The sequence below is a fragment of the Burkholderia plantarii genome (assembly GCF_001411805.1).
GTDB classification, from domain to species: Bacteria; Pseudomonadota; Gammaproteobacteria; order Burkholderiales; family Burkholderiaceae; genus Burkholderia; species Burkholderia plantarii.
In genome coordinates, this window is record NZ_CP007213.1 from 111,687 (window position 1) to 227,029 (window position 115,343).

The 115,343-nt window shown below is 68.9% G+C and carries 85 protein-coding genes and 5 pseudogenes (2 of these 90 cut by a window edge); 47 read left to right on the forward strand and 43 right to left on the reverse strand.

Annotation, left to right across the window (positions count from 1 at the left end; genetic code table 11):
* Positions 1-2,235, reverse strand: the 5' portion of a protein-coding gene (locus bpln_RS18310; protein WP_082465342.1) for an amino acid adenylation domain-containing protein. 1,086 nt of this gene lie to the left of the window's left edge; only the first 2,235 of its 3,321 coding nucleotides appear in the window; the start codon lies at positions 2,233-2,235; its stop codon lies beyond the left edge, outside the window.
* A 38-nt stretch (positions 2,236-2,273) separates the two neighbouring features.
* On the opposite strand from bpln_RS18310, the gene bpln_RS35710 reads away from it, so the two are divergent.
* A complete protein-coding gene (locus bpln_RS35710; RefSeq protein ID WP_148654079.1) occupies positions 2,274-2,498 on the forward strand; it encodes a hypothetical protein in 225 nt (74 codons plus the stop codon).
* A 984-nt stretch (positions 2,499-3,482) separates the two neighbouring features.
* On the opposite strand, the gene bpln_RS18315 is transcribed toward bpln_RS35710, so the two are convergent.
* From bpln_RS18315 to bpln_RS18385, 15 genes are all read right to left on the reverse strand, one after another.
* Positions 3,483-5,549, reverse strand: coding sequence for an NAD(+) synthase (locus bpln_RS18315; RefSeq protein WP_055139614.1), 2,067 nt, complete (start codon positions 5,547-5,549; stop codon positions 3,483-3,485).
* The gene (locus bpln_RS18320) at positions 5,546-8,059 is read right to left on the reverse strand and encodes a penicillin acylase family protein (protein ID WP_158512044.1); all 2,514 of its coding nucleotides are present in this window, start codon (positions 8,057-8,059) and stop codon (positions 5,546-5,548) included. The genes bpln_RS18315 and bpln_RS18320 overlap by 4 nt, the downstream gene beginning before the upstream one ends.
* A 31-nt stretch (positions 8,060-8,090) precedes the next feature.
* On the reverse strand, positions 8,091-9,389 hold the full coding sequence (locus tag bpln_RS18325; RefSeq protein WP_042626880.1) for a hypothetical protein: 1,299 nt from the start codon (positions 9,387-9,389) through the stop codon (positions 8,091-8,093).
* 79 nt (positions 9,390-9,468) lie between these two features.
* Positions 9,469-10,641 (reverse strand): MupA/Atu3671 family FMN-dependent luciferase-like monooxygenase, encoded by a 1,173-nt coding sequence (locus tag bpln_RS18330; protein ID WP_055139616.1) that lies wholly within the window; start codon positions 10,639-10,641, stop codon positions 9,469-9,471.
* A 61-nt stretch (positions 10,642-10,702) separates the two neighbouring features.
* Positions 10,703-13,834 carry a type I polyketide synthase gene (locus tag bpln_RS18335; protein WP_063891292.1) on the reverse strand — a complete coding sequence of 1,044 codons (3,132 nt, stop codon included), beginning with the start codon at positions 13,832-13,834 and terminating at the stop codon, positions 10,703-10,705.
* Positions 13,824-20,636, reverse strand: a complete 6,813-nt coding sequence (locus tag bpln_RS18340) for a non-ribosomal peptide synthetase (protein ID WP_055139618.1) — start codon at positions 20,634-20,636, stop codon at positions 13,824-13,826. Before bpln_RS18340 ends, bpln_RS18335 begins: the two co-directional genes overlap by 11 nt.
* Before the next feature lie 5 nt (positions 20,637-20,641).
* On the reverse strand, positions 20,642-26,050 hold the full coding sequence (locus bpln_RS18345) for a non-ribosomal peptide synthetase (protein ID WP_055139619.1): 5,409 nt from the start codon (positions 26,048-26,050) through the stop codon (positions 20,642-20,644).
* Positions 26,051-26,176: 126 nt separating this feature from the next.
* Entirely contained in the window at positions 26,177-27,418 is a 1,242-nt protein-coding gene (locus bpln_RS18350; protein ID WP_055139620.1) for an MFS transporter, read from the reverse strand.
* A 23-nt stretch (positions 27,419-27,441) separates the two neighbouring features.
* Positions 27,442-29,535 (reverse strand): hypothetical protein, encoded by a 2,094-nt coding sequence (locus bpln_RS18355; protein WP_148654081.1) that lies wholly within the window; start codon positions 29,533-29,535, stop codon positions 27,442-27,444.
* Between the two features lie 15 nt (positions 29,536-29,550).
* Positions 29,551-31,314 carry a carbamoyltransferase family protein gene (locus bpln_RS18360; protein WP_042626886.1) on the reverse strand — a complete coding sequence of 588 codons (1,764 nt, stop codon included), beginning with the start codon at positions 31,312-31,314 and terminating at the stop codon, positions 29,551-29,553.
* Between the two features lie 34 nt (positions 31,315-31,348).
* Complete coding sequence (locus bpln_RS18365; protein WP_226993733.1) at positions 31,349-31,762, reverse strand: carboxymuconolactone decarboxylase family protein; 414 nt, start codon at positions 31,760-31,762, stop codon at positions 31,349-31,351.
* Between the two features lie 43 nt (positions 31,763-31,805).
* A complete protein-coding gene (locus bpln_RS18370) occupies positions 31,806-32,165 on the reverse strand; it encodes a hypothetical protein (protein ID WP_042626888.1) in 360 nt (119 codons plus the stop codon).
* Positions 32,166-32,964: 799 nt separating this feature from the next.
* Positions 32,965-33,429: a GNAT family N-acetyltransferase gene (locus tag bpln_RS38285; RefSeq protein ID WP_042626889.1), complete on the reverse strand. Its 465-nt coding sequence runs from the start codon at positions 33,427-33,429 to the stop codon at positions 32,965-32,967.
* Positions 33,430-33,855: 426 nt separating this feature from the next.
* Positions 33,856-34,617, reverse strand: a complete 762-nt coding sequence (locus bpln_RS18380; RefSeq protein WP_055139622.1) for an IclR family transcriptional regulator — start codon at positions 34,615-34,617, stop codon at positions 33,856-33,858.
* A 37-nt stretch (positions 34,618-34,654) separates the two neighbouring features.
* Complete coding sequence (locus bpln_RS18385) at positions 34,655-35,776, reverse strand: FAD-dependent monooxygenase (RefSeq protein WP_042626891.1); 1,122 nt, start codon at positions 35,774-35,776, stop codon at positions 34,655-34,657.
* On the opposite strand from bpln_RS18385, the gene bpln_RS35715 reads away from it, so the two are divergent.
* The 8 genes from bpln_RS35715 (at position 35,702) to bpln_RS18420 (ending at position 41,652) form a co-directional block, all read left to right on the forward strand.
* Positions 35,702-36,097 carry a hypothetical protein gene (locus tag bpln_RS35715; RefSeq protein ID WP_162492384.1) on the forward strand — a complete coding sequence of 132 codons (396 nt, stop codon included), beginning with the start codon at positions 35,702-35,704 and terminating at the stop codon, positions 36,095-36,097. The two genes, bpln_RS18385 and bpln_RS35715, sit on opposite strands and share 75 nt — an antisense overlap.
* Positions 36,094-37,497: an MFS transporter gene (locus bpln_RS18390; protein WP_042629200.1), complete on the forward strand. Its 1,404-nt coding sequence runs from the start codon at positions 36,094-36,096 to the stop codon at positions 37,495-37,497. The genes bpln_RS35715 and bpln_RS18390 overlap by 4 nt, the downstream gene beginning before the upstream one ends.
* A 9-nt stretch (positions 37,498-37,506) precedes the next feature.
* Complete coding sequence (locus bpln_RS18395; RefSeq protein ID WP_042626892.1) at positions 37,507-37,860, forward strand: hypothetical protein; 354 nt, start codon at positions 37,507-37,509, stop codon at positions 37,858-37,860.
* Positions 37,860-38,075 carry a recombinase-like helix-turn-helix domain-containing protein gene (locus bpln_RS18400; RefSeq protein ID WP_198256110.1) on the forward strand — a complete coding sequence of 72 codons (216 nt, stop codon included), beginning with the start codon at positions 37,860-37,862 and terminating at the stop codon, positions 38,073-38,075. Before bpln_RS18395 ends, bpln_RS18400 begins: the two co-directional genes overlap by 1 nt.
* A 16-nt stretch (positions 38,076-38,091) precedes the next feature.
* Positions 38,092-39,111 (forward strand): aromatic ring-hydroxylating oxygenase subunit alpha, encoded by a 1,020-nt coding sequence (locus bpln_RS18405; protein ID WP_042626894.1) that lies wholly within the window; start codon positions 38,092-38,094, stop codon positions 39,109-39,111.
* Positions 39,108-39,560, forward strand: coding sequence for a RidA family protein (locus bpln_RS18410; RefSeq protein ID WP_055139623.1), 453 nt, complete (start codon positions 39,108-39,110; stop codon positions 39,558-39,560). Before bpln_RS18405 ends, bpln_RS18410 begins: the two co-directional genes overlap by 4 nt.
* A 12-nt stretch (positions 39,561-39,572) precedes the next feature.
* Positions 39,573-40,532 (forward strand): PDR/VanB family oxidoreductase, encoded by a 960-nt coding sequence (locus bpln_RS18415; RefSeq protein ID WP_055139624.1) that lies wholly within the window; start codon positions 39,573-39,575, stop codon positions 40,530-40,532.
* A gap of 145 nt (positions 40,533-40,677) precedes the next feature.
* On the forward strand, positions 40,678-41,652 hold the full coding sequence (locus bpln_RS18420; protein ID WP_055139625.1) for an IclR family transcriptional regulator: 975 nt from the start codon (positions 40,678-40,680) through the stop codon (positions 41,650-41,652).
* 59 nt (positions 41,653-41,711) lie between these two features.
* On the opposite strand, the gene bpln_RS18425 is transcribed toward bpln_RS18420, so the two are convergent.
* On the reverse strand, positions 41,712-42,785 hold the full coding sequence (locus bpln_RS18425) for a porin (protein WP_055139626.1): 1,074 nt from the start codon (positions 42,783-42,785) through the stop codon (positions 41,712-41,714).
* A gap of 395 nt (positions 42,786-43,180) precedes the next feature.
* Here bpln_RS18425 and bpln_RS18430 point away from each other — a divergent pair, with 395 nt between their 5' ends.
* From bpln_RS18430 to bpln_RS18495, 15 genes are all read left to right on the forward strand, one after another.
* A complete protein-coding gene (locus bpln_RS18430; protein ID WP_042626898.1) occupies positions 43,181-43,951 on the forward strand; it encodes an SDR family oxidoreductase in 771 nt (256 codons plus the stop codon).
* Positions 43,952-43,987: 36 nt separating this feature from the next.
* Positions 43,988-44,527, forward strand: coding sequence for a cupin domain-containing protein (locus bpln_RS18435; RefSeq protein ID WP_042629202.1), 540 nt, complete (start codon positions 43,988-43,990; stop codon positions 44,525-44,527).
* 10 nt (positions 44,528-44,537) lie between these two features.
* Positions 44,538-45,458, forward strand: coding sequence for an alpha/beta fold hydrolase (locus bpln_RS18440; protein WP_055139627.1), 921 nt, complete (start codon positions 44,538-44,540; stop codon positions 45,456-45,458).
* A complete protein-coding gene (locus tag bpln_RS18445; RefSeq protein WP_055139628.1) occupies positions 45,455-46,315 on the forward strand; it encodes an IclR family transcriptional regulator in 861 nt (286 codons plus the stop codon). Before bpln_RS18440 ends, bpln_RS18445 begins: the two co-directional genes overlap by 4 nt.
* Positions 46,316-47,131, forward strand: coding sequence for an SDR family oxidoreductase (locus bpln_RS18450; RefSeq protein ID WP_055139629.1), 816 nt, complete (start codon positions 46,316-46,318; stop codon positions 47,129-47,131). It begins immediately after the preceding gene.
* On the forward strand, positions 47,124-48,782 hold the full coding sequence (locus bpln_RS18455) for a thiamine pyrophosphate-binding protein (RefSeq protein WP_055139630.1): 1,659 nt from the start codon (positions 47,124-47,126) through the stop codon (positions 48,780-48,782). The genes bpln_RS18450 and bpln_RS18455 overlap by 8 nt, the downstream gene beginning before the upstream one ends.
* Complete coding sequence (locus tag bpln_RS18460) at positions 48,775-49,602, forward strand: aspartate dehydrogenase (RefSeq protein ID WP_055139631.1); 828 nt, start codon at positions 48,775-48,777, stop codon at positions 49,600-49,602. Before bpln_RS18455 ends, bpln_RS18460 begins: the two co-directional genes overlap by 8 nt.
* A gap of 15 nt (positions 49,603-49,617) precedes the next feature.
* Entirely contained in the window at positions 49,618-51,114 is a 1,497-nt protein-coding gene (locus bpln_RS18465) for an aldehyde dehydrogenase (RefSeq protein ID WP_042626904.1), read from the forward strand.
* A gap of 13 nt (positions 51,115-51,127) precedes the next feature.
* Positions 51,128-52,090, forward strand: a complete 963-nt coding sequence (locus bpln_RS18470; RefSeq protein ID WP_042626905.1) for a VOC family protein — start codon at positions 51,128-51,130, stop codon at positions 52,088-52,090.
* 131 nt (positions 52,091-52,221) lie between these two features.
* The gene (locus bpln_RS18475; protein WP_055139632.1) at positions 52,222-53,760 is read left to right on the forward strand and encodes a methyl-accepting chemotaxis protein; all 1,539 of its coding nucleotides are present in this window, start codon (positions 52,222-52,224) and stop codon (positions 53,758-53,760) included.
* A gap of 444 nt (positions 53,761-54,204) precedes the next feature.
* Positions 54,205-55,785, forward strand: coding sequence for a hypothetical protein (locus tag bpln_RS18480; RefSeq protein ID WP_055139633.1), 1,581 nt, complete (start codon positions 54,205-54,207; stop codon positions 55,783-55,785).
* 301 nt (positions 55,786-56,086) lie between these two features.
* The gene (locus tag bpln_RS35720) at positions 56,087-56,404 is read left to right on the forward strand and encodes a helix-turn-helix domain-containing protein (RefSeq protein WP_042626909.1); all 318 of its coding nucleotides are present in this window, start codon (positions 56,087-56,089) and stop codon (positions 56,402-56,404) included.
* Positions 56,401-57,648: a type II toxin-antitoxin system HipA family toxin gene (locus tag bpln_RS18485; RefSeq protein ID WP_042626910.1), complete on the forward strand. Its 1,248-nt coding sequence runs from the start codon at positions 56,401-56,403 to the stop codon at positions 57,646-57,648. The genes bpln_RS35720 and bpln_RS18485 overlap by 4 nt, the downstream gene beginning before the upstream one ends.
* A gap of 414 nt (positions 57,649-58,062) precedes the next feature.
* Complete coding sequence (gene cysQ / locus bpln_RS18490) at positions 58,063-58,869, forward strand: 3'(2'),5'-bisphosphate nucleotidase CysQ (protein ID WP_042626911.1); 807 nt, start codon at positions 58,063-58,065, stop codon at positions 58,867-58,869.
* Between the two features lie 79 nt (positions 58,870-58,948).
* Complete coding sequence (locus tag bpln_RS18495) at positions 58,949-59,905, forward strand: LysR family transcriptional regulator (RefSeq protein ID WP_055139634.1); 957 nt, start codon at positions 58,949-58,951, stop codon at positions 59,903-59,905.
* A gap of 21 nt (positions 59,906-59,926) precedes the next feature.
* On the opposite strand, the gene bpln_RS18500 is transcribed toward bpln_RS18495, so the two are convergent.
* Both bpln_RS18500 and bpln_RS18505 read right to left on the reverse strand, forming a co-directional pair.
* The gene (locus bpln_RS18500) at positions 59,927-61,156 is read right to left on the reverse strand and encodes an alpha/beta fold hydrolase (protein WP_055139635.1); all 1,230 of its coding nucleotides are present in this window, start codon (positions 61,154-61,156) and stop codon (positions 59,927-59,929) included.
* A gap of 170 nt (positions 61,157-61,326) precedes the next feature.
* The gene (locus bpln_RS18505) at positions 61,327-62,742 is read right to left on the reverse strand and encodes an amidase (protein ID WP_055139636.1); all 1,416 of its coding nucleotides are present in this window, start codon (positions 62,740-62,742) and stop codon (positions 61,327-61,329) included.
* 368 nt (positions 62,743-63,110) lie between these two features.
* Here bpln_RS18505 and bpln_RS18510 point away from each other — a divergent pair, with 368 nt between their 5' ends.
* Together bpln_RS18510 and bpln_RS18515 are read left to right on the forward strand one after the other, a co-directional pair.
* Complete coding sequence (locus tag bpln_RS18510) at positions 63,111-63,911, forward strand: SDR family NAD(P)-dependent oxidoreductase (RefSeq protein ID WP_042626915.1); 801 nt, start codon at positions 63,111-63,113, stop codon at positions 63,909-63,911.
* Positions 63,912-63,973: 62 nt separating this feature from the next.
* Positions 63,974-64,735: an SDR family oxidoreductase gene (locus bpln_RS18515; protein WP_042626916.1), complete on the forward strand. Its 762-nt coding sequence runs from the start codon at positions 63,974-63,976 to the stop codon at positions 64,733-64,735.
* Between the two features lie 165 nt (positions 64,736-64,900).
* On the opposite strand, the gene bpln_RS18520 is transcribed toward bpln_RS18515, so the two are convergent.
* From bpln_RS18520 to bpln_RS18530, 3 genes are read right to left on the reverse strand one after another with little or no spacing between them, the layout of a single operon-like run.
* Positions 64,901-65,659, reverse strand: coding sequence for an ABC transporter ATP-binding protein (locus bpln_RS18520; RefSeq protein WP_055139637.1), 759 nt, complete (start codon positions 65,657-65,659; stop codon positions 64,901-64,903).
* Complete coding sequence (locus tag bpln_RS18525) at positions 65,656-66,567, reverse strand: ABC transporter permease (protein ID WP_082465345.1); 912 nt, start codon at positions 66,565-66,567, stop codon at positions 65,656-65,658. The genes bpln_RS18520 and bpln_RS18525 overlap by 4 nt, the downstream gene beginning before the upstream one ends.
* Before the next feature lie 16 nt (positions 66,568-66,583).
* Positions 66,584-67,603, reverse strand: a complete 1,020-nt coding sequence (locus tag bpln_RS18530) for an aliphatic sulfonate ABC transporter substrate-binding protein (protein WP_042626918.1) — start codon at positions 67,601-67,603, stop codon at positions 66,584-66,586.
* 202 nt (positions 67,604-67,805) lie between these two features.
* Here bpln_RS18530 and bpln_RS18535 point away from each other — a divergent pair, with 202 nt between their 5' ends.
* Positions 67,806-69,131, forward strand: coding sequence for an LLM class flavin-dependent oxidoreductase (locus bpln_RS18535; protein ID WP_042626919.1), 1,326 nt, complete (start codon positions 67,806-67,808; stop codon positions 69,129-69,131).
* 105 nt (positions 69,132-69,236) lie between these two features.
* Here the strand turns inward: bpln_RS18535 and torA are convergent, their stop codons facing one another.
* The 3 genes from torA to bpln_RS18550 are packed head-to-tail and all read right to left on the reverse strand — an operon-like array spanning position 69,237 to position 74,077.
* Entirely contained in the window at positions 69,237-71,759 is a 2,523-nt protein-coding gene (gene torA / locus bpln_RS18540; protein ID WP_042626920.1) for a trimethylamine-N-oxide reductase TorA, read from the reverse strand.
* Between the two features lie 9 nt (positions 71,760-71,768).
* A complete protein-coding gene (locus bpln_RS18545) occupies positions 71,769-72,425 on the reverse strand; it encodes a TorD/DmsD family molecular chaperone (protein ID WP_055139638.1) in 657 nt (218 codons plus the stop codon).
* Positions 72,422-74,077: a c-type cytochrome gene (locus bpln_RS18550; protein ID WP_055139639.1), complete on the reverse strand. Its 1,656-nt coding sequence runs from the start codon at positions 74,075-74,077 to the stop codon at positions 72,422-72,424. Before bpln_RS18550 ends, bpln_RS18545 begins: the two co-directional genes overlap by 4 nt.
* Before the next feature lie 316 nt (positions 74,078-74,393).
* On the opposite strand from bpln_RS18550, the gene bpln_RS18555 reads away from it, so the two are divergent.
* On the forward strand, positions 74,394-74,909 hold the full coding sequence (locus bpln_RS18555; protein WP_052498376.1) for a hypothetical protein: 516 nt from the start codon (positions 74,394-74,396) through the stop codon (positions 74,907-74,909).
* A gap of 32 nt (positions 74,910-74,941) precedes the next feature.
* On the opposite strand, the gene bpln_RS18560 is transcribed toward bpln_RS18555, so the two are convergent.
* From bpln_RS18560 to bpln_RS18580, 6 genes are all read right to left on the reverse strand, one after another.
* The gene (locus tag bpln_RS18560) at positions 74,942-75,439 is read right to left on the reverse strand and encodes a hypothetical protein (RefSeq protein ID WP_042626923.1); all 498 of its coding nucleotides are present in this window, start codon (positions 75,437-75,439) and stop codon (positions 74,942-74,944) included.
* Positions 75,440-75,520: 81 nt separating this feature from the next.
* Positions 75,521-76,465, reverse strand: coding sequence for a hypothetical protein (locus bpln_RS35725; protein WP_148654083.1), 945 nt, complete (start codon positions 76,463-76,465; stop codon positions 75,521-75,523).
* A complete protein-coding gene (locus bpln_RS36750) occupies positions 76,462-79,152 on the reverse strand; it encodes an SH3 domain-containing protein (protein ID WP_158512045.1) in 2,691 nt (896 codons plus the stop codon). The genes bpln_RS35725 and bpln_RS36750 overlap by 4 nt, the downstream gene beginning before the upstream one ends.
* Positions 79,153-79,469: 317 nt before the next feature.
* On the reverse strand, positions 79,470-82,004 hold the full coding sequence (locus bpln_RS18570) for a type VI secretion system Vgr family protein (RefSeq protein WP_055139641.1): 2,535 nt from the start codon (positions 82,002-82,004) through the stop codon (positions 79,470-79,472).
* Positions 82,005-82,142: 138 nt separating this feature from the next.
* Positions 82,143-83,450, reverse strand: a complete 1,308-nt coding sequence (locus bpln_RS18575; RefSeq protein WP_055139642.1) for an MFS transporter — start codon at positions 83,448-83,450, stop codon at positions 82,143-82,145.
* Positions 83,451-83,546: 96 nt separating this feature from the next.
* Positions 83,547-85,019, reverse strand: a complete 1,473-nt coding sequence (locus bpln_RS18580) for a mannitol dehydrogenase family protein (protein WP_082465509.1) — start codon at positions 85,017-85,019, stop codon at positions 83,547-83,549.
* Positions 85,020-85,163: 144 nt separating this feature from the next.
* Between bpln_RS18580 and bpln_RS18585 the strand changes: the two genes are divergently transcribed.
* The 3 genes from bpln_RS18585 (at position 85,164) to bpln_RS18595 (ending at position 88,356) form a co-directional block, all read left to right on the forward strand.
* Positions 85,164-85,895 (forward strand): GntR family transcriptional regulator, encoded by a 732-nt coding sequence (locus bpln_RS18585; RefSeq protein ID WP_055139644.1) that lies wholly within the window; start codon positions 85,164-85,166, stop codon positions 85,893-85,895.
* A gap of 153 nt (positions 85,896-86,048) precedes the next feature.
* Positions 86,049-87,257 carry a D-mannonate dehydratase ManD gene (gene manD / locus bpln_RS18590; protein WP_042626928.1) on the forward strand — a complete coding sequence of 403 codons (1,209 nt, stop codon included), beginning with the start codon at positions 86,049-86,051 and terminating at the stop codon, positions 87,255-87,257.
* Between the two features lie 64 nt (positions 87,258-87,321).
* Entirely contained in the window at positions 87,322-88,356 is a 1,035-nt protein-coding gene (locus tag bpln_RS18595; RefSeq protein ID WP_055139645.1) for a Zn-dependent oxidoreductase, read from the forward strand.
* A gap of 59 nt (positions 88,357-88,415) precedes the next feature.
* On the opposite strand, the gene bpln_RS18600 is transcribed toward bpln_RS18595, so the two are convergent.
* The 3 genes from bpln_RS18600 to bpln_RS18610 form a co-directional block, all read right to left on the reverse strand.
* Positions 88,416-88,835, reverse strand: coding sequence for a secondary thiamine-phosphate synthase enzyme YjbQ (locus bpln_RS18600; protein WP_042626930.1), 420 nt, complete (start codon positions 88,833-88,835; stop codon positions 88,416-88,418).
* Between the two features lie 14 nt (positions 88,836-88,849).
* Positions 88,850-89,176: a thioredoxin family protein gene (locus bpln_RS18605; RefSeq protein WP_042626931.1), complete on the reverse strand. Its 327-nt coding sequence runs from the start codon at positions 89,174-89,176 to the stop codon at positions 88,850-88,852.
* 112 nt (positions 89,177-89,288) lie between these two features.
* On the reverse strand, positions 89,289-90,374 hold the full coding sequence (locus bpln_RS18610) for a LacI family DNA-binding transcriptional regulator (protein ID WP_042626932.1): 1,086 nt from the start codon (positions 90,372-90,374) through the stop codon (positions 89,289-89,291).
* 170 nt (positions 90,375-90,544) lie between these two features.
* Between bpln_RS18610 and bpln_RS18615 the strand changes: the two genes are divergently transcribed.
* Both bpln_RS18615 and bpln_RS18620 read left to right on the forward strand, forming a co-directional pair.
* Complete coding sequence (locus bpln_RS18615; RefSeq protein WP_055139646.1) at positions 90,545-91,420, forward strand: MBL fold metallo-hydrolase; 876 nt, start codon at positions 90,545-90,547, stop codon at positions 91,418-91,420.
* Positions 91,421-91,456: 36 nt separating this feature from the next.
* Positions 91,457-92,278, forward strand: a complete 822-nt coding sequence (locus bpln_RS18620; RefSeq protein ID WP_082465347.1) for a helix-turn-helix transcriptional regulator — start codon at positions 91,457-91,459, stop codon at positions 92,276-92,278.
* A gap of 42 nt (positions 92,279-92,320) precedes the next feature.
* On the opposite strand, the gene bpln_RS18625 is transcribed toward bpln_RS18620, so the two are convergent.
* Positions 92,321-92,773, reverse strand: coding sequence for a MaoC family dehydratase (locus tag bpln_RS18625; RefSeq protein ID WP_042626934.1), 453 nt, complete (start codon positions 92,771-92,773; stop codon positions 92,321-92,323).
* Positions 92,774-93,039: 266 nt separating this feature from the next.
* On the opposite strand from bpln_RS18625, the gene bpln_RS18630 reads away from it, so the two are divergent.
* The 5 genes from bpln_RS18630 to bpln_RS18650 all read left to right on the forward strand — a co-directional run bounded on the left by bpln_RS18630 (position 93,040) and on the right by bpln_RS18650 (position 98,642).
* Complete coding sequence (locus tag bpln_RS18630) at positions 93,040-94,650, forward strand: acyl CoA:acetate/3-ketoacid CoA transferase (RefSeq protein WP_055139648.1); 1,611 nt, start codon at positions 93,040-93,042, stop codon at positions 94,648-94,650.
* Positions 94,647-95,534, forward strand: a complete 888-nt coding sequence (locus bpln_RS18635) for a shikimate dehydrogenase family protein (RefSeq protein ID WP_244132044.1) — start codon at positions 94,647-94,649, stop codon at positions 95,532-95,534. The genes bpln_RS18630 and bpln_RS18635 overlap by 4 nt, the downstream gene beginning before the upstream one ends.
* A gap of 34 nt (positions 95,535-95,568) precedes the next feature.
* On the forward strand, positions 95,569-96,228 hold the full coding sequence (locus tag bpln_RS18640) for a hypothetical protein (RefSeq protein ID WP_055139649.1): 660 nt from the start codon (positions 95,569-95,571) through the stop codon (positions 96,226-96,228).
* Between the two features lie 52 nt (positions 96,229-96,280).
* Positions 96,281-97,153, forward strand: coding sequence for a fumarylacetoacetate hydrolase family protein (locus bpln_RS18645; protein WP_042626937.1), 873 nt, complete (start codon positions 96,281-96,283; stop codon positions 97,151-97,153).
* Between the two features lie 202 nt (positions 97,154-97,355).
* Positions 97,356-98,642 (forward strand): MFS transporter, encoded by a 1,287-nt coding sequence (locus bpln_RS18650; RefSeq protein WP_055139650.1) that lies wholly within the window; start codon positions 97,356-97,358, stop codon positions 98,640-98,642.
* Between the two features lie 132 nt (positions 98,643-98,774).
* On the opposite strand, the gene bpln_RS18655 is transcribed toward bpln_RS18650, so the two are convergent.
* Positions 98,775-99,740 carry an AraC family transcriptional regulator gene (locus tag bpln_RS18655; protein ID WP_063891295.1) on the reverse strand — a complete coding sequence of 322 codons (966 nt, stop codon included), beginning with the start codon at positions 99,738-99,740 and terminating at the stop codon, positions 98,775-98,777.
* 442 nt (positions 99,741-100,182) lie between these two features.
* Here bpln_RS18655 and bpln_RS18660 point away from each other — a divergent pair, with 442 nt between their 5' ends.
* On the forward strand, positions 100,183-101,016 hold the full coding sequence (locus tag bpln_RS18660) for an SDR family NAD(P)-dependent oxidoreductase (RefSeq protein WP_055139651.1): 834 nt from the start codon (positions 100,183-100,185) through the stop codon (positions 101,014-101,016).
* Between the two features lie 222 nt (positions 101,017-101,238).
* Here the strand turns inward: bpln_RS18660 and bpln_RS34150 are convergent.
* Positions 101,239-101,927: pseudogene (locus tag bpln_RS34150) on the reverse strand (IS5 family transposase); the annotation flags it as partial.
* A gap of 76 nt (positions 101,928-102,003) precedes the next feature.
* Positions 102,004-102,371: pseudogene (locus tag bpln_RS34155) on the reverse strand (IS6 family transposase); the annotation flags it as partial.
* A 112-nt stretch (positions 102,372-102,483) separates the two neighbouring features.
* On the opposite strand from bpln_RS34155, the gene bpln_RS18665 reads away from it, so the two are divergent.
* The 3 genes and pseudogenes from bpln_RS18665 to bpln_RS18675 all read left to right on the forward strand — a co-directional run.
* Entirely contained in the window at positions 102,484-103,056 is a 573-nt protein-coding gene (locus bpln_RS18665; protein WP_042626940.1) for a carboxymuconolactone decarboxylase family protein, read from the forward strand.
* Between the two features lie 63 nt (positions 103,057-103,119).
* Positions 103,120-103,896 (forward strand): enoyl-CoA hydratase/isomerase family protein, encoded by a 777-nt coding sequence (locus tag bpln_RS18670; protein WP_042626941.1) that lies wholly within the window; start codon positions 103,120-103,122, stop codon positions 103,894-103,896.
* Between the two features lie 148 nt (positions 103,897-104,044).
* Positions 104,045-104,371 (forward strand): annotated as a pseudogene (locus tag bpln_RS18675) (IS6 family transposase); the annotation flags it as partial.
* A gap of 66 nt (positions 104,372-104,437) precedes the next feature.
* On the opposite strand, the gene bpln_RS37830 reads toward bpln_RS18675, so the two are convergent.
* Positions 104,438-104,842, reverse strand: coding sequence for a GNAT family N-acetyltransferase (locus bpln_RS37830; protein ID WP_338026003.1), 405 nt, complete (start codon positions 104,840-104,842; stop codon positions 104,438-104,440).
* Positions 104,843-105,085: 243 nt separating this feature from the next.
* Positions 105,086-106,210: pseudogene (locus bpln_RS34165) on the reverse strand (IS701 family transposase); the annotation flags it as partial.
* A gap of 421 nt (positions 106,211-106,631) precedes the next feature.
* Here bpln_RS34165 and bpln_RS37835 point away from each other — a divergent pair.
* The 5 genes and pseudogenes from bpln_RS37835 to bpln_RS18695 all read left to right on the forward strand — a co-directional run.
* Positions 106,632-107,059, forward strand: a pseudogene (locus bpln_RS37835) (integrase core domain-containing protein); the annotation flags it as partial.
* A gap of 341 nt (positions 107,060-107,400) precedes the next feature.
* Positions 107,401-108,591 (forward strand): M20 aminoacylase family protein, encoded by a 1,191-nt coding sequence (locus tag bpln_RS18680; protein ID WP_055139652.1) that lies wholly within the window; start codon positions 107,401-107,403, stop codon positions 108,589-108,591.
* Positions 108,592-108,992: 401 nt separating this feature from the next.
* Positions 108,993-110,339 carry an MFS transporter gene (locus bpln_RS18685; RefSeq protein ID WP_082465349.1) on the forward strand — a complete coding sequence of 449 codons (1,347 nt, stop codon included), beginning with the start codon at positions 108,993-108,995 and terminating at the stop codon, positions 110,337-110,339.
* Between the two features lie 37 nt (positions 110,340-110,376).
* The gene (locus bpln_RS18690; RefSeq protein ID WP_082465350.1) at positions 110,377-111,534 is read left to right on the forward strand and encodes a porin; all 1,158 of its coding nucleotides are present in this window, start codon (positions 110,377-110,379) and stop codon (positions 111,532-111,534) included.
* Positions 111,535-111,606: 72 nt separating this feature from the next.
* On the forward strand, positions 111,607-113,103 hold the full coding sequence (locus bpln_RS18695) for a M81 family metallopeptidase (protein ID WP_055139655.1): 1,497 nt from the start codon (positions 111,607-111,609) through the stop codon (positions 113,101-113,103).
* 88 nt (positions 113,104-113,191) lie between these two features.
* Here the strand turns inward: bpln_RS18695 and bpln_RS18700 are convergent, their stop codons facing one another.
* From bpln_RS18700 to bpln_RS18710, 3 genes are all read right to left on the reverse strand, one after another.
* Positions 113,192-114,091: an NAD(P)-dependent oxidoreductase gene (locus bpln_RS18700; protein WP_055139656.1), complete on the reverse strand. Its 900-nt coding sequence runs from the start codon at positions 114,089-114,091 to the stop codon at positions 113,192-113,194.
* Positions 114,091-114,477: a carboxymuconolactone decarboxylase family protein gene (locus bpln_RS18705; RefSeq protein WP_055139657.1), complete on the reverse strand. Its 387-nt coding sequence runs from the start codon at positions 114,475-114,477 to the stop codon at positions 114,091-114,093. The genes bpln_RS18700 and bpln_RS18705 overlap by 1 nt, the downstream gene beginning before the upstream one ends.
* 201 nt (positions 114,478-114,678) lie before the next feature.
* On the reverse strand, positions 114,679-115,343 hold the 3' portion of the coding sequence (locus tag bpln_RS18710) for an AraC family transcriptional regulator (RefSeq protein ID WP_082465351.1). 340 nt of this gene lie beyond the right edge of the window; 665 of the gene's 1,005 nt are visible here — the last part of the coding sequence; its start codon lies off the right edge, out of view — the gene reads right to left on this strand; its stop codon occupies positions 114,679-114,681.

The window sequence follows — 115,343 nt, forward strand, 5'->3', positions numbered from 1 at the left end:
GCGGTGGAGCCGGTCCGAGGCACGTTGCAGTTGCGTCACGGTCCATGGCCGGGCCGGATGCAGCTGGTGGAACATCGAGTTGCCGTCGAGGTTGCCGTTGAACAGCTCGTCGAGCACCATCGAGCGCTGGCACGGGTTCAGCTCGCATTCGAGCGCACGGCCCGACAGCTGGCCGACGATCGCGCGCTGTCGCGCGGCGAGCCACGCGCGGGCCGCCTCGTCGAGTTCCGCCGTCTCGCCCGCCACGAACAGCTCGCCGCGATGGGCGAACAGGTGCAGGTGGGCGGGGTCGGGAAAGCGTTGCGCCAGCGCGGCGGCGAGGTCGGCTTCGGCCGCGATCTCGCCGCCCGGGTCCGCTGCCGCGTTGTCGCACGGCGCGATCCGAACCAGGCCGGAGTCGACCTCGCCGGGCAGCATCCGGCCCGCGCCGCGCGAGTCCAGCCAGCGACAGAAATCCTCGAAGCGGCTGGCCGCGTAGAACTCGTCGATCGGCAGCGACACGCGCAGATGTCGCGCGGCCTCGGCCAGCAGGCGCAGCGCGAGCAGCGAGTTGCCGCCGGCCGCGAAGAAGTCGCTGCGCCGCGATGACGGCAGGTGGCCCACATGGCGCCGCCAGAGCGCCGCGCAGCCGCGCTCCGCGGCCGTCAGCCCGGCCAGGCTCAGCTCGTCGCTGCCGCGCCAGCGCTCGATCAGCGCCGCGCGATCGAGCTTGCCGTTAGCCGTCAGCGGCAGCGCGTCGATGACGAACAGCGCGTGCGGGCGCTCGTGCGGCGGCAACTGGTTGAGCCATCCGGATTCGAGCGCCGCGAGCGTGCCGTCGCCGTCCCGGTCGTCCACTGGCACGATCGCGGCCAGCAGCAGCTTGCCGCCGTGGCGCTCGACGTCCACCAGCACGCAGTCGCGCACGCCCGGGCAGGTGCGCAGAAAGTTCTCCAGCTCGGCCAGATCGATCCGGAAGCCGTTGATTTTGACCTCCTTGTCCATCCGGCCGTGATATTCGAGCAGCCCATCGGCGTTCAGCCGCACCCGGTCGCCGCTGCGATAGACGCGGCGTGCGACGCCGTCCAGCGTGAGCGTCGGAAACTTGCGGGCGTTCAGCTCGGGATTGCCGAGATAGCCGTGCGCGAGCCCCGCGCCGAAGGTCACCAGCTCGCCGATCTGCCCCGGCGGCAGCGGCGCGAGTTGCGCGTCACAGATCACCACGCCGGTGCCGTTGATCGGCGTGCCGATCGGCAGCGCGGGTTGCAGCAGGTCCGCCTCCGTCACCCGGTGACAGGCCGTGAAGGTGGTGTTTTCGGTCGGCCCGTAACCGTTGATGAAGCGCACGCCGCGGTTCGCCTGCATGGCGCGCCGCACGTGTGCGACCGACAGCGCCTCGCCGCCCACCATCACGCATCGCAACCCGTTCAGGCAGGTGGCGTCGAGATCGACGATCGCGTTGAAGAGCGCCGAGGTCAGCCACAGCGTGTTCACGCCCTGTTGCTCGACCAGCACGCGCAGGCCCGCGGGGCTCAGCAGTCGCTCGGTATGGAAGACGCAGGTGCCGCCATTCAGCTGGGGCCCCCAGATCTCCAGCGTGGAGGCGTCGAATGATAGCGGCGCATTCACCAACATCGCCGTGCTGGCGCCGAGTCCCAGCACCGGCTGGTCGACGCAGAGCCGCGTGATGCCGCCGTCGCGGCACGCGATGGCCTTGGGCTGACCGGTACTGCCAGACGAGTAATTGACGTAGGCGAGGGCGCTGGCGGTCCGCTCGAGCGAAGGCACGGGCGTGGAAGCATGCACCGCGCCGGCTGCTGCCATCGCGTCGCCGGTCGCGATGCACGCCATGCCGAGCGCGGCGAACATCTCGTGCGCATTGGCCGGCGCCACCACCAGCCGCACCGCCAGCGTATCGGCCATCAGGCCCAGGCGCCGCGCGGGCAGCGTCGCATCCAGATAGACATAGAACGCGCCGGCCTTGAGGATGCCGAGCAGTACCACCGCCGTGTGCAGGCCGTAGCTGCCGCTCACGCCCACGCAGTGTCCCGGCGCCACGCCCTGCGCCAGCAGGGTGGCGGCCAGCGCGTCGCTGAGACGATCCAGCTCTCCATAGGTCACGGCCTCGGCGCCGGCGCGCAGCGCCGGGCTCGCGACATGGCTCGCCGCGATGCGTCGGAACCGACTCACCACGTCGGGGTAGGCGCGATCCACGCCGTCCGTCATCAGCAGTCCGGTGTGCAATGTTGTGTCCATGTCGACCTATTTATTAGGAAGACGAATCGATGGGCCGAATGGCCCGCGTCGATTCGGATTCGGTGACGCGTGATTGGATGCGAGCGATCCCGATGCTGACCGCCCGGCTGCCGGTCGGGGCCGGTCGCCGCTGCCGGCAATCCCGCGCGGCCCGGCGAATTCAGGCGGCGATTGCCGCGACGCTTCGCGAAAATGAGACGCAGATCCACCTCTCGGCGAGCAAGATAATTCAATCAAAAAGCCGCGATTTATTGCAATGGTGATTCAATTTTGCTGGTTAATAACAAAATCAGAAATCTATTTTGTTATTGAGAATAATATCGTCTATAAAAATTCTCGCGCACCCAATCCTTTCTCGTCAACCTATTTCTGGATGATTCCTGGAAATGAACAAAGCTGACTGATTTCTTACGTAATTTGCCTCAAATCATGAATTAACTATTTGGTTATTTGTGGTGATCTGTCATTGAAAACAATGACATAAGCTCAAGAATTCGATGACATTTCATGGCGTATCGGCATTGAGGGAATTGGGTGGGCGGCTCGCTTCGAATATTACATTTTCAATTCTTCTAGCATTACATTTGCAAGATTTGCTACGTGGGAGTACGCGATCCGGTTCGCGCGACTACGTAGAATTTTTGACTTGGTGAGATTGTCGGTGAGTAATATTTATACTTTGCCGATTGCTATCGGATTCATTGAAATTTGCTGAGAATTTGAATTGAGATGCGCGAGAAGATAATTCAAAAAGAATGGCACGCCCGCGCCGGGTGGCGGGTGAGTGATCTGCCCGATAATCGGGTGCCCGGATCGGGGAATGCCGGGACCACCGGCCGGCATCGGCAGCCTGGTCGGCGCGGCGCTTCGGATCGTCGGCCGCGATGGCGGACGAGCTCGCGAGCGTGGTCGGGAACGAACCGAATGCGTGGCGGCTCCGGCGCGCCGCGCCGGCTCGACCCGACCCGACCGGTACCGGCGCTTCGACGTCTCGCGTCTCGCGAGCGAATCCGGCGCGTGCAGCGTCTTCCTTATTGATTCGCAGTGTTAAGCATGTGCGGGGCCATCGATCTATATGGCCGCACGCGCTGCGTTACGGTCATCGCGCTGCGTCGGCTTCGATCCATGCTCGCCGGCAGCCTTCACCGGATGTTCGCGACAGGACCACTCGCGGCAGACCGCGACCCCGCCTCGCGAATGGCGATGGCAAGGCGGGCCGGGCATGGCCCCGCCCGCCGGTTGATGGCTCAATCCGCCGGCGATTCCGCACCCGGTGCCGCGTCCGGCACCGCGCGCGCCAGCTCGTCGAGCCAGGCGCGCGCCACCGAGTCGCTCGGCGCGCGCCAGTCGCCGCGCGGCGACAGCGAGCTGCCGGTGGCTACCTTCGGGCCGTTGGGCAGTGCCGAGCGCTTGAACTGGCTGCCCTCGAAGAAGCGCTTCACGAACACGCCAAGCCAGCGCTTGATGGCGGCCAGGTCGTAGACGGGGCGCGCGTCCATCAGGATCGGCCAGCCGCCGGCCTCGGCGTCGTGCCATGCCTGCCACGCGAGGAACGCGATCTTCGCGGGGCCGAAGCCGTGGCGCGTCACGTAGTAGAGGTTGAAGTCCTGCAGCGCGTAGGGGCCGATCGCGTGCTCGGTCAACTGGCTCGGCTGGCTCGCATCGCCGGGCACCAGTTCGGGCGAGATCTCGGTCTCGACGATGCGTCGCAGGATGCCGGACGCATCGGTGCCGAAGCGCCGCCGGTCCGCGAGCCAGCGCACCATGTGCTGGATCAGCGTCTTCGGCACCGAGCCGTTCACGTTGTAGTGCGACATCTGATCGCCGACGCCGTAGGTACACCAGCCGAGCGCAAGCTCGGACAGGTCGCCGGTGCCGATCACGATGGCGCGATTCGCGTTCGCGAGCCGGAACAGGTAGGCGCTGCGCGCGCCGGCCTGGACGTTCTCGTAGGTCACGTCGTAGTGCGCCTCGCCCTGCGCGGCGCGATGGCCGATGTCCGCCAGCGTGCGGTCCGACACCGGCTTGATGTCGATCTCGCGCGCGCTCACGCCGAGCGCGCGCATCAGCGCCCAGGCGTTGTCGAGCGTGTGCCGGCTGGTGGCGTAGCCGGGCAGCGTGTAGGCGAGGATGTTGCGGCGGTCGAGGCCGAGCCGGTCCATGGTCAGTGCGCAGACCAGCAGCGCGTAGGTGGAGTCGAGGCCGCCCGACACGCCGATCACGACCTGCTCGAGCCCCGTCGCGCGCAGCCGCTTGGCGAGTCCGTGGCTCTGGATCATGAAGGTCTCCTCGCAGTTCGCATCGAGCATCGCGACGTCGGCCGGCACGAACGGGAAGCGGTCGAGGCGGCGCAGCAGCGGCCCGCTCGGGCCGCCCGGCGGCGCGAGCATGAAGCCGACGCTGCGGAACGCGGGGCCGCCGAGCGCGCGTGCGCAATCGTCGAAGGTCTGGATGCGCAGGCGTTCCTGCGTGATGCGCTGCAGGTCGAGGTCGGCCACCAGCAGTTGCGCGGTGTCGGCGAAGCGCTCGGTCTCGGCGAGGATTTCGCCGCTTTCGCAGACGAGCGCGTGGCCGTCCCATGCCAGGTCGGTGGTGGATTCGCCGCAGCCGGCCGCCGAATAGAGGTAGGCCGCCTGGCAGCGCGCGCTGTGCGAGCGCACGTGCAGCCGGCGATATTCGGACTTGCCGACGGTGATGTTGCTGGCCGACAGGTTCGCGATCACGGTCGCGCCCGCATGCGCCGCGTAGGTGGACGGCGGCACCGGCGCCCAGAGGTCCTCGCAGATCTCGACGCCGAGCACGAACTCCGGGTAGTCGTCGGCGCGAAACAGCAGGTCGGTGCCGAACGGCACCTCGGCGCCGTCCAGCCGCAGCGTGCCGCCCGTCACGCCGAGCCCGGAAGCGAAGTAGCGCTTTTCGTAGAACTCCCCATAGTTCGGCAGGTAGGACTTCGGGACCGCGCCGAGGATTCGGCCACGGTGCAGCACCACCGCGGCGTTGTAGAGGCGTCCGTTCCATTCGAGCGGCGCGCCCGCCACGATCAGTCCGGGCAGCTCGGACGAGGCCGCGCGCAGCTCGCCGATCGCCCGCTTCACGCCGTCGAGCAGCGCGCGCTGGAAGAACAACTCGTCGTTGGTGTAGGCCGACAGGCCGAGTTCGGGCAGGATCGTCACGAGCGCGCCGCGCCCGGCGGCGTCGCGCACGAGGCGGATCGTGGCCTCGAGGTTGGCGGCCGGATCGGCGACCACCACGGGGGGGATGGCGACGGCCACGCGCAGGAAGCCGTGGCGGTACATCGAGAAGAAATCGTTCATGGGCGGACGGATTGGGCGGGGAGGGGATGACGGGGGGCGTCGTCGGCGGCGAAGGTAGTCGAGGCGGGATTGGCGCGCAATTCGCAGCGCGTCACCGTGTCGGCCCGCACCTGGGCCGCGTCGAACGCGAAGCGGCTGGCCGGGGTGCCGAGCCGCGGCGGCGGCCGGCCATCGCTCCACGCGGTGCCGGGCCGGCTGCGCTGCGCCTGCGGCAGCACGCTGTGTACGAGCGGCCGGCCGCCGTCGAACACGATGCTGGCGAGCCAGGTGGTGCCGAAGTTGACGGCATAGCCGTGCGGCGCGAGGCCGGTGGGCAGCGGCACGCGCCCGCGCACGAACTGGGCGAGCCGCTCGCGCGGCGTGAGCGCGCCGACCTGGCTGACGTTGAGCGCGCCGGTCAGGTTCGGGCCGCCGTCGAGCGGCGCGCGCGTGCCGTCGGCGCGCAGCCGGAACTGGAGCTCGCGCAGCGTGGCGGCGGGCGGGAAGCCGGCCGCCGCGAGCTGCTCGACGGCCGTGGCCAGCGCGACGAGCGCCGGCGCCGGGCCGCTGCCCTGCCAGTGCGGCAGGCCGCGCGGCGTGTCGAGCGGCGCGGCGGGATCGAAGCCGTGCGCGTAGCCGGGGGCGCCCTCCAGCCATGCCTGCGCGAATTCGCGAAACAGCGGCGCGCCGGGTGCGTCGAGCGCGTCCTCGCGGCACCACGCGCGCAGGATCGCGAGCGCCGGCGCGAGATCGACCCGCGTGCCGCCGCGCGCGATCACCGGCTCGCGGCAGGCCGCGCCGAGCGCGAGCAGGTCGTCGAGCAGCAGGTCGCTCATCGGCACGTGGTTGTCGAGCGTCAGGCGCGCGAGCGCGGTGGCCCCGATCGGCCGCGCGAGTTCGCGCGTGAGCCGCAGGCCGTGCCGCGCGCGCGGCGTGAGCGGCGCGTCGAACGCGCCGAACAGCGGATGGTGCGCGGGCAGCGCGGCGTCGAGATCGACGCGCTGGTACGGGTTGTTGAAGTTGGCGAGCACGCCGCGCGTGCGGCGCGCCGGGCGCTGCGCGACGGCACGCGGGCGGCGCGGCGCGAGCGCATGGCGCGGGTCGTCGCCGGGCAGCACGACGAGGCCGCGGCGCCTGCGTTCGAGCGCGAGCGGATGGTCGGTGTCCGCCAGTGCCGCGAGCGTCGCCGCGCCGAGTTCGGGCACGTTGCTGCCGTCGACGTAACAGGCCTGCCCGGCGGCGTCGATCGCGAGCAGGTTCACCCAGCTCGTGCCTGCCCAACGCGCGAAGCTCTGCTCCAGCTCGTCGAGCGAGCGCGCGGCGCCGATCGCGAGCCAGTGGTCGAGCACGTCGGCGTTGCCGGCGTTCGCGTTGCCGAGGCAGAACACCTGCCCGGCGCTCCATTCGGCGAGGCCCGGCACGCCGAGCGGCGGCCCGTGGCGCGTCTGCCACAGATCGTGCTCGTGGGGCCGTGCCTCGCCGCGGATCTCGATCGCCACGCGACGCCGTTGCATCGGCTCGGGACGGCCGTCCCAGAGGTAGGTGGTCGGGTCGCCCGGCACGAGCCGCAGCCGTTGCAGCACGAACCGCTCGGCCGACGACACCGTGTGGGTCCAGGCCAGCGATGCGTTGAAGCCGAGGTTGACGGTCGGGCAGCCGAGGATCGACACGCCCGCCACGTCGAGCGCGCCGGGGATCGTCAGATGCACCTGGTAGAGGCGCAGACCGTCGGCGAAGCCGAAGTGCGGATTGGCGAGCAGCACGCTCGCGCCGCCGGCTGCCGCCTGGCTGCCGACGGCCCAGGCGTTGCTGCCGAGCGGCAGGTCGGTGTGGGCCGACCAGGGCGGCGTGGCGGGAGCCGCGTCGGCGGCGGCCCTGGCCCCGGCGCGCGCGTCGGGCGGCGCATCGCCAGCGTCGCGCGACGCCGCGCTCGCGTCATCCTCGTGCGGCGGAGCCGAAGTCGACGCCGGCGGTCGCGCCAGCGCGAGCGCCTGCACGAAGCGCCGGCCGCTCGCCTCGTCGGCCAGCGCGAGCAGCAGCGCGGCGATGTCGTCGCGCCGCAGCACGCGCGGTGTGCCGCCGGGCACCGGCGCGAGCGCGTCGCCGGCCTCGACGCGTTCGCTCACGCGGCGGTTGAAGCCGGCCGCGAAGCCGTCGATCAGCGCGTTGGCGTGGCGCGACATCCGCGCCAGCGCGCCGGCGGCCTGGCCGCCGTAGTCGAGCGCGCGGTAGCCGAGGTCGCTGTCGAGGTTGGCGCCGTCGCCGGGCGCCTCGTCGCGGCCGTAGTGGCGGCTGCGCTCGCCCAGCAGCGTGACCAGGTGCGCGAGCAGCACGGCCGCGTGATCGTCGGCCACCACGTAGCCGTGGCCGTAGCCGAGCGATTCGAAGTCGTGCGCGCGGATATGCGGTGTGCCGTCGGCGGTGCGCGCGATCTCCACCACGAGTTCCGTCGGTGCGTAGGCGGGCACGGCGGCGAACGACGGATGCTCGGGCAGGTGCGCCATCGGCGGCGCGGCGGGTGGGGAGGGCATCGACGGGATCGACGACATGGGGGCCGCGGCGTCAGGCCGGCTTCAGCGCGCGCGTGCTGTAGTTCGCGGCGAACGCGTCCACGCGTTCCTGCGCGATCACGTAGTGGCCGCAGTGCAGCGGCGCGGCGTCGAAGCCGTCGTCGCAGAGCCCGCGGTAGTGGGCGAGCGCATCGGCCAGCTTCACGTCGCCGCGCGTGGACGGATACCCGCGCGCCGCCGACAGCAGGCTCGACAGCACGCAGCCGGTGATGCGCCGCTCGGTGCCCGGCGTAGTGTCCACCGGCAGCTGCTGCGCGAACTCGGTCGGGATGTAGGCGAGGTGCTCGAACGGCGCCGGCGCGGCCAGCGCGCCGCCTTCCGAGAACAGGATGTCGCCGTGCGCCTCGAGCCGCGCGATCGCCTGTTCGGGGTTGAAGCAGTGCGGGTCCGAGTCGTCGACGATCAGCGTGCCGGGCCGCAGCCGGCTCACCTCGACGACGTCGGGTGCGTTGGTCGCGCCGACGATCAGCGTGGCCTCGTAGGCCTGCGGCGCCACGCCCCGGCTTTCGTGGTGGAACGACAGCTCGCCGCGAAAGCCCAGCTCGTCGCGTACTTCCTGCATCAGCCGCTCGACGTATTCGCGCTTCTGGTAGACGTCGCAGAGGATCAGTCGGCGCGGATGCGGCAGCACGCTCAGCAGCAGGCGCAGCGTCGACGAGCCGATCGAGCCCAGGCCGATGAAGGCCAGCGTCTCGTCCTCGAGGCGGCGCCCGGCGGTGGCCAGCAGCCGCCGCACCGACAGCACCACGGCCGAGGTGGTGGTGGCGTGGCCGGTGGTGACGGGCGGCAGCGCGTCGTCCTCGGGTACCGCGCGGCCGTAGTCGGTGGCCGACGGGATCAGCCCGGTCAGCGAAACCATGCGGGCGCCGAGCACCTTCGCGAGCGACTGGCACTGGCGAACCAGCCGCACGATGTCGGACTGGTCGAGATAGATCTGCGAATAGAAGCGCGGCAGGATCACCGAGGCGATGCGCCCGGCCGCGAGCGTGCGCACGTTCGCGAAGATCGGCAGGTCGTGGCAGAGCGCGTGCGTGAAGTGGCGCGTGTCGAGCTGCGGATTCTGCCGCAGCAGGCGGTCCGACAGGCAGCCGACGGCCACCGCGTCCACCGGTTCGAGTTCGCCCGCCGCGTAAAGCGACAGCAGCGGGCGGCGGTCGACCGACAGGTGGGGCGTGACGGCCTCGCGCAGCGCGGCCGGGGCGGCGGCCGTCTCGCGTTTCAGGGCGGTCAGGCGTTGCAGCAGCAGGGCCTTCTTCTCGGCGGACAAATCGGCGAATCGGTCAGTGTTCATGTTCGGGGCGGGTACGGGTTGACGGGGGGCGCGGGGGACGGCTTCGGCTGCGGGTTCGGTCATGCGGCGGCGGGCGGGCTCACGCGACCGGCGCGGCGGCGCTCGACGACGCCTGCGCCTGCGCGTCGGCGAATTCGCGGCGCAGCGCGGCCAGCTTGCGCAAGCCGGCCATCACGGTGTCGGCGGGCAGGCCGAAGTCGACCAGGCAGGCGACCTCGTCCACGCCGGCCTCGGTGAGGCGGTTCAGCATCTCGATGCACTTGGCGCGGTCGCCGAGCAGCGAGCTGAAATTGAAGTAGCGCTCGAACGCGAAATCGAGGATCGACTCCTTCGCGCCCTCCAGCCGCGCGACTTCCTCGGCCGGCATCAGGCTGCGGAACTGGCGCACGTAGTCCTCGAGATAGTCGGTCAGCGGCGCGCGCACCTGCCGCTTGACCGCGGCCAGGTCGTCGTCGATGAAGGTGTGCAGCGTGACGGTGATCTTGCCGCCGGCCGGGTCGAGCCCGGCCGCGAGCCGTTCCTCGCGGTACAGCGCGATCTTCTCGCGCAGGTCGGCCAGCGACGGCCCCATCAGGCACAGCACGTTGGCGCCGAGCCGCGCGGCGCGGCTCCAGGTCTCGCGCGACGCGCCCGTGAGCCAGAACGAGAAGGCCGGCTGGACCGGGCGCGGGAAGGTGCGGATCTCGGTGGGCTTGCCGCCCACGCCGGCCAGCGTGAGGGGCTCGCCGGCCCACAGGCGGCGGATGGTGTCGATCGCGGGCTCCAGCGTCTCGCGCCGCGTCTCGAACGCGTCGGGGCGAAACGCGAAATCGTCGCGGTGCCAGCCGCTCGCGAACGACAGCGCCACGCGCCCGCCCGACAGGTTGTCGACGATCGCCCATTCCTCGGCCACGCGCACCGGGTCGTGCAGCGGCACCACCACGCTGCCGGCGCGCAGCTGGATGCGGCGCGTGACCATGGCGAGCGCGGCGGCCAGCACGGCCGGGTTCGGATAGAGCCCGCCGAAGGTCTGGAAATGGCGCTCGGGCGTCCAGATCGCGCTGAAGCCCTCGGCGTCGGCGAGCCGCGCGGCGTCCATCAGCAGGTCGTATTTGCCGGCGGTCCGGCCGGAGCCGTCGGACGAAAAGAACAGCAGGCCGAAGTCGAGCGGCCGGGCGGCAGGCCGGATCGTCCGCTTCTGTTCGAGCCGCGCCTGCAGCGCGGCTTTCTGCGCATCGCTCAACTGGTTGATGCGCTCGTGCAGGTTGGTCATGGCTGGGTTCCTCGCTCGGGCCTCGGGTCATGCTGCCCTCGGCCCGCGGTCATGGGGCCGTTCAGGCCTGCTTCAGCAGTTCGCGCACGTCGTCGTCCGACAGCTGCGACATCTCGTTGAGCAGCGCGTCCAGATCGGCATCGTCGGTCTTGCCGAGCAGCTTGCCGGTGATCACGTCGGACAGTTCCGCGACGGTCGGGCGCATCAGCATGTCGGCCGGATTGATCGCCACGCCGAACGCCTGATTGATGCGGCCGACGACCTGCAGCGCCAGCAGCGAGTTGCCGCCGAGGTCGAAGAAGCTGTCGTCCGGGCCGATCGGGCGATCGCCGAGCGCGTCGCGCCAGATCGCGGTCAGTTGTTCGTGCAGCGCGGCGGTGCCGTCGTCTTCGGGGGAGGCCATGGGCAGTCCTTCATCGGTGGGTTGAACGGAAACGGAGAGCGGGGCGGCCGCGCCGGCCGGGGCCGCGTCCGGCACGATCGCGCCGGACGCGGCAGGCGCGGCGGTCGGCACGAAGCGCTCGATCCAGGCGCGCCGGCGCGTGAACGGCATGGTCGGCAGCCGCGCGAGCGGCGTGCCGGCGGCGGCGTCGAGCACGCTCCAATCGAGCCGGACGCCGAGGCTCCAGAGCTGCCCGAACGCCTGCAGCAGCGCACGGGCCTCGTCGTCGGCGGTGCCGCCGAGGCTCGGCAGCACGGTGTGGCGCGCCTCGACGAAGCCGCGCGCGGCGCTCGTCAGCGTGCGGCCGGGGCCGAGTTCGAGCACCACGGCGGCCGCGCCGGCCAGGTCCGCGAGCGCGGCCTGCAGCGCCTGCTGATAGCGCACCGGCGCGCGCAGCTGGCCGACCCAGTAGGCCGGGTCGATCGCCTCGGCATCGGTCAGCCGGCGGCCGGTGACGGTCGAATGGACCGGCAGTTCGGGCGCGCGCAGCGTGATGCCGTCGAACGCGGCGCGAAAGCGTTCGAGCACCGGTTCCATCAGCGGCGAATGGAACGCGTGCGAGGTGTCGAGCCGCTTGTGGACGGTGCGTTGCGCGGCCAGCAGCGCCTCGAGCGCAGCAATGCCGGCGAGGCTGCCCGACACCACGCAGGCGGCCGGGCCGTTGACGGCAGAGATCACGCAGGTGCTCGCCTCGGCGGGGGCGGCGGCCAGTAGCGCGGCGAGCGCCGTCTCGGCGAGCGGCACGGCCAGCATCGCGCCGACCGGCGCCTGCTGCATCGCGGCGCCGCGCGCCATCACGAGCCGCAGCGCGTCGCGCAGGCTCATCACGTTGGCGAGCGTGGCGGCCACCAGCTCGCCCAGGCTGTGGCCCACCAGCGCGGCCGGCGTGATGCCGGCGTCGAGCCAGAAGCGGCCGAGCGCCCATTCGAGCGCGAACAGCGCGGGCTGGGCCCCGGCGGTGGTGTCCAGCCGCAGGCCCGAGCGCGGATCGTGACCGTCGGCGACGAGCACGGCCAGCTCGACGCCGTGGTCCTCGCGCAGCCAGCGCGCGGCCTCGTCGAGCCTGGCCGCGAGACGCGGCTGCGCGAGCGCCGCGAGCCCGCCCATGCGGCGCTGCTGCGCGCCCTGGCCGGTGAACTGCAGCACCACCGGCGGCGCGCCGGCGCCGGGCCGGTCCGCGCCCTCGGCCGGCGCGGCGCGGGCGGCCAGCCGCTCGAACTCGCGCACCGCCTCGGCGGCGTCGGCGGCCACCACGAAGCCGCGATGGCGCCGCGCGCGGCGCTGGTGCTGCAGCGTGCGCGCCGCGGCGTCGAGCGAGGGCGGCGCCGCCGCGCGCCAGACCGCGGCCAGGCTCCGCGCATAGTCGGCGAGGCCCGCCTCCGAGGTCGCGCTGAACGGCAGCAGGCGCGCGCGCGGCGTGCCGGCGTCGGCCTGCGGTGCCGCGGCGGCGTCGGGTGCCTGTTCGAGGATCAGGTGCGCGTTGGTGCCGCCGATGCCGAACGAGCTGACGCTGGCGCGGCGCGGCAGCCGGTCCGCGGGCCACGGGCGCGCGTCGCGGATCACGTAGAACGGGCTGTCGGCGAGCCGCAGCTCCGGGTTGGGTGACTCGAAGTTCAGGCTTGGCGGCAGCACGCCGTGGCGCACCGCCTGCACGGCCTTGATGAGCCCGGCGATGCCGGCGGCCGCGCCGAGATGGCCGATGTTGCTCTTCAGCGAGGAGATGCCGCAGAAGCCGACGCGATCGGTGTCGAGCCGGAACGCCTGGGTCAGCGCGGCGATCTCGATCGGGTCGCCGAGCGGCGTGGCGGTGCCGTGCGTCTCGACGTAGCCGATCGTCTCGGCGCCGACGCCGGCGGTGGCCATCGCCTCGGCGATCACGCGCGCCTGGCCGTCCACGCTCGGCGCCGTGTAGCCGATCTTGATCGCGCCGTCGTTGTTCACCGAGGTGCCGCGGATCACGGCCAGTACCGGCACGCCGCGCTCGACGGCATCCTCGAGCCGCATCAGCGCGACCACGCCCACCCCGGCGCCGTCGAGCGTGCCCTTCGCGGCCTGGTCGAACGGCCGGCAGTGGCCGTCCGGCGAGAGGATGCCGCCCGGCGTGTGCAGGTAGCCCTCCGGATCGAACGCGGGTATCGCCGCCGAGCCGGCCAGCACCAGGTCGCATTCGTGGTTCAGCAGCGCGCCGCAGCCGAGATGCACGGCCACCAGCCCGGTCGAGCAGGCCGTGTTGAGACTGATGCTCGGGCCGGTCAGGTCGAGCCGGTACGACAGCAGCGTGGCGGCCGAGTCCTTGCGGTTGATCATCTGCAGCGACTCGATGCCGACCGAGCGGACCACGTCGGGGTTCGGCAGCAGGTGCTCGTCGAGATAGCGGCTCAGCCGCACGCCCGCGTAGACGCCCACCGTGAGATCGTCGCCGGGAACCTGACCGGCCTGTTCGAGCGCCTCGTGCGCGCACTCCATCAGCAGGCGCAGCTGCGGGTCGGTGATCTCGGCCTCGCGCGTCGTCATCGCGAAGCATTCGGCGTCGAAGCCCTTCACGTCGTCGATCAGCGGCCGCGCCTTCACGTAGAGCGGCGCGGCGCTCAGCTCGCGCGGCACGCCGGCCGTCGCGAGTTCCTCGTCGGAGAAGCGGCGTATCGATTCACGGCCCGCCACCACGTTGTGCCACAGCGCGTCCGCGTCGGCGGCGCCGGGAAATCGGCCCGCGATGCCGACCACCGCGATGCCCTCGAGTTCATGATTCATGTTCGTCCCTCCGCTGCCGGCGCGCGTGGGCGCCGGCGTTCCTGTGTTTGCGCTGTTCGATCCGCCGGCGTGCGGCGGCCGACAGCAGCGAGGCGCGCGCGTCGTCGCCGGCGCCGCCGTGCTGGTCCGTGGACTGTCCGGTGCCGCCGCCCGCGTCGATGAAGCCGGCCAGCAGCTCGACGGTCGGATGGCGGAACAGGTCGACGATCGGCAGCTCGCGGCCGAAGTGCGCGAGCAGTGCCGCCTGCACCGAGATCAGCTGCATCGAGTTGCCGCCCAGCTCGAAGAAGCTGGTTCGGGTATCGATGTCGGCGTGGCCGAGCGCGTGCGCCCAGATCTGCGCGACGCCCGCCTCGGTGGGGCTGGCCGGCAGGTGCCGGGCCGGGTGGGTGCCGACGCGCGGCACGGGCTCGGGCAACCGGCGGCGGTCGATCTTGCCGGTGATGGTGGTCGGCATCGCGTCGATCACCTGCAGCGAGACCGGCACCATGTAGGACGGCAGCTCGCGTTCGAGATGGCGGCGCAGCGCACGCTCCGGATCGTCCGGCGCCGTGCCCAGCACCACGTAGGCGGCCAGCTGCAGCTGGCCGTCGGCGTCCTCGAACACCTTGACGGCCGCGTGCTCGACGCCGCCCATGCGCCCCAGCGCGGCTTCGATCTCGCCGGGCTCGACGCGGTTGCCGCGGATCTTCACCTGCGCGTCGGTGCGGCCCATCAGGTCGAGGCCGCCGTCGTCGAGCCGGCGGCCGATGTCGCCGGTGCGGTAGAGGATCGGGCCGTGGGCATCGGGGCGCGCCGCGAACGGGTTCGGGATGAACGCCTCGGCGGTGCGCCCGGCGTCGTTCGCATAGCCGTGCGTGATGCCGATGCCGTCGATGTGGACCTCGCCGAACGTGCCGACCGGCACCTCGCGCCGGTGTACGTCGAGGATCCGCACCTGCGTGTTGGGGTTCGGCAGGCCGACCGGCAGGCGCGGCAGGCGCAGGTCGTCGCGCGTCACCAGGTGGTTGGCCGAGGTCATGGTGGCCTCGGTCGGCCCGTACTGATTGACGATGCGCAGGCCGTCGCCGAACACGGCCCAGGCGCGCGTGCAGTCCTCGGCGCTCAGCCGCTCGCCGCACGGCATCAGGGTGTCGAGCCGCAGCTCGCCGGGCGCGCCGCGCGTCTCGGCGACCGTCAGGATCGAGCGCAGCAGGGTGGGCGTGATGCTGAACACCTTGCTGATGCGCTCGCGCGCGAGCCGCGTCAGCAACGCGGCCGGATCGCGCGCGACCTCGGGCGGCAGCAGCACGGCGGCGGCGCCGGCGGTCCAGGCGCCGAACAGGTCGCGCACCGACGGATCGAAGTTGAAGTTCGTGATCTGCAGCACGCGGTCCTCGGGCTGCACGTCGCGCGACTCGACCAGGAACGCGAGATCGTGGGCGACACCGCGGTGGGGCACCATCACGCTCTTTGGCGTGCCGGTCGAACCCGAGGTGGTGATGACGTAGGCCAGGTCGTCGGGGGCCGGGTCGCGGCGCGCGGCCGCCGTGCCCGGCGCGGGCCGCGAGGCCGTGCCCGGATCGATCACGGGGCCCGTGAAGCCGAGCGCCGCCGTGCGCTCGCCTGCCTGGTCGGTCAGCAGCGCCGCGATGCCGACCGAGTGCATGACCTGGCGGAGCCGTTCGTCGGGCCATTCGGGATCGAGGGGCACGTACGCGCAGCCGGCCACGAGCGTGCCGAGCAGCGCCACCGCGCGCGTCATCGAGCGGCCCATCAGCACGCCCACCGGCGCGGCGCGCGGTACCTCCTCGCGCAGCAGCGCGCCGGCCAGCCGTTCGGCCGCGTCGAGCAGGCCGGCGTAGGTCAGCGAGGCGTCGCCGTCGGTCACGGCGGGCCGCGTGGGCCAGCGTGCCGCGCTGGCCCGCACCAGCTCGACGATGGTCGCCTCGCGCGGCGCGCGCGAGGTGCGCCCCGGCAGGGCGGCGAGTTCGCCGGCGAGCGCAGGGGAAAGCAGTGTGAGTTCGTGCAGCGGGCGGTGCGGCGCGGCCGTGACCTGCTCCAGCACGAAGCGGTACATCTCGATCAGGCGCCGGATGGTGGCCGGCGCGAACAGCGCGGTGTCGTATTCGACGTAGCCGGACAGCCGGCCGTCGCGCTCGAGCAGGTGCAGGTTCAGGTCGTACTTGGCCGAGCCGGGCAGCGCGTCGATCCGCTCGACGGCGAGGCCCGGCATGTCGAGCCTGTCGAGCGCGCCGGTATCCATCACGAACAGGATCTGGAACAGCGGTGCGTAGGCCAGGTGGCGGGCCGGCTTCAGCTGCTCGACGAGTCGCTCGAACGGCATGTCCTGGTGCGCGTAGGCGTCGAGCAGGGTCTGCCGCGCGGCATCGAGCAGGGCGCTGAACGGTTGCCCGTCGTCGACCTGCTGCCGGATCACCAGCGTGTTGACGAACAGCCCGACCAGCCCCTCGAGTTCGGGGCGCAGCCGGTTCGCCACCGGCGTGCCGACCACCACCTCGGCGCGTTGCGTGAGCCGCGCGACGAGCGCCTGGAACGCGGCCAGCGCGAACATGAAGCGCGACGCGCCGTGCTCGCGCGCGACCTCGGCGAGGCTTGCCGCGAGCGCGTCGGGCAGCACGAACGGCTCGGTGCGCCCGGCGTGCCGCGCGACCTCGGGGCGCCGGTAGTCGGTGGGCAGCGTCGACAGCTCGGGCAGCCCGGCGAGCTGGCCGGTCCAGTAGCCATCGAGCCGCGCCAGCCGGGCGGGAGACAGCCAGGCGCGATGCCAGTCCGCGTAATCGAAATAGCTGACCGGCAGCGGCGGCAGCGCGGCGTCGGTGCCCGCGCGCGCCGCCGCGTAGAGCCGGCCCAGCTCGTCGCGCACGATGCCGGCCGACCAGCCGTCGCAGACGATGTGATGCATCGAGAGCACCAGCACGTGCTGGTCCGCGCCCGTGACGAGCAGGTGGGCGCGCAGCGTGGTGTCGCGTGCCAGGTCGAAGGAGCGGTTGGCCAGCTCGCGGACCGTGTCGGCGAGCGCGTCCGGCGCGACCGGCACGGCGGCGAGCGCGGCGAACCCGGGCGCGCACGGTGTCTGGACGGTGCGCTCGCCGTCGGCCGAGAACGCGACCGACAGCACCGGGTGGCGCGCCACCAGCGCGTCGAGCGCGTGCCCGAGCGCGGCCACGTCGAGCCGCCCCGCGAGCTTCAGCGCGATCGACATGTTGTAGGTCGAGGCGCTGCCCTCGAAGCGCGCGAGGAACGCCATGCGCTGCTGCGCGGGCGAGAGCGGATAGGGGGCCGCCGCGTCGCGGTGCGGGATCGGCGCGACGTCGAGCCCGCTGGACGCGTCGGCCGCCCCGCCGCTGCTGCCGGTGGCCGGCGCAGCGTCGGGACCGGCGGCGACGCCGCGCGCCGCGAGCCGTTCGGCCAGTTCGCGCACGGTCGGCGCCTCGAATACATCGCCGATGTCGAGTGCGAGGCCGTGGCGGTTCACGAGCCGGGTCACGGCGCGCGTGGCGAGCAGCGAGTGGCCGCCGAGCGCGAAGAAGCTGTCGTGACGGCTCACGCGCGCGAGGCCGAGCAGCTCGCGCCAGACCTCGGCGATGCGTGTCTCCAGCGCGCCTTGCGGCGCTTCGTAGGGCGGTGCGTCGGCCGCGAGCGTGGCGCCGGCGTCGAGCGTGGCCAGCGCCCGCCGGTCCAGCTTGCCGCTCGGCGTGAGCGGCAGCGCCGCGATCGGCACGATCGCCTGCGGGACCGCGAAGGCCGGCAGCCGGCCGCGCACGGCACCGAGCAGGCGCGCGGCGTCGAGGCCGGCCGCCGCGCCCGGCTCGGCGACGACGAACGCGAGCAGCCGCTCGTCGCCGGCCTCGCCGCGCCGCACGCTGGCGGCGGCGCGCGCCACGCCCGGCTGCGCCTCGAGCGCGGCCTCGATCTCGCCCAACTCGATGCGAAAGCCGCGCAGCTTGGTCTGCAGGTCGCGTCGGCCAAGGAACACGAAGTCGCCGTCGGGGCGGCGCCGTACCCGGTCGCCGGTGCGATAGAAGCGCTCGCCGGCCGTGGCGAAGGCGGGGACGAAGAAGCGTTCGGCGTTCAGCTCGGGGCGGCCCACGTAGCCGTCGCCCACGCCGATGCCGCCCACCAGCAGCTCGCCCGCCATGCCGTCCGGCACCGGACGGTCGTGTTCGTCGACGGCCACCAGCTTGAAGCCGGGCAGCGCGGCGCCGATCGGCACCACCGCCGGCCAGTGGTCGAGCGAGGTGGGGAGCCGCTTGTACGCGCAGACGTCCGAGCATTCCGTCGGCCCATAGGTGTTGACGATCTCGGTGCGCTGCGGCGCATCGCGCAGCCAGTCGGCGAGCGGCCCGAGCGAGATCGGCTCGCCGCCGAGGAACGCGTGGCGCAGGCTCTCGATACCGCGCCAGCCGTTGGCGGCATCCGCCTCGACGATCGCGTAGAACATGCTCGGCGTGCAGTTGACGATGCTCACGCGCCGCCGCGCGATGTCGGCCACCACGCTCGGCGCGTCGAAATCGGCGCGGCTCTTGATGACGAGCGTGCCGCCGCGCAGCAGCGGCGCGAACAGGTTCTTCTGGGTCAGGTCGAAGCTCAGCGCGCTGAGCAGCAGCACCTGGGTGTGCGCGTGGAAGCCGAAGGTGTCGGCGTACCAGTGCAGCAGGTTGACGAAGTTGCGCTGGGTGACCACGGCGCCCTTGGGGCGGCCGGTCGAGCCGGAGGTGAAGATCACGTAGAGCGGCAGCGCCATCGGATCGGCGCCGGGTGCGAGCGCGGGTTCGGGCGGGTGCGGCGGCCGCGCGGCGGCATCCTCGTGCAGGCGCTCGAGCGCGACGGCCGTGGTGCCGCCGAGCGCCGGCGCGGGCGGCTCGACGATCACGAGCGTGGGCCGCGCGTCGTCGACCATCGCCTGCAGGCGCTCGGCCGGATAGGCCGGGTCCATCGGGATGTAGGCGGCCCCGGCGATGCCGATCGCGAGCACCACGGCAACCAGGCGTGCCGAGGGCGGCAGGCAGACGCCGACGCGATCGCCCGGCGCCACGCCCGCGGCGATCAGCGCATGCGCGTAGCGGTTGGCGAGCGCGTCGAGTTCGCCATAGCGCAGTTCGCCGCCGGGCGCGACGATCGCCAGCGCCTGCGGCGTGCGCGCGGCGGCGGCCGCGACGAGCGCGTGGACCGGCAGCGGCGGCCGCTCGATCGCGTTGTCGCGCCATTCGCGCGCGAGGCGCGCCAGGTCGGCGGCGTCGCCCAGGTCGAGCTGGCCGAGCGCAAGGGCGGGCGAGGCCGAGGCACCGGCCACGAGTCGTTCGAGCAGCAGCAGGTAGCGCCGTGCGAGATCGGCGATCCAGCTGCCCTCGAAGCGGTCGGCGCGGTATTCGAAGACCAGCTCGGCGCCGTCCGCGCCTTCCTCGACCAGCAGCGTCAGGTCGAACTTGGTCTGCGACGGCGCGAGCGGCAGCGCGGCGACGGACAGCGCGTCGAGCGAGAACGAGGCGGCCGAGGCGGGCTGCATGGCGAACATGGCCTGGAACAGCGGCGCGCCGGCCGGTCGATCGATGGCGCGCAGGACCTGCTCGAACGGCAGTTCGGCGTGGATCAGCGCGTCGCGCACGGTGCTCGACGCCGCGTCCAGAAAGTGATCGAGCGGCCGGTCGGCCGCGCAGTCGAAGCGCAGCACCACGGTGTTGGCGACGAAGCCGACCAGTGCCTGCCATTCGGCGTGCGTGCGGTTCGCGATCGGCGTGCCGATCACCACATCCTCCTCGCCGGCATAGCGGCCGAGCAGCGCGGCGAAGCCCGCCACCAGCAGCGTGAAGCGCGTGAGCCGGTGTTGCCGCGCGTGCACGTCGAGCGTCTCGCGCAGCGCGGCCGGCAGCGCGAGGCGCAGCGTGGCGGCCGGCTGAGCGGCCGAGCCGGGCTGGTCGGCCGGCAGCGCGAGCGCGGGGACGGGCCGGGCGAGGCGCTCGCGCCAGTAGTCGCGCGCGGCGCGCTGCTCGGGCGAGGCGAGGCGGCGCTGCTGCCAGCGCACGAAGTCGGCGAAGCGGCGGGCCGGCGCGGGCGCTTGGCCCGCGTCGTCGCCAGGGCCGAGGTGGTCGTGGCCGCCGGCCCGGGCAGGCGTGCCGGAGGTCGCGCGAGCCGCCGCGTAACCGGCGGCGATCTCCTGCATCAGCAGGCCCACCGAGACGCCGTCGCAGCAGACGTGATGCAGCACGATCACCAGCAGATGGCGCGCGGGGCCGGTGCGCAGCAGGCTCACCCGGCACGGCCATTGGGTGGCCAGGTCGAAGCGGCGGTCGGCCTCGTCGCGGGCGAGGGCGAGCGCGTCCGGCTCGCTGACGTGCGTCACCGGCAGCGCGAACGCGTCCGCGGCGTCGACGCGCGCCACCGGCTGGCCGTCCACCTCGATGATGCGCGTGCGCAGCGTCTCGTGGCGCCGCAGCACGGTCGCGAACGCGTGCTCCAGCGCGGCCGTGTCGAGCGCGCCGTCGATCGCGAACAGCGCCGGCAGGTGATAGGCCGCGTGATGCGCGAGCCGGCTGGCCAGCACCATCTGCTGCTGGCCGTCCGACAGCGGGCCGTCGTCGGTGTCGCCGGCGTCGGCCGCGGCGTCGTGCGTGGCGGCGTCGCCCGCGCGGGCTGCGTGCGCGTCGAGCGCGCCGAGCAGGTCGAGGATCTCGGCCTTGCGGTCGCGGATCTGCTCGATCAGGCTGGCGGTCAGCATGCCGGGCGCGGCGTCGGCGGCCAGCTGGCCGGCCTTCGCGTAGAGGCGGATGCCGCGCTGCTGGAGATCGGCTACGAAGCTCACGGTACTCAAAACAGCACCTCCTCCCGGACGCCGCCGGGTTCGTCGGCGGCGCCGGAGCGCGCCGCCAGTAACGTGACGTAGGCGGCCAGGTCGGCCACCGTGGTGCGCTCCAGCACCTTGGCCAGGGAGATTTCGACGCCGAAGCGCTCGCGGCAGCGCGCGATGATCTGGATCACCTGCAGCGAATGGCCGCCCAGCTCGAACAGGTTGGCGTGGATGCCGAAGCCCTGGAAGCCGAGCACCGCCTCCCAGATCGCCAGCACCGCGCGCTGCGTGTCGCTGACCGGCGCGGCGGCGTCGTCCTGCGCGACCGGGTCGAAGCGCGGCAGCGCGGCGCGGTCCACCTTGCCGCTCGGGTTGCGCGGCAGCGCGTCGAGCAGCACATAGCCGGTCGGGCGCATGTAGCTCGGCAGCGAGGCGGCCGCGTACTCGCGCACCGCCTCGACGGTGACGACCGGGCGGGGCGGCGTGCCGACCGCCTCGTCCGCGGCGTCGCCGACGGCCAGATCGACGGCCAGATAGGCGACCAGCAGCGCGTCCCGGCTGTCGCCGTCGTCACCGGACCGCTCGGCGTGGCGCGTCTGCACGACCACCGCGTCGCGCACCCCCGGCTGACGCAGCAGCACGGCCTCGATCTCGCCCAGCTCGACGCGGTGGCCGCGGATCTTCACCTGGTGGTCGCGCCGGCCCGACAGCACGATGCGGCCGTCGGGCAGCAGCCGGCCGATGTCGCCGGTGCGGTAGAGCCGCGTCTCGAGGTCGGCCAGCGCCGGGACCGCGACGAACGCGCGCCCGGTCAGGTCGGGCCGGTTGCGGTAGCCGCGCGCCTGGCCGTCGCCGGCCAGGAACAGCTCGCCCGCCACGCCCACCGGCACCGGCTCGCCATGCGCGTCGAGCAGGTAGACGCGCTTGCCCGGCAGCGGCGTGCCGATGGTGTCGAAGCCGCCGGGTTCGCGCAGCACCGCGGTCGAATAGACGGTGTCCTCGGTCGGGCCGTAGAGGTCGTAGACCTTGCCGATCGTGCCGCGCGCGTACAGCGCGTCCACCAGCGACTGGCGCAGCGGCTCGCCGGCCAGGTTGACGGTCACCACGCTGGCCGGCAGCGCGCCCGTCTCGAGCAGCGCCGCCGCGGCCGACGGCACGGTGTTGAGCAGCGACACCGGGGTGGCGGGCGGCGTGGCCGGGTTCTCGCCGATCACCACGCAGCCGCCGTGCGCGAGCGGGCCGAACAGCTCGAACACCGAGATGTCGAATGCGATCGAGGTGCCCGCGAACACGGCGGCCAGCTCGCCGGCCGAGTAGCGCGCACCGATCCACGCAAGCAGCGACAGCACGTTGCGATGCTCGATCTCGACGCCCTTCGGACGCCCGGTCGAGCCCGACGTGAACAGCACGTAGGCGAGGCTGTCGCGGCCGGCGCGAGATTCGGGCGCGGCCGGAGATTCGCCGGCGGCGGCATCCGCCGCGAGCGCCTCGGGCGTGACCCAGGCGCGGCCGTCGTCGCCGAGCGCGCCGCGCAGCGCGGCGGGCGCGACGATCAGCGCGGCCTGCGCGTCGTCCAGCATCTGGCGCACGCGTTCGGCCGGCACGCCGAGGTCGATCGGCAGATAGGCGGCGCCGGCCTTCCAGATGGCCAGCAGCATTATCGGCAGGCGCACGTCGCGCGGCAGGCCCACGCCCACCACGTCGCCATGGCGCACGCCGCGCGCGTGCAGCGCGGCGGCCAGCGCATCCGAATCGCGCCGCAGCTGCGCGTAGTCCAGCTGTTCGGTGTCGGTCCGCACGGCGAGGCGCTCGGGCACGCGCCGCGACATCGCGTCGATCATCGCGTGGACCGTGGCGTAGTCCGCGGCCAGGTTCATCGTGGCCGACGCGGCCGGGCCGGTGGCCGGGGCCGCCAGCGGCCGGCGGTTCCACGTCACGAGCTGCCGCTCGCGCTCGGCCGGATCCAGCAGCGCGGCCCGCGCGACCGGCTGGTCCGGCTGCGCGAGCAGCGCGCCGAGCAGCGTGCGGAAATGCGCGGCCATGCGCTCGATTGCGGCGCGCGAGGCGAGCGTGGCGTCGTACTCGAAGCGCAGCACGAGCCGCTCGCCGGCCTGGATCGCGACCAGCGCGAGGTCGGTTTGCGCGGCCGGGGTCGGCACCGGGAAGCTTTCGAGCGCGAGCGCGCCGACCGCGAGCGGCTGGCCGGCCGTGCCCGCCAGCAGGTCGGCGGCCTGCGGCAGGCGGTTCAGGTTGTGATAGGCGAACAGGACCCGCGAGAACGGGTGGCGCACGTCGTCGTCGCGCCTCGCGAAGCGCCGTGCCAGGTCGATGAACGGCGTGGTGCGGTGCGCGAGCGCGCCGGCCACGGTCTGCTTCATCGCGGCGAGCAGCGCGGCGAACGGCAGCTCGCCATCCACCGCCTCGCGGATCACCAGCAGGTTCACGCCGTAGCCGACCCAGTCGTCGAACTCGCCGCCGGGCCGCACGGCCGCCGGCGTCACCACCGCCACGTCGCGCTGCGCCGTGTAGCGGTGCAGGAACGCGAAGAATGCCGCCAGCAGCGCCATGTTGCGCGTCACGCGCCGGCTGGCGCAGAGCGCGTCGAGCGCGCCCGCCAGCGCGGCGTCGAGATCGACATCGACGCTCATGCCCGAGCCGGCCACGACGCCCGCCGGCGCCTCGCCGGGCAGCGCGAGCGGCAGCGCCAGCGGTTCGATCGGCGTCGCGAGGCGCGCGGCCCAATATTGCCGGTCGGCCTCGGCTCGCGGGCCGTGCAGCAGCGCGGCGAGCCGGGTGCGATAGTCGGGCACGGCGACGCCAGCGGCCGCGATGGCGCGTGCCGGCAGCGGCCGGTCCCCGGCGAGGCAGGCATGGAATTCGGCGAAGTCGGCCAGCACCGTCTGCAGCGAGCCGAGGTCGGCCACCAGGTGATGCGCGATCAGTACCAGCAGGTGATCGTCGGGCGCGCGGCTCAGCAGCTCGGCGCGGAACACGGGGCCGCCGGCCAGGTCGATTGGCGCGCTGGCGGAGGCGACGATGCGAGCGCGCAGCGCGTCGTCGGACTGCCCGGCGCAGTTGATCACGTCGAGCAGCCCGGCCGTCGCCGCCGCCGGCTGCTGCCGCACGTCGCCGTTGCCGTCCTGCACGAAGCGGCTCGCGAGGCCCGGGTGTGCGACCGTCAGCGCCGCGAGCGCCTCGCGCACGTGGCCGGCCGAGAGCGGCGCCCGGACCCGCAGCGGCAGCACCAGGTTGAAGCAGGGCAGCGCGGGGTCCCACAGCTGGGCCGTCCAGATCGCTTCCTGGTACGGCGTCAGGGCGGTCGGGTCCGCGGCCGGCGGCAGGGCGGGCGCGGGCGCCTCGCCGCCGCTCGCGCCGCCGCCGTCGAACGCGCGCGCGGCCAGGTCGCGCGCCAGTTCGGCCACGGGCCGTTCGTCCATCAGGTCGTCCAGTTCCACGGCGATGCCGAGTTCGCGCGCCAGGCGCGTCTGCAGATCGACGAGCGCGAGGGAATCGAGGCCGAGCGCGAGCGGCGAGGCGGCTCGCGCTTCGGGGCGCGCCGCGCCCGCCGTGCCCAGCATCGCGACGATCACGCGCTCGCTCAGTTCGTCGACGCTGCCGCCCGGCGCAGCCGGCGTTGCCGCCGTGGTGACCGTGGCGGCGCCGGCGCCCGCCCCCGGCTGGGTGCGCGCGAGCACCGGCAGCTTGCCTTCGAGGTAGTGCTGGCGCACCAGCGTGCGCTGGTTCTTGCCGCTCGAGGTCTTCGGCACCACGCCGGCCTGCACCAGCACCAGCTCGTGCAGCGGAATGCCGTGCGCGGCGGCCACGGCGGCGGCGGCGCGCCGCCCGGCCTCCTCGGCGTCGAGCGACTTGCGCACGGCGCGCTGGATCTCCTGCACCACCACCAGGCGCTCGCCGCCCTCGCCGTCGATCGCGAATGCCGCGCCGCAGCCGGCGCGGAAGTCGGCGCTGCTCTGCTCGACGGTCTGCTCGATGTCGGTCGGGTAGTGGTTGCGCCCGCGGATGATGATCAGCTCCTTGAGCCGGCCCGTCACGTAGAGTTCGCCGCCGTCGAGCAGGCCGAGATCGCCGGTGCGCAGGAACGGCGGCGAGTCCTCGCCGGCGATGCGCGCGTCGAACTGCGCGCGCGTGTCGTCCTCGCGGTTCCAGTAGCCGTCGGCGACACTGCCGCCGCGCACCCAGATCTCGCCGATCTCGCCGGGGCCGCTCGCGTGCAGGCTGTGCGGATCGACGATGCGCACCTGCTGGTCGCCGCCCACGCGCCCCGAACTCACCAGCTCGACGGCGGGCTGCCCGTCGACCGCGTCGGCGCAGCGCCCGGCCTGCAGCGCGAGCGCGTCGACGCGGCGCGTGAGCGCGCCGGCACCGGGCACCGCGCCCGACACGAACAGCGTGGTCTCGGCCATCCCGTAGCACGGGAACATCGCGCCCGCGTCGAAGCCGTAGTCGGCGAACGCGGCCGCGAACCTGTCGAGCGTCGAGGCGCGGATCGGCTCGGCGCCGTTGAACGCGACGCGCCACGAGGACAGGTCGAGCCCGGCCTTGTCGGCCTCGGCGATGCGCGTCGCGCAGAGTTCGTAGGCGAAGTTCGGGCCGCCGCTGGTGGTCGCCCCATAGGTCGAGATCGCGCGCAGCCACTTGAGCGGCTGCTGCAGGAACGCGAACGGCGACATCAGCACCGACGGGATGCCAAGGTAGACGGGCTGCAGCACGTTGCCGATCAGGCCCATGTCGTGATACAGCGGGCACCAGCCGACGAACACCGTGTCCGGGCCGTGGCGGAAGCCCTCGCGAATCGCGCGCTCGTTGGCGAGCAGGTTGCGGTGCGTGACGCGCACCCCCTTGGGGCGGCCGGTCGAGCCCGAGGTGTACTGCAGGAACGCCAGGTGGCTGGCGGGCAGCACCGCCTCGCTCGTGTCGAGCGTCCCGCCCGGCGCGGCCAGCAGCGCGTCGGTGCCGATCACGTCGGCGCGCACCGGTGCCTCTGCCTGCGCGATCTCCTCGCGGATCGCCTCGACCAGGTCGTCGCTCGTCAGGATCGCGCCGGCCCCGCAGTCGGCGATGATCGCGGCGAGCCGGTTGCGGCGCGTGGCGCGACCCGACGGCGGATAGGCCGGCACCGCCGCGCAGCCCGCGTAGAGGCAACCGAAGAACGCGGCGATGAAGTCGAGCCCGGGCCGATAGAGCAGCAGCACGGGCTCGCCGCGCGGGCATTCGCGCGCGAGGCGGGCGGCGATCGCGGTGGCGCGCCGGTCGAGTTCGGCGAAGCTCAGTCGCGGTGCCTCGACGACGTCGTCGGTCAGGAACCGGAACGCGGTGTCGTGCGGCTTGACCGTTGCCCAGTGACGCAGGCACTGGCCAAAATTCTGCAGATGATCGAACCGACTCATCGTGGCTTCAAAGGCATTCATCGTCGCGCTCCGGTGCGGCTTCGAGGTAATTCGCTTGGAAAGGGAAGGGCGTTCGCGGGCCGCTTGCGCGGGCCGCATGTCGGGTCAGGGCATCTCGCACGGGTGTGGGGTCGGCGCGCTCGCTCCTCAGGTGGCGCGATCGGACTGCCGCGACAGGACCGGGTGCCGGCGCAGCGCGACCCAGCCCAGCACCGCGCAGGCGGCGAACGAGAGGACCGCGTAGCCGCCCCAATAGAGCGACTTGCTCGCGAGCCGCGCGTAGTACTCGCCGCCGAGCGTGCCGCCCAGCAGCGAGCCGAGCAGCGCGGTCAGTCCGAGCATGCCGAACACGGTGCCGGCATAGGCGCGCGGGATCGTGCGGTTGGCCGCCGCGTCGATGATCGGGTCGATGATCATCTCGCCGATCGTGTAGACGGCGATCATCAGGCCGAACCAGAGCGGCCCGACCAGGCCCGCGAAGCCGCCGAAACTCGCGCCGACGATCGCGAAGCCGGCCGCCAGCATCGAGTGGTCGGAGCAGTGCCGCGCGAGCCACTGGGTGAGCGGCAGTTGCAGCGCGATGATGACCACCGCGTTGATCGTGAAGATCAGCCCCGAGGCGGCCAGCCCGTACTGCTGGTTCGCGTGCAGCGGCAGCGTCAGTTCGAGTTGCATGTAGATCGCGTAGAACACCAGGTTGACCGCCGACATCGCGAGGAAGCCGCGGTTGTGCAGGATCTCGCGCAGTGCCGTGCCGAACGAGTACGCGGGCGCGGAGGTGGCCGGCCGCGCCCGGGCCGATGCCGTCCGGGAACGCGTCGCGTCGCGGCTCGAGGCGACGAAGAACGCCAGCACCATCGCCTGGATCGCCGCCGCCGCGAGGAAGATCATCGTCGGCGAGAGGCGCATCAGCACCCCGCCGAGGATCCCGCCGGCCGCCACGCCGAGATTGTTGAACACGTTGCGGGTGGCGTAGGCGAAGTGGAGCTGGTCGTCGCCCACGACCTTGGCCAGCACCGATTTCGAGGCCGGGATGAAGAGCGCGGCGCTGCCGCCCAGCAGTGCCGCGCTCACCAGCAGCCCGGCGTCGTGCGTGAACAGCGCGAGCCCGAGATAGGACGCGATCCGCAGCAGGTTGCCGAGCACGATCGCGGCGAATTCGCCGTAGCGGTCGGCCAGGTAGCCACCGTAGAGGATCAGCCCGCGCTGGCAGGCCGATTTCACGGTCAGCACGATCCCGGCGAACGCGACGCTCAGGCCGATGTCCTTGACGACATAGACGGCCAGGTACGGGATCACCATGAAGCTGCCGGCGTTGATCAGCAACTGGAAGACCAGGATCAGCCGGGCGACGGGCGGCAGCGCGACGATGCGGGACAGGATGGACATGAGGGACTCCGGGGCTCGCGTGGCTAGGCAGCCGGGCTCGCGCCGGTCAGCATCAGGCGGTGGATCTGCCCATGCACGTGGAACACCTCCGGGCCGCGCTGCATCGACAGGCTGCTTGCCGCGCGCTCGACCAGCGTGTCGTCGACGCGCTCGGGCGCGGGCCAGCGCAGCACCAGGCGGTTCACGCCGGGCACCAGCGCATCGGCGGGAATCGCCGTCTCGGCGCGGCGCCAGCCGGCCTCGACGGCGAGCGTGCCGATCGCGCGCCCGTTGACGCTGACCGTGCAGCCGGCCGGCGCGGACAGGCCGCGCGGGGCACGGATCACGGAGCGCAACAGGGCGCCGGCACGGCCGTCCGAGATCACCACGAAGTCCGATTCACTGCCGACCGCCTGGTAGTAGGCGGGGTTCTCGTGGAACGGGCGCAGCGCCGCGTGGTGCCGCGCCGCGTGCTGCGGCTGCAGCAGGTCCTGCGTGGCGCCCGGCTGCAGGTAGGCGTCGAACAGCTGCGCATGCCATGCCTCGCGTGCGCCGGCCTCGCCGTGGCGCGCCAGCGCCGCCACCATGGCCGCCTTCAGTTCGTGGTCCGCCAGGTGCGGGTTGAGCTTGAAGCCCATGTAGCGCTCCACCTGCGCGATGTCGAGATCGTCGAACGCGCGGTGCGTCCAGCGCGGCTGCAGGCAGGTCTCGAACGCGAGGAACGAACGGTACCAGCGCCTGACGTCGTCGGGCGCCGTGTCGATCGCAAGGTCGACCCAGTGCGCGACGATCTCGCCGGATTGCCCCCAGTTCGCGTTGTGGATGGCGGCGAGGAACATCGCACTGGCCCGCGCGCGCGCCGACAGCGCATAGACGGGTGGGTCGCCGGAGTTGCCGTGGCCGGGCGTGCCGCCGCCCAGCGCGGCCACGACGGCCGCCGCCGCGTGCCGCGCGAGCGTATCGATGCCGAGTTCGGTCAGGTGGCAATAGTCGAGGAAGTGCTCGCGGCCCGGCAGCGAATCCGCCTCGGCGAACAGCTGCGGCAGGTCCACGACGGCGATGCCGGCCGCCGCGGCGTGCCGGCGCAACGCGTCGATCGAGCGCGAGTGCATGCCGGGCGCCTGCGGCACCGGCAGGATCGCCGCCATGTCGCGCGCCTTTTCGAGCCACGGCCGCGCGGCCGGCGCGCCCTGGGTGTGCAGCAGCGCCTGCGCCTTCAGCCACAGGCTGTGCGAGGCGTGGCCGCCGTCGAGCGCGATCATCGCGTCGGCCGCGCGTTCGAGTCGCCCGTCGTCGCCGGCCTCGCGGGCCGTCTCGGCCTCGGCGCGCAGCGCGTCCCATTCCGCGAGCGCCGGCCCCGACAGCAACGGCGGGGCCGCCGTGAAGCCGGGCTTCCAGTCGCGCAGGTTGAATTCGGGAATCGCCAGCACCAGCTTCGCGCCGGTACGCGCGCCGATCCGCGCCAGCGTGTCGACGAGCCGTGCGGCGAAACCTTCCAGCGCCTGTTCGAGCATCGCGACGAGGCCCGCGATCCCGTCGGCACGCAGCGCCGACGACAGGCCGACCAGATCGACGTAGCCGAACACGTCGCCGGCCGACAGCCAGTTGTTGCCGGCGAACAGCACCAGCGCATCGGGGCGCAGCAGCTCGGCCGCGCGCGTCGAGATCTCGACGCTCTCGGTGAAGCTCATGTTGGTGCGCGCGAGATCGAGCACCTGCACCGGCGACGCCGAGAGGCGCTCCAGATGCTTGTGCAGCACGCCGGCGGGCGTCAGGTACGGGTCGTAGAGGAAGCCGCGTCCGGCCGACTCGCCGACGAACACCACGCGCCGCGCCGCGGCATCCAGCTCGATGTGATCGAGGTCCGCCCAGGTGCGCCAGTTGCCCTGCGCATCCTTGACGCGCTCGAAGCGCTGCGGATGGTCGGCTACGCGCCGCCAGCAGCCGATCGTGTCGCTGGCCTCGGCCGGCTTCGACGCGACGGTTGCGGCGGTCCCGGCGGGAGGCTTCGCCGCGGTCGCGGCCGGCACGGCGGCGGCTTCGCCGAGTACCAGCGACTTGACGAGGTCGATGATTTCCGGCGCGTCCCGATTCTCGCCAATTAGTTGTGCCAAGCGAATCAGAGTGGGAGAGGTCATCGCGGTATTCGCTTCCTAGATGAAACTGTAGACGTTGTGGGCGATGCCCGACGAAACCAGCGGGGCGGTGTCGCCGAAGCGCTTCAGCCAGATTTCGGGCACGTCGTCGCGATCGATCAGCGTGTCTTCCACCACCAGGCAGTCGATCGCCGAGCGCAGGAAGCAGATCAGCGCGTCCTCGATGGTGCGCACGATCGGCTCGTCCTTCAGGTTGAACGAGGTGTTGAGCAGCAGCGGGCAGCCGGTGCGGCGGTGGAACGCCTCGAGCAGCCGCGCGTAGCGCGGGCTGACCGCTTCGTCCACGGTCTGCACGCGTGCCGAGCCGTCCACGTGCGTGATCGAGGGCAGGTCGAGCGCAGAGCGCGTCTGGCAAGTCTCCAGCATGAACGGCGACGCATGATCCAGATCGAAATGGCTCGACGCGTGCGCTTTCAGCACCGACGGCGCGAACGGGCGGAAGCCCTCGCGCTTCTTGACGGCCCGGTTGATCCGTTCGCGCATGTCGGGGACGCGCGGGTCGGCGAGGATCGAGCGCGCGCCGAGCGCGCGCGGGCCGAACTCCATCGCACCCTGCACCCAGCCGATCACCTTGCCGGCGGCCAGCCGTTCGGCGACGGCGTCGACCAGCGCGGCCTCGTCGCCGGCGAACGACCGCCAGCGCGCGGGCGAGTTCTCCAGCAGGCGGCTTGCGTCGGTGCCCGCGTTGGCGCTGCCGAGATAGACGTGGCGCAGCTCGCCCAGGCCCGGCGCCTCGCCCGTCAGCAGCACGTGGCCGAGCGCGGCGGCGCCGAACGCGCAGCCGGAATCGTTGGAGGCGGGTTGCACGAACAGGTTGCGAAACGGCCCTTCGCGATGAATCCGCCCGTTGGCGACGCAGTTGAGCGCCACCCCGCCCGCCATGCAGAGGTTCTCGGACGACACCAGCGTGTGCAGGTACCGGACTTTCTCGAGCAGCAGCGTTTCCAGCACCAGCTGCAGGCTGCGCGCCACGTCGTAGTGGAAGCCCTCGAGCGCCGCGCCGCGTTGGCGCGCCGGGCGGCCGAACAGCGCCTCCAGCGCGGGGCTGTACATCACGTCCTCGCCGATGAAGGCGAAATACTGCAGGTCGAGCTCGAAGCGGCCGCCCTCGCTGTGCCGGATCAGCTGCCACATCGGCTCGGTCAGCGTGGGCTTGCCGTAGGGCGCGAGGCCCATCACCTTGTATTCGCCCTCGTTGACCTCGAAGCCGAGATAGGCGGTGATGGTGCTATAGAGCAGACCGATCGAATGCGGAAAGTCGACGTGCCCCAGCAGGTCGAGGCGGCTGCCCCGACCCTGCGCGAACGACATCGTGTTCCACTCGCCGACGCCGTCGACGGTCAGCACCGCCGCGTTGTCGAAGCCGGAGTAGTAATAGCTGCTGGCTGCGTGCGAACGGTGATGCTCAAAGCACTCGACGCGGCCCTCGAAGCCGAGCACCTCGCGGATGTCGCGCATGACGATGGCCGGATCGACCTGACGGCGAAATGACAGGTTCGGCCGCGCGTGCAGGTGCGGCAGGCTCATCGCCAGCTGTCGCTCGAGCTTGCGGTGCGGGTTCTCGTAATAGGCGACGCAGTCGATATCGGTGATGTCGAGGCCGGCGGCATCGAGGCAGTGGCGCAGCGCGTGCCGCGGGATCGACGGATCGTGCTTGAGCCGCGTGAAGCGTTCCTCCTCGGCCGCGGCGACGAGCTTGCCGTCGACCAGCAGGCAGCACGCCGCGTCGTGATAGTGGGCCGAAATGCCGACAATGTTCATCTGGCGTTCCTCGTGGAAGCGGGCAGGGCGAGGCTCATTCGGCATGCGGCTCGGTGGCGAGCACGCCGAGCTGGACGAACAGCTCGCGCACCGTGTAGATCGAACTGATCGCGTAGGGGTAGCCGGCGAACAGCGAATTCTGTTCCAGCGCGGCGAAGATCTCGTCGGGCGTCCAGCCCACCTCGAGCGCGGCCTTCGCATGGAACTGGATCAGCCCCGGGTAGGCGTTGATCGCCGCCAGCGTGGTCAGCGTGATCAAGGTGCGCAGCTTGATCGACAGTCGCTCGTCGCCGAAGTAATCACCGTAGGACTCGACGTTGATGTCGTGATAACGCGGCGACACCTCGCGCAGCTTGTTCAGCACGAGGTCGCCATTGTCGGGTTCCAGGGTCTTGATGGCAGCCAACCCCAACTTGTACCGCTCACTCCACGCCGATCTGTCAATCATGGACCACTCCATAGGTTATCGGTTGAGACTCGATTTCACGATTTCACGAATAGCCGGATTCGATATTCGGCACCTGGGTTCCGAATGCCGTCAGGGTTCTGGCCACTTCCTTGCGCAGCACGTTGAGCAAGGTCAGCTTCGAGATCTGGATGGCGAGCCATATCACGACCACGCCGAGCAGATAGCTGAGCGGAATCGACACGAACGGGCTCGGGAAGCGCTCGCGTACGCTGAGCGCGACGATCGCGATCAGCGGCGTGGCGAGCAGCACGATCAGCAGCAACTGGTAGAACAGGATCTTGCCGTGCATCGCCTTCTTCATCGAGTAATGCCAGACCTGGTGCTTCTCGTCGGCGTTGCAGGAGCGCAATTCCGGTATCGAGCGGTAATTGAAATAAATCATGCGCGCGCCTCGAATTTCAGCGTGAAATGAATCGGAAAGGTTGGATCGAATCGCGATCGAATTGGAATTGGCAATTCCGATGCGACGACGAAACCTTAACCGACTCTTTGTGAATTAATAAAGACAATCCGATAATTACAAAATGCAAACCTGCGGCCGTCGCGGCACCGCCGGGCACGCGCTGCCCCGGCTCGGCGCCGGCGGATTGGCCAGGCCGATGAGGACGAGAGCGTGGGCCGCCACCACCCCGGCAAGGGCGGCGCGAACGTGGACCGCGGTGACTTCGCGAGCAACGCTGCCTGGCCGGACAGGCCCGCTGGTGGCGGGCGCGGCTGTCCAGATGTCGAGCCCACGGGGGAACCGCCGATGGTTTCGGCAGACGTGCGGGACGACCACGGGCAGCCGCACGCGCGCGCTCCTGTCGAGCGCGCCCGCGCAACCGCCGGTGCGATGATGCTCCGGGTGCGCAGTCAGGCGATACGGTGCCGACTGCCGACTCTCGGTTGCCTGTTCAATCTGCATTCACCAAAAGCATGCATTCCAATTTCCTGGATTCACTAAAACTGTGCATTAATTGACTGGAATTATTTTAACAGGGAATGTCGGCGAGCGTAAATGAGTAAATGAGTAAGTCAAATCGTTGTCCCGTATTTTCGGGAATTAAGTCGCTAACAAATAAATATCGGAATGAAGTGCTTTTGCGGGGAGGCGCCGGCCCATGGAAGCCGGCGGCACGGGGCAGGGGAAGGGAAGATCGGTGAGTACACGCCGCAAGGCCGCGGCGTGTACGTGACGGCGTTCAGTTCGCCGCCAGGTCGAGATGGAAGAACTGGTTGAAACCGGTGGAGGTGTAGTCGCCAAAGCGCTCGCCCTTGATGAAGCCGTGGCGCAGGTACATCGCCACCGCGGGCTCGAATGCTTCCCCCGAACCGGTCTCGAGGCTCACGCGCGTGTAGCCGCGCTCGCGTGCGAGGTCGAGCAGGTGCGCGAGCAGCCGCGAGGCCACGCCGCGGCGCAGGTGCGCCGGGTAGGTGCGCATCGACTTGATTTCGCCGCGGGTGGGCGAGAGTTCGCGCAGCGCGCCGCAGCCGAGCACCGTGTCGTCGTCCCAGGCCACGAAGAACGCGATGTCCGGCCGCTTGAGGCCGGACAGGTCGAGCGCGAACACACTGTCCGGCGGAGAGTTCGCATGCATGCCCTGCAGATGCAGACGCAGCAGGTCCGTGACCTGTGGATGGTCGAAGTCGCCTGGTTTGATGATCATGGAAAGAGTTCCGTCGAGTCTCGGCAGTAGGGGCACCGCGCGGGGGATGCCGCGAGGCGTGCGGGTGTGCTGTGCGTACCGGATGTCGGGCGCGGCGGGCGCAGCGTCGCCGCGCGTCGGCGACTCAAGTATCGCATTCGCCGCGACGGGCTGGACAGCCATGTTCGTTCTGTTTTCGCGGACCGCGCGGGCGGCTCGGTGGGTTCGCCGACGGCGCGCCCGGATTGGGCCCTGGATCGAGCGCGGCTTCGCGATCGTGATCGCTCGATGATTCGATTCGTTGTCCTTGATAACGATGTTGGTCGGGAAGACGATCGACGGCGGGTGCAGCCAGTCCTCCAGCATGAGGCCGATGACCTTTGTGCAGAAGATCAACAGGCTTCGCAGTGCGGATGATGACGGCCGGCGCGGTAGATCGACTGCCGCCTACGCGACCAGCCGCGCGATCTGCTGCGCCGCCGCCTTGAGCTGCTCGACCAGCGTCTCGGCGTGGCCGGGCCGCCCGGAGAACATCTGCGAGGGACCGGCGATGCTGAGCGCCGCGATCGCGCGGCCGTCGCCGCCGACGATCGGCGCCGCGCACGAATCGATGCCGGCCTCCAGCGCGGCGTGGCTCCATGCGCAGCCCTCGTCGCGAATCCGCTGCAGCCGCGCCGACAGCGCGGCCCAGTCGGGCGCGTCCGCTTCGCGCCACGCCGCTTCGCACATCCGCGCGACCTCGTCGGGGTCGGCGAGCGCGAGCATCGCGAGGCCCGGCGTGGCCCGGTAGGCAGGCAGGCGGCTGCCCACGCGGATCTGGCTGACGAGCGGCGTGTCGGGCGTTTCCGCGAGCGAGTAGACAATCTCGTGATGCTCGCGCACGACGAGATAGGTCGACATGCGGGTGGCGGCGGCCACGCCGGGCAGCACCTCGCGCGCACGCGCGATCAGGCTCGACGAGCCGAGCGCGGCGGCCGCGAGCGTCAGGAACGGCACGCCGAGCCGGTGCCCCTCGGCCTCGCCGACCAGCATGCCGGCCTGCTCCAGCGTGGCGAGCAGGCGCATCAGCGTCACGCGGTTGACGCCGATCCGGCGCGCCGCTTCGCTGATGTTGCGCGTGCTGCCGCCCTCGGCGATGAAGCGCAGCAGGCGCAGCGAGCGTTCGACGGCGCCCGATGCGTCGGCGGGGCGTTCCGGTGGGGCGGTCATGGCGAGGCGGGCTCAGGGGCGTGGCGACGGGACGACATCATGCCAGAGGAACGCGCCACGCATCGTAGCCGTAGACCCAGTCGGCATTGCCGCCTTCCTTGAGCCAGGCGTTGCCGCGCGAGCCCACCTGGATGCGCGCGGTGCGCTCGCGGCGCGCGGCCTCGTAGCGTTCGAGCGACGTTTCGAGCGTGGCCGGCGCCGCCGCGTCGAGCGCGCGCGCCAGCACCACCGCGTCCTCGATCGCCATGCCGGCACCCTGCGCCATGAACGGCATCATCGGATGGCAGGCGTCGCCAAGCAGCGTGAAGCCGGGGCGGCTCCAGCGCGGCAGCGGATCGCGCACGTAGAGCGCGGAGGCGAGCACGCTGTCGCAAGCGGCCAGCAGCGCGCGCGCGTCCTGGTGGAACGCGCGGTAGGCATCGCGCAGCGCGTCCGGATCGCCGGGCGTGGTCCACGATTCGTGGGTCCAGTCGGTCTGGCCCGTCGTCGCGAAGATGAACACGTCGCGGCCGCGATTGAGCGGGAACGTCACGATCTGCGATTCGGGCGTCGGCCCCCACCACTTCACGAACGCGCCGACGTCGTTGCCGGTGATGCGTTCGACCGGCACCACCGCGCGATACGACACCACGCCGGTGAACTGCGGGCGGTCCTCGCCGAACATGAATTCGCGCACGCGGGAATGGATGCCGTCGGCGCCGACCACGAGGTCGAAGTCGTGACGGCTGCCGTCGGCGAGTTCGATCGACGCGCCGCTCCCGTCGCGAGCAAAGCCGGCCACGCGCGCGCCGAGCCGCAGCCGCGCGGCGGGAATCGCCTGCACCAGCGCGTGGACCACGTCGGCGCGATGCATCGTCAGCTGCGGCGCGCCGTACTTGCGCTCGGCCTCGTCGGACATCGGCAGGTGGGAGGTGACTTCGCCGGTGTCCCAGGTGCGGCTGATGCGGGCGCTGGGGCGCGCGGCCGTCTCGCGCAGCCGCTCGCCGACGCCGAGCCCGTCGAGCGCGCGCACCGCGTTCGGCGTCAGGTTGATGTCGGCGCCGACGCGCCCGAACGCGTCGGCCTGCTCGAACACGGTGACCTCATGCCCCGCCCGTTCCAGGGCGATCGCCGCCGCGAGCCCGCCGATACCGCCACCCGAAATCCCGATCTTCAACATGCCAAGCACTCCAATACGTTCAAAAATGAACATGATGTAAAAGAATTGAACGAACCGAAGTGTCGGAGCTTTTTATTTTGGCCGCAAGCCATTTCCATGGCCCGGAATTCGCGTGCCGATCGCGGCGTGGCCGCCTGCCGGGGCCGCGCCGCGGGGCGTTGGTATTTTCCCTCGGTGATCTCGAAAACATTTTTTTCTGGCGGAGGGCTTGGCTTAAAATTAACCACATACGAATCGTTGTTCCGTAAGTGGAACGAATGGCCCCAGGAAACCGCGATGACCGTTCAACCGCAACTTGGCGATGTAAACCTATGGACATGAAGGTCGAAGTGGACAAGGCAACAGGGACCGGCCAGGCCGGCGCGTCGGACCGCTTGACGCTCGGGGGCATCGTGGCGCGCATGGAGCGGCTGCCGGGCAACGCCATGCAGATCCGGGCGCGCGTGCTGATCGGCTGTGCGACGTTCTTCGACGGTTTCGACGTGATCGCGATCGCCGCGACGCTGCCGATGCTGATCGCGAAGTGGGGCCTCGCGCCGTCGCAGATCGCGTTTCTGATCGCCGCCGGCTCGGTGGGCCAGCTGATCGGCGCGCTGCTGTTTCCGGCGCTCGCGGAGCGCTACGGGCGGGTGCGGACGATCGCCTGGAGTTCGGGGATCATCGGCATCACCAGCATCGCCTGCGGCTTCGCGCCGTCGTATGCGAGCTTCGTCGTGCTGCGCGCGGTGCAGGGCGTGGGGCTCGGCGGCGAGCTGCCGGTGGCGGCGGCCTACATCAGCGAGATCACGCGCGCGCATGGCCGCGGCCGCTTCGTGCTGCTGTACGAAATCATCTTCCCGATCGGCCTGCTGGTGTCGAACGCGCTCGGCGCGTGGCTGGTGCCGGTGCTCGGCTGGCAGGTGATCTATTTCGTGGGCGGCGTGCCGCTGATCCTGGCCTTCACGCTGCGCCGGCTGGTGCCGGAGTCGCCGCGCTGGCTCGGCCAGCGCGGGCGCATGACGGAAGCCGCCGCGTCGCTCGCCGCGTTCGAGGCGAGCGTGAAGGGGCCGCTGCCGCCGCTGCCGTCGGGCGAGGCCGCCCAGGCGGAAACCCTGGCGAAGCATCCGAAGCGCGGCCTGCGCGACCTGTTCGGGCCGCTGTACCTGAAGCGCACCATTTCGGTGGCGATGCTCTGGATGACCTGCGGCGTGATCCAGTACGGCCTGCTGACCTGGCTGCCGACCATCTACAAGACGGTCTATCACGCGCCGCTGCAGCTCGCGCTGAACCTCACGGTGGGCGCCTCGGTGCTCGGCGTGATCGGCTCGCTGATCTGCGCGCTGGTGGTCGACAAGGTCGGCCGCAAGCCGGTGATCAACGTCTCGTTCCTGCTCTGCGCGATCGCGCTGTTCGGCGCGGCGGTATTCCACGACAGCTCGGTCTACGTGGTCGGCACGTTCTGCGCGCTGTCGTTCGGCCTGCTCGGCTGCGGCTTCATCACGGCCTACGTCTACACGCCGGAGCTGTACCCGACCAGCGTGCGCGCGCTGGGCTGCGGCGTCGGCAGCGCCTGGCTCAAGATCGCCGCGATCGCGGCACCCGCGCTCGTCTCGAAGACCATCACCACCAACATCAGCGTCGCGTTCTACGCGTTCGGCGCGGTGCTGCTGGTGGCCGCGCTGGTGATCCACCGGCTCGGCATCGAGACGAAGGGCCAGGTGCTCGAACAGCTCGAAAGCTGATCCTTTCCCATGCCACAAGGAGCCAACCCGGTGACTTCCGAGAACGTGCGGGACGCGGTGCTGATCACCGTGTTCCTGCGGCACGATCAAACGAACAACCTCGACGCGATCCAGACCCGGCTCAAGGAAGCCGACTGGTGGGAACGCTTTCCCCCGGAGGGCGTGCGTGTCGTGTCCTGGACGGTGGCGATGGGCTTCGGCCAGATCGTCACGCTGGAAGTGCCGCCGCCGCTCCTGCCGCTCGTCAACCTGGAGCTGGAGCGTTCGGCATGGGGCGTGTTCCGCACCGAGTGCTATCCCACCTACGATTTTCTGCCGGTTCGCGAGCGCATTCGCGAACGGGTTCGCAATGGAGGCAAATGATGGACCGATATCTGGAGCCGCATCAGGCGCGGCAGCGTCCCCCGACGCAATACGAGAACCTGCTCGGCGACGCGATCGAGCGCGCGTTCGCGCAGGGCATCACGGCGCTGCCGGCGCTGGTGGCCTACCTGAACGATTTCGGGCCGCGCACGCAGAACGCCGAGGCCTGGACGGAAGACAACTTCCGTACCGAGATGGCGCGTCTGGCGCAGTAACCTTTCGGAGAACCCCATGAATACGGATCACAAGGACGACATCGAAAGCACGCTGCAGCGCGGCCTGGACAATCTCTGGTACCCGATCTGCCCGGCGTCGTTCGTGAAGCAGGAGCCGGTGTCGCTGCGCCGCCTCGGACGCAAGCTGGTGTTCTGGCGCGACGTGGACGGCACGCCCTACGCGCTCGAGGATCACTGCCCGCACCGCGGCGCGCCGCTGTCGCGCGGCGTGGTGCTGGGCGACCGCATCCAGTGCGGCTACCACGGCGTCCACGTGCGCTGCGACGGCGTGGTGACCTCGGTGCCGGGCAGCCCGGGCTGCAAGCTCGAAGGCTCGCGCGGCGCGCGCTCGTTCCATGTGCGCGAGGCGGCGGGCGTGCTGTTCCTCTACAACTCGGCCGGCAACGTCGACGAACCGCCGCCGCTGGTGCTGCCGGAAGAGCTGACCGGCGCGGAGTTCTCGTCGTTCCTCTGCTACACCGAGTGGAAGGGCGACTACCGCTACGTGCTCGACAACGTGATGGACCCGATGCACGGCGCGTATCTGCACAAGCAGTCGCACTCGATGGCCGAGGGCGAGATCAGCGCGACCTTCACGATTCGCGATACGGAGCGCGGCTTCGTGTTCGAGAAGGTCGGCCAGCGCGACGTGAACTTCGACTGGACCGAGTGGGCCGACACGGGCCTGCACTGGATGCGCCTGGAGATTCCCTATCCGAAGACGGGCGGCCCCGGCGGCAACTTCATCATCATCGGCAGCTACACGCCGATCACGCCGCAGCTGGCCGCCGTGTTCCACTGGCGCTGCCGCAAGGTGGAAGGCTGGCAGCGCGACACCTGGCGCTTCCTCTACCGCAACCGGCTGGAGGCGCGCCACTGGGCCGTGCTCGAACAGGATCGCGAGATCCTCGAACACATGGAACCGGACGCGAACCGGAACGAGCACCTCTATCAGCACGACATGGGGCTGGTGCGGCTGCGCCGCCATCTGCGCAATCTCGCCAAGGCGCAGCTCGAGAACGGGGCGGCGCGATGAGCACGCGCCAGCCGGCCCGGCTCGCGCCGGTCCAGGTGCATTGCGAGGCGGTGCCGGAGGCGCCGGGCGCGACCTGGAGCAATGCGCTGCGGGTGGGCGACGAGCTCGTGATGTCGGGCATGACCGCGCATCCGGCCACGCGCGAGGCGGCGGGCGGCCTGTCCGCCTACGAGCAGACGCGCGTGGTGCTGGAGAAGATCCGCGCGCTGGTGGAGGCGGCCGGCGGCGACGTTGGCTGCATCACCAGGCTGGTGGTGTACGTGACCGACATCGCCGACAAGGCGGAGGTCGGCCGGGCGCGCCGCGAGTTCTTCGCGGAACGGGTCGGGCAGGGCGCGCCGTACCCGTGCTCGACGCTGGTGCAGGTGTCGGGCCTGGTGTTCCCGGAGCCGTGCGTCGAGATCGAGGCCAGCGCGCGGCTCGACCTCGTCGGGGCGGCGATCAAGTAAAGAGACGCGAAGATGAGCAATCAACCAGCCTACACGGCGCTCGTGCGCACGCTGCGCCACGAGGCGCCGGGCATCATGAGCATCGAACTGGTGCCGCCGCGCGGCGAGCGCTTCCCGAGCTTCGAGCCGGGCGCGCACGTCGACCTGCATCTGTCGAGCGGGCTGCTGCGCAGCTACTCGCTGCTCAATCCGGGCGGCGAGACCGGGCGCTATGTGGTGGGCGTGCAGATCGATCCGAAGGGGCGCGGCGGCTCGCGCTTCATCCACGAGAATTTCCGCGTGGGGATGAGCGTGGGCCTGTCGGCGCCGCGCAACCTGTTCGCGCTCGACGAGAACGCCGCGCACAGCGTGCTGATCGCGGGCGGCATCGGCGTCACGCCGATCCTCTGCATGTACCGCCGCCTGGTCGAGCTCGGGCGCCCGGTGCGCATGCTGTATTGCGCGCGCAGCGTCGAGCACGCGGCCTTCCTCGATGAGCTGCGCGGCTTCGGCGGCGCGCTCGACCTGCATTTCGACGCCGAGCACGACGGCCGGCCGGCCGACCTGAAGGCCTACCTGGCCGAGGTGCCCGCCGACGCGCACGTCTACTGCTGCGGCCCCGCGCCGATGCTCGACGCGTTCGACCAGGCCTGCGAAGCGGTCGGCATCGCGAACCGGCACGTCGAGCGCTTCGCGGCGGCGCCGCAGGCCGAGCCGGCGGCGAGCCACGGCTATCAGGTCGAACTCGCGCGCAGCAAGCGGCAGCTCGAGGTGGCGGCCGGGCAGTCGCTGCTCGATACGCTGCTGGCGGCCGGCGTGCAGGTGGACCACAGCTGCATGGAAGGCATCTGCGGCTCGTGCGAGACGCGCGTGCTGTCGGGCTGTCCCGATCATCGCGATTCGGTGCTCAGCGCGTCCGAGCGCGCCACCAACCAGGTCATGATGATCTGCGTGTCGGGCTGCAAGGGCGAGAAGCTCGTGCTCGACCTGTGACGCGGTCCCGGCCGGCGGTCCGCTCGCGCCGTCGGCCGGATGCCTGACCGGCCCGCGATCAAGAGAAGGATCAGGACCAGAATCGCGACCGGCCCATGCCTTCGCGCTATCATCGGTGTTCTTTTCCACAACAATCTTGCCGATCATGGCGCGAGCAACCACCACTGGCAATGCAAAACGGCCCCGCGCCGGACAGGCGCCCGACACCGACGAGGCGCTCGCGTCCGCGCCGGATGCGTCGGTTGCACCGCATGCGCCGGTTGCCGGCGGCGACGCCGCGGCGGAGTCCGGTGACGAGGCCGGCGCGGCGGGCGGCTCGTCCTATTCGGTGCCGGGCCTCGAACGCGGGCTGCGGATCCTGGCCGAATTCTCGTCGCGCGAGCCGGTGCTGGGCGCGCCCGAATTGTCCAAGCGCATCGGCATTCCGCGCACCACCACGTTCCGGCTGCTGCAGACGCTCGAATCGCTCGGTTTCCTGGAACGCGCGCCGGGCGACCGTCGTTTCCGGCTCGGCGTCGCGATCCTGCGGCTCGGCTTCGAATACCTGAACTCGCTCGAACTGACCGACTTCGGCCAGCCGGTGCTCGACTGGCTGCGCGACGACACGGGCTTCAGCACCCATCTGCTGATCCGCGACCAGCGCGACGTGGTGTTCGTGGCCAAGGCGCAGACGCGCGACCCGATGTTCAGTTCCGTGAAGGTCCACGTCGGCACTCGGCTGCCCGCGCATGCCACGGTGCATGGCCAGGTGCTGCTCGGCGACCTGACGCTGGCCGACCTGCGCAGCCTCTACCCCGAACGCGAGCTGTCGCGTTTCACCGAGCGCACGCCGGCCACCGTCGACGATCTCTACCAGCGCATCCGCGCCACCGCCGTGCAGGGCTATGCGCTCAGCGAGGCGTCGTTCGAGCGCGGCATTTCCGCGATCAGCGCGCCGGTGCGCGATCACACCGGCCGCATCGTCGCCGCGCTGACGGTGACGGTGCCGCGTTCCGACATCGGCGAGGCCGAACGCGCGCCGCTCGTGGCGCGGACCTGCCAGGCCGCGCTCGACCTGTCCGCGCGCCTGAACTACCGGCCGCGCGTCGGCGATCCCACGCAGTCCTACGCCCACGTCTGAAACGCGGGGCGCGGCGGCCCTGAATGCCGCCGCGCCCCGCGTGTCCCGAGTCGCCCGGCTCAGAACGAGTGGTGGATGCCGGACAGCACGATGGTCTGGTTGCGCCCGCTCGACACGCCCGCCGTGAAGAACGCCGCGTTGGCGTTGCTGTTGGCGTGCTCGTACATCAGGTTCACGTACACCTGCGTGCTCTTGGAGAGCGAATAGGTGTCGCCGATCTCGATCTGCGTCCAGCGGCGGCCCGACAGCGTGGTGGTGGACGCGCCGCCCGCCAGGTTGCTGAACGGCGTGAGCTGGTAGTTCGCGCCCACGTCGAAGCTCTGGTAAATGTCCGAGAAGCCCGCCGATTCCAGCTTCACGTGCGTATACACGCCGTGCAGCAGCAGCTTGCCGAGCTGGTAGGACAGCCCGGCGCCCATGTTCTCGACCTTGGCCGCCGTGTAGTTCGCGGCCGCCACGCCCTGGAAGCTGGTGATGCCGGTGGTGACGATCGACGGCGTGCGGTTGCTCTCGTTCGAGTACACGGCGCCTGCCTTGAGCGGCCCGTGCGCGTAGGTCAGCGTGAAGCTGGTGTTGCGGCCGGTGGCGAAGTTGCTGGTGTTGCCGAGCCCCATCATCGCGCCGACCGTGAAGCCGTAGTAATCCACCGAGCGGAACTTGACCGAGTTGTCGAACGGCACCACGCCCGTATCGGCCAGTTCGTCGATGTTGCCCGGGTGGAACGTGAACCAGCTCTGCGCCAGGTAGGCCGTGCTGAACGGCCCGAGCACGTCGAAGTTGAACGGCGTCTGGTGGCCCAGCGTCAGCGTGCCGATCCGGTTCTGGCTCAGCCCGACGAACGACTGCCGGTTGAACAGCGTGCCCGCCTTCGCGAAGCTGCCGGTGCTGGTCGAAAAGCCGTTCTCCAGCTTGAACACCGCGCGCCAGCCGCCGCCCAGGTCCTCGGTGCCGGTCAGGCCCCAGCGGTCGGGCTGCGTGTTGCCCTGCTCCTCCATCCACTTCGAACTGCCCGAGGCGTTGCTGATATAGGCAACGCCCGCATCGAGGCTGCCGTACAGCGTCACGCTGCTCTGCGCCGACGCCGTCGCGCTAACCACAAGACCTGCCACCCCGGCAGCAATGATGCGCTTCACAATACGTACTCCTAATGTGTGGTTTTTCAGTGGGGCCTGCTTGGCCGACACGCCGCCGGCGAAATGCCGGTGTGCCGTGTCGCGAAGTTCGCCGCTCGTCAGTGTGTTGTTTGTTTCATATAAGGAACGACGTATCTTCTATGGAAATTATAATGAGATGGAAGCGTGGACAAAAAAAGCTTGGTGTTCGGACTTACCCGCAGGCCGCGCATGTTGCGGGAACGCTGCGGCCCCTTTACGCGGCCCCTTTGCACAGGGCACCAACGCGATGACGTACCGATGCGCCAGTGTTTTCCCTGAGCCGGGAAATTTTCTTTTTGACCCGTGCCGGCCAACCTTATAATGACCACATATAAATCAGTGTTCCTTGTATGGAACAATCAGTCGGAGGCAGGATGAATCTCCCCACGTACCGCGACACGGATGGAAGGCTCGACGGCCGGCGTGTGATCGTGACCGGCGGCGCCCGCGGGCTCGGCGCCGCGTTCGTCGAGGCACTGGCGGCGGCAGGCGCGCGAGTCGTGTTCGGCGACGTGCTGCATGACGCGGGCAGCACGCTGGCCGCGCGGCTCGGTGAGCGCGTGCATTTCGCGCCGCTCGACCTGCGCGACGAGGCGAGTATCCAGGCCTTCGTCGCCGGCGCCGCCGAGCGGCTGGGCGGCGTCGACGCGCTCGTCAACAACGCCGCGATCACGAATTCGGGCGGGCGCCCCGCCGACCAGCTCGACACCGGCACCTGGGACGCCGTGATGGAGGTGAACGTGCGCGGCACCTGGCGCATGTGCGTGGCGGCGCTGCCGCATCTGCGCCAGTCGCCGTGCGCCGCGGTGGTGAACCTCGCGTCCGACACCGCGCTGTGGGGTGCGCCGAAGCTGCTGGCCTACGTCGCGAGCAAGGGCGCGGTGATTGCGATGACGCGTTCGCTGGCGCGCGAGTTCGGCGCCGACGGCATCACCGTGAACGCGGTGGCGCCGGGGCTGACCGAGGTGGAAGCCACCGAATACGTGCCCGCCGAGCGTCATGCCTACTACCGGCAGGGCCGCGCCATCGCGCGCGCCCAGCTGCCGGCGGACGTTACCGGGCCGGTGCTGTTCCTGCTGTCCGACGCGGCGCGCTATCTGACCGGGCAGGTGCTGCCGGTCAACGGCGGCTTCGTGATGAACTGATTCTCGCCATCGAGCGAGTCAACCTGGAGAATGAAGATGGCCGATGCCGATATCGAACGCAAATCGTGGGACCAGCCCGCCGACGCGAGCTTCGAGCAATGGATGGAGGCGCGCGTGGCGCGCTTCGCCACGCGCCGCTACGACTGGGACGCACTGAAGTTCCAGGCCGACTACGACCCGAAGTACCGCCGCGCGCAGATGCGCTATGTCGGCACCGGCGGCACCGGTGTCGCGAAGGACGTCAACACGGTGCCCGCCGGCGGCTTCACGTTCTCGACCATGGTGATCCCGGCCGGCAACGTCGGGCCGAGCCATATTCACATGGACGTCGAGGAAATCTTCTTCGTGCTGCGCGGCAAGATGAAGGTGATCTGCGAACGCGACGGCGAGACCTGGGAATCGGTGCTGGGCGAGCGTGACCTGATCTCGGTGCCGCCCGGCGTATACCGCACGGAAATCAACGTCGGCGAGGAAGACGCGCTGATGTGCGTGATGCTCGGTTCGCCGAAGCCGGTCACGCCGACCTATCCGCCCGATTCGCCGCTCGCGAAGATCAAGCGCGAGCTCGCGAAGTAAGAGGCCGCCCATGCACGACCACCCCAGCCACGCCGGCCCGACCGACGGCGCGCCGGACCTCGGCGCCCGGCTCCCGGCGTTCCCCGCGCGGCGGATCGACGTGGCGCCGGCGCGCGCCGTCGGCTATCGAGAAGCCGGCGCGCCGCCTGCCGCCGGCCCGCATGCCGGCCGCCTGCCGATCGTGCTGCTGCACGGCATCGGCTCCGGCGCGGCGTCGTGGGTGCAGCAGCTCGACACGCTCGGCGCCGCGCGCCGCGTGCTCGCCTGGGATACGCCGGGCTACGGCGAATCGAGCCCGGTCGCGCCGGCCTCCCCGCAGGCCGGCGACTACGCCGCCGTGCTGGCGGACTGGCTCGACGCGCTCGGCGTCGCGCGCTGCGTGCTGGTCGGGCATTCGCTCGGCGCGATCGTCGCCGGCCGCTTCGCCGCCACGCATGGCGCGCGCGTCGCCGGCCTGCTGCTGCTGTCGCCCGCGGCCGGCTACGGCGCCGCGAGCGAGGCGGTGCGCGCGCAGAAGCGCGACGCGCGCCTCGCGATGCTGGCCGAACTCGGCCCGCAGGGGCTCGCCGAGCGGCGCAGCGCCAACATGCTGTCGCCGTCCGCGAGCGAGCCGGCCCGGCAATGGGTGCGCTGGAACATGGCGCGCGTCGTGCCGGCCGGCTACGCGCAGGCCACGCACCTGCTGGCCAACGCGGATCTGGCCGCCGATCTGGCGGGCCGTCGCGGGCCGGTGATGGTGGCGGTCGGCGAGCACGACGGCATCACGCCGCCCGAAGCCTGCGCGCGCCTCGCGCGGGCGGCGGGCGTGCCGCTGCAACTGATCCCGAACGCCGGCCACGCCGGCTACATCGAGGCGCCGGCGGCCTGCGACGCGCTGATCGACGCGTTCGCGCGGCGTTGCGAGACGCCGGACCCGGAGGCGAGCGCATGACGCCGGCATCGACCGACCGCGCCGCGCCGGATGCCCCGGCGCCGGGCGAAGTCAGCTATCTGGTGCCCGGGCTCGATCGCGGGCTGCGCATCCTCACCGAATTCTCGGCACGCGAGCCGATCCTGGGCGCGCCGGAGCTGTCGCGCCGGCTCGGCATTCCGCGCACCACGGTGTTCCGGCTGCTGCAGACGCTCGAATCGCTCGGCTTCATCGAGCGCGCCAACGGCGAGCGCAATTACCGGCTCGGCGTGGCGGTGTTGCGGCTCGGCTTCGAATTCCTCAGTTCGCTGGAGCTGACCGACCTGGGCCTGCCGCTGATCGAGGCGCTGCGCGACAGCACCGGCCTGTCCACCCACATCGTGATCCGCGACGGCCGCGACGTGGTGTTCGTCGCCAAGGCGCAGAGCCACGCGAGCGCGTTCAGCGCGGTGAAGGTCAACGTCGGCACGCGGCTGCCCGCCCACGCCACCACCCACGGCCACGTGCTGATGGGCGACCTGACGCTCGACGAACTGCGCGCGCTGTACGCGGGCGTCACGCTGGAACGCTTCACGCGGCATACGCCCGGCACCGTCGACGAGCTGTTCGAGCGCGTGCGCGCCGACGCCGAGCAGGGCCACGCGATCAGCGAATCGTCGTTCGAACACGGCATTTCGGTGGTCAGCGCGCCGGTGTTCGGCGACGCGGGGCGGATCGTGGCGGTGGTCACGGCCACGGTGCCGCGCGCGCATTTCGACACCACGCTGCCCGCCGCCGACCTGATCGACAAGGTGCGGGCGACCGCGTTTCAACTCTCGCTGCGGCTCAACTACCGGCCGCCGGCGGAAACCCGCTTCATGAATGCTTTGGAAATCTAAATGATTCAGATCGATCTCTCAGGGCAGGTGGCCGTGGTGACGGGCGGCACGTCCGGCATCGGGCTCGCCGCCGCGCGCCTGTTCCTGCAGGCGGGCGCCTCGGTGGCCATCTGCGGGCGCGACGCCGGCCGCCTGGCCAGCGCCGAGCAGGCGCTGCGCGACGCGTTCCCCGCGGCCCGGCTGCTGGCCGCGCGCTGCGACGTGCTCGACGCCGCCGACGTCGCGCGCCTCGCCGAGGCGGTCGGCACCGCGTTCGGCCGCGTCGACATGCTCGTCAACAACGCCGGCCAGGGCCGCGTGTCGACCTTCGCCGACACCAGCGACGAGGCATGGCGCGAGGAGCTGGACCTCAAGTACTTCAGCATCATCCGCCCGACCCGCGCGTTCCTGCCCATGCTGGAAGCGGCGGCTGCCGGGGGCGACGGCGCCGGCGGCGCGATCGTCTGCGTCAATTCCCTGCTCGCGCTGCAGCCCGAGCCGCACATGGTGGCCACCTCGTCGGCGCGCGCCGGCGTGCTGAACCTCGTCAAGTCGCTGGCGGGGGAGCTCGCGCCGCGCCGCGTGCGCGTGAACTCGATCCTGATCGGCATCGTCGAGTCGGGGCAGTGGCGCCGCCGCTACCAGGCGCAGGCGCAGCCCGGCCAGAGCTGGCGGGACTGGACCGGCGAGCTGGCTCGCCAAAAGAAGATTCCGCTCGGCCGCTTCGGCCGCCCCGAAGAAGCCGCGCAAGCGCTTTTTTATCTGGCCACACCGCTGTCGTCGTACACGACGGGAAGCCATATCGATGTCTCTGGAGGCGTAGCACGTCATGTCTAATACCACGACGGTCGGCGAACTGATCGCCGCTTTTCTCGAACAATGCGGCGTGCAGACCGCGTTCGGCGTGATCTCGATTCACAACATGCCGATCCTCGACGCGATCCACACGCGCGGCAGGATCCGCTACGTCGGCGCGCGCGGCGAAGCCGGCGCGCTGAACATGGCCGACGGCCTGGCGCGCGTGTCGGGCGGCCTCGGCGTGGCGTTCACCAGCACCGGCACGGCGGCCGGCAACGCGGCCGGCGCGATGGTCGAGGCGCTCACCGCCGGTACCGCGCTGCTGCACGTCACCGGGCAGATCGAGACGCAATACCTCGACCAGGATCTGGCCTATATCCACGAAGCACCGGACCAGCTGAGCATGCTGGCCTCGATTTCGAAGGCCGCCTACCGCGTGCGCTCGGTCGAGACGGCGCTGGCCACCGTGCGCGAGGCCGTGCGCGTGGCGCAGACCGCGCCGAGCGGCCCGGTCAGCGTCGAGATCCCGATCGACATCCAGGCCGCCCGCGTCGCGTGGCCGGCCGACCTGCGCGCGCCGCACGTGAGCCTGCCGACCCACGACGCGCAGCGCGTCGAGCAGCTGGCCGACGCGCTCGCCTCGGCCAGGCGTCCGCTGCTGTGGCTCGGCGGCGGCGCGCGCCACGCACGCGCGCAGGTCGAGCGGCTGGTGCGGCTCGGCTTCGGCGTGGTCACCAGCGTGCAGGGCCGCGGCGTGCTGCCGGAGGATCATCCGGCCACGCTCGGCGCGTTCAACGTGCAGCCGACCGTCGAGGCCTTCTACCGGACCTGCGACGCGATGCTGGTGGTGGGCTCGCGCCTGCGCGGCAACGAAACGCTGAAGTACAGGCTGGCGCTGCCGCAGCCGCTGTACCGGATCGACGCCGACGCGCTGGCCGACAACCGCGGCTACCCCAACGCGCAGTTCGTGCATGGCGATGCCGCCGCCACGCTCGACCAGCTCGCCACGCTGCTCGAGGGCCGCCTGCGCGTCGATCCGGCCTTCGCGCAGGATCTGGCCGCGGCGCGCGAGGTGGCGGTGGGCGAGACCGGCAAGGGCCTCGGCCCGTACCGCGAGCTGGTCGAGGCGCTGCAGCAGGCCGTGGGCCGCGACTTCAACTGGGTGCGCGACGTGACGATCTCGAACAGCACCTGGGGCAACCGCATGCTGAAGATCTTCGAGCCGCGCGCGGGCGTGCATGCGCTGGGCGGCGGGATCGGCCAGGGCGTGCAGATGGCGATCGGCGCCGCGCTGGCCAACGCCGCCGCGAAGACGGTCTGCCTGGTGGGCGACGGCGGCCTGATGGTCAACGTCGGCGAACTCGTCACGGCGGTGCAGGAAAACGCCAACGTGATGATCGTGCTGATGAACGACCAGTGCTACGGCGTGATCCGCAACATCCAGGACGCGCAGTACGGCGGCCGCCGCTGCTACGTGCAGCTGCACCAGCCCGAGTTCGCCCGGTTCTGCGCGAGCTTCGGCCTGACCCACTACCGCATCTCGTCGCTCGACCAGGCCGAGGCCGTGATCCGCGAGGGCATGGCGGCCAGCGGCCCGGTGATGGTGGAGGTGGACATGCTGTCGATCGGCTCGTTCGCCACCGCGTTCGCCGGCCCGCCGGTCAAGCAGCAGGAGCCCGAACATGCGTGATCACGCTGCGGCGCCCGGCGGGCGCATCGAGGTGGCGATGATCGGCTTCGGCGCGATCGGGCAGACCGTGTATCGCGCGGTGGCCGCCGATCCGCACGTGCGCGTCGCGCAGATCGTGGTGCCCGGGCATCAGATGGAAGCGGTGCGCGAGCTGGCCGGCCCCGACGTCGACGTCGTCAGTGCCGTCGCCTCGCTCGCGAACCGGCCGCGCTTCGCGCTCGAATGCGCGGGGCACGGCGCGCTGGTCGATCACGTCGTGCCGCTGCTCGAGGCCGGCACCGACTGCGCGGTGGCGTCGATCGGCGCGCTGTCCGACCTGTCGCTGCTCGAGGCGCTCGAGGCGGCGGCCACCGCCGGCAACGCCACCGTGTCGCTGCTGTCGGGAGCGATCGGCGGCATCGACGCGCTCGCGTCGGCCCGCGAAGGCGGCCTCGACGAGGTGCAGTACATCGGGCGCAAGCCGCCGGTCGGCTGGCTCGGCACGCCGGCCGAGGCGGTCTGCGACCTGCACACGCTCGCCGAGGCGCGCGTGATCTTCGAGGGCAGCGCGCGCGACGCCGCGCGGCTCTACCCGAAGAACGCGAACGTGGCGGCCACCGTCGCGCTGGCGGGCCTCGGGCTCGACCAGACGCACGTGCGCCTGATCGCCGACCCGCAGGTCACGCGCAACGTGCATCGCATCGTGGCGGCCGGCGCGTTCGGCGAGATGTCGCTGGAAATGAGCGGCAAGCCGCTGCCCGACAACCCGAAGACTTCCGCGCTGACCGCGTTCAGCGCGATTCGCGCGCTGCGCAACCGCGCCGCGCATTGCGTGATCTGATCAGGGAAGGACGACATGTCAGACAAGGACATCATCGCTTCGCTCGTGCCGTCCGACGAGATCTTCGTCGGCGGGCGCTGGAAGCGCGGCCGCGGCGCCGTGTTCGCGAGCCGCTATCCGGCCGACGGCTCGGTCAACGCCGAAATCACCACCGCCGACGCCGACGACGCGCGCGAGGCCGTGGAAGCGGCCGATCTGGCCTGGCGCCGCGCCGACTGGGCCGGGCTCAAGCCGCATCAGCGCGCGCTCGTGCTGTACCGGATCGCCGAGCTGATCATGGCGCGCCACGAGGCGCTCGCCCAGCTGCAGCGGCGCGACAACGGCAAGCCGATCGGCGAGACGCGCGTGCTGGTGGCCAGCGCCGCGAACACGTTCCGTTACTACGCGGCCTGCCTCGAGACGCTCGACGAGGAGCTGACGCCCTCGCGCGGCGACTACCTGACGATGAGCGTGCATGAGCCGATCGGCGTGATCGCCGCGATCACGCCGTGGAATTCGCCGATCGCCTCCGACGCGCAGAAGCTCGCGCCGGCGCTGGCGGGCGGCAACGCGGTGGTGCTCAAGCCGGCCGAGGTCACGCCGCTCGCCTCGCTCGCGCTGGCGCGCATCTGCGAGGAAGCGGGCGTGCCGCCCGGCGTGCTGAGCGTGCTGCCGGGCAAGGGTTCGGTGATCGGCGACGTGCTGGTGCGCCATCCGCTCGTGAAGAAGGTGTCGTTTACGGGCGGTACCGAGGTGGGCCGCGGCATCGCCCGCATCGCGGCCGAGAAGCTGATGCCGGTGTCGCTCGAACTGGGCGGCAAGTCGCCGACCATGGTGTTCGCCGACGCCGATCTCGACCATGCCGTGAACGGCGTGCTGTACGGCATCTTCAGCTCGTCGGGCGAGGCCTGCATCGCCGGCTCGCGGCTGTTCGTCGAGCGCCCGGTCTATGATGAATTCATGCGGCGGCTGGTGGAGAAGGCGCGCCGGCTGCGCGTCGGCGATCCGGCGCAGCCGGCCACGCAGATGGGGCCGCTCATCACGGACCGGCACCGCGAGTCGGTGGAGCGCTACGTGGCGCTCGGGCTCGAGGAAGGCGGCCGGCTGCTGTGCGGCGGCGAGCGGCCGGTGGGCGAGGGGCGCGAGCACGGCTATTTTTACCAGCCTACGATCCTCGAAGGCCTGACCAACGGCGCGCGGATCTGCCAGGAAGAGATCTTCGGGCCGGTGCTGGTGGCGATGCCGTTCGACGACGAGGCGGCGCTGCTCGCCGAGGCCAACGACAGCGTGTTCGGCCTCGCGGCCGGCATCTGGACCCGCGACTACAAGCGCGCGTGGCGCGTGGCGCGCGCGCTCGAGGCGGGCACGGTGTGGATCAACACCTACAAGCTGTTCTCGATCGCCACGCCGTTCTCGGGCTGGAAGGACAGCGGCATGGGCCGCGAGAAGGGGCGGCTCGGGATCCGCGAGTACATGCAGCAGAAGAGCCTGTACTGGGGCTTGAACGACGCGCCGCTGGCGTGGGCGAACTGAGGAGGCGAGCAACATGACGATTCTGGGCATCGAACAGATCACCTACGGCGTGGACGATCTGGATACCTGCCGCCGGTTCTTCTCCGACTGGGGCATGCGCGAGGTCGCGCACGAGGCGGGCCGGGCGCGCTTCGAAACGCTGAACGGCTGCACCGTGCTGGCGGTACGCGCCGACGACCCGTCGCTGCCGCCGGCCTTCGAGGCCGGCCCGACGCTGCGCGAGGTGACCTGGGGCGTGGCGGACGCGGCCGACCTGGCGGTCTACCGCGAGCGCCTGGCCGGCGCGCCGGGCTATTACGCGACCGACGCGGCCGTCGGCTGCATCGATCCGGCCGGCATGGCAATTCGCGTGGAAGTGACGCGCAAGCGCGCGATCGACGTGCAGGGCTCGCCGTCCAACGTGTGGGGGCAGGCGCCGCTGCGTGTCGATACGCCGAGCCCGGTGTACGACCATGCCGAGCCGATCGAGGTCGGGCACGTGGTGTTCTTCACCAACTGCCTCGCCGAGCAGCAACGCTTCTACGAGGAACGGCTCGGCTTCGAGCTGTCGGACCGCTACCCCGAACGCGGCGCGTTCATGCGCTGCGCGCCGCATGGCGGCCATCACGACATCTTCCTGCTGGCCCTGCCGAACGGCAGGAAAGGCCTGAACCACGTGGCGTTCGCCGTGCGCGACATCCACGAGGTGTTCGGCGGCGGCCTGCACATCAGCCGCTGCGGATGGACCACCCAGCTCGGGCCGGGGCGGCACCCGGTGTCGTCGGCCTATTTCTGGTACTTCAAGAATCCGGCCGGCGGCCTGATCGAGTACTACGCGGACGAGGACCAGCTGACGCCCGACTGGCAGCCGCGCGATTTCGAGCCCGGTCCGACCGTGTTCGCCGAGTGGGCCGTGGACGGCGGCCTCGACGGCCATACGCGGCGCCAGAAGAGCGCCGACGCGCCCGAAGGCGCGTTCATGACCGAACGCAAGTAATCCTCCCAACGCTTCGTTGCCTCGGCACGCGCCCCGTGAACAGGGCGCGCCGGCCGCGCTCGCGCGCGTGCCCGGGCGGAGCGACATGACCAACGACGCCACAAACGACACGCTACGACAGGCAACCGGACATGAAAAGCTTGACGATCAACGCGCGGCTTGCCATCACGGTCGCGATCCTCGGGGTGATGGTGGTGCTGGTGGCCGCGATCGGGCTGGCGGGCATGACGCTCGGCGACCGCGCGCAGGACGAGGCGTACCGCCTGCATTTCCTGTCCGTGAACGCGCTGCGCAAGTCCGACGCGGCCATGTCGCGAGCCCGCTTCGGGCTGGACTGGGCGATCGCGAACCCGCGGTCGCCCGAGCTGGGCGCCCAGCTCGAACGCTCCAGGCGGCTGTTCCAGGAATCGGACCGCTGGTGGGCCGAGTTCCGCGCGCTGCCCAAGACGCCGCGGCTCGAAACCTTGAGCGAGGATCTCGCCGTCAAGCGCGAGGCCGTGTTCAAGCAGGGCATCGACCAGCTGATGGAGGCGATCCGCACCGGCAACACCGGCTGGATGGACGCGGCGCGCGCGAAGCAATTGATCGGGCTGTATTCGGCGATGAACGCGAGCCAGGCCGCGATCGCCGACTATCTCGACGAGCATGCGCTGCAGTCGAGCCGCCGCTCGAACGCGCTGTTCCGCGCGTTCCGGATCGTCAGCGCGGCGGTGCTGGTGCTGGCGCTGATCGTCACGATCGCGGGCTGGCGCTCGCTGCGGCGCGCGATCGTGGAGCCGTTGCGCTCGGCCATGGCGCAGTTCGCCTCGATTTCGCGCGGCGACCTGACCGCCACCATCGAGGTCCGTCGCGACGACGAGATGGGCGCGCTGCTGGCCGGCCTCGGCGCGATGCAGGGGCAGCTGCGCTCGACGCTGCAGCGCATCCGCAGCGGCGCGGACGCGCTGTCGCTGACCACCCAGGAGATCGCCAACGCCAACCTCGACCTGTCGCAACGCACCGAGGAACAGGCTTCGTCGCTGGCGCAGACCGCCGCCGCGATGCAGGAGCTGGTCGAGACCGTGCATGGCAACGCCGCCCACGCCACCCAGGCGCGCACGCTGGCCGGCAACGCCACCGAAGCCAGCGTGCGCGGCGAGCAGTCGGCCGTGCGCGCGGCCGGTACGATGCGCGAGATCCGCGCCAATTCCACGGCGATGATGGACATCATCGGCACCATCGAGTCGATCGCGTTCCAGACCAACATCCTGGCGCTGAACGCGGCCGTGGAAGCGGCACGGGCCGGCGAGCAGGGGCGCGGCTTCGCGGTGGTGGCGAGCGAGGTGCGCACGCTCGCGCAACGCTCGGCGACCGCCGCCAAGGAAATCGCCGGCCTGATCTCGCAGTCGGACGCGCGCATCGCCGCCGGCGCGGAACTCGTCGAGCAGAGCCACGTCTCGATGCAGGCGATCGTCGCCGCGACCTCGCAGGTCGATACGCTGATCGGCGAGATCGCGGCCGCCTCGCGCGAGCAGAGCCAGGGCATCGAGCAGGTCGGCGTGGCCGTCTCGCAGATGGACGAGGTCACGCAGCAGAACGCGGCGCTGGTCGAGCAGAACGCGGCGGCCGGCAGCGAGCTGGCCGAGCACGCGGGCGCGCTGCGGGCGCTCGTGGCCGATTTCCGGCTGTGACGGCGGCCGGCGCCATGCCGGCTTGCGCGGTGTGCCCGCACGCAATGCGCGCGCGAGGTTTCCGACGCTGGAGGCGGCGCTTGCCGGGCGCCCCGCGCGCGAGTCCCTTCCCCCGCTTTTCAAATCACGCGTCCCGTGGGTGCCGCCGGTTTTTGCCGACCGGTGCGTCGGGCCTCGGCTGGATTGCGTGCGCCTGTCTCCCTTCTTACGGAAACATTGTGTAATATTCGGTCGCCATCTAAAATGGCGCGGCGCGTGCGCGGGCCAAGCCGCCGCGATTCACGACCGAAATCGCATGCCGTGACGGCCGACACCGGGGAAATGTGTCGGCGGTGCGTCGGGCATGCATGAATGCATGAATGCACCAGGCCGGCCGGACACACGGCGGTGGATGACACGAGGAATCGATTGATTCAGTCATCCTGATTAATAAAACGACACGATATGAACAAGCGGATGACGATGACCCTGGCCTGCGTGGCGATGTTCGCGGGCTGCGGGGGCGGTGGGGATTCGGGCAGCACGGTGGTGAGCGGCGCCGATGCGGGCAGCCATGCGGGAAGCGGACCGACGCAGTCGGGTTCGACCTTCACCCAGATGCCGGGTACCCGGCTGGTCTGGCAGGGAACGCAGGCCGGCCCGGGTGTCGATTATGTCGGTGCGCAGAGGCTGCAGGCCAGTCTCGACGAACACGGCGTGGCGCTCGCATCGTGGCAAAACACCCAGACCATGCAGATCATGACGTCGGTAACCGGCGCCGACGGGCAATGGTCCGCGGCCACGTCGCTGCCGGTACCCACCCGCATGGAGCTTGGCTACTTGCAGCGTACCAATGCCGCCGGCCAACGTGTTCTGCTGGCCGCGAGAGGCGATGACGGCGTCAACGACTACCACAACGTCGCATTTTTTTATACGCCTTCGATCGGGTGGTCCGACGCGGTGCAGTTGAGGCGGGATCCGGTAGGCGGGTATATCAGCAGATCGGATCTCACCGTCGCCGACGATGGCACCGCGCTGCTTGCCGTGGAAGGCTACGACCTCAAAGGCGGCCTGACCAGCACCGCCGTGCCAGCCGAGTTGTATCGCCTGCGGCCGGGCGGAGCGCAAGCCACCGGGATCACGACGTTCCGGATCAACAAACAAGGCAAGCCCGACCCCTATGCCTTTACCCAAGTGCAGGATGCCGTGTTCGTGATGCCGCGTCAGGATTCGCACGATTTTAAAAACCGGGGCTACTTCTTCTGGCGGGAGAGCGACTATTCCTCGGGAACTTCCAGCAACTATTTCCCGCTGGGCGTGGCCGGCGCGGAGGTGAGTCCGAGCGTCCTGTACACGAGCGAAGCGCGCGGCCTCGATATCCCCAATGTCGGCACCGTGAGCAGTGGTCGCTGCGGGGTCGAGGCGAAGGCATCGGACACGCGGAATGCGGCGGTCATTTGGGGCAAAGGGGACGGCATGGGGCGCTGCCAGCTGATGGCGACCCGGATCAGCGAGGACGGTGGCTGGCACACCCGCACCGACGCGCTCGGTTCGAGCGCGATCGCCGTCTATCCCCCGAAACTGTTGATGGACGACGCGGGGAATGCCCTCGTGATCTGGGCCGTCACGAATGGCCAGGCATGGAGCTATTGGTGGAGCCAGTCGCTGGCGGGTGGTGGCTGGAGCGAGCCGGCCGATCTGTTGGCATCGCTTGGCGTGAATGGCCCGGCCGGGTTTCTGATTGACCTCGACGGCATCGAGATGAACGCGGCGGGCGAGGCCGTCGTCGCCTTCAGCACGATGGATTTGAAAGCACCCGGGGTCATCATCAACTTGCTGTCCTATGCCCGCTTCAACTTCCAGGGCGGGTGGCAGCGGGGGGCGGTGATCGCCTCCGGCCGGACCGGGGGCACCTTCCAGGCCCAGTCGGTGGTGAATCGCAACGGCAAGGCGATGATCGTCTATATCGTCGCGCCGTGTGATCTGCATCCGGACGGGAACGGGCCGACCTGCGAGGCTTCATCGGTCTACGAATACACGCTCTGACCCGCACACACCGATCGACGCGGCGCGATGCCGGCCGGCATTCCTCTATCGCGCCGCGCACTCGTGGCGCGACGCCATGGTATCCATCAACCGGAAGCGGCAGTGATCGTCGACGCCCGGAGCGCGCCTGTTTCGAACGGCTGCCCCAGGACGGGTTCGCGGGCCGTATCGTAAGCTGCTCGATACGGCGGGTTTCGCGGAGACGGGGGAGATGGAGCCGGTATTTAAGCGGCGATGGGCTTCACCATTTGTGATAATATTTGTACACATAACCTGCATTCTGGCTGGTTATTGAACAAATATGTCCACTTTCTCATTGGCACTTCCCGATGAAATATGCCGGGAATTAGGGCAGCGGGTGCATGACAGGCGAGTGGGCATGAACTTGCCAGCCTCCGAACTGGCTGCCCGGATCGGCGTGTCGCATCGCACCGTCCTTCGCTTCGAGGCAACGGGGAAATGCACCCTGGATACGTTCGTGAAGATACTCGAGGCACTCGGTGCGATCGAGGATCTTCAGCCGGTTCTGGCGGCACCCGTGCAGTCTGTCGCTGAAATGCGTGAACGCGCTACGGCCAGCACGCGCAAGCGCGCCTATCGGAAGAGAACGAATCCGTGAAAGAGCTCCGCGTGATCTATCGGGGGGGAAGCGAGCCGTTCGACCTCGCGATCCTGGCCGACGACGGCCGCAACGTGCTGTTCGAATATACGCCGCAGGCACTGGCCCGCCGTCTGGAGCTTTCCCCGATAAATCTTCGATTGCGGCCCCAGGCCTACCCCGACCGGCAGTATCAGTACGAGTCGATGCAGCGCGTACCGGGGCTGCTTCACGACGCGCTGCCTGATGCGTGGGGCTATCGTGTCATGGCGAGCCGGATGCGGGCCCACCACGTCGATTTCGCCACGACCAGCACCCTCGAGCGGCTGGCCTTTCTCGGCGAACGCACGATGGGGGCATTGACGTTCGAGCCGGCCTCCGGGGATCCCGCGGACATCCAGGGGGCTTCGCTGGTTGAACTGATTGACGATTACCGCGCGCTGATCACCGACGAGAGCCACATTCTCCTGCCGGAAATCGCCCGGGCCGGCGCGTCCCCAGGTGGCGCACGTCCGAAAGCGATGGTGTGGTATCGGGAATCCGACCGGCAGATGACGACGGGCGAGGCTGCACTGGCCGGCGCGGAGCCCTGGCTGGTGAAGTTCCCGGCCGAAGACGACGCTGAGGACAGCTGCGCGCTGGAGGCGGCTTACGCCGAGATGGCTCGGGTCGCGGGACTTGGCTTCATGCCGTTCCAGTTCTTCGATCTCGGCGGCCTCAGTGCATTCGCAACGAAGCGGTTCGACCTGACCGCCAACCAGCCTCTACACGTCCATACCCTGGCGGGATTGCTTCACGCAGACTTCAGGGTTCCCTCGGTCGGATACGGACTGTTCTTTCGGGTAGCGCGGCAACTTTCCCGTGACGTCCGCGAAGTCGAGAACGCGGTCCGTATTTGCGTCTTCAACATCCTCATGAACAACCGGGACGACCACGCAAAGAACCTGTCCTTCATGATGGACGCCCAGGGGCAGTGGAAGTTGGCGCCGCCCTACGATCTGACGTACTGTCAGGGCTACCAGGGCGAGCACTTCATGGACGTCGCCGGGGAAGGCCGCAATCCCGGGCGGGACCACGTCGTTCGTGCCGCCGCAGAGGGAGGGATCGCGCCGGCGCGGGCCGGGCAACTTGTCGACGAAATCCTTCAAATGGCCGATTCGCAGGCGTGGCGCCGGGCCGTGTCGAACTACCCGGTCCGGCCGGGAACTGCCCGCGATGTCGGGGTGCGCATCGAAGCGAATCGACGGATGCTGCAGAAGGCCTGAAAACGCCGGGTGCTCGCGCATAGCGATCTCCCATGAAAGATGAAATGGGCCGCCCTGAGGATTTCCTCCATGGCGCAGCCCGTGGCGGCTCACCGCTTCTCGTGGCACTGGCTCGCCCCGGCTCGTGGGCGCCGCTTTGCGCGACCCGTGTCCGGCCGAGCCATGCGACGGTGGTACCGTCCGATCACCGCGCCGGCCCGCGCTGCCGTCGTCCATAAAGATAAGAAATCGACGGCGGCAACGGGCACAATGGTTGCCGGCGGCGCGGGCGCCAGTCCGCCGCGCCGCGCGACCTCCACTCCCACCCGCGAGGCACCCGATGCGCCGCGACCGCGGCCGGACACGCTCGACCGTGACGTGATCCGGCCCGCCCGCGCCCATCGCCGCACGCCTCGCCGAGCGTACGAACCGACCATGACTGCCTTTCGCGACTCGCTTGAACGCATTGCCTTCGACGCCGGCGCGGCGATCCTCGACGTGTACCGCGCCGGCCCCAACGTGGCCTACAAGGAAGATCATTCGCCCGTGACCGAGGCCGACGAGCGCGCCGAGGCGATCATCCTGCGCGGGCTGGCCGCCGCGTTTCCCGGCATCCCGGTGGTGGCCGAGGAAGCGGCGGCGGCGGGGCGCGTGCCCGACGTCGGCGGCGGCCGGTTCTTCCTGGTCGATCCGCTGGACGGGACGAAGGAGTTCATTGGCCGGCGCGACGACTTCACCGTCAATATCGCGCTGATCGAGCAGGGCGTGCCGGTGGCCGGCATCGTGCATGCGCCGGCGCTGCGCTGCGCCTACGTGGCCGTCGACGGCCGCGCCGAGAAGCTCGTGCTCGGCGCGGACCTGACCATCGAGACGCGCGAGTCGATCCACGCGCGCGCGCGCGGGGCGAGCCTGACGGCCGTGGTCAGCCGTTCCCACGGCAGCCCCGAAACCGAGGCGTTCCTCGCCGATCACGGCGTGACCGACCATGCGAGCGCGGGCTCGTCGCTGAAGTTCTGCCTGCTCGCGGAAGGCCGCGCGGACGTCTACCCGCGCTTCGGCCGGACCATGGAATGGGACACGGCGGCCGGCCACGCGGTGCTGGACGCGGCGGGCGGGACGGTGGTGCGCGTGGACGGCGCCCGGCTCGGCTACGGCAAGACGAACCAGCGCGGCGACAGCGATTTCGCCAATCCGCACTTCATCGCCTGGGCGGACGCGGCGTCCGTGGCGGCGCGCGCATGAGCGCGAGCCGGCCGCCGCGCCGCCGCCGTTACGGTGCCGGAATCCTGCGCGGGAACCCGCCGAACGGATCGGAGCCGGCATGGACCGCCTGACCTGCATCGGCATCTTCGTGGCCGCCGTGGACGAAGGCAGCCTGGCCGCCGCGGCGCGGCGCTTCGGATTGTCGGCCGCGATGGCGGGCAAGTACGTCAGCGCGATCGAGCGCGAGCTGAACGCGCGGCTGCTCCAGCGCACCACGCGGCGCCTGAGCCTGACCGATACCGGCCGCGTGTACTACGAGCGGTGCCGGCGCATCCTCGAGGCGTGGGAGCAGGCCAACCGCGAGGCCAGCGACGCGCACGGCACGGCGCGCGGCCTGATTCGCCTCGCGGCGCCCGTCACGTTCGGCGCGCTGCATCTCGGCGAGGTGCTGGCGCGCTACCTGGAGGCGCATCCGCACGTCAATCTCGAGGTGTCGCTGAGCGACCGCTACGTCGATCTGCTCGAAGCCGGCGTGGACCTCGCGATCCGGATCGGGCGGCTGCCCGACTCGGGGCTCGTCGCGCGCCGGCTCGCGCCGTGCCGGATGGTGATCTGCGCGGCACCGGCGTTCCTCGAGCGCCACGGCACGCCGCGCAGCCCCGACGATCTGCGGCAGGCGCCGCGCCTGACGTTCAGCGAGGCGGTGTCGGTGGGCGACTGGACGCTGACCGACGCGGCACAGCGCACGCACGTGATCGACGGACCATGCCGGCTGGCGGCCAACAACACGCAGATGCTGCTCGCCGCGGCCCGCGCCGGTGCCGGCGTGGCCTACGGGCCGAGCTTCGTGTTCGGCGAACCGATCGCGCGCGGCGAACTCGTCGAACTGCTGCCGGGCTTTCAGGCCGCCGAACTCACGATCCAGGCCGTGTTCCCGAGCGCGCGGCAGATGCCGGCGCGAGTGCGCCACCTGCTCGACCATCTGGCCGGCGCGTTCGGCGAGGGCGGGGCGCCGCCGTGGGATCGCACCATGCCGGCGCCCCCGGCGCGCGCCGCGGCCAAGCGCCGGCGCTGAGCGCGGCGTGGACGGGGCCGCTCATCCGGCCACGCCGAGCGGGTTCGAGATGCTCAGCTTCCATGCGCCGTCGCTGCCGCGCCGCATGACCTGCGTGGCCGTGCCGTGGTGGTCCGCGCATCGCCCGTCGGGCTGCGTCGTGCGCATCGTCCAGTCGAGCAGGACCAGCGCGACGTCGCCGCTCACCAGCGCGGGCCGCGCGCGGTTGAGGATCTGTGAGGCGCCGGCCCCCAGCAGCGCGGCGAACTGCTCGCGGATCGCGTCGCGCCCGTGCGCGACGGTCCGGCCGTCGGCCATGCGCATGAGCGCGTCGTCGCGGAACAGATCGAGCAGGCGGTCGAGGTCACCGTCATTGAAGGCGGCGTCGAAGGCGACGGGGACCTGCTCCGGGGTCCGGCACGCGGTCGGATCGCCGGGATCGCCAGGATCGCCGGAGTCGCCGGAGTCGCCGGACGGCGCGAGCGCCTCGACGAACCGGCCGATCGCCGCCGCGACCTCGCGCGGCGCTTCGAGCGGCGACAGATGGCCGACGCCCGGCAGCACCTGCAGGCGCGCACCGGGAATCCACGGCAGCAGCGCCCGGCGCAGCGTGTCCACCGGATCGACGCGATCGTGTTCGCCGGCGATCACGCACACCGGCACGTCGATCGCCGCGACCTCGGCCGCCAGGTCCTCGCGCATCGCGGCGTTCGGCCAGGCCTCGCGGGCCGGCGCCGCGCCGCGCAGGCTGTCGGCGATCACCTGCTCGCGCAGCGCGGGCGCGAGGCGGGTGGCGGTGAGGACGTGGTCGAGCACCCACGCCACCGATTCGCGCGTGTCGTAGGCGGCCAGCAGCGCGGCCCGCTCCGCGTCGGGCAGGTGCGTCGCCACGGGCGGCGACGGCGCCACCAGCACCAGGCCGCGCAATCCGCGCGGCCGGCGCGAGGCCAGCAGTTGCGCGACCTTGCCGCCCATCGAATGGCCGACGAGGACGAACTCGCGCAGGCCGAGCGCCTCGATCACGTCGGCCGCGTCGTCGGCCAGGTCGGCGATCGCGTAGCCGCGCGCCGGCGCGGACGAATCACCCCAGCCGCGATGATCGGGGGCCACGGTGCGATACCGGTCCGACAGCTCGGCGGCCACCCCGCACCACGTGCGCGACGAGCCGCCCCAATAATGCAGGAACACGAGCGCCGGCTCGTCCCGTTCCTGCCCCTGCCCTGGTTCCCGTACGCGGACGTGGATCCGCGCGCCTCGGGTGGAAATGTCCATCGTGATGTTCCCTCGCTGCGTATGCGCCGTGGCGCGTGACTGGCGGGTCCGGCCATCGTCCGGACCCCTGGAGGGATCTTAGGTTTCCCGGCGCCGCCTGATAATGGCCGCGCCGCGATCGGCAGCCGATCACGCGGTGATCGAATCGCGGCGCCGGCCTGCCGGGTGCGTTACAGCGCCGGCCGCAGCCCCCGCACCGGGCTCACGTCCTCGAGCAGCGAGGCGAGATGCAGGATCGTCGCCTCCGCCAGCCAGCTGCCCACCAGCTGCACGTTGATCGGCAGTCCTTCGCGGCTGGTGCCGAAGCGCATCGACAGGCCGGGCAGCCCCGTCAGGTTGAGCGGCACCGTGGCGCCCTGCAGGTAGGTCGCGTCCACGGTCCGGCCGTTGATGGTGAACTCGGTCTGGCCGTGCCGATGCGCCGGGATCGGCAGCACCGGCGTGAGCAGCGCGTCGTAGCGCGAAAAGTAATCGGCATAGCCGTCGCGCAGCCGCTCGGCCGCCTGCTCGGCCTCGACGTAGTCGCGCATCGACGTCTCCGGCGCGGCGAGCATGGCCTTCGCCATCAGGTAAAGCTCGTCGTCGCGACGGCCGGCGGTGGCTTCCGCGAACGCCGGCTTCATCTCCATCACGTGCAGGCGATTGAACACGTCGAGCGCGAAGTCGCGTTCGAGCGCGGGAATCCGCACCGGCTCCACGATGCAGCCGAGGCTTTCGAGCGCGGCGGCGGCGGCCTGCACGGTGGCGCCGACCTCGGCGTCGATCGGGCCGAAGCCGGGCTCGACCAGCCAGCCCACGCGCAGCGGGCGCCGCGGCGCGCGGCCGAGCCCGAGATCGGCGCCGGCCTGCGCGGTGCTGGTGGCGAACGCGTCCTGACCATCGGCGCCGGCCAGTTGCGAGTAGGCGAGCGCGAGATCGCGCACGCTGCGCGCCATCGGGCCCACGTGCCAGAAGCGGCGCGGCGCGCGCGGCCAGATGCCCGTCATCGGCACGCGTCCGTGGGTGGCCTTCAACGCGACGATGCCGGTTTGCGCCGCCGGCCCGCGCACGGAGATCGCCAGATCGGTGCCGAGCCCGAGCGGCGACATGCCGGCGGCGATGGCGGCCGATTCGCCGCCGCTCGAACCGCCCGGCGTGCGTTCGAGGTTCCACGGGTTGTTCGAGCGGCCCGTGAGCAGGTTGTCGCTCTCGATCCAGTACGAGAACTCGGGCAGGTTCGTCTTGGCGAGCAGGATGGCGCCCGCCTGCTTCAGGCGCGCCACGCTGGTGGCGTCGGCGTCGGGCACGCGGCCCTGGAAGATCGGCGAGCCGCGCTGGGTCGCCACGCCGGCCGTGTCGATCGAATCCTTGGCGGTGAACGGCACGCCGTGCAGCGGACCGAGCGCACGGCCGGCCAGCACGGCCGCTTCCGCTGCCCGGGCGGCCTCCAGCGCGCCGTCGGCCACGGTGACGATCGCGTTCACTTGCGGGTCGACCGAGGCGATCCGGTCGAGATGCGCCTGCATGACCTCCACCGGCGAGACTTCGCGGGTGCGAATCAGTTCGGCCAGCCGGGTTGCGTCGTGATGGATGAGTTCGGAATTCATGGGTTGCCTCCTGGGGCGGGGACGAGCGTGACGGATCACGGCTCGGGTTCATGTTTAACTAACATTAGTTAGGCAAGGAAATCAAAAAAAAGCGACCGTGCGGCACCGCGTCGTCGCCATCGCCTTGTGCCTACCTAACGTTTGTTAGTCTACACTCTAAGCACGATGGCGCGTCGCGTCAACAGGCGTTTTTGCGAAAGTTGTCGTCGCGAGGCCGTCGGCGGTCGCGCATGCCGTTGGCGGGAGCACTGTCCGTCGTCCACGTGGCGATGGCACGAAACATGACCATATACGTCATTTGAGACTCATCGGAACCGGGCCAGAATTCACTCACCGCATCACCACCTGACCCAACACGGAGAGAAATCATGACGCAAACCCATCAAGGCACGGCACTGATCACGGGGGCTTCCTCGGGGATCGGCGCGGTCTACGCCGATCGGCTCGCGCGGCTCGGCTACGACCTGATCCTGGTCGCACGCGATCGCGAACGGCTCAACGACGCCGCGCGCCGCATCACCGACGCGACGCAGCGCAACGTGGAAATCCTCGCGGCCGACCTGAACGACCGCGCTGGCCTGGCGGCCGTGGAGGAACGGCTGCGGCGCGACGCGAGCATCACGCTGCTCGTCAACAACGCCGGCGTGGGCACGCACAAGCCGCTGCTCGACAGCGACGTCGACGACATGACCCGCATGATCGAGCTGAACGTCACGGCGCTCACGCGCCTGACCTACGCGGCCGTGCCGGGCTTCGTCGCGCGCGGTCGCGGCGCGCTGATCAATATCGCCTCGATCGTCGCGATCGCGCCGGAGACGCTGAACGGCGTGTATGGCGGCAGCAAGGCGTTCGTGCTCGCGCTGAGCCAGTCGCTGCATCACGAGCTGGCCGACAAGGGCGTGCGCGTGCAGGCGGTGCTGCCCGGCGCGACGGCCACCGATTTCTGGCGGACGGGCGGCCTGCCGGTCGAGCATCTGCCGAAGGAGATCGTGATGTCTGCCGACGCGATGGTCGATGCCGCGCTGGTCGGCTTCGAGCGCGGCGAGCTGGTGACGATTCCGTCGCTGCACGCCGGCGAGGAATGGGATGCCTACGAGGCGGCGCGGCAGACGATGGCGCCGCATCTGTCGAGCGACGTGCCCGCGCCGCGCTACGCGGCGGCGCGCTGAGGCGGGGCGGCGACACGCGCCGTCGCGTCGGAACGTATCGAAACCATCAAGGACAACGGATCATGAATCTCAGCGGAAATACCATCTTCATCACCGGCGGCACGTCGGGCATCGGACGCGCGCTGGCCGAGGCGTTCCATCGGCGCGGCAACCAGGTGATCATCGCGGGGCGCCGCCGTGCGCTGCTCGACGAGATCGCGCGGGCCAACCCCGGCATCGACACGGTGGAGCTCGACATCGGCGACGCGGCCGGCATCCGGCGCGCGGCGCAGCAGGTGATCGAACGGCATCCGTCGCTGAACGTCGTCATCAACAACGCCGGCATCATGCCGTTCGACGACGCGGCCGGCGCGCTCGACGACGAGCAGGCGGTGCGCCTCATCGATACCAACCTGCTCGGCACGGTGCGCGTGAGCGCGGCGTTCATCGAGCACCTGAAGCGGCAGCCGGCGTCGTACCTGATCAACAACAGCTCGGTGCTGGCCTACGTGCCGCTCGCGCCGACCGCGCTGTATTCGGCGACCAAGGCGGCGATCCACTCCTACACGCTGTCGCAGCGTTTCGCGTTGCGCGACACGGGGGTGACGGTGCTCGAGATCGTGCCGCCCTGGGTGGATACCGATCTGGTCCGCAAGAGTGGCGACCCGCGCGCGATGCCGCTCGACGCATTCATTGCCGAACTGCTCGCGCGGCTGGAGGCGGCCGAACACGAGGTGGTGGTGGAAGCGGCGCAGGCGTTTCGCGACAACGCCGGCCCGAACGAGCACGGGTTCGTCGCGCAGTTCAATCAGGCGGTGGTCGAGAATCCGATTCCGGTGGCGTGAGCGGGACGGCGCCCTGCGGCGCGGCGGGGAACGCGAGGGCGGCGGTTCCCCGGCCCGTTCCAGCGCGCCGCTTGCTGCGCTGGCTGCGTGCCGGTCGGCCCGCAGTCGCCGGCACCCGTCGAGACGAGCGCGCCCGCCGCGCCGACGCCTGACATCGTCCGTGCCTCACCGCGCCGCGGCCGCGTCGATCTCCTGAAACCGCTGGAACGCGCCGAGCAGACGCGCGCGCAGCGCCGCCAGCGCCGGATCGCGACGATCGCGCGGCCGCGCGATCTCGACAGGGAACGCATCCTCGACGCGCCCCGGGTTCGCCGCCAGCAGCAGCACGCGGTCGCCGAGATACAGCGCCTCGTCCAGATCATGCGTGACGACCACGGCCGCCGTCGCGCGGCGCCGCACGACGTCGAGCAGCAGCGTCTGCAGCCGCATGCGCGTGAGCGCGTCGACGGCACTGAACGGCTCGTCGAGCAGCAGCAGGTCCGGCTCGCCGAACAGGCCGCGCGCGATCGCGGCGCGTTGCGCCATGCCGCCCGACAGCGCGGCCGGCAATGCATGCGCCGCGCCGTCGAGCCCGACCTCGGCGAGCAGTTGCGCCACCTGCGGCGAGCGCCCGCCGCGCGCGCCGGCCGCGAAGCCGACGTTGTCGGCCACCGACAGCCACGGCAGCAGCCGCGGCTCCTGGAAGATCACGCCGATGCGCGCCGACGGCCCGTGGAGCGGCGCGCCGTCGAGCCGGACGCTGCCGTGATGGTCGGCGTCGAGCCCGGCCACGATCCGCAGCAAGGTGCTCTTGCCGCAACCGCTCGGCCCGACCACGCAGACGATCTCGCCGCGCCCGACCCGCAGGTCCACGCCGGCCAGCACGACGCGATCGCCGTAGCGCTTGCGGACCCCGCGCGCGTCGAGCAGCGGCGCCGCGCTCATCGGGCCGCCTTGCGCGTCGCGCCGTCGAAACCGTCGCGCCAGTCGAGCCAGCGCGCCTCGATGCGGCGCATTGCGCCGTCGCTGAGCTTGCCGAGCAGCGCGAGCAGCAGGATCGCGCCGAACACGAGGTCCGGCCGCCCGGTCTCGCGCCCGTCGCTGAGCAGGAAGCCGAGCCCGCGCGTGGCCGCGATCAGCTCGGCGGCCACCATGAACATCCAGGCAAGGCTCAGGCCGGTGCGCAAGCCGGTGACGATCTGCGGCAACGCGGCCGGCAGCAGGATCCGGCGAAACAGCGCGAACGGGCCGAGCCGATAGACGGCGCCGAGTTCGACGAGCTTGCGGTCCACGCCGCGAATCCCGGCCACCACGGCCAGATGCACGGGGAAGAACGCGCCGATCGCGATCAGCGTGATCTTCGGCGCCTCGTCGATGCCAAGCCAGAGCAGCAGCACCGGCACCCAGGCGAGCGACGGGATCGCGCGCAGCGCCTGGAAGCTCGGCTCGAGCAGCGCGTCGATGCGGCGGCTCAGGCCCATCGCCGCGCCGATCGCGAGCGCGAGCCCGGAGCCGGCCGCGAAGCCGAGCGCCACCCGCAGCGTGCTCGCGCCGACGTGGCGCAGCAGGCGCGCGGCGCCCATCCGTTCGAGCGTGGCGACGATCTCGCTCGGCGCGGGCACCAGGTGATCGGGCAGCCAGCCGGCACGCACCGCGAGTTCCACCAGCGCGAGCGCCGCGAACGGCAGCGCGATGCCGGCCACGCGCCAGGCGCGCAGCGGGTCGCGGCGCGCCGCGTGTGCTGCGCGTGCCGACGCACCGCCGCGTTCATGCGGCGCTTCGTGCAGCGGCTCATGCAACGCGCCGCGCGCCGAAGCCGCGAGCGCGCCGTCGCGGGAGGCCGGTTCGCGCATTGCCGCCGGCCCGCCTTCAGTGCGACGCCGCGACGAGCGGGCGCGCGAACGACGGATCGACCAGCGCGTCGACGATCCTCGCCGGATCGACGCCGGGCTTCACGAGCTGCTCGTCGGTCAGCACCGGCGCGGCGGCCTTCAGCGCGGCGCGCTGGGTGTCGCCCGGCACCGGGTCGCTGAAGTCGTTGCGCTGCAGCTGCAGCTTCGCGACCGGCAGCGACACCTTCGATTCGTCGGCGACGATCCGCGCGGTGTCGTCCGGATGCGCGATGATCCACAGCCGCGCCTTCTCGTACACCTTCAGCACGCGCGTGACGGCCTGCGGATACTGGCTCGCGAATGCCTCGCGCACGTTCAGGAAGCCGTAGGTGTTGAAGCCGACGTTGCGGTAGAGCAGGCGCGCGCCGTCGTCCACCTGCGCGGCGGCCATGTGCGGATCGAGTCCGGCCCAGGCGTCCACCTGGCCGTTGGCGAGCGCGGTGCGTCCGTCCGGGTGCTGCAGGTTCACGAGTTCGACGTCGTCGCGCGTGAGGCCCACGGTGTGCAGCGCGCGCAGCGTGAACAGGAACGGATCGGTGCCGCGCGTCGCGGCGATCTTTTTGCCCTTCAGCTCGGCGAGCGTGTGGATCGGCGAATCCTTGCGCACCACCAGCGCGGTCCATTCGGGCCGCGAGAATACGTAGACGGCGCGGATCGGGTTGCCGTTGGCGCGGCCGAGCACGGCCGCGAGGCCGGCCGTCGAGCCGAAATCGACGGCGCCGCTGTTCAGGTATTCGAGCGCGCGATTGCTGCCGAGGCTCAGCACCCAGCGAATCGCCGTGTGGTCCGGCTTGAACGCGTCGTCGAGCCAGCCGAAATGGCGGATCACGAGGCTTTCGGGCGAGTAGTAGGCGTAGTCGACGCGAATCTCGGCCGGCGCGGCCGGTTCGGCCGCCTGCGCGGGGATCGGGACGAGGCCGGCGGCGGTGGCGAGCGCGGCGATGCTCAGGGCCGCGTGATGGAGCACATGCAGCACGCGGGGCCAGGACAGCTTCATCGGGTGGTCTCCGGGGGGCGGCGTCGCGCCGCGAAATGATCGGGTTGACCTTTCAATCTACGCAACCGCGCGCGATTCGCTAACCAAGAAATCATCGATTGGAAAGCGCGCCGGCTGCTAAGGGCACGGCCCGGCAAGCTTCGCGGCGGCGCGGTATCGTGTGCGCTTCGCCAACCCCACGCCGCGCGCGCGGCGATCGACCATGACCCGCAACCGACAACTGCATCTGGGCGCCTTCATGCGGCCGGTGAGCCTGCACACCGGCGCGTGGCGCCATCCCGATGCGTGGCCCGACGCGAACTTCAATCTCGCGCACCTGAAGCGCAGCGTGCAGACGCTGGAGCACGCGAAGTTCGACGCGTTCTTCATGGCCGACCATCTCGCGGTGCTGAACATGTCCACGGCCGCGCTCAAGCGCAGCCATACGGCGACCTCGTTCGAGCCGCTCACGCTGCTGTCCGCGCTGGCGATGGCGACCGAGCGGATCGGCCTGGTCGCCACCGCGTCCACCACGTTCGACGCGCCGTACCACGTGGCGCGCCGCTTCGCCTCGCTCGATCACCTGAGCGGCGGGCGCGCGGGCTGGAACCTCGTGACGACGTCGAACCCCGATGCCGCGCTGAACTTCGGGCTCGACGAACACATGGAGCACGACGCGCGCTACCGCCGCGCGCGCGAGTTCTTCGACGTGGTGACGGGGCTCTGGGACAGCTGGGCCGACGACGCGTTCGTGCGCGACGCCGCGAGCGGCCTGTACTTCGAGCCGGAGAAGCTGCACGTGCTCGGCCATCGCGGCGAGCACTTCTCGGTGCGCGGGCCGCTCAACATCGCGCGGCCGGTGCAGGGCTGGCCGGTGGTGGTGCAGGCGGGCTCGTCCGAGGCGGGCCGCCAGCTCGCGGCCGAGACCGCCGAGGCTGTGTTCACGGCGCAGCCGTCGCTGGCGGCCGGCAAGCGTTTCTATGCCGACGTGAAGGGCCGGCTCGACCGGCTCGGGCGGCCGCGCGAGCACCTGAAGATCCTGCCGGGCGCGTTCGTGGTGGTCGGCGATTCGGTGGCCGAGGCGCGCGAGAAGCGCGCGTTCCTCGACACGCTGGTGCATGACGACAGCGGGTTCGCGTCGCTGTCGATCGCGCTCGGCCACGACGTGTCCGGCTTCGATCCGGACGGGCCGCTGCCGGCGGTGCCCGAGAGCAACGCGAGCCACACCTCGCGGCAGCGCGTGCTCGAGATGGCGGCCGAGGGGCTGACGGTGCGCGAGCTGGCGCGGCGCGTGGGCGGCTACTCGGGGCTGCAGTTCGTGGGCACGCCGGCGACGATCGCCGACGAGATGCAGCAGTGGCTGGAGGAGGAGGGCTCGGACGGCTTCAACGTGATGTTCCCGTACCTGCCGGGCGGGCTCGACGACGTCGCGCTGAAGGTCGTGCCCGAACTGCAGCGGCGCGGGATCTTCCGGCGCGAATACGAAGGCACGACGCTGCGCGAGCATCTGGGGCTGCCGCGCCCCGACAACCGGTTCTTCGCGCGCTGAACGCGAGGCAGGCGGCCGGCCCGCGCGACGCGCGGCGGCGGAGACAAAAAAGACGGCGCAACCGACATCGACCGGCCGCGCCGTCCCGGGTTCGCCGCGCGGCGTTCAGCGCGTGCGCCCGCGCCCGAGGAACGATGCCTGCGCGGCCGGTTCGTCGAACACGCGCACCGGCGGGATCGCGCCGCGGAACTTCTCCACCTCGCAGATCACGGTCTGCGCCGAGGTGGCCTGCGCGAGCTTCGAGGTCGCGATGCTGGTGGTCAGCACGTTGACGTCGCCGTAGCGGCAGAGCGTGTTCGCGCGGCGCGGATCGGCCGGATCGTACCAGCCGCCCTCGCTGATCCGGATCACGCCGGGCATGATGTCGTCGGTGACCCGGATGCCGACCAGGATCTGGCCGCGATCGTTGTAGGCGCGCGCGATGTCGCCGCTCTTGAGGCCGCGCGCGGCCGCGTCCTTCGGGTTCATCCAGCACGGCTCGCGCCCGCCCACCGCGTAGACCTCGCGCAGCGCGGTGCCGCACAGTTGCGAGTGCAGCCGGTAGTTCGGATGGATCGCCGCGACGTGCAGCGGAAAGCGCGCGGTGGGGCCGCCAAGCCGCTCGACCGGTTCCATCCAGGTCGGATGCGGCGGGCAGTCGTCGTAGTGCATCTTCTCGATCGTCTTCGAGTAGATCTCGAACTTGCCCGACGCCGTGCCGAGCGCGTTGAGCAGCGGATCCGCGCGGAAGTCGGCATAGGCGACGTAGTCGGTCGGCCCCTTGGCGAGCGGGAACGCGAGCGGCGCGTCGCTCTCCCAGAACACGTCGAACACCGGCATCTCCATGCCCTTGGCGCGCGCCACCAGCCGGCCTTTCTCGTAGAAGCTGCGAATCCAGTCCATCTCGGTCAGGCCTTCGGTGAACGCGTCGCGCCGGTCGATCTTCGCGCAGATGTCCGCGAAGATGTCGTAGTCGGAGCGCGCCTCGTAGAGCGGCTCGACCACCTTCTTCATCGGCACGATGTGGCTCAGCGCGAAGTCGCCCACCTGCTCGATGTCGTTGCGCTCGTAGGAGGTGGTGACGGGCAGCACGATGTCGGCGTGGCGGGCGCTGGCCGTCCACTGGAAATCGTGGACGATGAAGGTCTCGACCTTCTTCCACGCCTGCACCATCTCGTTGCGGTCCTGGTGATGCGCGAACGGATTGCCGCCCGCCCAGTAGACGAGCTTGACGTCCGGGTAGGTGACCTTGCCGCCGTTGTAGTCGATCGTCATGCCCGGGTTGCGCAGCATCTCCACCACGCGCGCGACCGGAATCGCCGGGCCCTGCTCGTCGAGGCAGTACGACGAGGTGTTGCCGGGCGTGCAGCCGGGCTTCAGCTCCTTGATCGTGCTGCCGTCGGTCATGCCGGGCAGGCTCGGCGAGGTGTGGGTGGGCACCCCGGCGTTGTAGTGGTAGGCGTGGCCGAAGCCGCCGCCCGGCAAGCCGATCTGGCCCAGCATCGCCGCCAGCGTGACGAGCATCCACGGCACCTGCTCGCCGTGGTGCTGGCGCTGCGTCGACCAGCCGAGCGCGAGCATGGTGCGGTGCGCGGCGAACGTGTGCGCGAGCTCGCGCAGCCTGGCGGCGTCGATGCCGCAGATCTTCGCGGCCCATTCGGGTGTTTTCGGCGTGCCGTCGGTGGCGCCCGTCAGGTATTGCGCGAATTCGTCGAAGCCCGTGGTGTAGCGCTTCAGGAACGCCTCGTCGTGCAGCTTTTCGGTGTAGAGCGCGTGGGCGATGCCGAGCATCATCGCGACGTCGGTCTGCGGGCGCGGCGCGATCCATTCGCCGTCGAGCAGCTTGCAGGTCTCGGTGCGCATCGGGTCGATGCAGATCACCTTGATGCCGGCCGCCTTCGCCGTCTTGATCAGGTCGAAGTAGTTGTGATCGGGCACGAGCCAGCCGATCTGGCAGGTGTTGAGCGGGTTGCAGCCCCACAGCACCAGCACCTGCGTGTGCTTCGCGATCACCGGCCAGGTCGTGCATTGATCGACCACGCCGGCCGAGCCCACCACGTAGGGCAGCACGGCCGAGGCGGCGGCGTCCGAATAGTTGCTCAGCGAGCTCGTGAAGCCGCCGTACAGCTTGAGCATGCGCCAGAGCAGCACGCGGCAGCTGTGCAGCTTGCCGGTGCTTTTCCAGCCGTAGGAGCCCGCGTAGATCGCCGGGTTGCCGTGCGCCTTGCGCACGCGGTCGAGCTCGCCCGCCACCAGCGCGATCGCGCGCTCCCAGCTCACGCGCACGAAATCGCCGGTGCCGCGGCCGTCCGGATCGGCGCCGGGGCCGTGCTCGAGCCAGGCGCGGCGCACCATCGGGTATTTGATGCGGGTCGGCGAATAGATCGAATCGCGCATGCCCTGCAGCATCGGGGTGGGATGCGGGTCGCCTTCCCACGGCGTGACGCGGTCGAAGCGGCCGTCGCGCACGCGCGCGCGGAAGATGCCCCAGTGGCAGGCCGACAGCACCATGCGGTCCGGCGCCCGGGCTTGCGCGCCGCGGCTGAACGGCGAGGCACCGAGCGCGCCCAGCGCGGCCAGGGCGGAGGCGCTCCTGATGAAGGCGCGCCGGTCGAGAGTCGGGTGTGGCTTGGGCGTGACGGCAGACATCGGATACTCCTAGAAAGGGCGCTCGCCCGGCGCGCCGTGCATCGTCGCGGCCGGCGGCAGGCATGAGAGGAAGGCGTCCAGCAGGGTGACGAGCTCGCCGTAGGGGCCGGTGTCGTGGCGCGCGGCCAGCGCGCGCGCGATGTTCGGCACCCAGCCGCGCAAGCGTGCCGCCAGTTGATCGGCCAGCACCGGTTTTTGCTGGCGCAGCGCCTCGGCCAGCGCGGCGAGTTCGAGCCCGAGATGGTCGGGCGGCTCGTGGCAGGTGCCGTCCACCGCGACGTCCAGCTCGCGCAGGACCGCCTGCATTTCCAGGAACGGCGTGCGGTAGCGGCCCGGGCCTTCGCCCGCGTGCGCGCTCTCGTAGAGCGGGATCGTGTCGGGGCCGGCCACGCCCTCGAACAGCCGCACGAAGTGATGGCCCATGCGGGCCGCCGCGCGCTCGGGCGGCGGCTCGCGCAGGAAGCGCGAGAGCGCCTGGGCCGCGGCCGGCTGGCCGAGCGCGCGGCCGAGGTCGAGCAGGAAGTGGTGCAGCGTGTCGTTGCGAAGGATCTCGATCGTCGCGGCGTCGAGCGGCGCCAGCAGCAGGCGGCCGAACCAGCCGGCCACGGCCGCCGCCGCCTCGCGTTCGTCCGCGCGGGCCGGCGGTCCGTTGGTGGCGGGGTTCATGGCTTCGCCCCCGCGGCCGGCGCCGTGTCCCGGGCGTGGTTCTGGACGTAGCTGAGCAGCATGCGGTACTGGTCGTCGGTGAGCGACGTGTAGCGGCGCATGCCGCCGAGCGTGCCGACCCACTGGTTGGCCGAGAACTGCTGCGGCTGAGGCAGCGAGTGGCAGGCCGCGCAGGTGCCGTTCAGCAGCGCCGACGAGTAGTGCCAGAGATTCGCGAGGCTGGTGTTGAGATCGGCGCCGTCGATCCAGGCCGTGAGCTTGACCGGCGTCCATTCGGTGCCGGTGTCCGCGTCGGCCTGGGCGGCGCCGCGTTCGAGGCCGGCCGTGGCCGTGTCGTCGAGCAGCGCCGACATGATCCGCTTGCCGCGGCGCGCGTAGATCACCGACGTGACGCCGGCCGGCTGCCAGCCGTCCAGCTCGACCTGCAGCGTGTTGCCGTCGCGCTTGAGCACGTGCAGCGCGGCCGCGGCCAGCAGCTTGCCGTGGCTGCCGTCCGGGCGGCCGACCGCCGCCGCCTCGGTGAAGAGCGGCTTGGTGGCCGTCACGTAGAGCGTGTCGGCCCGGGCGACCTCGGCCTGCGGCGAGGCCGGCAGCGGCGAAGCGTCGTGCCGGATCGGGATCATCACCACCTTGTCGGTACGGTTCGGCTCGGGCTGGCCCGGGGCCGGGCGGTCCACGCCCGGGATCGTCTTCAGGTAGGTGGCCATCGCCCAGAGGTCGCGCGTGGGCAGCTGCCGCGTGTTCTGCACGACCTCGGCCATGTCGCCGCCGGCCGTCTTGCCGAGCGGGCTGACGCCCGTCTTCAGGTAGTTGACGATCGAGGCGGCGGCCCAGAAGTTGATGCCCGTGTCGCTCTGCGTGATGTTCGGGAAATAGCCCTTGCCGTCCGGCGCCGGGCCGCCGGCGAAGCGCTCGCCGCTTTCGATCACGCCCATCACGTTGCGCGGCGAATGGCATTCGGCGCAATGGGCCGCGCCTTCCACCAGATAGCGGCCGCGCGCCACCAGCTGGTCGTGGATCGAGGGCGTGCTGCCGAGCGACGGCGGCGTGGCGGGCGCGGGGCCGCCGCCGTCGAGCGGCTTGCCGTCCAGGAACGCGAGCCGCCAGATGCCCACGCCGCGCCGCAGGTTGTACGGGAACGCGAGCTGGTGGTCGGGCGCCTTGCCCGGCACCGGCGGCAGCGTCTTCAGATAGGCGAACAGGTCGCGCACGTCGTCGGCGCTCAGGCGCTGATACGAGGTGTAGGGGAACGCCGGATAGAGATTCCGGCCGTCGGGGCCGACGCCTTCGCGCACCGCCCGTGTGAATTGCGCCAGCGTCCAGCGGCCGATGCCGTCGCGGCGATCGGGGGAGATGTTCGGCATGATGAACTTGCCGAACGCGGTGTCGAGCGCCTTGCCGCCGCCGAGCATCAGCAGGTTGTGGCGAGCCGGGCTCGCGTGGCAGGTCGCGCAGTCGCCGGCCACGAAGATCACGCGGCCGTTGACGAGATCGGCCGGGCCGGGGCTCGCGACGTTGCGGGTCGGATGCGTCAGCGACCAGGTCCACGGCGAGCTCAACACCAGGAAGCCGCCCACGCCGAGCACGATGGCGGCCGCGATGCCGATGGCAACGCGCTTGTGCGTTCTGGATGACAGTGTTGGCTTCGGCATCTCGATTCCCCCGTGTGCGGCGCGTCCTTGGTATGTGGTCTCTCATGAGACACCGGGTGGTATCGGGCCGGATTGACTCGGGTCAAGCCGGACGGCGCGGCGGGAGGGGCGGAAGCGGATTGTGGCGCGGAAAAACGGCGGGGGGTTGCGGTAGCGTAATCGGCCGGCGGGTTCTCAGGAGAGCGAACGGAGGTGTTGTTCGAGCGCAAGACGGGTTTGGTGGCGGGGTGTGAATGGCGAACGGGCGGGGAGGCGGGGAGGTGGCCGGCGCGGCTATGATGCCGGCGGTGGTGGAACGCGGTTCCCCGATTTACCCATGGAGGAGATGGCCATGCGTATGGCAGCGGTTTGGATGATCGTGCTACTGGCGCTTGCCGTGCATGACACGGCGACTGCGCAGTCCCGCTTGCCGGACAGCGAGCCGACGCTGTGTGACGAGGGCGAGGACGTGTATTTCAGCTGCCCGCTGGAAAACGGCAAGACGGTTTCGGTCTGCGCCAAGGGCAATACGAGCCCCGCGCGCGGTTACGTGAGCTATCGATACGGCACCGCGGGCGACGTCTTTGCCTTTCCGAGCGAGCATGTTCCGCCTGCGAAGCTGGCGGGCATCACCGACGTTTCCGAAGGCAGCATCCGCGGCCTGCATCTGAAATTTGCGAAGGGGCCGTATACCTACATCGTGTCGTCCGTTTCTCCGGGCGGCGTGTATGTGCTGAAGCACGACACCGTGGTGTTCGACCAGGCGTGCCGCGCCTCGGCAGACAAGCACTTCGCGAACGCGGTGTTCGACGGGATCGACCCAGCGCCGCTGACGAAGGCCGATCGGCATTGAAGGCCGTCGTCAGTGGCGAGGGCGCGGCGGCTTCAACTGCCGTCGAAGCTGTCCAGCCCGAATTTCTCGCCCTGCTTGATGCCGAAGTCGGCCTCGTTGCTGATGGGCGTAAAGCCGTTGTCGAACTCGCAGGTCTTGGTCGCGATCAGCTTGTCGTTGCGGAACACGCCGATCTCGGGCGGCTGCACCGCATTGGAGACGACGTAGGTATAGGCGCCGTTGCTGAAGGTCAGATGCTTGCCGATCCCGTCGCGGAAATGATTGACGGTGAGGATATGGAATACATCGCCCGGCGCGGCTTGCGAGGCCGGAAACCTGAACGCCGAAGCGGCATCGTGGCCGTAGCGATACTGCACGTAGCCGCTGTCGGCGGCGCTATTGTCCTTGGCGCAGACCGAAGCGTAGTCCTTGCTGTGCTCGATCTTGCAGGAGAAGTAGATCGTCTCGTCGCTGCCGCACAGCGAGTGCGGTCGGAAATTCTCACCGTGGGCGCTCGGTGCGACGGCGCAGGCAGCAAGTAATGCTGTCATTGCCGGCAGCGTTAGCGCATCAATCATCGAGACGCATGCCGTAGTCGTGTGTAATCGATGGTGGCGATGCATAACACTCTTTTAGTGCGTGACGTCTGCGCTTTGTAGCCATGCTTCGATAGGCGGTTTTCCGGAGCGCTCATAGCGGATATGCAGCCAGCCGCCGTTTCCTGTGCCAATGATCGTGACGTGATCTCCGCGAATCAGATAGCCATGATGGACGCTGCCCACCGACGGTTGCGCGAATAGCTGGGCGCGTTCCGATTTCACGGTTGCCGGTTGACCTCCGTCGACGGGGGGAGGCTGCTGCGTTGTCTTATTCGACGGTGTTGGGTTATCGGTCCGACTCAGTGCAGCCTCGATCTGGGAGTAATAACGCTGATTTGTGGCGCTGGGCGGATCGCATGCTTTCAAATTATCAAGACCGAGAGCCACGTCAATCAATGATTTGATGTCGTGATTTTGAGAGACGCTAAATCGAGTCCATACGTCTTTGGCTGTGGGTTTCGATATGTCACTCACCAATTTTGATTTTCCGGAGCCCAAGGCATCGTGCCATCCGTTCCCCGTAGGATCCCATTCGCCGCCGCATATATCGCCCGAATCATCTCGCACCACGCAACCTGTAGCGGTATCGAGAATCGGACAGAATTGTCGACTGGTAGTGGTTGATTTGCCGCTCTCGTCCGCGTCGAGCACACCGTTGCGGGTCAAATTAAGTGCGATATACCGGCCGTCTGCAGATATCGCATGCTTGATCGGTAGAGAAAAAATAACGCCGCCATCTGTAGTGAGTGCTTCGTCGGGCACGACTCGGGAACGAGTACCTGCTGCGCTTATGAATGTGAGGTGTGTCCAGCCTGGGCCGAATAATTTTGCTAAATCGGGTGCGACGGGGTCGGAAAAAACTAACTGAGAGTGGTTTGCAAAATTCAGAACAGTCGAATTATCTGCGCACCATGCGCTACCTGTTGAGAGCAGTGCGCAAACGAATGCTGAAAAACGAGCGATCGTGTGTTTATTCATTGCAGAGCTGCCTTTAGAGCGTTGTAACGGGCGGGTGCTACAGACTCATGATTCGAGACGGCCATGCGGCGCGTTTGCCCATAATTGTCGGATAGTGCGCTTTCCAGCGTCGCACGGGATGCCCCCCATTCATTCGGATTGCGTGATGCAGTCGGATGAGCCGCGTACAGGCGATCAAGCGACGCACCGAGATCGTCGCTCACGAAAGCAGGACGATTCACACTTTGATCAAGCACCGCTGCTCGTCCCACATCACCTTGAAGATATTCGCCGATCGTATAGTTGTAACCGGTCGGCTTCGTGGATAAGTCTTTGCGAAGACGTTTGACGAAATCAGTGATTTGCAGTTTTTGATATCGCAAATCTGAGATGGCATGTGCGAGTGCGGCAACCGCGGGGTTGGGCAGATACTGATGATTGGTATTTTCGTTGCAGCCTTTTCGAATCTGGTCTCGCAAGTCAGTGCCTGTCATGACTCGACCGCTCGTCACGTCTGGGTGCGTGAATGACAGTGTTGCATCATCGCCGGTACCTTCCACCGCCCATCCGCAACGCGCGAATAGCTCTTGGTAAGCCGTTTCATTCTCGGCGCGAAAATCCGCAATCTGCTTCGCGAGTTCTCCTTTGCTGTTATCGGGACGCATTGTCTTCTGCATGGCGCCCGCCGTAACGACCTGATCGTCATATGACTGTACGGTATCGAGCTTCCCCTCATTAGGCGCCATCGCAGCAATGATTCGCTGCTCGCTTGCAGTCATCTCTCCGCTGGCCAACATGGCCTGGAGCGCGGGTGCGTTCGCGAGTGTCATGGTGCCCCAATAACATGGCCCATAGTGGCCATTCCAACGGACTACCTGGACTTTTTTATCGAGGCAGCATCCACACTCACATGTGCCCGGATTCAAGAAATTGCCGACGAGCCCCAGCGGATGCAGGTGATACACGGTGGCCGACGCCGGGAACTTGCCAACCGAACTCACGCCGCTCCAGAACCGCAGCGCGTCGATCCGCTTCTTCTCGGCCTGCCACACTGGCAGCCCCGCATGCATGTGCGAATCGAGCGCGTCCCACTTGCTCATCTCGCCGCCCCATTCGCTCTCGTAGCGGACCACCAGATGATCGATCCGGTCGGCCAGCCACGGCTTGCCGAGCGCCAGCTGCAGCTCGTGCGCGCTGATCTTGCCGTCCTTCTGCTGCTGGCCGTCGATCGCGTCCTCGAGCTGCTTGATGGTGGCGTCCGAGCGCGAGCTGTTGAATGAATCCTCGAAGCTCGCGAGTTCGTCGGGCGTGCCGCTGTCGGCGATGAACAGCGCGCGCTGGAACATGTCGGATACCGAAGCATCGAGGCTCACCACGTCGAACCCGGGCCAGTCCCACGAACTCTTCAGCTCGACCTGCGGATGGCCGTGGTCGCAGGCCCAGCCGTCCACCTGGGTGTCGTGCTCGTCGCCGATGCTGACCGCGTACCAGGTCTTGTTCTCGGCCTCGACGCACGACTGCGCGGCGGCCGTGTAGACCACCCGCGTCCAGCCCGCGGGGTTGCCGCCGGCCGCCTGCAGGTTCAGCGGGAAATGGCTCCACGCCGGCCGCGCGCCGCTCGCCTGCAGGTCGGTGCGCGCGATCCAGAGCGCGGCCTGGCCGGCCACCGGATGGCCGGCCGCATTGACCGGGGTGACCTTGGCCCACGGGCCGGCGGCCGGCGAATCGGCGGTGGCCTTCACGGCGGTGCCGGCGGCGATCGAGGTGTCGGCAGCGGCGGGCTGCACGAGCTTCGCGCCCTTCGAGATCAGCAGCAGCCGGCGCGCCTTCGGGTCGAACTGCTGGGCCCGCGCGCGGCTGCGCGTGATGAACGCGTTCAGATCGTCGCCGGTGAACACCTCGACGTGCAGCAGCGGCCGCTCGCCGAGCTTGGGCGGCAGCGTGTGATGCGCGCGCGCCTCGACGAGACGCTGGTATTCGCCGAGGAACGCCACGGTCTCGCCGGCCGCGATCTTGTGCGGCTTCGGCAAGACGTAGACCTGATCGACGGTCGGCGGCAGCTGCTGCTTGTCGAGTTCCGCCAGATAGACCCAGCCGGCCGTGCCGGCGGCAGGCGCGGGCTTGTCTTCCTCGTAGGACTGCAGCGACCCGGACACGAAGCTGTCGATCCTGCCCCACTGGCCGTGGGTTTGCCCGACCTTGATCTGCGTGCCGCGCGCGAGCCATCCCACCACGTTGGCATGGCCGGACGCCGAGGCGCGCACGCGCAGGCCGAGCGCCGTGTTGTCGGCGTGGTTGGCCCCGGCGGTGGTCAGGCGCGGATCGGACGCGCCGGTGCCCACGCTGCGGACTTCGCTCGCGCCGTAGTAGGCGGGCAGCGTCTTCGCCGGGCCATGCGCCGGCGGCTTCGCATCGTAGCCGTCGAACGGCAGCGTATGCATGTAGAGGCTGAAGAACGTCAGCGCGTCGGCGTCGGCCGGCGCGGCGGCCGGGGCGGCGCCGGGCGCCGGTGTCGAGGCAGGCGCCGGCGCCGGAGCCGGTGTCGTGGCCGGGGCGGTGGCCGGCGCGCCGCCGCCGGCGGGCCGGGCGGCCGGCGCCGGCGGCAGCACGAGCCGGTGGCGCACCAGCGTGAAGCCGTGCGAATAGCCGGCCTTGCTGCCGTCGGGATAGGCCAGCTCCTGCAGCTTCGAGGCGAGCCGGAACGCCACCACCTCGCCGTCGGCGATGCATTTGACGCCGCCGTCCTGATCGAACTTGCCGGCGGTCTGCGCGCCGAAGTGGATGCCGCCGTGCCAGAGGCCGTTGGCGCCGAGCGGATAGAAGCCGTCGTCGGCCGTGGCGAGCGCGGCGAGATAGGTGTCGGGGCCGGCGTTCGCGGGGGCGGCGTTGGCGGCGGTGCCGGTGGCGGCCTTCAGCGCAAACGGATAGGCCCAGCCGGAGACTGTCGACGGTGGTTCGGGTTGTTGCGCCACGCGCTAACCTCGGTTCAATTCGGGAGTGGGTGAATCATCGGCGGCGCTCGGCGTCAGCCCGAGAAATCCACCGACCGGGCGCCGTCGCTGCCGGCCCATGCGGGGAATTTCTCGTCGAGCCGCGCCGGGCCGGTGAAGCTGTGCTGCGCGCCCTTCACGTCGATGGTGCCCGGCGCGTGGATCTCGATGTTGCCGCCCTTCAGGCGCACGTAGGCGCCGCCCGAGGTCAGCAGCAGCTCGCCCTTGGCGATCGCCTGCAACTGGTCGGTGGAGGCGATCAGCTTCAGCGTCTTCTGCGCGGTCAGCTCGATGTTGTCGTCGTGGGCCTGGATCTCCACCTTGCCCTTGCCCGCGAACAGCTTCATGCCGGCGTTCTGCACGAACAGGCTCAGCTTCTGCGCGACGCCCGCGAGCAGCGACTTGCCGGTGGCGAGATTCACGCTCTGGCCGCTGACGAGGTTGATCTGCCGGCCGGCGGCGAGGTGCGCGGACTGCTGCGTGGAGAGCGCGATGCCGGCCGGGCTGCCGATCAGCATCACGGGCTCGGCGAACGCGTTGGCGCCGCCGGTGCCGCCGCCCGCGGTGTTGCCGCCGCCGGCCACGGCGCCCTGCGCGTTCGAGCGGGTGGCACTCACGAACTGCTCGAGCGCGTCGGCGCCGTCCTGCAGCGGTTCGGCCTGATGCGTCGCGCTCGTCTGCGAGACCGCCGCGACCAGATCCTGCGCATTGGCGAGCTGCGCGCGCGCGTCCTGCACGTCGAGCTGCTGGCTCGTGGCGCTGCTGGCGTGGGTGCCGAGGTAAAGGCCCTGCGAGGCGCGCACCGCGCCGAACGCGTCGGACTTCAGGTCGAAGCCGCTGCCGAGATAGGCGCCGCGCGCGTTGCCGTCCTGCGCGATCAGGTAGCCGAGATGCAGCTGCGAAGCGGCGCTGCTGCTGGCCAGCTGCACGCGGTTCTGGCCGGTGGCGTCGTCCATCACCAGCTGGTTGTAGCCGGCGCCGCCGTATTCCTTGGAGCGGAAGCCGGACAGGATGCCGTTTGAATGCCAGCCCGGTCTGGTCGAACCGTTGTAGACGCGCCCGGTCACGATCGGGCGATCGCAGTCGCCGCCGAGCCAGTCGATCAGCACTTCCTCTCCGACGCGCGGCAGATGCACGCCGCCGTAGCCGCCGCCGGTGTCGGACATCGTCACGCGCACCCAGCACGAGGCGTTCTCGTCGCCGTCGTTGAGCCGGTCCCAGTGGAAGCGCACCTTGATGCGGTTCAGCGTGTCGGTGTAGACCTCCTGGCCGGCCGGCCCGACCACTACCGCGGTCTGCGCCTTCATCGGCGGCTTGGCGTGCTCGAACGGGCTGCGGAACGGCACGCCGCGGCGCTGCGCCTCGATCTTCACGAGCAGGAAGCCTTCGCCGCCATCGGCGGCGGCCACCGTCAGCGCGCCGGCCGCGTCCTGATGCTCGGCGCGGATCGCGGCGAGCCGCTCGCGCAGGCTGTGCGGAAACGGCGTCGCCGGCGTGGCCGACAGTGGCAGGTTGTTCTCGATGTACCAGCTGGCCGCGATCACGGCGAACTGGCGGCTCTGCGCGGCGTCGGCGTCGTGTACCGGATGGTCGTCGAGTTCGAACCAGCGGCCCGCATCGAGCCGGCGCACCGCGCCCGCGCCGGTGAAGCGCTTGGCGCGCGATTCCCACTCCTGCATGCGGATCTCGGAGAGCTGGTCGCCGCGCGACTGGTCGCCGTAGGTGTAGGCGCCGGTGTACTCGTAGACCTCGGCCTGCTGGGGCAGGGTGCCCTGGTTGGCGAGGGTGGGCACCGAAGTCCCCTTCGGGCTCACCACCGAGGCCGGCGCCTTGTAGTCGAAGGTGCGGGTGGTGAGGGTGGTGCTCTGCAGCGTGCGGGTGCCACTCCATTGCACCAGCGCATCGGTTTCGGCATTCACGCCGGATCGGTAAAAATTAACCGCTTGCGGATTTAAAACCGGGAAATTCGATAAATCATCGGCAATAACGACCGTGTGCGATTTGCCGTCGGCGGCTTGTTCGAAATACGTGAATAAGCCTTCGGCTTCCATAATCCGCTGACAGAAATTCCAGTCGCTTTCGTATTGCACGCAAAACGAGCGTTGCGGCAGCGCGTTCTTGAGCGCGAAGCGGAACGCGCCGCCCGCCTGCGGGTGGGCGTTGAACACGTCGGCGAGGATCGCGTCGGCCGACGCGTTCTGCCAGATCCGCGCGTCCTGGCGGAACCGCAGCAGGTGCAGCCACGAGGAGAATTCCAGCTGGTAGCTGGTCAGGCCGCCGTCGGCGCCGAGCCGCCGGGCCGTGTGGACGTAGCCGTGGCGGGGCTGGTACGACTGGTCGGCCTGCTGCAGCCAGAGCGTGACGGGCTGCGCGATCAGCGTCTTCAGCTCGAGGTCGTCGCGCAGCGACACCGCGTCGAGCGTGAAGCCGTAGTCGCGCCCGATCCGGGCATGGCCGACCACGCGCTGCGGCACCAGCACGTCGCTGCCGAGCGGCGTGTCGAGTCGAATCAGCCGATCGCTCTGTATCAAACCAGCGGCCATGGATGCCGTGAGATCCTGCGCCCCCATCGTCCAATTCCTCGCGATCCTGTCGAATAGGCGGCATTATTCTACATAATTGATTCGCGGGGCAGGTTCGCATTAATTGCGGGTCCGAAAACCGATAATCGGGTCGCGGCTTTCAAGCGCGGTTTCGTGTCAATCGTGTCAATGTCCGGCTTTCTCGCGCAGCAGTTTCTGGCCGGGCTCGCGATGCGCGCGCGGCTCGCGAATGAAGATGCCGGACAGCAGTGCGCCCGCCAGCGCGACGCCGCCCGCCAGCAGGAACGCCGTGGCGAACGTGCCGCTGCGCTGCACCAGCAGGCCGGTCACGGCCGGCCCGATCACGCCGGACAGGCTGCCCACGCAATGCAGGCAGCCGCTCACGCTGCCGACCTTCGCCGGATGCACGACGTCCTGCACCACGGCCCAGTAGAGCGCGCCGGTGACGTAGAGCAGGAACAGCGCCACCGACATCAGCGCCACCGCGCTGGCAGCCGTATGCACGATGCCCGCCACGCCGACGCAGAGCCCGGTGCCGACCAGCGCCACCACCAGCACGAGCTTGCGCGACAGCATCAGCCGGCCGGTCCAGCGGAAGATCGCGTCCGAGATCGCGCCGCCCGCGGCGAGCCCGACCGTGCCCACCAGCCACGGCACCACGGTGGCCAGGCTCATCTCCTTCAGGTTCAGGTGATGGGCCTGCACGAGGTAGCTCGGGAACCAGCTGAGGAAGAAGAACAGCACGTAGTTGTAGCTGAAGAACGCGAACGCGGTCGCGATGATGAGCGGCTGGCGCACCCAGGCCAGCAGCGGCAGGTTCGCGGCGCCGAAGCCGGCCGCCGCGCCGCCGCCCGCCGGCGCGGCACCGGCCGGCGGCGCCTCGCGCTCGCTCACGAACCGGCTGCGGGCGGGCTCGTCGGCGGTCAGCGCGATCCACGCCACCACCCACACGAAGCCGATCGCGCAGATGATCCAGAACGCCGGCCGCCAGCCGAAGCTCACCGCGAGCAGGCCCACCACCGGCCCGGCCAGCGCGCCGCCCAGCGGCGAGCCGGCGCTCAACAGGCCCATCGCGGTGGCCGCGCGCCGGTGCGGCATCCAGTTGTTGACCATCTTGTTGGCGCCGGCGCAGAGCGGCCCCTCGGCCATGCCGAACAGCACGCGCACCACCAGCAGGCTCGCGAAGCCGACCGTCACGGCCGTCAGCCCGCAGAACAGCGACCAGAGCCCCACCGCCAGCACGTAGACGAGCTTCGGCCCGAGCCGGTCGCTCGCCAGCCCACCGACGAAATTGAACAGCGCATAGCCGACGAAGAAGCTGCTGAACACGATGCCCATCTGCGCGGCGTCGATGCCGAGGTCCTTCTGGATCAGCGGCGCGGTCAGCGAGAGCGCCACGCGGTCCAGATAGTTGATGCCGTAGACGAGGAATAACAGGAAAACCGTTATCCAGCCCATGGTGCGTTGCTTCATGCCGTGTCTCCTGAGGTCGTGTCCGCGAGTGCGGCCGAGGCGGCTGGCCCCGGCCGGCGGGCCGGGCGCCGCGATGGTCCGGTCGTTCCGTGCCGATCAGTGCCGCTCGAGCGCCGCGAGCAGCGCGCCGGTGCCGCCGCGGCGCAGGGTTTCGATATGCCGCGCGAGCCGCGTGACGAAATCCTGCGGCCACGGCGCGGTGCCGAACACGCTCGCGTGGCCGAGCGCGGCTTGCGCCAGGTCGAGCGGCGTGGCGCCCGCGTGCAGCCGCGCGGCCAGCGCCGCCGCGCCCGGATCGCCGATCACGAGCGGCTCGCCGGCCTCGCTGCGTGCGGTGTCGAGGTAGTGCAGCCAGGCGGCCAGCGCGCGTTCGAGCCGCGGCCGCTCGATGCCGGCGGCCAGGCTCTCGCGCAGCGCCGGCAGCCAGCGCACCGGCACCTTCCGGGTGCCGTCGGTGGCGATCTGGCGGGTCTGGTGCGCCAGCGTGGGATTGCGAAAGCGCGCGAGCAGGTCGCGGCAATAGGCGTCGATCGCGAAGCCGGCCGGCACCGCCACGGTGGCGAGCAGGTCCTCGCGCATCAGGTCGCTCACGAATTCGGCCAGCGGCGCGTCGGCCATCGCCTCGGCCACGGTGGCGCGCCCGCGCAACTGGCCGAGATGGGCGATCGCCGAATGCGAGCCGTTCAGCAGCCGCAGCTTGATCGCCTCGTAGGGATGCACGTCGGCGGTCAGCAGCGCGCCGGCCTCCTCCCACGCCGGCCGCGGCCCGCTGAAGCGATCCTCGATGACCCATTGCGAAAACGGCTCGCAGACGATCGCGGCCTCGTCGCGCAACCCGAGACGCGCCGCGGCCGCGTCGAGCGAGGCCGGCGTCGCGGCCGGCACGATGCGGTCGACCATGGTGTTGGGGAAGGCGATGGTCTCGCCGATGCGGCGTGCGAGCGGCGCATCGACGAGCGCCGCGTACTGCATCAGCAGCTTGCGCAGCGTGTCGCCGTTGGCGTTCATGTTGTCGCAACAGACGAGCGTCAGCGGTGCGGCGGCCGCGCGCCGGCGCAGGCCGGCGGCGAGCACGCCGAGCGTGGTCTGCGGGGTGTCGGGGGCCAGCAGGTCGTGGCGGATGCCGGCGTCGTGTTCGTCGAGATCGCCGCTGGCCGGCTCGATGCAGTAGCCCTTCTCGGTCACCGTCAGGCTGACGATCGCGACGCCGGGATCGGCCAGCGCGTCGAGCACGGCGGACCGCGCCGACGGCGCATGCAGCGCGCCGACCAGGCCGCCGATCACGCGGCTGCGCGTGGTCTCGCCGTCGCTCTCGGTGACCGAATAGAGCGTGTCCTGGGCGGCGAGCCGGTCGGCCATGCGGCGCTCGCGCAGATGGATGCCGAGCGTGCCCCAGCGTAGGTCGCCGCGTTCGAGCAGCGTTTCCGTGTAGACGGCCTGGTGCGCGCGATGGAACGCGCCGAGCCCGAGGTGGACGATGCCGCGGCGCAGCCGGTCGCGTGCGTAGCCGGGGCGCTGCGTGGTCGCGGCCAGGGCCGGCAGGGTTGCGGTGCTGAGGAGTTTCGCCATCGTGGGAACGGCCATTACCATGGTAGAGTTCGTGGTGTGCCAAGCTTAAACGCCGTGTATCGCCGATTTTATCGGTGTAAACGCTACGAATGGCTCGCCGCACCGCAGTGTTACCATGGTACATATCATCGCATCCCCACCCCTATGACCGACATGGCTCCCGTGCTGCAGGAAGACACCGCGCTTGCGGCCCTGCGCGGCTTCGAGGCGAATCCCGAGCAACCCTACCGTCCGCAGGTCCACCGTTTCCTGTGCGAGGCGATCGTGCGCGGCGCGCTGCCGCCGCACACGAGCCTGTCCGAGGCCGTCATCGCCGAGGCGCTCGAGGTGAGCCGCACGCCGGTGCGCGAGGCGCTCGCGCAGCTGGCCGACGAGCACCTGGTGACCATCGTCCGCAAGGTCGGCACCACCGTCGCGCCGATTTCGGTGGCGCAGCTGGAGGAGGGGCGCTTCGCGCGCAGCACGCTCGAATGCGCGAACCACGTGCAGCTCGCGCAGACCATCACGCCGGCCCAGCTCACCGAATTCGGCGCGATCGTCCAGGCGCAGCGCGAGGCGGTGGCGGCCGGCGACGTCGAGCGCTTCTTCGATCTCGACGAGCTGATGCACCGGCGCCTGTTCGAATTCGCGGGCCGCGCGCACGTCTGGCAGATGCTGCAGCCGATGAAGCGGCAGTTCGATCGCGTGCGCTGGCTGCTGCTGGACCGCGTGACCGATCACGCGCGCCGCGCGCTGCATGAGCACGAGCAGATCCTCGCGCAGATGGCCTCGCGCAACGTCGCCCAGCTGGGCGCCACGGTGGCGAGCCATATCGACCGCGTCGGCTCGCATCTGCCCGCGGTGCGCGAGCGCGTGCCCGGCCACTTCAGCGACTGAGCCGCGCCGCGCGCGTGAGGCAGGTGATGCGCATCACGCCGCGCCGACGCATCGCACCACTAACCGCATACGTACCGCATCACCAACCGCATCACGCACCGAAGCGCCCGCCGGCGGCCGTACCGCCCGGGCCGAACCCACCGGGAGAACACCTTGAAGATCGAACGGTTGCAGACCATCGTGACCTGTCCGGGCCGCAACTTCGTGACGGTGAAGATCGTCACGGACGAGGGCGTCCATGGCCTCGGCGACGCCACGCTGAACGGGCGCGAGCTCGCCGTGCGCGCGTACCTGGAGGAGCACGTGTTCCCGTGCCTCGTCGGGCGCGATCCGCGCAACATCGAGGACATCTGGCAATACCTCTATCGCGGCGCCTACTGGCGGCGCGGCCCGGTGACGATGACGGCGATCGCGGCGATCGACATGGCGCTGTGGGACATCCTCGGCAAGCTGGCCGGCATGCCCGTGTACCGGCTGCTCGGCGGCAAGAGCCGCGACGGCCTGATGGTGTACGGCCACGCCAACGGGCGCGACCACGAGGAAGCGGTGGACGCGGTGCGCCGCCATATCGAGGAAGGCTATCTGGCGATCCGCGTGCAGTCGGGCGTGCCGGGGCTCGACAAGGTCTATGGCGTCGGCAAGGTGGCCGGCGAATACGAGCCGGCGCAGAAGGGCCTGCCGCCCGAGGAGCCGTGGGACACCGCGCTCTATCTGCGCCACACGCCCGAGCTGTTCCGCAAGGTGCGCGAGGCGGTGGGCTTCGAGCCGCATCTGCTGCACGACGCGCACCACCGCCTCACGCCGATCGAGGCGGGGCGCCTCGGCCGCGATCTCGAGCCATACCGGCTGTTCTGGCTGGAGGACGCGACGCCCGCCGAGAACCAGGAGAGCTTCCGGCTGATCCGCAGCCACACCACCACGCCGCTGGCGGTGGGCGAGGTATTCAATTCGATCTGGGATTGCAAGGACCTGATCCGCGAGCAGCTGATCGACTACATCCGCTCCACCATCGTGCATGCGGGCGGCATCACGCACGCGCGGCGCATCGCCGACTACGCCGCGATGTACCAGGTGCGCACCGGCTTCCACGGTGCCACCGACCTGTCGCCGGTCTGCATGGCGGCGGCCGTGAACTTCGGGCTGTGGGCGCCGAACTTCGGCATCCAGGAGCTGATGCCGCACAACGCGCTGACCAACGAGGTGTTCCCGCACGGCTACCGCTTCGACAAGGGTTTCCTCGTGATGGACGACGCGCCGGGGCTCGGCGTGGAGATCGACGAGGCGCTCGCGGCGAAGTATCCCTACGAGCGCGCCTATCTGCCGGTCGCACGGCTGCGCGACGGCTCGATGTGGAACTGGTGAGCGCGCCCGTCGCGACGCCGCGCGCGTCGCATTCCAACCCCTTTCAAGACATCAGGAACCTGACATGCTGAGCGTCGTCGTCGATCGTCCGAACAGCCTGAGCGTGCGCGAGATGCCGCTGCCCCAGCCCGCCGCGGGCGAGGTGCGCGTGCGCGTGCGTTACGCGGGCATCTGCGGCTCGGACCTGCACATCTATCGCGGGCACAACCCGTTCGTTTCGTATCCACGCATCATCGGCCACGAGTTCGTGGGCCGCGTCGAGGCGCTCGGCGAGGGCGTGGACGCCGCGCGCCTGGGCGAGCTGGTAGCCGTCGATCCGGTGATCAGCTGCGGCCGGTGCCAGGCCTGCCGGATCGGCCGGCGCAACGTCTGCCGCAAGCTGGTGGTGCTCGGCGTGCATCGCGACGGCGGCTTCAGCGAATACGTCTGCGCGCCGGCCGCCAACGCCTACCGGATTCCCGAAGGCATCGCCGACAGCTGCGCGGCGATTGTCGAGCCGTTCGCGGTGGCCGCCAACGTGACCGCGCGCACCGGCGTGCTGCCCGACGACGTCGCGCTGATCTACGGCGCCGGCACCGTGGGCCTGACGATCCTGCAGGTGCTCAAGCGCGTGTATGGCGTGCGCGCGTTCATCACCGACCGCCTCGACGAGCGGCTCGCGCTGGCGCGCCGCTGCGGCGCGGCCGACGACGAGACCATCAACACGGGCGAGGAGGAGATCGGCACGGCACTGCAGAAGCGCGGCGTGGACGGCGGGCCGACGCTGATCTTCGACGCGGTCGGCCATCCGGCGATCCTCGAGGAAGCGGTGCGGCTCGCGGCGCCGGCCGGCCGCATCGGGCTGCTCGGCTTCTCGTCCACGCCGTCGGCGATCGCGCAGCAGGAGCTGACCAAGAAGGAACTGACGCTGGCCGCTTCACGCCTGAACTGCGCGATGTTCCCGACCGTGATCGACTGGCTCGAGCGCGGGCTCGTGACGCCGGAGTCGATCGTCACGCACAAGGTGGATTTCCGCGATGTCGGCAGCGCGTTCGAGCTGGCCGAGCACAGCCCGAAGGACACCTGCAAGGTGCTGCTCGACTTCGCGCCGCAAGGCTGAGCGGCGCGGTCCCGCCGCCGCGCGGTCCGGCGGGACATCGCGCGGCGCCGACGCCGCGCTCACTCCCCGATCAGATGCACCACCACCTCGCGCCGGTGCGCGGCGCGGCGATGCTCGAACAGGTAGATGCCCTGCCAGGTGCCGAGCACCATGCGGCCATGCTCGACCGGAATCGACAGCTGCACCTGCGTGAGCGCCGTGCGCAGATGCGCGGGCATGTCGTCGAGGCCCTCGTCGTCGTGCTCGTAGCGCGCGGCGTCCTCGGGCGCGATCTCCTCGAAGTAGCGTTCGAGATCGCGCTGTACCGACGGATCGGCGTTCTCCTGGATCAGCAGCGACGCCGAGGTGTGACGGCAGAACACGGTCAGCAGCCCGTCGCGCATCGATTGCTGGTCGATGAACGCGCGCACGCGCGTGGTGAATTCGACGAGGCCGCGCCCGCGCGTCTCAATGGCAAGGTGCTGGATGGCCTGTTTCATGAGCGGCGTGCGGCTCAGGCCAGCGCGGCGAAGCCGTCGGCCTCGATCTGGGCCGACTCGGTGGGCCGCACCACGCGCGCCACTTCGGCGCCGTCGCGCAGGAACACCAGCGTCGGCCACAGCTTGACGCGGAACGAGCGGCCGAGCGGCCGGCCGGGGCCGTCCTCGATCTTCAGGTGGCGGACCTCGGGGTGGGCCGCGAACGCCTCGCGGATCGCGGGCTGCGCGCCCTTGCAGATGCCGCACCAGTTGGCGCCGAACTCGATCACGGTGGTGCCGGCGAGCGCGTCGACCTCGGCGCGGCTCGGCGCATCCTCGGAATAGGCTTGCGGGGAAGTCATCGTCGCTCCCTGTGCTGGAGGAAAGGGGCGGCCCGCGCTGCCATGTTTGCGGAGCCGTGACTGCCACTGTAGCGGAAACGGCCGCGGGCGGTGCGAGGCGCGCCCGGGATGATCAGTTCGACCCGCCCCGCGGCGGCGCGCACGACGCGCGGATCATCAGTTCGGCGGCCCAGCCCACGCTCTCGACCCCGGCCTGCCCGTCGAGCTGCGCCAGGATCAGCCGCGCCGCCTGCTTGCCGATCCCGGCGCTCGGCACGCGCACCGTCGTGATCGGGATCGGCAGCTCGGCCATCAGTTCGAAATCGTCGAAGCCGATCAGGCTCAGCTCGCCCGGCACGTCGATGCCGATCGCCATCGCCTCCAGCATCGCGCCCATCGCGAACGAGCCGTTGCCGCAGACGATCGCCGTGGGCCGCGCCACCGGCGCCTCCAGGATCCGGCGCAGCAGCTGCCGCCCTTCCTTCACGCTCCAGTAGCCCTCCACCTCGTGCGCCGGATGGATCGCGATGCCGCGCTCGGCCAGCGCGTCGCGCACGCCCATCCGGCGCGCGGCGGCGCGGTCGTTGGTGTCGGCGTTCTGCGCGATCATCGCGATGCGCCGGTGGCCGAGATCAAGCAGGTAGTGGGTGCAGTCGTAGAACGCGCGGTAGTTGTCCACGCCCACGCAGACGGTGCCGTGCCGCGGCGGGTAGGTGAAGGTGCTCACGCACGGGATGCGGCGCTGCTCGAGCAGCGGGTAGAGATCGGGATGATGGCCTTCGCCGACCATCACCACGGCGTCCACGCCGCGTTCTAGCATCTTGCGTACCTGCCGGTATTCGCGGTCGAGTTCGTACTCGGAGCAGGCCAGCAGCAGCGTGTAGCCCTCGTTCTCCAGTTCGTCCTGCAGCGTCTGGATCGCGCTCGCGAAGTGCTCGTTGGCGAGCGTGGGCACCACCGCGCCGATCGTGCCGGTGCGCTGCGTGGCGAGCGCGCGGGCCGCCGCGTGCGGCACCCAGCCGAGGTGGTCGATGGCCACCTGGATGCGCTCGCGCACGGCCGGCGAGACGATCTGCGGATTGTTGACGAAGCGCGAGACCGTGGCTTTCGAAACGCAGGCGAAATCGGCGACGTCTTTCAGCGTGGCGGCGCCGGCGCGCGGCGCGCTCGCGATGGCCGGTGCCGCATCGGGCTTGCTGCTGCGCGCACCTTTTGCCATGTCGATTGCCGGAGGAGGAGAGGGGCACATTATACCGGCGAGGCTTTGGCCGGCATTGAGCGATTGACGAAGCAAACTGAACGGAACGCGAAGGGGGCAAACGTTAAGCTTGCGCCTCCGTTTCGTCGTCGTGCGCGGCGAACCCGCTCAACCTCGTCAGTGAGATTTTCATGCGCTTTCCCGTTTCGTTTCAGGCCCCGGCAATCAATCGAAAGCAGGTGGGCGACATGGTCGTCACGATGTTGAGCGATGGCCATCTCGACGTGTCGTTCGAGGTGCTCCACGGCATCGACGCGGCCAGCGCCGGCGCGATCCTCGAACAGCACGGCGCGCCGGCGCTGCCGAGGCTGAACATCAATGCCTATGTCATCGAGACGGCGGCGCGCACGATACTCGTGGACAGCGGCGCGGGCGGCATCCATGGCTGGGGCGGCCGCCTGCAGGTGGCGCTCAGCGCCGCCGGCATCGATCCGCTGCGGATCGACACGGTGTTGCTCACCCATGCGCACCCGGACCATATCGGCGGCCTCGCGGCACCGCTTCGATCGCCGATCTTCAGGAACGTCCAGCAGCTGTTCGTGCATGAACGGGAACTCGCGTTCTGGCGTGACGACACCGTCTACTCGAACGCGCCCGACGGCTTCCGCCCGTTCTTCGAGGTGGCGCGGAACGCGTTCGGCGCCTACGAGGACAGGCTGGTCCCGTTCAGCCGGGAGTCGATCCTGCCCGGCATCCAGGCCGTGCCGCTGTTCGGCCACACGCCCGGGCACACCGGCTACCTGCTCGGCGAAGGACGCGACGCGCTGCTGATCTGGGGCGACATCGTGCATTTCCCGCACCTGCAACTCGCGCAGCCCGAGGTCACGATCGCCTTCGACAGCGACTCGAGGCAGGCCGCGGCCACGCGCGCCAGGCTGCTCGACCGCGTGGTCGCCGACCGGCTGTCGATCACCGGCATGCACTTCAATCTCCCGGCGGCCGGCTCGATCGCCCGCGACGGCAATGCCTATCGGCTCAGCTATGATCTGTGGTCTCCCGCCGTTTGAGTGGTCGGCGCATCGTCAATGAGGCCGTGCAGCAACATGGAACGTGAATCGGCGAGCGCGCTGCTCGTCAGCCTGCTCGATCTGGCGCGGTCCCCGGATGCGCTGCCGTGCGACTGCCTGCGCTCCGTGCAGGCGCATCAGGTCAACCAGTACGATGCCGACGGCGCCACGCTGTCGTTCCCGCTGCTGGGACGCTTCCGGTATCGCGAGCGGGACCGCTGGCGCGAGGTGCGCCCGGGCGAGATCCTGCTGGTGCCGACCGCGCGCAACATCGACGTCAGATATATCCCCGACCCCGACCAGGGCGAGTTCGTCGCGTTGAGCGTCGGGCTGCTCGACGAACAGCTGGAGGCGGCGCGGCTGTTGCTGGCCGCGCCGCCGCCGCCCGGCACCGACGAGATCGCCGCCGTGCCGTTCGAAACGGTGCTCTCGCCGCTGATGCGCTGGGCCGAGGCGATGCGCCACGGGCGCCGGACCCTGTCGCTGCTCGCGATGCTCGAGATCGTGATTTCGCTGCACGAATCGGGCTACATCACGCTCCTGCATCCGCGCGCGCCCAGCCTCGCGACCACCATCCGCCGGGCGGTCGCGCGGGATCCGGCCCACGGCTGGAGTTCGGCGGAGCTGGAAGCCCTTACCGGCCTGAGCGGCCCGACGCTTCGCCGGCACATGGCCGAGGAGCAAACCACGCTCAGGGCCGTGATCGCCGACGCGAGAATCGCTCAGGCGCTGCGTTTGCTGATGACGTCCCGCCTGCCGCTCAAGACCGTGGCATCGCGCGTCGGCTACAGCTCGCTCGCGAGCTTCAGCCGGCAATTCGTCGAGCGCTACGGGACCGAGCCGTCCAGCTTCCGGTAAGGCGGGGGCCGGCGGGGCCCCTGCCGCCCGACCACGCGGCGCTTACTGGTTCGACAGCTTCTTCGCCCACTTCATCAGGTGCCGCCCCGCGGCCACCACCTCGCCGCGCTGGTTGATCACCTCCATGTCGGCGGTGCTGCGGCGCTTCTCTTCATCGATCTCCGCCACCTTGTAGATCACCGTCACCGTGTCGCCGAGCAGCACCGGCCGGATGAAGCGGATGCGGTCGTAGCCGGCCGACACCGGGAATTCGTCCAGGTCGGTGCGATGGATGATGTGCGCGATGCTGATCGTCGAGGCCGTCGACATGTAGCCGACCAGCAGCGCGCCGTGCGCGATGCGCGTGCCGATCGCCGACTTCTCCTGCATGTACTGCTCGTTGATGTGGGTGTCGCTGAAGTCGCCGGTGAGGCCCGCGAACAGCGTCACGTCGGTCTCGCCGACCGTCTTCGCGAAGCGGAATTCCTGTCCGATTTCTACGCCCTTGATTGCCATCGTCTGTCTCCTGAACGGGTGATGTCCCTGCCATGAGCGGCCGGCGCGACCCTCGCGGCGGCTCGTCATTCGCTAAAAATGATACCGGTTACATCGTGAGAAAGTAAACGGGGTCGCGGATATGGGCCGAAGAAAACCAACGTATACGTGAAAATACTAGGTCAAATACAGGCTGATGTGAGTTTTAATGAAACCGGTTACACAGATACGGGAACGCAGGGCGGGCGACGCCCCCGGCGCAGGCAACGATCAGTCAGGAAGGCGACATGGAGACAATCACGGCGGCCGCGGCCGCGGCATTGGTGCAGGACGGCGACGCGGTGTTGATCAGCGGTTCGGGCGGCGGCCATTCGGTGCCCGAGGCGCTGCTGGCCGCGCTCGGCGAGCGCTATCGCGAGGTGCGGCAGCCGCGCGGCATCACCTCGATCAGCGTGGTGGGGGTGGGCGACCGGGCCGCGCTCGGCGCCACGCATCTCGCGCAGGAAGGGCTGCTGCGCCGCGCGATCACGAGCGCGCTGGTGGATTCTCCGGGCCTCGTCACGCTGGCCGCCGAGGACCGCATCGAGGCCTATACGCTGCCGCAGGGCGTGCTCTCGCAGCTGATGCGCGACATGGCGGCCGGCCGCCCGGGCCTGATCACGAAGACGGGCCTCGGCACCTTCGTCGATCCGCGCCAGCAGGGCGCGCGACAGAGCCCGCGCACGCCGGCCGATTTCGTCGAGCTGATGGAGCTGGACGGCGAGGAGTGGCTGCGTTTCAAGCCGCTGCCGCTGAACGTGGCGTTCCTGCGCGGCACCACCGCCGACGAGGACGGCAACGTCACGATGGAACAGGAGGCCGTGTTCGGCGAGATGCTGGCGATGGCGCAGGCCACGCGCCGCGCGGGCGGCATCGTGGTGGTGCAGGTCAAGCGCATGGCGAGCCGCAACACGCTGCCGCCGAAGCAGGTGAAGATCCCCGGCATCCTGGTGGACTTCGTGGTGGTGGTGCCCGAGCAGCGCCAGACCTACGCCACCGACTACGATCCGAGCTATGCCGGCGAGCTGCGCGTGCCGCTCTCGCAGATCACGCCGCTGCCGTTCGGCGCGCGCAAGGTGATCGTGCGGCGCGCGGCGATGGAGCTGTATCCCGGTGCCGTCTGCAACCTCGGCGCGGGGATTTCCACCGGGCTCTCGACGGTGGCCGCCGAGGAGGGGCTGCTCGACGCGGTGGTGCTGACCAACGAGCAGGGGCTGATCGGCGGCGCGCCGATCACGGGCCGCGACTCGGGCGGCGCGCAGAACTTCGCGGCGATGATCGACCAGCCGGCCCAGTTCGATTTCTACGACGGCGGCGGGCTTGATCTCGCGTTCCTGTCGTTCGCCGAGGTGGACGCGCGGGGCAACGTCAACATCAGCCGCTTCGGCGACAAGATCGTCGGCGTCGGCGGCTTCATGAACATCAGCCAGAACGCGAAATGCGTGATCTTCAGCGGCACCCTGACGGCGGGCGGCCTCGACATCGGCTGGGAGAACGGCCGCGCCGTGATCCGCGCCGAGGGCCGGCACCGCAAGTTCGTGCGCTCGCTCGAACAGATCTGCTACAGCGCGCAGCTCGCGCGCGCGCGCGGCCACCAGGTGCTGTTCGTGACCGAGCGCGCGGTGTTCCGCGTCGGCGACGCGGGGCTCGTGCTGTCCGAGATCGCGCCCGGCATCGACCTCGAACGCGACGTGCTCGGCCAGATGGCGTTCCGCCCGGCCGTCGCGCCCGATCTGAAGGAGATGGACGCGCGCTGCTTCCGGCCCGAGCCGATCGGCATGCGCGACGAGATCCTCGCGCGCGAACGGCGCTTCCGCTCGGCGCGGCTCGCGGCCTGGCACGCGGAGCAGCGGCGATGAGCGGCCCGCAGGCGCCGAACGAGGCGAACGCGATGAACGGGGTGGACGCGATCCGCGCGATGAACGCGGCCGGCGCGACACGCATCGGTTGTGCGATCGACGGCGCCACGCGCCTCTATGCGATCGTCGGCGATCCGGTCGCGCAGGTGCGTTCGCCCGCCGTCTACACCGAGGCGTTCGCGCGCGCCGGGCGCAACGCGCTGCTGTTCGCGGCGCAGGTCGGCGACGCGCGTTTCGACGAGGCGGTGCGCGGCCTGATGGCGCTCGGCAACCTCGACGGCCTGCTCGTCACCTCGCCGCACAAGGCGCGCATGGCGCCGCTTGCCGCGCGGCTGTCGCCGCGCGCGGCGATCGTCGGCGCCGTCAACGCGCTGCGGCGCGAGCCCGACGGTAGCTGGTCCGGCGAGATGTTCGACGGCGTCGGCTTCGTGGCCGCGGCACGGCGCGTGGCGCCGCTGGCCGGCCTGCGCGCGCTGGTGTTCGGCTGCGGCGGCGCGGGCGCCGCGATCGCGGCCGAGCTGGCGGCCGACGGCGTGCGCGAGATCGCGCTGCTCGATCCGGACCGCGCGCGCGCGGCGCGGCTGGCCGGCGAGCTGGCGCAGCACTTCCCCGCTTGCCGGGCCGGCATCGAGCGCGACGGTGGCGCCTACGACATCGTGATCAACGCCTCCACGGTCGGCATGCGCGACGGCGACGCGCTGCCGGGCGAGCCCGGCCCGCTCACGGCGCGCTCGATCGTCGGCGACGTGGTGCTGCGGCCCGAGGCGTCGCCCACCACGCTGGTGGCGCGCGCGCGGCAGGCCGGCGCGCGCATCGTGTCGGGCCGCGACATGCATGCGGGGCAGGTCGACGCGATCCTCGATTTCTTCGCGGTGCCGCGCTGACGCCATCCCCAACACCTCATCAGGAGACACGCTCATGTCGCTGCTCGGTCGGGCGGCGGTGCTGATCTGGAACGACGTACTCGACAGCGCCGAGACCGCTTTTTATCAATGGCATGACAACGAACACATCCCCGAGCGGCTCGCGCTGCCCGGTTTCCGGCGCGGCCGGCGCTACCGCGGTGGCGGCGAGCCGGCCTGGCTGACCGTCTACGAGGCCGACGACCTCGGCGTGCTGACGAGCCCCGCCTACCTCGAACGGCTCGACCATCCCACGCCCGCCACGCGCGAGACCGTGAAGTCGTTCCGCAACACCGCGCGCTCGATCTGCCGCGTGGAGCGCAGCACGGGCGGCAGCACCGGCGGCCATGCGCTGACGCTGCGGCTGCCCGCCGACGCGGGCCTCGACGTCGAGGCCGCGTTCGCCGCGCTGCCGGCCGCCACCGGCGTGCTGGCCATGCATCTGCTCGCGGCCGACGACGCGGCGAGCCGCATCGACACCGCCGAATCGCGCGAGCGCGCGTTCGTGGTGCCGCCGCGCGTGCTGATGGTGGAGACGTCGACGCTGGCGGCCGCGCGGGCGGCGCTCGACCGGCTCGGCGAGATGACCCGGGCAATCGATGACGCGGCGCGGCCGGGCCTGGCCGCCGGCGCCGGGATCTTCTCGCTCGAGATCTGCCGGCTGCCGGCCCCCTGAGCCGGGCGCCCGTTCACCGAACCCCATGCATCCGCAACATTGAGGAAACCGAATGAAACTGCTCAGATACGGCCCCATCGGCCAGGAACGTCCCGGCGCGCTCGATCGCGACGGCCAGCTTCGCGATCTGTCGTCGCTGTGCGACGACTTCACGCCGGCCTTCTTCGCCGACGGCGGCATCGAGCGCCTGCGCGGCGTGGCGCTCGAGACGCTGCCGCGCGTCGACGGCACGCCGCGCATCGGCGCGTGCATCGCCCAGCCGGGCAACTTCATCGCGATCGGGCTCAACTACGTGCAGCACGCGATCGAGACCAACGCGCCGATCCCGGCCGAGCCGATCCTGTTCAACAAGGCGCCGTCGTGCCTGTCCGGTCCCTACGATCCGGTGGTGCTGCCGAAGGATTCGCGCAAGTGCGACTGGGAGGTGGAGATCGCGCTCGTGATCGGCAAGCCGGCGCTCTGCGTCGACGAGGCGAGCGCGCTCGACCACGTGGCCGGCTACTGCGTCTGCAACGACGTGTCCGAGCGCGAGATGCAGCTCGAACATGGCGGCCAGTGGGTCAAGGGCAAGATGTTTCCGAGCTTCGGCCCGCTCGGCCCGTGGCTCGTCACGCCCGACGAAGCCGGCGACGCGCAGCGGCTCGGCCTCTGGCTCGACCTGAACGGCCGGCGCCTGCAGGATTCGTCCACCTCGGACATGATCTTCAGCCTGGCGCGGATCGTTTCGTATGCGAGCCACCACGTGCTGCTGCAGCCCGGCGACGTGATCACCACCGGCACGCCGCCCGGCGTCGGGCTCGGCATGCAGCCCGAGCAATACCTCAAGCCCGGCGACGTGATGGAACTCGGCGTCGAGGGGCTCGGCGTGCAGAAGCAGACCGTGATCGCGTGGGAGGATTCGCGGTTCGCGCGCGGCGTGAAGTAGGGCAGTCAGGCAGCAAGCAGGCGATCAGGCAATCGGGCGGGAGACCGCGTGACCGGCCGCGGCGCCGCGTTCGCGCGGCGCGCCGCTACGACACGACGAAGCCGCGCCGCGCTGGCGGAATCGGCTTCGTCATACCAAACATGGAGACCCGGCGCCAGGCCGCCGGAGCAACGGACGGGCCTGGCCCGCGAAGGAGTGCGTCATGAGAACGACGGAAGCCGCGGAGCACGCGGTGGTGAAGAAGACGGCCTGGTATCGCGACATCACCTGGCGCCAGTGGCGCGTGCTGATCGCGGCGTGGGGCGTGTGGGTGATGGACGCGGTCGATTTTCTCGCCATCACGTTCGTGCTGCGCGACATCGCGAACGAGTTCCACGTCGGGCTGGACGTGGCCTCGCTGCTGCTGTTCGCCACCTACGGCGTGCGCTGGCTGGGCGGCCTGCTGTTCGGCAGCCTCAGCGACCGGATCGGCCGCAAGATCCCGCTCGTCATCACGCTTGCCTGGTTCACGGGCGGCGCGGTGCTGACCGGGCTGTCGTGGGACTTCACGGTGCTGGCCGTGTTCCGGCTGCTGCTCGGCTTCGGCATGGCGCCGGGCTTCTCGCTCGGCGCGACGATGGTGGCCGAGTCGTGGCCCGAGAAATACCGTTCGATCGGCATCGGCATCCTCGACACCGGCTGGGGGCTCGGCGCGATCGGCGCGGCGGTGGCCTACGACCTCGTCTATCCGGCGTTCGGCTGGCGCGCGATGTTCTTCGTCGGCGTGTTGCCCTCGATCGTGCTCGGCCTGTTCATCCTGTTCTGCGTGCCCGAGTCGGACGCGTTCCGCCATGGCCGGGCGCGCGCGCGCGTGCCGCTGCGCGACAATCCCGCGGTCGTGCTGTTCCGCCAGTATCCGAGGCGGGTCGGCTATCTGGCGCTGCTGATGCTGGTGCTCTGCTTCGGCTCCTGGCCGTTCCAGGGCTTGTTTCCAACTTACCTGAAATCGCTGTCGTTCGCGCCGGGGCTCGTTACCTGGCTGACCATGACCTCGGCCATCGGGCAGGTGCTCGGCTTCTTCGCGTCGGGCTTCATCGCCGAGCGCATCGGGCGGCGGCTCGGCATCGGCCTGATGATCGGCATCGGCTCGCTGTGCGTGGCCGCGCTCGTGTACAGCGTCCACCAGTTCCTGCTCGCCGAACTGTTCGCGTTCCTGAGCGGGTTCTTCCTGGTCGGCTCGTCGGGCATCTGGGGGACCATCCTCACCGAGAACCTGCCGCGCGACGTGCGTGCCTCCGGCGTCGGCTTCCTCTACAACGTCGGCGTGGTCGGCGGCGGGCTCGCGCCGTACATCGTGCTGTCGACGGTGAAGTCGCTCGACATGACGATCGCGCTCGGCATCGCCGTGTTCAGCGTGGTGGCCGCGTTCGCTGCGATGCTGATCCTGCTGCGCGTGCAGGAGACCAAGGGGCTGCGGCTCGCGGAGATCGACGCGGGAGCGGGCGAGTGAACGAACGGCCGCGCCGCCGCCCCCACCTGATGCCGGGGCCGGGGCGCCGCCACCCGCCGGGCGGGCCTTCTTCCGGGCGGCGTCCCTGCTCATGGCGCCACGCCCCCATTTCTCCTTCCCACGTCCCCGCGTTCACTCGGCCGGCCCCGCCAGCCCCGCCATCTCCATGCCCGCCTCGGCCTCGCGTATCGCGCGCACGTCGCGTTTCGGCGGCTGGCCGAACAGGCGGCTGTATTCGCGACTGAACTGCGTCGGGCTTTCGTAGCCGACGCGATGCGCGGCGCTGGCCGCGTCGATCCGCTCGTTGAGCATGAGCCGGCGCGCCTCGTGCAGCCGCAGATGTTTCTGGTACTGCAGCGGGCTCATCGCGGTCAGCGCGCGAAAGTGCTGGTGCAGCGTCGATTCCCCCATGCCCGCCGCGCGCACCAGCTCGCCGATACTGAACGGCCGCGAGAAGTTCTCGCGAATCCAGCGGATCGCGGCGGCCACGCGGTTGGTCTGGGTGCCGAGCTGCACCGCCTGCCGCAGCCGCGCGCCGGCCGGGCTCGTCAGGACGCGGTACAGCAGTTCGCGCTCGATCGAGCGGGCGAGGATCGGGATGTCCTCGGGCGCGTCGAGCAGTGTCACGAGGCGCAGCGCGGCCTGCGCGATGGCCGGCGTGACCGGGCCGAGCGCCATGCCGGTGGCGGCCGACGGCGTGCGCGGGCCGTGCTGGTCGACCTCGGCGATCAGGTCGGCGGCCAGCGCCAGGTCGATGTCGAGCTTGATCGAGTAGTACGGCGCGCTCGGGCTCGCGTCGAGTACCTGCACCACGGTGGGCAGCCCGACGGCCGTGAGCAGGAAGCGCGAGGCGTCGTAGACGTAGGTCTGCCCGGCCAGCATCACGCGCTTCGCGCCGCACGCGATCAGCGCGAACGACGGCTCGTAGAGAAACGAGGCGGGCTCGGTGGGCGCATGGACGCCGTGGATCGTGAGGCCCGCGATCGGCGTGGCGCCTTCGTTGCGGCCGCCGAGATGGCGCGCCACGATCGCGGCGATGCCGGTGCGGGCCGCCGCCGTGCCGGCGGCGTCTTCCGGCTTCGCGGAATGCATGTCCATGTTTTGTTTCGCCTCCGGTTGAGCGGCGCGGGCCGCGAGCGTGCACCGGTTTGCGGTGCGGTTTGCTGACCGGTATGCCGCCTGACTCGTGCCCCGGATTTGTCGCCCGATGCCTGCCTGACGGGCCGGCTTGCCTGCCTCGCCGATCCATCGACCCGTCGCCCGACGCGCGCCCGGTTCATCGGGAAAGTATACGGCGCGGCCCGCTTCGCCGGGCGGCGCATTCTTGCCCGATCCCGCGAATGTCTTGCCTGTTTCCCCGAGGGGAAGGTGGCGCGCGCGCCGCCGGCGGATCAGGCAAGAACCATGCTGGATCGGGCTACCGCCGGCGCGTTCGGGCGTTCTACAGTCGATGCAACGACGCGATGCGCCAGCGCGGCCTGCACAAAAGCCCGGCGGCCATCGCGGTTCCGCAGTCGAACCCACCCCAAGGAGAACCCTCATGGCAACCTGGCTGATCACCGGCGCGAACCGCGGCCTCGGTCTGGAAATCGCGCGCGCCGCGCTCGACGCGGGCGACCGCGTGCTGGCCACGGCGCGCGATCCGGCGCCGATCGCGGCAGCGCTCGACGGTTTCGGCGAACGCCTCGCCACCACGCGGCTCGACGTGACCGACGCGGCCTCGATCGCGGCGGCCGTCGACCTTGCCCGGCAGCGCTTCGGCGGTATCGACGTGCTCGTCAACAACGCCGGCTACGGCCAGCTCGGGCCGTTCGAGCTGATCTCGCCGGCCGCGATCGAGCGCCAGTTCGACACCAACGTGTTCGGCGCGTTCGAGGTGACGCGCGCGGTGCTGCCGGTCATGCGCGCGCAGCGCTCGGGGCACGTCGTCACGCTGTCGTCGATCGCGGGGCTGATCGGCATCGAGGGCGCGTCGATCTACTGCGCGAGCAAGTTCGCGCTCGAAGGCTGGTCCGAATCGCTGGGGCAGGAAGTGGCGCGCTTCGGCATCCGCACGATGCTGATCGAGCCGGGCCGGTTCCGCACCGACTTCCTCGACGCGAGCTCCGTCAGCCACGGCGATCTGGCAATCGACGACTACGCCACGCTGGCCGCCGACAGCCGCGCCGAACTCGACGCCGGCAATCACCAGCAGGCCGGCGATCCGGTCAAGCTCGGCCGCGCCGTGGTGACGCTGGTGCATGCGCCGGAGCCGCCCGTGCGCTACGGCGCCGGCTCGGAGGCCTACGGCGTGATGGTGGCCCGGGCCGAGCGCCTGCGCGCCGAGGCGGAGGCATGGCGCGAGCTGTCGCTGTCCAATGATCTGGACGCGTGAGGCGTGGGGTGGTCGAGCCGCGAGTCGTGACGCGCAAGGCTCGGGGCCGATGCACGGGCATGGTCGTCGGGGCGTCGCGTCGCGCGTGTCGCCCGACGCGGTGCGTGCGCGGCGGCTGCGCAAGGCTTGTCGACTCGCATCGATGTCGGGCGCGTGGCCAGACGATCCCGCGTCGATCGAGGTGCCGGCGCGTATCGCCTGCGTCGGGTGCCAAGGCGGGTTCGCGATTGTACGTTCGACGACCCAACGGACTTTTCCAAGGCCACTACCGTGCGGGTGACCGCGCCGCGCGATGCTGGTGGGGATGTTGCACTCGTGAAGGATGCGTCGGTATTTATCGTGGTCGTAACCATGGTCGACGTAGACGCGGCCAGGACGGCTCAGCGGCCGTCCACGCACGCCGCCGATCGGCACGATGGCCTCGATCAGCGGAACCAGTTGGGTGACGTCGTTGCGATTGGCGCCGCTCAGGATTGCCGCGATCGGCGTTCCGTTGGCGCCGGTTGCGATGTAGTGCTTGGAACCGGGTCGCGCTCGATCGGTGGGGTTCGGGCCAGTTTTTCGCCCGCCCCAACCGCACGAATCGACGATGAGTCGACGACCACGCGGGAGAAGTCGATCTTCTCGGCCGCTCGCAGTTTCGCCAGCAGCACGGCGTGCAGTCGATCCCACACGCCGGCTTGCTGCCAATCGCGCAGCCTGCGCCAACAACTTACGCCTGAGCCGCATCCCATTTCGGACGGTAAATCGCGCCAACGAATGCCCGTCTTCAACACAAATAGGATGCCCGTCGAAGCCGCGCGATCCGCTATTGGCTTGCGACCGGGATACTTGACGCGGCGCCGCTTTGACGGAGGGAGCAGTGGTTCGATCAGTGCCCAAAGTTCGTCATCAATGATTGGCTTACCCATCCCCTTGGCCCGTCTGTCACGACGGCCAAGGTTAACAGGATGCTGAAGAAGTTAACAACCCTTGGGCTCTTTTTGAAACCGTCTCTAAGAAGCGTTTCGCGGCTGCCTTGTCGCGACGTTTCTGTAACAGCACGTCGAGCTCCATGCCGTGCTCATCCACCGCGCGCCACAGCGCATACGGCTCGCCTCGCAGTTCACGAACAGCTCATCGAGGTGCCACGTCGTGCCCGGCCTGGGGCGGACGGCCTTCGCACAATGCGCAAACTGCGCGCCGAATCGGTCACACCAGTTGCGCACCGATCCGTATGTCACCTCCACGCCGCGCTCGAGCAGCAGTTCCTCTATATCGCGCAGGCTGAGGTTGAAGCGGTGGTACCAGCGCACCGCGCAGCTGATGATCGCTGCCGGGAAACGATAGCCGTGAAATGAGCAGCGGGTCTTCAATACCCCCGCGCTTTATGCCTCCCAAGAATGACTGTTATCGACGGCGCCTGCCTTTTTCGAAAAAGCGCTGACCCTCATCATTTGCTCACCGTCAACCAACAGGAGCAGCACGATGAGCAACTTCCAAACCTACACGATCGATAACGCACCGGCGGCGTCGAGAGCCAGCCTCGAAGACACGAAGCGCGCCTTCGGCTTCGTCCCCAATCTTCAGGCGCATATGGCGGAATCGCCCGCACTGCTGGCCGGTTACTCGGCGCTGTGGGACCTGTTCTCGAAGAGCACGCTGACGCCGCACGAACAGCAGGTGGTCTACCTGACATCGAACTTCGAGAACAACTGCCACTACTGCATGGCCGGTCACAGCGCGCTCGCAAAGATGATCAAGATGGACGCAGGTGTGATCGCCGCACTGCGCGCCGGCACGCCGCTGCCCGATGCCAAACTCGAAGCGCTGCATCGCTTTACGACGCTTGTGGTGCGTGAGCGGGGTTTCGTCCCGGATGCCGAAGTCGACGCGTTTCTTGCTGCCGGCTATACCCGTCAGAACGTCCTCGAAGTGATCCTGGGCGTGGCGACCAAGGTGATGAGCAACTACACGAACCACATCGTCCACACCGAACTCGACGGCTTCATGGCCGGTAACGAGTGGACCAAACCGGTCGCTGTCGCTGCTGCGGCCTAAGCCGTCTCGAGGAGCCCTGACGGCTCCCGCCCAACCCTTACACAAGCTCGCCGAGAAACCGCCATGTCCACGTTCGACCGCTATAAAAACGCTTACCCCAACGCACGACTGACCCGCACACCGAACGGTGTGCTCGAGGTCCGTTTCCACACCGAAGGCGCGAAGCTCGTCTTCAACGGCCACACGCATGAGCAGTTCACCGATATGTTTCATCAGATCGGCGAAGATCCGGATAACCGCGTGGTCATCCTGACGGGGAGTGGCGACGCATTCATGGACGCGATCTCGCCGGAAGGTTTCGATTTCTTCACGCCGCGTGGCTACGACAAGATCTTCCGCGAAGGCCGCAAGATCCTGATGAACATCCTCGACATCGAAGTGCCGATGATTGCAGCGCTCAACGGCCCGGTCCTGCTGCATTCAGAATATGTCCTGCTGTGCGACATCGTGGTGGCGACGCCCGAGACCGTGTTCCAGGACATGCCGCATGCCGCATTCGGTATTGCTCCCAACGATGGCGTGCATCTGCTGTGGCCGGAAATGATTGGCAGCATTCGCGGCCGGTACTTCGTGCTCACGCAGCAAAAGCTCGACGCTGCAGAGGCGAAGTCTCTGGGCGTCGTCAATGAAATTGTCCCCGCGGATCAACTGCTCGATCGCGCGCATGCCATCGCCGCGACGATCGCGAAGCAACCGCCGCTCACCACCAAATACACCCGCATCGGCCTGACTCAACGCCTACGTCGCGTCATCGACGAGGGGATCGGCTACGGCCTCGCGCTCGAAGGCATCACCGCAGCCGAAGTGGCGCGCATCGCAGCAGCACAGAGCGCCACCTGAATTCATGGCGTTGTCAAGTTGTCGATGTCCAGCGGACGGATGCTCAGGCGAATGCGGCCACTTCTTTGCGATTCCCCGAACCCGGCGTCCGGTTGACCGCCGAATGGGTCCAGGTCAGGTTGTTGCGCGAAGGCTTGTATAGTAGGGCATGAAGAAATCGACCGATGCCGTCCAGCCGTGCGTTGATTCGCCGATCTCGTTCAAAGGCTACCGCTTCCCACCTGACGTGATCAGCTACACGGTGTGGCTGTACTACCGATTTCCGCTGAGCCTGCGCAGGGTCGAGGAAATGCTGGCGGCACGAGGCATCGAGCTGACCTATGAGACGGTGCGATGCCGGGCCACGAAGTGTGGTCTGGCGATCGCCCGGCGCATCCGTTCCACGGCCTCGAGCCGCAGCGACAAATGGCACCTCGACGAGGTCGCGGTGACCATTCGCGGCGTGAAGCATTGGCTCTGGCGAGCCGTAGATCAATAGTATGCGGTCAGGTAATGACGCCCCTCGATGAAGGGACCGTCTTGGAGAGTCGCTGGCCGTCTCTCAAGAAACCATGGCACTCGTAGAAGGGTGAGCAGCCTGTCGGTGGTCCCCGCTCGTCACTTCCAACCTTACACATCCGACCTGCCGAAACCAGTGTTCTGCAGCGTCAATCAGTGCGTTACCAACTCCGTTTCCTCGATATCGCTCGTCAACGACCATGCTAGTTATGCGTCCGGGACTGCCCGCCACGTGGAACAACGGTAGGACGTGAAGGCTGATACTACCGATGACTTCTTCTCGTACAGATGCGACAGTGATTCTATCCATCGGGCTCGGAAGCATCGCTTCAATCTTCTGGAGGACTAGGGCCGGGGTTGTCTGGCAGCCTAGTTGCTGCAGCAAGAGCGCGATTGTTACGTGATCCGATGATCGCAATTCACGGATGAGAATTCCTGAGGTCTTCATCACGTACAGAGTTCCAAGGTAGAAGATCTTCGTCGTCGCTTAGTACTACAGCCGTAGATAGAACGAAGAGGGAGGTACGCCACCCCGTCGCCGGTAGTGGCATTGCTGTGCGCGATACCGGTGTCTACGGCGCCATGTGGACCACGCCAGCACGTACTCGACGGAGTATGTGCCTCGCCATAGCAGCCGGCATAGCAGCCTACGTATCTCTTGTACGCTAAGCGGCACCGAACCTTCAGGTGTTTTTTTGCCATGTGCCCTCAGGGCTACGAGCACGGCATGCGCCAGTAGGGATAGCGTGATGTGGCGATACCAGCCATGCCACCGGCGCACCTCGTAGTGGTCAAGCCCACATTCGCCTTGGGTTGCCTCGAAGCCCGTTTCGATTTCCCAGCGCCGACCCGCGACGTTGACCAAGGTTTGCCTTGTCGCCTTGCTGCGCGGCGCGAACACGACGTAATACGCGTGTTCGCGTTTCTCATCGGGGCTGCGCCGTACCAACAGATCATGTCCGAAGCGACGCGCTTCGGCGGTGATCTGCAAACGCCACAGCGGTGTAAGTGCCCAGTCATACAGGCGCTCCCGCTTGGCACCTGCACTCGATGACAGGCGTCGCCACGCCCGTGCCGGCAGGGATTTGGCGATCTGCTCGGCACGTACGTAGTCGGGATCCTGCCACCACAGAGGTTCGTTCTTCGCGACGGCCAGCACGAATGACTGGCCTCGTGATTCGAGCCACAACCTGAGATGACGGTCGCCGCCGTAAGCTTCATCACCCGTAACCCAGCCACACGGCACGCCTGCATCCAGCGCCCGTTCAAGCATGCTGCGCGCGAGTTGCGGCTTCGTTGCAAACTCCACCGATTCGGGAATGCCCGCTGCCTTGCAGCGCATACGGTCGTCGGTCCGCGCCTTGGGTACATACAGCTCGCGATCAATAAACGCGCTACCGCCACGGCCGGCATAGCAGAGGAACACGCCAATCCGGCTGTTCTCGATACGACCAGCGGTGCCGCTGTACTGGCGTTGAACACGGGCCGAGTGCTGCCCCTTCTTGACAAAGCCTGTCTCATCCACGATCAGCACCGCGTCGCGTTCACCCACCTGCTCAACCACATACTCCCGCAATAAATCGCGTGCGGCATGGACATCCCACTGCGCCCGCTCTAGCAGGTGCTGCACGCCATCGGGTATCGACTCGCCGATCCATTCGGAGAGTTGCCAGCCGTTTTTACGTTCGACCGTGCTCATCAAGCCTTTCAGGTACGCGAGTGACCGTTGCCGTGGCTCCGGACGCTTGAACAGGTCGCCGAGCCGTCGATGCAAAGACGCTAGTTCATGCTCCCACGCTTTTTCAGTTGAAGGCATCGGCCATTTATATCGTCATCCTAATTATTTTTAATTTAATGAAAAATCTACGGCTGTAGGACTAAGCGGCACGGCCGATGCGTCGTGGTCGACCAAATGGATCTGTTAGCGTCGCAGGTCCTCGACAGCAGATTGGCGTTTGCTTCGGGAGCGCAGGGCGTGGCCCGTTTGCCTGCGAGCATTACGCGGGACTGTCGCGCTCTACGTTTGGCCCGGTCGTCATTGGACGGTCAAGGACAGCGACATCAGCGCTCGAGTCTGAGATGCATGTCAAGGCAGAGGGATAATGAAGACACCATTATCTTCGCCTCTCTAACTGCGCGACATCCACTTTTCAGGCACGGATCGACGCGTCGTCCAGGCGACGCCGCTTGCACGAAACGCCACGCTCACCACCGATCGCGAGGCCGGGAACCTCCCGGTGGATGGCCGCGCATAGAAGATGCTATGCGTAATCGATGAGTGCCGAGCGATCGAGGTCGGTGCCCGCCTGTATCGCAGATGTGATCCTGATGCTGTCGATCATGCAGTTGTACAACAAACTCTCGCATTCATACGGCCGGACAACGGCGCCGAATTCACCGCCGCCAAGGTCGTGCGCTGGTTGCGAGACGCCGCAATCGGCCAGACCTTCATTGCGTCTGACAGTCCATGACAAAGCGGGTTATTGAAGCCTTAAACGGCAGGCTGCGCGACGGATTGCCAAACCGCGAATGGTTCCGCAGTCGCGCCGGGGCCAGGATGCTCATCGAATGCTGCCGGTAGTTCTACAACGAGCGGCGACTCGACAGCGCGCATTGCTACCAACCTCCGGCCACGGTACGTCGGCCCTGGCTGGAGCCCGATAATTCGACCGAGACTCGCTGCCGGACCGGTCACTCTGCGGCAGGTCTTGACGTCTGCATAGGCACGCTTCGCGACGCGGAAGCTCGCCGGATTGCTTTCGTAGGCCCGGTGCGAGGCATCCTGGGGGCTTACGCCGAGTACCTCAACAAGTTCCCACGTACAGGGGGCAACACTCCGTCGCCGCTGTCCCGTACGGACAACTGTATGTCTCCGATCGTCAATTGCGAGACCATCGACGCGTTTAGATTGAACGCCATCGTGAAGATGGCATGCCTGGTAATGCTTGCACCGGTAACGTCACTTCGTCATCGCGGACCTCGCATAACTTACATCACATTTCACTTATGGCATCGACACAGTCCCTTTGTGTTCTCGACGACACGCTCGATCTGCATGACGAACTGAGTAGTATTCGCCGCCGCCTGCATCGGTATCCGGAACTGGCATACGAGGAAACCGGTACGTCGGAGCTCGTGGCAGAGTGTCTGGAGCACTGGGGTTACAGGCTGACCCGCGGCATTGGCGGAACGGGCATGGTGGCTACACTCAAGGCGGGGAACAGTCCACGTGCCGTCGCGTTGCGCGCCGACATGGATGCGCTCCCGATCGTCGAGGAAACCGGTCTGCCCTACGCTAGTGCCGAACCCGGAAAGATGCATGCATGCGGCCACGACGGCCACACGGCCATACTGCTCGGTGCCGCGCGCCATCTTGCTCGCACTCGTCGTTTCGACGGAACGGTGCATCTCGTTTTCCAGCCGGCGGAGGAGATTCTCTCGGACAGCGGAGCAAAGCGGATGATCGAGGACGGCCTGTTCGAGCGTTTTCCCTGCGAGGCGATCTTTGGACTACATAACCAGCCGGGTTATCCGGCCGGTAACTTCATGTTTTGTGGCGGCCCGTTCATGGCGGCGTGCGACACGGTGGACATCGTGATCGATGGTTACGGTGGCCACGCTGCGCGTCCGCATCTCGCGGTCGATCCGATCGTGATTGGCTCGCAACTGGTGATGGCGCTGCAGACCGTAGTGTCGCGCAGCGTAGACCCGATGCAGGCTGCAGTGGTGACGGTCGGTTCGTTCAACGCGGGAGCGGTGGCCAATGTGATTCCCGGTAGTGCTCATCTGCAGATCAGCGTTCGCTCTTTCGATGCGCAAACCCGCAAGCTGATAGAGGCACGCATACGGACGCTTGCACAAGCTCATGCAGATGCCCACAGCGCGCGCGTTGAAATCGACTACATCCCAGGTTATCCAGTGCTTGTGAATAGCAGGAAGGAAACCGACCTGGCGCTCGCGGTTGCACGCGAACTGGTCGGCGAACACCGCGTTATTAGCGACTTCGCCCCGTTTGCCGGCAGCGAAGACTTCGCCTACTACCTTCAGGAAAAGCCGGGCTGCTTTCTGCGATTGGGTAACGGCGAACACTCGCGCACTCTGCACAACGCATCCTACGATTTCAACGACGACAATCTCACCGTGGGCGCGGCCTACTGGACGCGGCTCGTCGAGCAATTTCTTCCGTTACAGCAGTAGCACTCGTCATTCCGGCTGAAGCGCTCGCCCAGCGGGTTTGCGCTTCGGCCGCGATCCGGCATCGCCAGAATACCCTGGTTTCACTAAATTTCTGTCGACGGCATCCACGAAACAACGCCGGGACAGAGCTTGCGTGTTTTTGTGCGACCCACTCGGTACTTCGGTACTTCCCCTGCCTGTCCCAAAATGCAAACAGATTGTCCTTTGAAGTGAACTGACGGCTATTTTGGTCTTTTAACTTAGCTTCCAATACGCGCGCCGCGCTTCTGCCAATGGCCTGCATGGCGAACGCGGATCAGGCGAATCGTGAACCGAACGGCAACATGCGCACCGACCACCCTCCGTCGAGGCGACAGCCATTTAACTCAAACGTATCAAAATATAGATGCGGGAGGTAATCAATGGAATCAGTAAAGCGAGGTGAAACGCGTCCCACGCCGAAGCGGCGCGTCGCACTGACGACGATCTTGCTCGCATTGGCTTTTTCCCTCTCTTACATGGATCGGCAGATCTTGCCGTTGCTTCTCGAACCGATCAAACACGCATTCTCATTAACAGATTCAGAAGTCGGCATGCTGCAGGGGCTGGCATTCGGCGCGTTTTACGCATGCTCCGGTGTCGTCCTGGGCGTGCTGGTAGACAGGTTTCACCGAGTCGGGATTGCTGCCGCGTGCGTCGCTTTCTGGGGCCTCGCGACGGCGGCGTGCGGGTTGGCAGGAAACTTTATTCAGCTTTTCGTTGCACGCACGAGCACAGCGATTGGCGAAGCGGGCTGCTCGCCAGCGTCGTACTCGATTCTCTCAGACATGCTGTCCGGGCGAGCGCTGTTGAGAGCAACCGCGGTGTACAACGTCGGCCCTTATGTGGGAGGAGGGATGGCCCTTATTCTCGGCAGTATGGCACTGCGCCATTTCACCACTGCTGACGGGATGGATGTGCCGTTGATCGGACATATCGAGCCATGGCAGTCGGTTTTTCTCGTTCTGGGACTTCCCGGTATCCTGCTGGCGGCACTCATTCTTGCGCTGAAGGAGCCGAAACGTCACGAGTCCGGGCAGGAGATCGACACGTCAACTCGGGCGACTTTGCAGTTCATCTTCAGTAGCCCAATGCTGTTGTTTTACTTCGCTGCATTTGTTTTCAGCACGTCTGGATTGTTCGTGCTTCTGACCTGGTTTCCAAGTCTGATGATCCGCGAGGGCTTTGGGACCGCGGCGACGATTGGGCGCCCGTTGGGTGCCATCTTTCTGGCGGTGGGCTTGTGCGGCTGTGTTGCATCACAGCTTCTCTTGCGAAAGCTCGAAAATCGCAATCTCTTGAGTTCGCTGCTCAAGCGAATGTCGGCGATGTGGGCAGTCCAGCTTCCGCTGGCCGTAGCGTTCATTTTCGTCGACACGGCTAGCCTTGCCTATTTGTTTTACGCGTCGCAAGTCATCATTTTTTCCGTCGTCACGACCTTTATGGTCGCTCCCATTCAACTCGCGGTTCCCAATCGTATGCGAGGTCGCGCGACCGGTGTGTTCATGACTTTCAACTACATGTTGGGCGCGAGTATCGGACCGTGGTCGGTGGGCGTGTTGAGCGATCGGATGAAGGAAAACCCACACGGCCTGCTCACGGCATTCGTAATGGTATTGGGTGTGTCGGCGGCCGGCGCCGCGGTCTCTATCTACCTTTCTTCGACCAGGAAGACGCGGATGAATCCGGTCGATTCTTTGCCGCAGCAGTCCGTCTCGGGAAACATATAGATCACGCGAACGGAAGTCCAGATTTAGGGCAATAGACATGCTTAGTCTGTATATTTCGTATAACTACTCATATGCAACGTGCAATGAAAAGTCAAAAAAATGGCTGGCGAACCTGTGCCTGTCGATCTTTTTGGTAGTTCCGGCTGTTTCGGACGCCCAGAGTAGCGTCACCTTGTTCGGAACGCTGGACGAAGGTATCGAGTATCTGACGAACGCGAACAAGACATCGCATTCGGCGGTGCAGTCAGGGCCTGCGGAGATTTACTCAAATTCGTTCGGTTTGATGGGTTCTGAAGGACTGGGTGGCGACGTCAAGGCCATTTTCAGGCTCGAAGGCGGCTTCAATCCCTACAACGGTACGTCGATACAAGGCGGGCGTCTTTTCGGGAGACAGGCGTGGGTAGGGATTCAGAACAGCAATAACAGGATCATTCTCGGCCGGGTCTATACGCCTCTTTACGACGTGATCGGCTATCTCGATCCGCTGCAAGGTTCCAACGTAAGCCTGTGGACCATGGATGGCGGAATGGTGTCGCGCATGGACAATGCGGTCAGATACACGCGCTCGGATGGGCCGTTCCACGAAAATGTCCAATACAGCTTTGGCAGCGCCAGTGTGGAAAGCACGATCAACGGAACGGCCGGAGCAGGCTCTCGCTCCAAGGAATTCGCCGCGTCTGCTGACTACACCGCCCGGCAATTGATGGCCGGGATCGTGTACGACAACATCCATGGCCCCATGACTTCAGCGCAATACGGCTTGGGGTTGTTTGTGCCCTCGGCGGTCCCGGCAGCGTCTTCCGGCGCACCGCAACGGGCTGAGCGTATCGCCGCGGCCCTCAGATATAAGTGGGACGGCACGTCGCTGTTCGCAGGCTACCGCCATCTAAGGACGGTCGCGCAGGCCGGCAACGAAAACTCGAATCTGTACTGGGGAGGCGTTACCGAGCAGTTTACGCCTGCGTGGACGGGGACTGTCGGTGCGTATCACCAGCGGGTTGCTGGTGAGGATGCCCGGCCCACGATGGTCGCGCTTCAGACGCAGTACCGGCTATCAAAATCGACGGGCGTGTACGGCAACGCCGGCAAAGTCTGGAATACCCGTCTTAGCAACATGGGGCTGGACCTTCAGACCCAGACTTTGCAGGGAGCGGGTCAGTTCGGTGCCAGCATCGGCATCTTTCACTTCTTTTAAAGCAGCCCGACGTCTTGTTTGCACACGACAGTCGAGAGACATACGTTTCGAGAAATCAGCAAGGAGAGACTTATGAAGGTTCTGGTCGCCGGCTATAAACATGAAACCAATACGTTTGCGCTCGATAAGGCCGACTGGTCGGCTTTCGAAAAAGGCGAAGCGTTCCCCGCACCCGTTCGAGGCCAACAGATGCTCGAAACGATGGACGCGGTCGCGATGCCGGCTACGGGATTTTTGCACTACGCGCGATCGAAGGGATGGTCGATCATACCGAGTTTGTGGTGCGGCGCTGTCCCGTCTTCGTATGTGACCGAGGACGCCTTTGAGCGCATTTGCAATGAGATATGCAATGACGTGAAAGCCGGCGGTTTCGACGCCGTATACCTGGATCTCCACGGCGCCGGCGTTGCCGAGAACGAAGACGATACCGAGGGGGAACTGATCGGCCGCGTTCGGCAACTGGTGGGCGAAAACATGCCGATTGTGGTGAGTCTGGATCTGCATGCAAATGTCACCGAGAGGATGCTCCGAAGTGCGGATGGCATGGTTTCGTTCCGCACCTATCCGCACGTCGATTACGTAGAGACAGGCGAACTGGCCGGTGAGCTCCTGTCACGCCGTATTGCGCATGGACGTCGGGAACCGGTTGTCTGGAAGCGGCTCCCATTCCTTATTCCGCTGAATTCGCAAAATACGACAACGGGACCGGCGAAGCGGATCTATGAACGGCTGCGTGCACTGGATACAGAGCATGGAACGATGTCGAGCTTTTGCATGGCCTTTCCGGCGGCCGACTTTGCCGAATGTGCGCCCATGATCTGGAGCGTGGGAGAGAACGCTTCGACTGTCGTCGAGGAGCTCGCATCGCTTGCGGGCGAGCCCGCTCAATGGCGGCTTGAAATACTTTGCGCGGACGATGCGGTGCAGGAAGCGATGGCGCGCGCCGTCGAAAGCAACGCTCCGGTTGTGATAGCAGACACTCAGGACAACCCCGGCGCCGGAGGTACGGCATCGACCACCGGCATGCTGCACGCACTGCTGAATGCCCGAGCCGGCGAACGTTTCCCCCATCGGGTGACGCTAGGTGTGATGTACGACGCTCGATTTGCGGCTGCGGCGGTTCAGGCCGGCGTCGGTGCAACGTTTCGCGCCAGTCTTGGCCATGCCACGGAGCTTTGGGATGGTCCCACCGATCCGCCGGTGACCGCCGAATTCACCGTGAGAGCAGTCAGCGATGGGCGGGTCACTTTCAAGGGCCCAAAGATGACGGGGTTCGTTGCCGGATTGGGGCCAAGCGCATGCGTCGAGACTGGCGGCGTGCTGGTAGTGGTCGCAAGTGGAAAGATCGGAGCGCAGGACCGTGAACTGTTTCGTTTCGTTGGCGTGCATCCGGAGCAGATGAAGATCATCGTCGTCAAAAGCAGTAACCATTTCAGAGCCGACTTCGTACCGCTTGTCGAAAATGAACAGACCGACGTCGTGATCGCGAAGGCGCGGGGCGCAGCCGCGGCTGACCCAGGCGATCTGCCGTGGCGGAAGTTGCCGGCTTCCATCCGGCGCCGTCCTTGAGCAGACGTACGCTTTCGGCCCGGACTTGCAGGGAGGCTTGCCGGATGGGCGAAATGACCATCCGGCAAGCCCTTGCGTAACGCCTCATTCAATGCGCGAGCGGGACGCCGGAGGTCTCCTCGCAGAACCGCGCCATTTCGGTGTGGTCTTTACCTCGCCCCAGCGTTTGCGCCGCATTCGCCCACAGTTCGCTGCACAGCGCGGCAAACGGAACTGTAACGCCTTCGTCCTGTGCGACTTCAAGGGCGATGCCCAGGTCTTTGACCATCAGGTCGAGACCGAAATTGCTGTCGAAAGTCCGGGACAGGACAAATTGACGAAACTTCTTCTGCGTACTGTTATTGGTGCCGGTGGAAGCATTGAGTACGTCGACCATTTTTCCGGCGTCGAGTCCAAATTTCCGGCCGATAATCAGCGCTTCTACACCAATCAGAAACCCGCCGGCCGACACGAGGTTGTTTAGCGCTTTCATCGCCTGGCCCGCCCCAATCTTGCCCACTTCGGTAACCGTAGTTCCGATGGCAAGCAGCAAGGGTTTGGCCTGTTCGACAGCCGTCGCGGGGCCCCCAACCATAATGGCGAGTTCGCCGGTTTGAGCCCGCGAAACGCCGCCTGAGACAGGGGCGTCGATCATCAGAATACCGCCCGATTCGAGGCTGGCCGCGATCTCCTGCGTGATTCTGGGAATTCCCGATGTCATGTCGATGACCAGCGCACCAGCCCTGAGCATGGGCCGAACGGCCGTAATCACCTGTGACACATGTTGGCTTTTCGGAAGCATGGTAATGACCGCATCTGCCGACTCGACGGCCGCCTCGAGCGTATCCGGCGATTCGCCGCCGATCCTGCTCGAGAACGCTGCCGCGCGTTCGCGGTCCAGATCGAAAACCGCGACGTGGAAGCCTGCATTGACGAGTCGGGCGGCCATAGGCCACCCCATGTGACCGATGCCGATAAACGCGACTTTCCTGAACGTTCTGCTACCCATCACAGCGCCCCATTCCGGACAAGGACTTCATGAGCTGCTTTGAACGCGCTGAGGCCAGAAGGAATTCCTGAGTATGCAGTGGCATGCAGCAGCGTGGCCTTGATTTCCTCAACCGTGAGGCCGTTGTTCAGGGCGCCCTTGACGTGCAGCTTCAGTTCGTCCGTGTGGCCTGCGATCGTCAGCATGGCGAGATTCAGCAGACTTCTGGTCCTGCGGTCGAGCGTTTCGTCTCCCCACGCCCATCCCCATGCCCACGCGGTGGTGGCCCGCTGAAAAGACATCATGAAGGAGTCGGCTTTCTGCATCGAAGCATCTACGTATTCCGCCCCAAGTACGGCGCGACGGATAGGCATGCCCTTTTCGAAAAGAGCGTTGTCGTCTGACATGACTGGAGTTCCTCGTTGGTAAAGAAAGGTCGTATTAGCTGGCACGAATCGGCATCCCATTCCGGAGTCCGAATCGATGACACAGGTTGGCCTACTTTAGTCCAACGATGTCGTTACGTTTTACTTAACGGGACAGGTGTTTGACAACACGGGACGCGCGACCGTCTATGCAGCAAGTCGAACCGCGAATTTACGGAGGCCTTAACCGGATGCTTCCAGGTTGCGTTTCCATCTCGAGGCGCTGCAGCCGAAGCTGGTCTGGAACCATCTGGAGAACGCGCTCAGACTACCGAACCCTAGTGCTTCGGCTGCTTCTGTCAATGACACGGTTTGCATGCTGAGCAACCGCCTGGCCGTATCGCACCGAACTTGCTGCAAAAGCGCGGAGTAGGACGATCCCTTGTCCGCGAGTCGTCTATGGAGGGTGCGTCGATTCATTCCCAGACTGGACGCGAGAGTCTCGACGCTGCATCGCGAGTCGCGCAACTGCTGATGCATGAGCCACTCGACGCGTGCTTCGAAGTCTTCCGGCGAATGATTGAAGGTTTGCCCGAGCAAGGTTTTAGCGTGACGCCGGAGTACGGCGGATGAAGCGATCACCTTCAGGGACAACGCATTGCGTGAGAGCAGGATCCCGCTGACCATCTGGTCATAGCGGAGCTCGCATCGCATGAAGTTGCTTTGCACCAGCGTATGGGCGGGACGCGAATGTTCCTGGCAGACCGCATCGGGTTGCCAGTCCGGTCCGACGAGCCAGCGAATCATCTGGACGATGCCGCAGGCGCAGTATTCCATGACGTGTATCGAAGGAATCTCGGACTCGATTTTGAACGTCAGCAGCGGTTTGTCGAAGCGTTCGTCCAGAT

Coding starts and splice junctions, on each gene's coding strand:
- bpln_RS35725 (WP_148654083.1), bottom strand. CDS start 76,465: ATGAATAAACACACGATCGCTCGTTTTTCAGCATTCGTTTGCGCACTG.
- bpln_RS18515 (WP_042626916.1), top strand. CDS start 63,974: ATGAATCTCAGCGGAAATACCATCTTCATCACCGGCGGCACGTCGGGC.
- bpln_RS18630 (WP_055139648.1), top strand. CDS start 93,040: ATGGAGACAATCACGGCGGCCGCGGCCGCGGCATTGGTGCAGGACGGC.
- bpln_RS18360 (WP_042626886.1), bottom strand. CDS start 31,314: ATGAACATTGTCGGCATTTCGGCCCACTATCACGACGCGGCGTGCTGC.
- bpln_RS18395 (WP_042626892.1), top strand. CDS start 37,507: ATGCCACAAGGAGCCAACCCGGTGACTTCCGAGAACGTGCGGGACGCG.
- bpln_RS18700 (WP_055139656.1), bottom strand. CDS start 114,091: ATGGGTAGCAGAACGTTCAGGAAAGTCGCGTTTATCGGCATCGGTCAC.
- bpln_RS18500 (WP_055139635.1), bottom strand. CDS start 61,156: ATGGACATTTCCACCCGAGGCGCGCGGATCCACGTCCGCGTACGGGAA.
- bpln_RS18690 (WP_082465350.1), top strand. CDS start 110,377: ATGCTTAGTCTGTATATTTCGTATAACTACTCATATGCAACGTGCAAT.
- bpln_RS18615 (WP_055139646.1), top strand. CDS start 90,545: ATGCGCTTTCCCGTTTCGTTTCAGGCCCCGGCAATCAATCGAAAGCAG.
- bpln_RS18610 (WP_042626932.1), bottom strand. CDS start 90,374: ATGGCAAAAGGTGCGCGCAGCAGCAAGCCCGATGCGGCACCGGCCATC.
- bpln_RS37830 (WP_338026003.1), bottom strand. CDS start 104,842: ATGAAGACCTCAGGAATTCTCATCCGTGAATTGCGATCATCGGATCAC.
- bpln_RS18465 (WP_042626904.1), top strand. CDS start 49,618: ATGTCAGACAAGGACATCATCGCTTCGCTCGTGCCGTCCGACGAGATC.
- bpln_RS18355 (WP_148654081.1), bottom strand. CDS start 29,535: ATGACCTCTCCCACTCTGATTCGCTTGGCACAACTAATTGGCGAGAAT.
- bpln_RS18620 (WP_082465347.1), top strand. CDS start 91,457: ATGGAACGTGAATCGGCGAGCGCGCTGCTCGTCAGCCTGCTCGATCTG.
- bpln_RS18520 (WP_055139637.1), bottom strand. CDS start 65,659: ATGAGCGCGGCGCCGCTGCTCGACGCGCGCGGGGTCCGCAAGCGCTAC.
- bpln_RS18595 (WP_055139645.1), top strand. CDS start 87,322: ATGCTGAGCGTCGTCGTCGATCGTCCGAACAGCCTGAGCGTGCGCGAG.
- bpln_RS18445 (WP_055139628.1), top strand. CDS start 45,455: ATGACGCCGGCATCGACCGACCGCGCCGCGCCGGATGCCCCGGCGCCG.
- bpln_RS18510 (WP_042626915.1), top strand. CDS start 63,111: ATGACGCAAACCCATCAAGGCACGGCACTGATCACGGGGGCTTCCTCG.
- bpln_RS18330 (WP_055139616.1), bottom strand. CDS start 10,641: ATGACCAACCTGCACGAGCGCATCAACCAGTTGAGCGATGCGCAGAAA.
- bpln_RS18525 (WP_082465345.1), bottom strand. CDS start 66,567: ATGCGCGAACCGGCCTCCCGCGACGGCGCGCTCGCGGCTTCGGCGCGC.
- bpln_RS18705 (WP_055139657.1), bottom strand. CDS start 114,477: ATGTCAGACGACAACGCTCTTTTCGAAAAGGGCATGCCTATCCGTCGC.
- bpln_RS18420 (WP_055139625.1), top strand. CDS start 40,678: ATGGCGCGAGCAACCACCACTGGCAATGCAAAACGGCCCCGCGCCGGA.
- bpln_RS18390 (WP_042629200.1), top strand. CDS start 36,094: ATGAAGGTCGAAGTGGACAAGGCAACAGGGACCGGCCAGGCCGGCGCG.
- bpln_RS18555 (WP_052498376.1), top strand. CDS start 74,394: ATGGAGGAGATGGCCATGCGTATGGCAGCGGTTTGGATGATCGTGCTA.
- bpln_RS18560 (WP_042626923.1), bottom strand. CDS start 75,439: ATGACAGCATTACTTGCTGCCTGCGCCGTCGCACCGAGCGCCCACGGT.
- bpln_RS18670 (WP_042626941.1), top strand. CDS start 103,120: ATGTCCACGTTCGACCGCTATAAAAACGCTTACCCCAACGCACGACTG.
- bpln_RS18315 (WP_055139614.1), bottom strand. CDS start 5,549: ATGAACGATTTCTTCTCGATGTACCGCCACGGCTTCCTGCGCGTGGCC.
- bpln_RS18475 (WP_055139632.1), top strand. CDS start 52,222: ATGAAAAGCTTGACGATCAACGCGCGGCTTGCCATCACGGTCGCGATC.
- bpln_RS18435 (WP_042629202.1), top strand. CDS start 43,988: ATGGCCGATGCCGATATCGAACGCAAATCGTGGGACCAGCCCGCCGAC.
- bpln_RS18370 (WP_042626888.1), bottom strand. CDS start 32,165: ATGATTTATTTCAATTACCGCTCGATACCGGAATTGCGCTCCTGCAAC.
- bpln_RS18655 (WP_063891295.1), bottom strand. CDS start 99,740: ATGGACATGCATTCCGCGAAGCCGGAAGACGCCGCCGGCACGGCGGCG.
- bpln_RS18650 (WP_055139650.1), top strand. CDS start 97,356: ATGAGAACGACGGAAGCCGCGGAGCACGCGGTGGTGAAGAAGACGGCC.
- bpln_RS18365 (WP_226993733.1), bottom strand. CDS start 31,762: ATGATTGACAGATCGGCGTGGAGTGAGCGGTACAAGTTGGGGTTGGCT.
- bpln_RS18455 (WP_055139630.1), top strand. CDS start 47,124: ATGTCTAATACCACGACGGTCGGCGAACTGATCGCCGCTTTTCTCGAA.
- bpln_RS18570 (WP_055139641.1), bottom strand. CDS start 82,004: ATGGGGGCGCAGGATCTCACGGCATCCATGGCCGCTGGTTTGATACAG.
- bpln_RS18470 (WP_042626905.1), top strand. CDS start 51,128: ATGACGATTCTGGGCATCGAACAGATCACCTACGGCGTGGACGATCTG.
- bpln_RS18600 (WP_042626930.1), bottom strand. CDS start 88,835: ATGAAACAGGCCATCCAGCACCTTGCCATTGAGACGCGCGGGCGCGGC.
- bpln_RS18350 (WP_055139620.1), bottom strand. CDS start 27,418: ATGTCCATCCTGTCCCGCATCGTCGCGCTGCCGCCCGTCGCCCGGCTG.
- bpln_RS18430 (WP_042626898.1), top strand. CDS start 43,181: ATGAATCTCCCCACGTACCGCGACACGGATGGAAGGCTCGACGGCCGG.
- bpln_RS18695 (WP_055139655.1), top strand. CDS start 111,607: ATGAAGGTTCTGGTCGCCGGCTATAAACATGAAACCAATACGTTTGCG.
- bpln_RS18400 (WP_198256110.1), top strand. CDS start 37,860: ATGGACCGATATCTGGAGCCGCATCAGGCGCGGCAGCGTCCCCCGACG.
- bpln_RS18635 (WP_244132044.1), top strand. CDS start 94,647: ATGAGCGGCCCGCAGGCGCCGAACGAGGCGAACGCGATGAACGGGGTG.
- bpln_RS18645 (WP_042626937.1), top strand. CDS start 96,281: ATGAAACTGCTCAGATACGGCCCCATCGGCCAGGAACGTCCCGGCGCG.
- bpln_RS18385 (WP_042626891.1), bottom strand. CDS start 35,776: ATGTTGAAGATCGGGATTTCGGGTGGCGGTATCGGCGGGCTCGCGGCG.
- bpln_RS38285 (WP_042626889.1), bottom strand. CDS start 33,429: ATGATCATCAAACCAGGCGACTTCGACCATCCACAGGTCACGGACCTG.
- bpln_RS18585 (WP_055139644.1), top strand. CDS start 85,164: ATGACCGACATGGCTCCCGTGCTGCAGGAAGACACCGCGCTTGCGGCC.
- torA (WP_042626920.1), bottom strand. CDS start 71,759: ATGTCTGCCGTCACGCCCAAGCCACACCCGACTCTCGACCGGCGCGCC.
- bpln_RS18550 (WP_055139639.1), bottom strand. CDS start 74,077: ATGCCGAAGCCAACACTGTCATCCAGAACGCACAAGCGCGTTGCCATC.
- cysQ (WP_042626911.1), top strand. CDS start 58,063: ATGACTGCCTTTCGCGACTCGCTTGAACGCATTGCCTTCGACGCCGGC.
- bpln_RS35710 (WP_148654079.1), top strand. CDS start 2,274: ATGGCCCGCGTCGATTCGGATTCGGTGACGCGTGATTGGATGCGAGCG.
- bpln_RS18625 (WP_042626934.1), bottom strand. CDS start 92,773: ATGGCAATCAAGGGCGTAGAAATCGGACAGGAATTCCGCTTCGCGAAG.
- bpln_RS35715 (WP_162492384.1), top strand. CDS start 35,702: ATGCCCCGCCCGTTCCAGGGCGATCGCCGCCGCGAGCCCGCCGATACC.
- bpln_RS35720 (WP_042626909.1), top strand. CDS start 56,087: ATGTCCACTTTCTCATTGGCACTTCCCGATGAAATATGCCGGGAATTA.
- bpln_RS18505 (WP_055139636.1), bottom strand. CDS start 62,742: ATGAATTCCGAACTCATCCATCACGACGCAACCCGGCTGGCCGAACTG.
- bpln_RS18495 (WP_055139634.1), top strand. CDS start 58,949: ATGGACCGCCTGACCTGCATCGGCATCTTCGTGGCCGCCGTGGACGAA.
- bpln_RS18325 (WP_042626880.1), bottom strand. CDS start 9,389: ATGAACACTGACCGATTCGCCGATTTGTCCGCCGAGAAGAAGGCCCTG.
- bpln_RS18580 (WP_082465509.1), bottom strand. CDS start 85,019: ATGGCGAAACTCCTCAGCACCGCAACCCTGCCGGCCCTGGCCGCGACC.
- bpln_RS18680 (WP_055139652.1), top strand. CDS start 107,401: ATGGCATCGACACAGTCCCTTTGTGTTCTCGACGACACGCTCGATCTG.
- bpln_RS18575 (WP_055139642.1), bottom strand. CDS start 83,450: ATGAAGCAACGCACCATGGGCTGGATAACGGTTTTCCTGTTATTCCTC.
- bpln_RS18440 (WP_055139627.1), top strand. CDS start 44,538: ATGCACGACCACCCCAGCCACGCCGGCCCGACCGACGGCGCGCCGGAC.
- bpln_RS18665 (WP_042626940.1), top strand. CDS start 102,484: ATGAGCAACTTCCAAACCTACACGATCGATAACGCACCGGCGGCGTCG.
- bpln_RS18480 (WP_055139633.1), top strand. CDS start 54,205: ATGAACAAGCGGATGACGATGACCCTGGCCTGCGTGGCGATGTTCGCG.
- bpln_RS18605 (WP_042626931.1), bottom strand. CDS start 89,176: ATGACTTCCCCGCAAGCCTATTCCGAGGATGCGCCGAGCCGCGCCGAG.
- bpln_RS18405 (WP_042626894.1), top strand. CDS start 38,092: ATGAATACGGATCACAAGGACGACATCGAAAGCACGCTGCAGCGCGGC.
- bpln_RS18410 (WP_055139623.1), top strand. CDS start 39,108: ATGAGCACGCGCCAGCCGGCCCGGCTCGCGCCGGTCCAGGTGCATTGC.
- bpln_RS18335 (WP_063891292.1), bottom strand. CDS start 13,834: ATGAATCATGAACTCGAGGGCATCGCGGTGGTCGGCATCGCGGGCCGA.
- bpln_RS18530 (WP_042626918.1), bottom strand. CDS start 67,603: ATGAAGCTGTCCTGGCCCCGCGTGCTGCATGTGCTCCATCACGCGGCC.
- bpln_RS18450 (WP_055139629.1), top strand. CDS start 46,316: ATGATTCAGATCGATCTCTCAGGGCAGGTGGCCGTGGTGACGGGCGGC.
- bpln_RS18460 (WP_055139631.1), top strand. CDS start 48,775: ATGCGTGATCACGCTGCGGCGCCCGGCGGGCGCATCGAGGTGGCGATG.
- bpln_RS18320 (WP_158512044.1), bottom strand. CDS start 8,059: ATGCCCTCCCCACCCGCCGCGCCGCCGATGGCGCACCTGCCCGAGCAT.
- bpln_RS18660 (WP_055139651.1), top strand. CDS start 100,183: ATGGCAACCTGGCTGATCACCGGCGCGAACCGCGGCCTCGGTCTGGAA.
- bpln_RS18535 (WP_042626919.1), top strand. CDS start 67,806: ATGACCCGCAACCGACAACTGCATCTGGGCGCCTTCATGCGGCCGGTG.
- bpln_RS18640 (WP_055139649.1), top strand. CDS start 95,569: ATGTCGCTGCTCGGTCGGGCGGCGGTGCTGATCTGGAACGACGTACTC.
- bpln_RS18415 (WP_055139624.1), top strand. CDS start 39,573: ATGAGCAATCAACCAGCCTACACGGCGCTCGTGCGCACGCTGCGCCAC.
- bpln_RS18545 (WP_055139638.1), bottom strand. CDS start 72,425: ATGAACCCCGCCACCAACGGACCGCCGGCCCGCGCGGACGAACGCGAG.
- bpln_RS18380 (WP_055139622.1), bottom strand. CDS start 34,617: ATGACCGCCCCACCGGAACGCCCCGCCGACGCATCGGGCGCCGTCGAA.
- bpln_RS18685 (WP_082465349.1), top strand. CDS start 108,993: ATGGAATCAGTAAAGCGAGGTGAAACGCGTCCCACGCCGAAGCGGCGC.
- bpln_RS18345 (WP_055139619.1), bottom strand. CDS start 26,050: ATGAATGCCTTTGAAGCCACGATGAGTCGGTTCGATCATCTGCAGAAT.